This is a genomic window from Prauserella cavernicola (assembly GCF_016595675.1).
GTDB lineage: Bacteria > Actinomycetota > Actinomycetes > Mycobacteriales > Pseudonocardiaceae > Prauserella_A > Prauserella_A cavernicola.
Genome location: NZ_JAENJH010000002.1, coordinates 337,816 through 449,165, shown reverse-complemented (window position 1 = coordinate 449,165; position 111,350 = coordinate 337,816). Strand labels below are relative to the sequence as shown.

At 70.4% G+C, this 111,350-nt stretch carries 113 protein-coding genes and 3 tRNA genes (2 of these 116 only partly in view); 66 read left to right on the top strand and 50 right to left on the bottom strand.

Annotation, left to right across the window (positions count from 1 at the left end; genetic code table 11):
• A protein-coding gene (locus JHE00_RS08720) for a GAF domain-containing sensor histidine kinase (protein WP_200316772.1) crosses the window boundary here: on the top strand, positions 1–280 show its 3' portion. It extends 863 nt beyond the left edge of the window; only the last 280 of its 1,143 coding nucleotides appear in the window; its start codon lies off the left edge, out of view; the stop codon is at positions 278–280.
• On the opposite strand, the gene JHE00_RS08715 is transcribed toward JHE00_RS08720, so the two are convergent.
• Entirely contained in the window at positions 277–924 is a 648-nt protein-coding gene (locus JHE00_RS08715; protein WP_200316770.1) for a response regulator, read from the bottom strand. The two genes, JHE00_RS08720 and JHE00_RS08715, sit on opposite strands and share 4 nt — an antisense overlap.
• 198 nt (positions 925–1,122) lie before the next feature.
• Here JHE00_RS08715 and JHE00_RS08710 point away from each other — a divergent pair, with 198 nt between their 5' ends.
• The 4 genes from JHE00_RS08710 (at position 1,123) to JHE00_RS08695 (ending at position 3,905) form a co-directional block, all read left to right on the top strand.
• On the top strand, positions 1,123–1,500 hold the full coding sequence (locus JHE00_RS08710; protein ID WP_230423542.1) for an excalibur calcium-binding domain-containing protein: 378 nt from the start codon (positions 1,123–1,125) through the stop codon (positions 1,498–1,500).
• 314 nt (positions 1,501–1,814) lie between these two features.
• Entirely contained in the window at positions 1,815–2,453 is a 639-nt protein-coding gene (locus tag JHE00_RS08705; RefSeq protein ID WP_200316767.1) for an excalibur calcium-binding domain-containing protein, read from the top strand.
• Positions 2,454–2,461: 8 nt separating this feature from the next.
• Entirely contained in the window at positions 2,462–3,121 is a 660-nt protein-coding gene (locus JHE00_RS08700) for a class F sortase (protein ID WP_504739427.1), read from the top strand.
• Positions 3,122–3,149: 28 nt separating this feature from the next.
• Complete coding sequence (locus JHE00_RS08695; RefSeq protein ID WP_200316765.1) at positions 3,150–3,905, top strand: DUF427 domain-containing protein; 756 nt, start codon at positions 3,150–3,152, stop codon at positions 3,903–3,905.
• A 7-nt stretch (positions 3,906–3,912) separates the two neighbouring features.
• Here the strand turns inward: JHE00_RS08695 and JHE00_RS08690 are convergent, their stop codons facing one another.
• A complete protein-coding gene (locus JHE00_RS08690; protein ID WP_200316763.1) occupies positions 3,913–4,230 on the bottom strand; it encodes a nucleotide pyrophosphohydrolase in 318 nt (105 codons plus the stop codon).
• An 86-nt stretch (positions 4,231–4,316) separates the two neighbouring features.
• On the opposite strand from JHE00_RS08690, the gene JHE00_RS08685 reads away from it, so the two are divergent.
• Positions 4,317–6,560, top strand: a complete 2,244-nt coding sequence (locus JHE00_RS08685; RefSeq protein WP_200316761.1) for a hypothetical protein — start codon at positions 4,317–4,319, stop codon at positions 6,558–6,560.
• Complete coding sequence (locus JHE00_RS08680; protein WP_200316760.1) at positions 6,557–7,906, top strand: hypothetical protein; 1,350 nt, start codon at positions 6,557–6,559, stop codon at positions 7,904–7,906. The genes JHE00_RS08685 and JHE00_RS08680 overlap by 4 nt, the downstream gene beginning before the upstream one ends.
• A 17-nt stretch (positions 7,907–7,923) precedes the next feature.
• Here the strand turns inward: JHE00_RS08680 and JHE00_RS08675 are convergent, their stop codons facing one another.
• From JHE00_RS08675 to JHE00_RS08655, 5 genes are all read right to left on the bottom strand, one after another.
• A complete protein-coding gene (locus tag JHE00_RS08675) occupies positions 7,924–8,079 on the bottom strand; it encodes a hypothetical protein (RefSeq protein ID WP_200316758.1) in 156 nt (51 codons plus the stop codon).
• Positions 8,080–8,203: 124 nt separating this feature from the next.
• Entirely contained in the window at positions 8,204–9,007 is an 804-nt protein-coding gene (locus JHE00_RS08670; protein ID WP_200316756.1) for an alpha/beta hydrolase, read from the bottom strand.
• Positions 9,004–11,643: an ATP-binding protein gene (locus JHE00_RS08665; RefSeq protein WP_200316754.1), complete on the bottom strand. Its 2,640-nt coding sequence runs from the start codon at positions 11,641–11,643 to the stop codon at positions 9,004–9,006. The genes JHE00_RS08670 and JHE00_RS08665 overlap by 4 nt, the downstream gene beginning before the upstream one ends.
• A gap of 73 nt (positions 11,644–11,716) precedes the next feature.
• Positions 11,717–12,649 carry a type I pantothenate kinase gene (gene coaA / locus JHE00_RS08660; protein WP_200316752.1) on the bottom strand — a complete coding sequence of 311 codons (933 nt, stop codon included), beginning with the start codon at positions 12,647–12,649 and terminating at the stop codon, positions 11,717–11,719.
• A gap of 122 nt (positions 12,650–12,771) precedes the next feature.
• Positions 12,772–13,386: a macro domain-containing protein gene (locus JHE00_RS08655; protein WP_200316750.1), complete on the bottom strand. Its 615-nt coding sequence runs from the start codon at positions 13,384–13,386 to the stop codon at positions 12,772–12,774.
• Positions 13,387–13,475: 89 nt separating this feature from the next.
• Here JHE00_RS08655 and pheA point away from each other — a divergent pair, with 89 nt between their 5' ends.
• From pheA to JHE00_RS08640, 3 genes are all read left to right on the top strand, one after another.
• On the top strand, positions 13,476–14,384 hold the full coding sequence (gene pheA, locus JHE00_RS08650) for a prephenate dehydratase (RefSeq protein WP_200316748.1): 909 nt from the start codon (positions 13,476–13,478) through the stop codon (positions 14,382–14,384).
• Positions 14,381–15,004, top strand: a complete 624-nt coding sequence (locus tag JHE00_RS08645; RefSeq protein ID WP_200316746.1) for a histidine phosphatase family protein — start codon at positions 14,381–14,383, stop codon at positions 15,002–15,004. The genes pheA and JHE00_RS08645 overlap by 4 nt, the downstream gene beginning before the upstream one ends.
• Positions 15,005–15,116: 112 nt before the next feature.
• Positions 15,117–15,794 (top strand): DUF4232 domain-containing protein, encoded by a 678-nt coding sequence (locus JHE00_RS08640; RefSeq protein ID WP_200316744.1) that lies wholly within the window; start codon positions 15,117–15,119, stop codon positions 15,792–15,794.
• Here the strand turns inward: JHE00_RS08640 and JHE00_RS08635 are convergent.
• From JHE00_RS08635 to JHE00_RS08625, 3 genes are all read right to left on the bottom strand, one after another.
• Entirely contained in the window at positions 15,791–16,990 is a 1,200-nt protein-coding gene (locus JHE00_RS08635; RefSeq protein ID WP_200316742.1) for an MFS transporter, read from the bottom strand. The genes JHE00_RS08640 and JHE00_RS08635 overlap by 4 nt on opposite strands.
• A gap of 74 nt (positions 16,991–17,064) precedes the next feature.
• Positions 17,065–17,415: a metallopeptidase family protein gene (locus JHE00_RS08630; protein ID WP_200316740.1), complete on the bottom strand. Its 351-nt coding sequence runs from the start codon at positions 17,413–17,415 to the stop codon at positions 17,065–17,067.
• A 1-nt stretch (position 17,416) separates the two neighbouring features.
• Positions 17,417–18,460 carry a septum formation family protein gene (locus JHE00_RS08625; RefSeq protein ID WP_200316738.1) on the bottom strand — a complete coding sequence of 348 codons (1,044 nt, stop codon included), beginning with the start codon at positions 18,458–18,460 and terminating at the stop codon, positions 17,417–17,419.
• An 88-nt stretch (positions 18,461–18,548) separates the two neighbouring features.
• Between JHE00_RS08625 and JHE00_RS08620 the strand changes: the two genes are divergently transcribed.
• From JHE00_RS08620 to JHE00_RS08605, 4 genes are read left to right on the top strand one after another with little or no spacing between them, the layout of a single operon-like run.
• Positions 18,549–19,139, top strand: a complete 591-nt coding sequence (locus tag JHE00_RS08620) for a hypothetical protein (protein WP_200316736.1) — start codon at positions 18,549–18,551, stop codon at positions 19,137–19,139.
• Entirely contained in the window at positions 19,140–20,306 is a 1,167-nt protein-coding gene (locus JHE00_RS08615; protein ID WP_200316734.1) for a glutathionylspermidine synthase family protein, read from the top strand.
• A 40-nt stretch (positions 20,307–20,346) separates the two neighbouring features.
• A complete protein-coding gene (locus JHE00_RS08610; protein WP_200316732.1) occupies positions 20,347–20,793 on the top strand; it encodes a DUF350 domain-containing protein in 447 nt (148 codons plus the stop codon).
• 17 nt (positions 20,794–20,810) lie between these two features.
• Entirely contained in the window at positions 20,811–21,725 is a 915-nt protein-coding gene (locus JHE00_RS08605; RefSeq protein WP_200316730.1) for a haloalkane dehalogenase, read from the top strand.
• Positions 21,726–21,764: 39 nt separating this feature from the next.
• Here the strand turns inward: JHE00_RS08605 and JHE00_RS08600 are convergent, their stop codons facing one another.
• Complete coding sequence (locus JHE00_RS08600; RefSeq protein WP_200316727.1) at positions 21,765–22,097, bottom strand: ArsR/SmtB family transcription factor; 333 nt, start codon at positions 22,095–22,097, stop codon at positions 21,765–21,767.
• Positions 22,094–22,960 (bottom strand): SRPBCC domain-containing protein, encoded by an 867-nt coding sequence (locus JHE00_RS34980; protein ID WP_230423173.1) that lies wholly within the window; start codon positions 22,958–22,960, stop codon positions 22,094–22,096. The genes JHE00_RS08600 and JHE00_RS34980 overlap by 4 nt, the downstream gene beginning before the upstream one ends.
• A gap of 97 nt (positions 22,961–23,057) precedes the next feature.
• On the opposite strand from JHE00_RS34980, the gene serS reads away from it, so the two are divergent.
• Entirely contained in the window at positions 23,058–24,326 is a 1,269-nt protein-coding gene (gene serS, locus JHE00_RS08585) for a serine--tRNA ligase (protein WP_200316725.1), read from the top strand.
• On the opposite strand, the gene JHE00_RS08580 is transcribed toward serS, so the two are convergent.
• A complete protein-coding gene (locus JHE00_RS08580) occupies positions 24,288–25,166 on the bottom strand; it encodes a maleate cis-trans isomerase family protein (RefSeq protein WP_504739426.1) in 879 nt (292 codons plus the stop codon). The two genes, serS and JHE00_RS08580, sit on opposite strands and share 39 nt — an antisense overlap.
• 40 nt (positions 25,167–25,206) lie before the next feature.
• Here JHE00_RS08580 and JHE00_RS08575 point away from each other — a divergent pair, with 40 nt between their 5' ends.
• Complete coding sequence (locus JHE00_RS08575) at positions 25,207–26,196, top strand: DUF3558 family protein (protein WP_200316721.1); 990 nt, start codon at positions 25,207–25,209, stop codon at positions 26,194–26,196.
• A gap of 10 nt (positions 26,197–26,206) precedes the next feature.
• Here the strand turns inward: JHE00_RS08575 and JHE00_RS08570 are convergent, their stop codons facing one another.
• The 4 genes from JHE00_RS08570 to JHE00_RS08555 form a co-directional block, all read right to left on the bottom strand.
• Complete coding sequence (locus JHE00_RS08570; RefSeq protein ID WP_200316719.1) at positions 26,207–27,748, bottom strand: MFS transporter; 1,542 nt, start codon at positions 27,746–27,748, stop codon at positions 26,207–26,209.
• The gene (locus tag JHE00_RS08565; protein WP_200316717.1) at positions 27,745–28,881 is read right to left on the bottom strand and encodes a C45 family peptidase; all 1,137 of its coding nucleotides are present in this window, start codon (positions 28,879–28,881) and stop codon (positions 27,745–27,747) included. Before JHE00_RS08565 ends, JHE00_RS08570 begins: the two co-directional genes overlap by 4 nt.
• Positions 28,882–28,948: 67 nt before the next feature.
• On the bottom strand, positions 28,949–32,113 hold the full coding sequence (locus JHE00_RS08560; RefSeq protein ID WP_230423172.1) for an AfsR/SARP family transcriptional regulator: 3,165 nt from the start codon (positions 32,111–32,113) through the stop codon (positions 28,949–28,951).
• Between the two features lie 8 nt (positions 32,114–32,121).
• A complete protein-coding gene (locus JHE00_RS08555) occupies positions 32,122–33,162 on the bottom strand; it encodes a DegT/DnrJ/EryC1/StrS family aminotransferase (RefSeq protein ID WP_200316715.1) in 1,041 nt (346 codons plus the stop codon).
• Positions 33,163–33,315: 153 nt separating this feature from the next.
• Between JHE00_RS08555 and JHE00_RS08550 the strand changes: the two genes are divergently transcribed.
• Together JHE00_RS08550 and JHE00_RS08545 are read left to right on the top strand one after the other, a co-directional pair.
• Positions 33,316–34,710, top strand: a complete 1,395-nt coding sequence (locus JHE00_RS08550; protein ID WP_200316713.1) for an AMP-binding protein — start codon at positions 33,316–33,318, stop codon at positions 34,708–34,710.
• A 76-nt stretch (positions 34,711–34,786) separates the two neighbouring features.
• A complete protein-coding gene (locus tag JHE00_RS08545; RefSeq protein ID WP_200316711.1) occupies positions 34,787–36,466 on the top strand; it encodes a DUF8728 domain-containing protein in 1,680 nt (559 codons plus the stop codon).
• Positions 36,467–36,472: 6 nt separating this feature from the next.
• On the opposite strand, the gene JHE00_RS08540 is transcribed toward JHE00_RS08545, so the two are convergent.
• On the bottom strand, positions 36,473–37,288 hold the full coding sequence (locus tag JHE00_RS08540; protein ID WP_200316709.1) for an HAD family hydrolase: 816 nt from the start codon (positions 37,286–37,288) through the stop codon (positions 36,473–36,475).
• A gap of 67 nt (positions 37,289–37,355) precedes the next feature.
• On the opposite strand from JHE00_RS08540, the gene JHE00_RS08535 reads away from it, so the two are divergent.
• The 4 genes from JHE00_RS08535 to JHE00_RS08520 all read left to right on the top strand — a co-directional run bounded on the left by JHE00_RS08535 (position 37,356) and on the right by JHE00_RS08520 (position 41,151).
• The gene (locus tag JHE00_RS08535; protein ID WP_307831860.1) at positions 37,356–38,237 is read left to right on the top strand and encodes an LLM class flavin-dependent oxidoreductase; all 882 of its coding nucleotides are present in this window, start codon (positions 37,356–37,358) and stop codon (positions 38,235–38,237) included.
• 205 nt (positions 38,238–38,442) lie between these two features.
• Entirely contained in the window at positions 38,443–39,666 is a 1,224-nt protein-coding gene (glf, locus tag JHE00_RS08530) for a UDP-galactopyranose mutase (RefSeq protein ID WP_200316707.1), read from the top strand.
• Entirely contained in the window at positions 39,659–40,219 is a 561-nt protein-coding gene (locus JHE00_RS08525; RefSeq protein WP_200316705.1) for a phosphatase PAP2 family protein, read from the top strand. Before glf ends, JHE00_RS08525 begins: the two co-directional genes overlap by 8 nt.
• On the top strand, positions 40,216–41,151 hold the full coding sequence (locus JHE00_RS08520) for a decaprenyl-phosphate phosphoribosyltransferase (protein ID WP_200316704.1): 936 nt from the start codon (positions 40,216–40,218) through the stop codon (positions 41,149–41,151). Before JHE00_RS08525 ends, JHE00_RS08520 begins: the two co-directional genes overlap by 4 nt.
• Positions 41,152–41,206: 55 nt before the next feature.
• On the opposite strand, the gene JHE00_RS08515 is transcribed toward JHE00_RS08520, so the two are convergent.
• Positions 41,207–44,062, bottom strand: a complete 2,856-nt coding sequence (locus JHE00_RS08515; protein WP_200316703.1) for an arabinosyltransferase domain-containing protein — start codon at positions 44,060–44,062, stop codon at positions 41,207–41,209.
• 111 nt (positions 44,063–44,173) lie between these two features.
• On the opposite strand from JHE00_RS08515, the gene JHE00_RS08510 reads away from it, so the two are divergent.
• Positions 44,174–46,324, top strand: a complete 2,151-nt coding sequence (locus JHE00_RS08510) for an ArnT family glycosyltransferase (protein ID WP_200316702.1) — start codon at positions 44,174–44,176, stop codon at positions 46,322–46,324.
• A 13-nt stretch (positions 46,325–46,337) separates the two neighbouring features.
• On the opposite strand, the gene dprE2 is transcribed toward JHE00_RS08510, so the two are convergent.
• Together dprE2 and dprE1 are read right to left on the bottom strand one after the other, a co-directional pair.
• Positions 46,338–47,093, bottom strand: coding sequence for a decaprenylphospho-beta-D-erythro-pentofuranosid-2-ulose 2-reductase (gene dprE2 / locus JHE00_RS08505; RefSeq protein ID WP_200316701.1), 756 nt, complete (start codon positions 47,091–47,093; stop codon positions 46,338–46,340).
• Positions 47,090–48,472 carry a decaprenylphosphoryl-beta-D-ribose oxidase gene (dprE1, locus tag JHE00_RS08500; RefSeq protein WP_307831859.1) on the bottom strand — a complete coding sequence of 461 codons (1,383 nt, stop codon included), beginning with the start codon at positions 48,470–48,472 and terminating at the stop codon, positions 47,090–47,092. The genes dprE2 and dprE1 overlap by 4 nt, the downstream gene beginning before the upstream one ends.
• A gap of 72 nt (positions 48,473–48,544) precedes the next feature.
• Here dprE1 and JHE00_RS08495 point away from each other — a divergent pair, with 72 nt between their 5' ends.
• Positions 48,545–48,994: a GtrA family protein gene (locus tag JHE00_RS08495; protein WP_200316700.1), complete on the top strand. Its 450-nt coding sequence runs from the start codon at positions 48,545–48,547 to the stop codon at positions 48,992–48,994.
• 86 nt (positions 48,995–49,080) lie between these two features.
• The gene (locus JHE00_RS08490; RefSeq protein ID WP_200316699.1) at positions 49,081–51,030 is read left to right on the top strand and encodes a glycosyltransferase; all 1,950 of its coding nucleotides are present in this window, start codon (positions 49,081–49,083) and stop codon (positions 51,028–51,030) included.
• Between the two features lie 64 nt (positions 51,031–51,094).
• On the opposite strand, the gene JHE00_RS08485 is transcribed toward JHE00_RS08490, so the two are convergent.
• On the bottom strand, positions 51,095–51,337 hold the full coding sequence (locus JHE00_RS08485) for a hypothetical protein (RefSeq protein WP_200316697.1): 243 nt from the start codon (positions 51,335–51,337) through the stop codon (positions 51,095–51,097).
• Between the two features lie 120 nt (positions 51,338–51,457).
• Between JHE00_RS08485 and JHE00_RS08480 the strand changes: the two genes are divergently transcribed.
• From JHE00_RS08480 to JHE00_RS35545, 4 genes are all read left to right on the top strand, one after another.
• Positions 51,458–52,243: an ESX secretion-associated protein EspG gene (locus JHE00_RS08480; protein WP_200316695.1), complete on the top strand. Its 786-nt coding sequence runs from the start codon at positions 51,458–51,460 to the stop codon at positions 52,241–52,243.
• A 217-nt stretch (positions 52,244–52,460) separates the two neighbouring features.
• The gene (locus tag JHE00_RS08475) at positions 52,461–52,928 is read left to right on the top strand and encodes an alpha/beta hydrolase (protein WP_230423171.1); all 468 of its coding nucleotides are present in this window, start codon (positions 52,461–52,463) and stop codon (positions 52,926–52,928) included.
• Positions 52,929–52,938: 10 nt separating this feature from the next.
• Complete coding sequence (locus tag JHE00_RS08470; RefSeq protein ID WP_200316693.1) at positions 52,939–53,523, top strand: DUF3558 domain-containing protein; 585 nt, start codon at positions 52,939–52,941, stop codon at positions 53,521–53,523.
• A 2-nt stretch (positions 53,524–53,525) separates the two neighbouring features.
• Positions 53,526–55,004, top strand: a complete 1,479-nt coding sequence (locus tag JHE00_RS35545; RefSeq protein ID WP_268958251.1) for a hypothetical protein — start codon at positions 53,526–53,528, stop codon at positions 55,002–55,004.
• A 57-nt stretch (positions 55,005–55,061) separates the two neighbouring features.
• Here JHE00_RS35545 and glfT1 read toward each other — a convergent pair whose 3' ends face one another.
• From glfT1 to wzm, 3 genes are read right to left on the bottom strand one after another with little or no spacing between them, the layout of a single operon-like run.
• Positions 55,062–55,967, bottom strand: coding sequence for a galactofuranosyltransferase GlfT1 (gene glfT1, locus JHE00_RS08460; RefSeq protein ID WP_307831858.1), 906 nt, complete (start codon positions 55,965–55,967; stop codon positions 55,062–55,064).
• Position 55,968: 1 nt separating this feature from the next.
• On the bottom strand, positions 55,969–56,772 hold the full coding sequence (wzt, locus tag JHE00_RS08455) for a galactan export ABC transporter ATP-binding subunit Wzt/RfbE (protein ID WP_200316691.1): 804 nt from the start codon (positions 56,770–56,772) through the stop codon (positions 55,969–55,971).
• Positions 56,773–56,779: 7 nt separating this feature from the next.
• Complete coding sequence (gene wzm, locus JHE00_RS08450; protein WP_200318261.1) at positions 56,780–57,670, bottom strand: galactan export ABC transporter permease subunit Wzm/RfbD; 891 nt, start codon at positions 57,668–57,670, stop codon at positions 56,780–56,782.
• A 233-nt stretch (positions 57,671–57,903) separates the two neighbouring features.
• On the opposite strand from wzm, the gene JHE00_RS08445 reads away from it, so the two are divergent.
• The 5 genes from JHE00_RS08445 to JHE00_RS08425 all read left to right on the top strand — a co-directional run bounded on the left by JHE00_RS08445 (position 57,904) and on the right by JHE00_RS08425 (position 62,881).
• Entirely contained in the window at positions 57,904–58,563 is a 660-nt protein-coding gene (locus JHE00_RS08445) for a glycosyltransferase family 29 protein (RefSeq protein ID WP_200316689.1), read from the top strand.
• 27 nt (positions 58,564–58,590) lie between these two features.
• Positions 58,591–59,070: a hypothetical protein gene (locus JHE00_RS08440; protein ID WP_200316687.1), complete on the top strand. Its 480-nt coding sequence runs from the start codon at positions 58,591–58,593 to the stop codon at positions 59,068–59,070.
• Positions 59,067–59,543 carry a GNAT family N-acetyltransferase gene (locus JHE00_RS08435; protein ID WP_307831857.1) on the top strand — a complete coding sequence of 159 codons (477 nt, stop codon included), beginning with the start codon at positions 59,067–59,069 and terminating at the stop codon, positions 59,541–59,543. Before JHE00_RS08440 ends, JHE00_RS08435 begins: the two co-directional genes overlap by 4 nt.
• Before the next feature lie 2 nt (positions 59,544–59,545).
• Positions 59,546–60,592, top strand: a complete 1,047-nt coding sequence (gene pseI, locus JHE00_RS08430) for a pseudaminic acid synthase (RefSeq protein ID WP_200316685.1) — start codon at positions 59,546–59,548, stop codon at positions 60,590–60,592.
• Between the two features lie 96 nt (positions 60,593–60,688).
• The gene (locus tag JHE00_RS08425) at positions 60,689–62,881 is read left to right on the top strand and encodes an MMPL family transporter (protein WP_200316683.1); all 2,193 of its coding nucleotides are present in this window, start codon (positions 60,689–60,691) and stop codon (positions 62,879–62,881) included.
• Here JHE00_RS08425 and JHE00_RS08420 read toward each other — a convergent pair.
• Positions 62,850–63,989, bottom strand: coding sequence for a DegT/DnrJ/EryC1/StrS family aminotransferase (locus JHE00_RS08420; protein WP_200316681.1), 1,140 nt, complete (start codon positions 63,987–63,989; stop codon positions 62,850–62,852). The genes JHE00_RS08425 and JHE00_RS08420 overlap by 32 nt on opposite strands.
• A complete protein-coding gene (gene pseB, locus JHE00_RS08415) occupies positions 63,982–64,965 on the bottom strand; it encodes a UDP-N-acetylglucosamine 4,6-dehydratase (inverting) (protein ID WP_200316679.1) in 984 nt (327 codons plus the stop codon). The genes JHE00_RS08420 and pseB overlap by 8 nt, the downstream gene beginning before the upstream one ends.
• Positions 64,966–65,014: 49 nt before the next feature.
• Between pseB and JHE00_RS08410 the strand changes: the two genes are divergently transcribed.
• From JHE00_RS08410 to JHE00_RS08400, 3 genes are read left to right on the top strand one after another with little or no spacing between them, the layout of a single operon-like run.
• Positions 65,015–65,749 (top strand): cytidylyltransferase domain-containing protein, encoded by a 735-nt coding sequence (locus JHE00_RS08410; RefSeq protein ID WP_200316671.1) that lies wholly within the window; start codon positions 65,015–65,017, stop codon positions 65,747–65,749.
• Positions 65,746–66,708 (top strand): spore coat protein, encoded by a 963-nt coding sequence (locus JHE00_RS08405; protein WP_200316669.1) that lies wholly within the window; start codon positions 65,746–65,748, stop codon positions 66,706–66,708. Before JHE00_RS08410 ends, JHE00_RS08405 begins: the two co-directional genes overlap by 4 nt.
• Positions 66,705–68,207, top strand: a complete 1,503-nt coding sequence (locus JHE00_RS08400) for a DUF8728 domain-containing protein (protein ID WP_200316667.1) — start codon at positions 66,705–66,707, stop codon at positions 68,205–68,207. The genes JHE00_RS08405 and JHE00_RS08400 overlap by 4 nt, the downstream gene beginning before the upstream one ends.
• On the opposite strand, the gene JHE00_RS08395 is transcribed toward JHE00_RS08400, so the two are convergent.
• A complete protein-coding gene (locus JHE00_RS08395; RefSeq protein WP_372440380.1) occupies positions 68,204–68,773 on the bottom strand; it encodes a bacterial proteasome activator family protein in 570 nt (189 codons plus the stop codon). The genes JHE00_RS08400 and JHE00_RS08395 overlap by 4 nt on opposite strands.
• Positions 68,774–68,916: 143 nt before the next feature.
• Between JHE00_RS08395 and JHE00_RS08390 the strand changes: the two genes are divergently transcribed.
• On the top strand, positions 68,917–70,116 hold the full coding sequence (locus JHE00_RS08390; RefSeq protein ID WP_200316663.1) for a cysteine desulfurase-like protein: 1,200 nt from the start codon (positions 68,917–68,919) through the stop codon (positions 70,114–70,116).
• 12 nt (positions 70,117–70,128) lie between these two features.
• Here the strand turns inward: JHE00_RS08390 and JHE00_RS08385 are convergent, their stop codons facing one another.
• Complete coding sequence (locus JHE00_RS08385; protein WP_200316661.1) at positions 70,129–71,106, bottom strand: NAD(P)H-quinone oxidoreductase; 978 nt, start codon at positions 71,104–71,106, stop codon at positions 70,129–70,131.
• 119 nt (positions 71,107–71,225) lie between these two features.
• On the opposite strand from JHE00_RS08385, the gene JHE00_RS08380 reads away from it, so the two are divergent.
• The 5 genes from JHE00_RS08380 to JHE00_RS08360 all read left to right on the top strand — a co-directional run bounded on the left by JHE00_RS08380 (position 71,226) and on the right by JHE00_RS08360 (position 75,388).
• Entirely contained in the window at positions 71,226–72,743 is a 1,518-nt protein-coding gene (locus JHE00_RS08380; RefSeq protein WP_200316659.1) for a M28 family metallopeptidase, read from the top strand.
• Between the two features lie 521 nt (positions 72,744–73,264).
• Complete coding sequence (locus JHE00_RS08375) at positions 73,265–73,741, top strand: MarR family winged helix-turn-helix transcriptional regulator (RefSeq protein ID WP_200316657.1); 477 nt, start codon at positions 73,265–73,267, stop codon at positions 73,739–73,741.
• Positions 73,742–73,761: 20 nt separating this feature from the next.
• Positions 73,762–73,846: transfer RNA gene (locus tag JHE00_RS08370), tRNA-Ser, on the top strand.
• A gap of 168 nt (positions 73,847–74,014) precedes the next feature.
• On the top strand, positions 74,015–74,458 hold the full coding sequence (locus JHE00_RS08365; RefSeq protein WP_200316656.1) for an iron chaperone: 444 nt from the start codon (positions 74,015–74,017) through the stop codon (positions 74,456–74,458).
• Positions 74,459–74,536: 78 nt separating this feature from the next.
• Positions 74,537–75,388, top strand: coding sequence for an SAM-dependent methyltransferase (locus JHE00_RS08360; RefSeq protein ID WP_200316655.1), 852 nt, complete (start codon positions 74,537–74,539; stop codon positions 75,386–75,388).
• A gap of 6 nt (positions 75,389–75,394) precedes the next feature.
• On the opposite strand, the gene JHE00_RS08355 is transcribed toward JHE00_RS08360, so the two are convergent.
• Positions 75,395–75,994 carry an ImmA/IrrE family metallo-endopeptidase gene (locus tag JHE00_RS08355; RefSeq protein ID WP_200318259.1) on the bottom strand — a complete coding sequence of 200 codons (600 nt, stop codon included), beginning with the start codon at positions 75,992–75,994 and terminating at the stop codon, positions 75,395–75,397.
• A 2-nt stretch (positions 75,995–75,996) separates the two neighbouring features.
• Entirely contained in the window at positions 75,997–76,368 is a 372-nt protein-coding gene (locus JHE00_RS08350; RefSeq protein ID WP_200316654.1) for a helix-turn-helix domain-containing protein, read from the bottom strand.
• 117 nt (positions 76,369–76,485) lie between these two features.
• On the opposite strand from JHE00_RS08350, the gene JHE00_RS08345 reads away from it, so the two are divergent.
• From JHE00_RS08345 to JHE00_RS08335, 3 genes are all read left to right on the top strand, one after another.
• Positions 76,486–76,710 (top strand): DUF2188 domain-containing protein, encoded by a 225-nt coding sequence (locus JHE00_RS08345; RefSeq protein ID WP_200316653.1) that lies wholly within the window; start codon positions 76,486–76,488, stop codon positions 76,708–76,710.
• A gap of 99 nt (positions 76,711–76,809) precedes the next feature.
• Positions 76,810–77,376, top strand: coding sequence for a hypothetical protein (locus tag JHE00_RS08340; RefSeq protein ID WP_200316652.1), 567 nt, complete (start codon positions 76,810–76,812; stop codon positions 77,374–77,376).
• A 37-nt stretch (positions 77,377–77,413) separates the two neighbouring features.
• The gene (locus JHE00_RS08335; protein ID WP_200316651.1) at positions 77,414–78,574 is read left to right on the top strand and encodes a glycoside hydrolase family 3 N-terminal domain-containing protein; all 1,161 of its coding nucleotides are present in this window, start codon (positions 77,414–77,416) and stop codon (positions 78,572–78,574) included.
• Between the two features lie 7 nt (positions 78,575–78,581).
• On the opposite strand, the gene JHE00_RS08330 is transcribed toward JHE00_RS08335, so the two are convergent.
• Complete coding sequence (locus JHE00_RS08330; protein ID WP_200316650.1) at positions 78,582–78,992, bottom strand: SsgA family sporulation/cell division regulator; 411 nt, start codon at positions 78,990–78,992, stop codon at positions 78,582–78,584.
• Between the two features lie 351 nt (positions 78,993–79,343).
• On the opposite strand from JHE00_RS08330, the gene JHE00_RS08325 reads away from it, so the two are divergent.
• Both JHE00_RS08325 and JHE00_RS08320 read left to right on the top strand, forming a co-directional pair.
• Positions 79,344–80,060 (top strand): hypothetical protein, encoded by a 717-nt coding sequence (locus JHE00_RS08325; protein ID WP_200316648.1) that lies wholly within the window; start codon positions 79,344–79,346, stop codon positions 80,058–80,060.
• Positions 80,061–80,455: 395 nt separating this feature from the next.
• The gene (locus JHE00_RS08320) at positions 80,456–81,469 is read left to right on the top strand and encodes a beta-ketoacyl-ACP synthase III (protein WP_200316646.1); all 1,014 of its coding nucleotides are present in this window, start codon (positions 80,456–80,458) and stop codon (positions 81,467–81,469) included.
• Here JHE00_RS08320 and JHE00_RS08315 read toward each other — a convergent pair.
• The 8 genes from JHE00_RS08315 to JHE00_RS08280 all read right to left on the bottom strand — a co-directional run bounded on the left by JHE00_RS08315 (position 81,456) and on the right by JHE00_RS08280 (position 88,546).
• Complete coding sequence (locus JHE00_RS08315) at positions 81,456–82,952, bottom strand: adenylate/guanylate cyclase domain-containing protein (RefSeq protein ID WP_200316644.1); 1,497 nt, start codon at positions 82,950–82,952, stop codon at positions 81,456–81,458. The genes JHE00_RS08320 and JHE00_RS08315 overlap by 14 nt on opposite strands.
• A gap of 29 nt (positions 82,953–82,981) precedes the next feature.
• Complete coding sequence (ku, locus tag JHE00_RS08310; protein WP_200316642.1) at positions 82,982–83,941, bottom strand: non-homologous end joining protein Ku; 960 nt, start codon at positions 83,939–83,941, stop codon at positions 82,982–82,984.
• Between the two features lie 22 nt (positions 83,942–83,963).
• The gene (gene ligD / locus JHE00_RS08305) at positions 83,964–84,626 is read right to left on the bottom strand and encodes a non-homologous end-joining DNA ligase LigD (RefSeq protein ID WP_200316640.1); all 663 of its coding nucleotides are present in this window, start codon (positions 84,624–84,626) and stop codon (positions 83,964–83,966) included.
• Positions 84,623–85,543: a non-homologous end-joining DNA ligase gene (gene ligD / locus JHE00_RS08300; protein ID WP_200318258.1), complete on the bottom strand. Its 921-nt coding sequence runs from the start codon at positions 85,541–85,543 to the stop codon at positions 84,623–84,625. The genes ligD (JHE00_RS08305) and ligD (JHE00_RS08300) overlap by 4 nt, the downstream gene beginning before the upstream one ends.
• Positions 85,544–85,557: 14 nt before the next feature.
• Positions 85,558–86,085 carry a DNA polymerase ligase N-terminal domain-containing protein gene (locus JHE00_RS08295; protein ID WP_200316638.1) on the bottom strand — a complete coding sequence of 176 codons (528 nt, stop codon included), beginning with the start codon at positions 86,083–86,085 and terminating at the stop codon, positions 85,558–85,560.
• Positions 86,086–86,122: 37 nt separating this feature from the next.
• On the bottom strand, positions 86,123–86,932 hold the full coding sequence (locus JHE00_RS08290) for a SigB/SigF/SigG family RNA polymerase sigma factor (protein WP_200316636.1): 810 nt from the start codon (positions 86,930–86,932) through the stop codon (positions 86,123–86,125).
• Positions 86,929–87,360: an ATP-binding protein gene (locus JHE00_RS08285; RefSeq protein WP_200316634.1), complete on the bottom strand. Its 432-nt coding sequence runs from the start codon at positions 87,358–87,360 to the stop codon at positions 86,929–86,931. Before JHE00_RS08285 ends, JHE00_RS08290 begins: the two co-directional genes overlap by 4 nt.
• Before the next feature lie 88 nt (positions 87,361–87,448).
• Positions 87,449–88,546, bottom strand: coding sequence for an Rv2629 family ribosome hibernation factor (locus JHE00_RS08280; RefSeq protein ID WP_200316632.1), 1,098 nt, complete (start codon positions 88,544–88,546; stop codon positions 87,449–87,451).
• A 145-nt stretch (positions 88,547–88,691) separates the two neighbouring features.
• On the opposite strand from JHE00_RS08280, the gene JHE00_RS08275 reads away from it, so the two are divergent.
• From JHE00_RS08275 to JHE00_RS08260, 4 genes are read left to right on the top strand one after another with little or no spacing between them, the layout of a single operon-like run.
• The gene (locus tag JHE00_RS08275; RefSeq protein ID WP_200316630.1) at positions 88,692–89,480 is read left to right on the top strand and encodes a sulfite exporter TauE/SafE family protein; all 789 of its coding nucleotides are present in this window, start codon (positions 88,692–88,694) and stop codon (positions 89,478–89,480) included.
• Positions 89,481–89,540: 60 nt separating this feature from the next.
• Positions 89,541–89,810, top strand: coding sequence for a hypothetical protein (locus JHE00_RS08270; RefSeq protein WP_200316628.1), 270 nt, complete (start codon positions 89,541–89,543; stop codon positions 89,808–89,810).
• Between the two features lie 10 nt (positions 89,811–89,820).
• Positions 89,821–91,650: a glutamine--fructose-6-phosphate transaminase (isomerizing) gene (gene glmS / locus JHE00_RS08265; RefSeq protein WP_200316626.1), complete on the top strand. Its 1,830-nt coding sequence runs from the start codon at positions 89,821–89,823 to the stop codon at positions 91,648–91,650.
• Position 91,651: 1 nt separating this feature from the next.
• Positions 91,652–92,536: a 2-dehydropantoate 2-reductase gene (locus tag JHE00_RS08260; RefSeq protein WP_200316624.1), complete on the top strand. Its 885-nt coding sequence runs from the start codon at positions 91,652–91,654 to the stop codon at positions 92,534–92,536.
• Here JHE00_RS08260 and hisC read toward each other — a convergent pair.
• Positions 92,526–93,584: a histidinol-phosphate transaminase gene (gene hisC, locus JHE00_RS08255; RefSeq protein WP_200316622.1), complete on the bottom strand. Its 1,059-nt coding sequence runs from the start codon at positions 93,582–93,584 to the stop codon at positions 92,526–92,528. The genes JHE00_RS08260 and hisC overlap by 11 nt on opposite strands.
• Before the next feature lie 108 nt (positions 93,585–93,692).
• Between hisC and JHE00_RS08250 the strand changes: the two genes are divergently transcribed.
• From JHE00_RS08250 to JHE00_RS08215, 8 genes are all read left to right on the top strand, one after another.
• Positions 93,693–94,337, top strand: coding sequence for a dienelactone hydrolase family protein (locus JHE00_RS08250; protein ID WP_200316620.1), 645 nt, complete (start codon positions 93,693–93,695; stop codon positions 94,335–94,337).
• A 63-nt stretch (positions 94,338–94,400) separates the two neighbouring features.
• Positions 94,401–96,380, top strand: coding sequence for an acetoacetate--CoA ligase (locus JHE00_RS08245; protein ID WP_200316618.1), 1,980 nt, complete (start codon positions 94,401–94,403; stop codon positions 96,378–96,380).
• Between the two features lie 81 nt (positions 96,381–96,461).
• Positions 96,462–96,551 (top strand) — tRNA-Ser (locus tag JHE00_RS08240).
• A gap of 58 nt (positions 96,552–96,609) precedes the next feature.
• Positions 96,610–96,682: transfer RNA gene (locus JHE00_RS08235), tRNA-Arg, on the top strand.
• Between the two features lie 209 nt (positions 96,683–96,891).
• Positions 96,892–97,854, top strand: a complete 963-nt coding sequence (denD, locus tag JHE00_RS08230; RefSeq protein ID WP_200316616.1) for a D-erythronate dehydrogenase — start codon at positions 96,892–96,894, stop codon at positions 97,852–97,854.
• A gap of 65 nt (positions 97,855–97,919) precedes the next feature.
• Positions 97,920–98,438: a YbaB/EbfC family nucleoid-associated protein gene (locus JHE00_RS08225; protein WP_200316614.1), complete on the top strand. Its 519-nt coding sequence runs from the start codon at positions 97,920–97,922 to the stop codon at positions 98,436–98,438.
• Between the two features lie 17 nt (positions 98,439–98,455).
• Positions 98,456–98,812, top strand: a complete 357-nt coding sequence (locus JHE00_RS08220; RefSeq protein WP_200316612.1) for a type VII secretion target — start codon at positions 98,456–98,458, stop codon at positions 98,810–98,812.
• Complete coding sequence (locus tag JHE00_RS08215) at positions 98,812–99,732, top strand: hypothetical protein (protein ID WP_200316611.1); 921 nt, start codon at positions 98,812–98,814, stop codon at positions 99,730–99,732. Before JHE00_RS08220 ends, JHE00_RS08215 begins: the two co-directional genes overlap by 1 nt.
• Positions 99,733–99,736: 4 nt before the next feature.
• Here the strand turns inward: JHE00_RS08215 and JHE00_RS08210 are convergent, their stop codons facing one another.
• Positions 99,737–100,537 carry a hypothetical protein gene (locus JHE00_RS08210; RefSeq protein ID WP_200316609.1) on the bottom strand — a complete coding sequence of 267 codons (801 nt, stop codon included), beginning with the start codon at positions 100,535–100,537 and terminating at the stop codon, positions 99,737–99,739.
• 86 nt (positions 100,538–100,623) lie between these two features.
• The gene (locus tag JHE00_RS35540; RefSeq protein ID WP_268958249.1) at positions 100,624–100,749 is read right to left on the bottom strand and encodes a hypothetical protein; all 126 of its coding nucleotides are present in this window, start codon (positions 100,747–100,749) and stop codon (positions 100,624–100,626) included.
• A gap of 141 nt (positions 100,750–100,890) precedes the next feature.
• Between JHE00_RS35540 and JHE00_RS08205 the strand changes: the two genes are divergently transcribed.
• Positions 100,891–101,025, top strand: a complete 135-nt coding sequence (locus JHE00_RS08205) for a VOC family protein (RefSeq protein ID WP_307831855.1) — start codon at positions 100,891–100,893, stop codon at positions 101,023–101,025.
• A gap of 156 nt (positions 101,026–101,181) precedes the next feature.
• Here JHE00_RS08205 and JHE00_RS08200 read toward each other — a convergent pair whose 3' ends face one another.
• Positions 101,182–101,805: a TetR/AcrR family transcriptional regulator gene (locus JHE00_RS08200; RefSeq protein WP_200316607.1), complete on the bottom strand. Its 624-nt coding sequence runs from the start codon at positions 101,803–101,805 to the stop codon at positions 101,182–101,184.
• 109 nt (positions 101,806–101,914) lie between these two features.
• Here JHE00_RS08200 and JHE00_RS08195 point away from each other — a divergent pair, with 109 nt between their 5' ends.
• Together JHE00_RS08195 and JHE00_RS08190 are read left to right on the top strand one after the other, a co-directional pair.
• On the top strand, positions 101,915–102,697 hold the full coding sequence (locus tag JHE00_RS08195; RefSeq protein WP_200316605.1) for an SDR family NAD(P)-dependent oxidoreductase: 783 nt from the start codon (positions 101,915–101,917) through the stop codon (positions 102,695–102,697).
• Positions 102,697–103,113: a nitroreductase/quinone reductase family protein gene (locus JHE00_RS08190; RefSeq protein ID WP_200318256.1), complete on the top strand. Its 417-nt coding sequence runs from the start codon at positions 102,697–102,699 to the stop codon at positions 103,111–103,113. Before JHE00_RS08195 ends, JHE00_RS08190 begins: the two co-directional genes overlap by 1 nt.
• Here the strand turns inward: JHE00_RS08190 and bla (JHE00_RS08185) are convergent.
• Together bla (JHE00_RS08185) and bla (JHE00_RS08180) are read right to left on the bottom strand one after the other, a co-directional pair.
• A complete protein-coding gene (gene bla, locus JHE00_RS08185) occupies positions 103,097–104,011 on the bottom strand; it encodes a class A beta-lactamase (RefSeq protein WP_200316603.1) in 915 nt (304 codons plus the stop codon). The two genes, JHE00_RS08190 and bla (JHE00_RS08185), sit on opposite strands and share 17 nt — an antisense overlap.
• On the bottom strand, positions 104,008–104,901 hold the full coding sequence (gene bla / locus JHE00_RS08180) for a class A beta-lactamase (protein WP_200316601.1): 894 nt from the start codon (positions 104,899–104,901) through the stop codon (positions 104,008–104,010). Before bla (JHE00_RS08180) ends, bla (JHE00_RS08185) begins: the two co-directional genes overlap by 4 nt.
• 109 nt (positions 104,902–105,010) lie before the next feature.
• Here bla (JHE00_RS08180) and JHE00_RS08175 point away from each other — a divergent pair, with 109 nt between their 5' ends.
• The 3 genes from JHE00_RS08175 to lexA are packed head-to-tail and all read left to right on the top strand — an operon-like array spanning position 105,011 to position 107,595.
• Positions 105,011–105,958 (top strand): LysR family transcriptional regulator, encoded by a 948-nt coding sequence (locus JHE00_RS08175; protein ID WP_200316599.1) that lies wholly within the window; start codon positions 105,011–105,013, stop codon positions 105,956–105,958.
• Positions 105,955–106,881, top strand: a complete 927-nt coding sequence (locus JHE00_RS08170) for a serine hydrolase (RefSeq protein ID WP_200316597.1) — start codon at positions 105,955–105,957, stop codon at positions 106,879–106,881. Before JHE00_RS08175 ends, JHE00_RS08170 begins: the two co-directional genes overlap by 4 nt.
• 42 nt (positions 106,882–106,923) lie before the next feature.
• Complete coding sequence (gene lexA, locus JHE00_RS08165) at positions 106,924–107,595, top strand: transcriptional repressor LexA (RefSeq protein WP_372440438.1); 672 nt, start codon at positions 106,924–106,926, stop codon at positions 107,593–107,595.
• Positions 107,596–107,609: 14 nt separating this feature from the next.
• Here lexA and JHE00_RS08160 read toward each other — a convergent pair whose 3' ends face one another.
• The 4 genes from JHE00_RS08160 to JHE00_RS08145 form a co-directional block, all read right to left on the bottom strand.
• Complete coding sequence (locus JHE00_RS08160) at positions 107,610–109,007, bottom strand: FAD-binding oxidoreductase (protein WP_200316593.1); 1,398 nt, start codon at positions 109,005–109,007, stop codon at positions 107,610–107,612.
• A 69-nt stretch (positions 109,008–109,076) separates the two neighbouring features.
• A complete protein-coding gene (locus JHE00_RS08155; RefSeq protein WP_200316591.1) occupies positions 109,077–110,177 on the bottom strand; it encodes a hypothetical protein in 1,101 nt (366 codons plus the stop codon).
• 162 nt (positions 110,178–110,339) lie between these two features.
• On the bottom strand, positions 110,340–111,248 hold the full coding sequence (locus JHE00_RS08150) for a mechanosensitive ion channel family protein (RefSeq protein ID WP_200316589.1): 909 nt from the start codon (positions 111,246–111,248) through the stop codon (positions 110,340–110,342).
• Positions 111,249–111,325: 77 nt separating this feature from the next.
• Positions 111,326–111,350, bottom strand: partial view of a sugar kinase gene (locus JHE00_RS08145; RefSeq protein WP_200316587.1) — the 3' portion only. The gene runs 917 nt beyond the window's last position; 25 of the gene's 942 nt are visible here — the last part of the coding sequence; its start codon lies beyond the right edge, outside the window — the gene reads right to left on this strand; it ends in the stop codon at positions 111,326–111,328.

Genomic DNA, 111,350 nt, shown 5'->3' with positions numbered 1-111,350 from the left:
CCCCGCCGAACGAGCCGACCACGTGCGGGCGGCGTTGCGCGAGGCACTGTCCAATGTGGTGCGCCACTCCGGCGCGAGCGAGACGAGGGTGAGCCTGCAACGCGACCGGGAAGGCGTTCGCCTGCGGGTGCGCGACAACGGCTGCGGCGTGCCCCACGACGTCGCGCAGCGCGGGCTGCGGCACCTCTCCGAGCGCGCCGAAGCCGCGGGCGGCAGGTTCTTCGTCAACTCCTCGCCGAGCCTCGGCACGCTCGTGGCGTTCGACCTGCCGCTGCGCTAGTCGCCGCGCGCCGCGTCGTGCCTGGCGACCCAGGCCGCTGCCTGCGTGCGCCGCTGCATACCGAGCTTGCCGAGCAGCGATGTGACGTAGTTCTTCACCGTCTTCTCCGCCAGGAACAGCCGTTCGGCGATCTCGCGGTTCGACATGCCCTGGCCGATGAGCTCCAGCACGCTGCGTTCCCGCTCGCTCAGCTCGGCGAGCAGATCGGGCTCGGTGGGATGGCGCATCTTGCCGAGCAGCCGCGCGGTGGTCAGCGGATCGAGCAGCGACCGCCCCGCCGCGACCTCGCGCACGGCGTTCACCACGTCCTGCCCGCGAACCTGCTTCAGCAGATAGCCGGACGCCCCGGCCATGATCGCCCCGATCATGGCCTCCTCGTCGTCGAAAGCCGTCAGCACCAGGCACTGCGGCGGGTTGGGCCGGGTCCGCAACTCGCGGCAGAGCGTCACGCCGTCGGTCTCGGTCTCGCCGAGCCGGACGTCCACGACGGCCACGTCGGGCTCCACGTGCATGGCCACGGCGAGCGCCTCGTCGGCCGAACTCGCCTCGGCGACGACCTCGATGTCGGGCTCGTCGGTCAACAGCTCCCGCAACCCGCGACGAACCACCTCGTGATCGTCGACGAGCAACACCTCGATGGCCATACCCCGAGGTTACGTGCTCGCCGAGGTGCTGGGGGAACGTGCCAACAATCAACGACCGCGGGATGGCGGGGGCCATTCCTGTCTTCTTTTTGCTGCCGGTAACGGGCATGCGAGGGCAAATCGATTACAAAAGACATCCGGAACTGTTGTCGCCGCCGATATCCCTTGCCCCACAAGCGAAAGGTGATCGCCGTGTCCATGAAGCGTCGTATGACGATATTTCTTTCCGCGTTCGCATTCGCGGGTATGGCCTGCGTCGGTGTCGCATCGGCGGAGGGGGCCCAGAACGATTTGAACTGCGACGATTTCTCCTCGCAGGCCGAAGCGCAGGCCGCGCTCGATCGCGACCCCAGTGATCCCAACAATCTCGACGGTGACGGCGACGGCATCGCGTGTGAGAACGGCTCCACCGGCCCGCCTCAGGTCCCGGTGCAGCCAAGGGGTGGTGTCGACACCGGTGGCACCGGCGGCGACACCGGCACCGGTTCCGAACTGGTCGTGCTCGGCGGGATCGGCGGGCTGGTGCTGATCGGTGCGGGCGCAGCCGTCACAGTCCGGCGCCGCAACCAGGAGTGACCACTCCCGGCGGGCGGATCCGATGGCGGGCGCTCACGGTTCTCGGCGCCGTCCTGGCAGGAGATCCCGTCGATCGGTGTGCGGACGGGACACTCACGAGCAACACCTCGATGTCCATACCCCGAGGTCGCGTGCTCGCCGAGGGGTCGGGGGAAAGGAGCCAACAATCATCCCCGAATGTCTGTGAGGAGATTTCTTTTATCTTTTTGGTCAACTCTGTAACAAGCGGATATGGATCAATCGATATGACCGAACATCCGACGTGATCTTTCCGGCGTTCGGTATCCATCGTCCTTCTCGCGAAAGGGATCCCCGTGTCCGTCAAGCGCCGTCTGATGGTGTTTATCTCCGCGTTCGCACTAGCGGGTATGGCCTGTACCGGCATTGCCACCGCCGAGGCACAGACCGACTACAACTGCAGTGACTTCGAAACCTGGGAGGAAGCCAAGAAGGTTTTCGACTCGTTGCCGGGAGATCCGTACGACCTCGACCGCGACGGCAACGGCATTCCCTGCGAGAGCCTGCCCGGCGCCCCGGACGACGACCCGGGCACGCCGCCGCCCTCGCCGGAACCGCCCGTCGAGGAGCCGCCCGCCGAGCAGCCGCCTGCGACCCAGCCGCCCGCCGAGCAGCCGCCGGCGACGCAGGCTCCGGTCGCCGACAAGAACTGCGACGATTTCGCGTCGCAGTCCGACGCGCAGGCTGCCCTCGAGCAGGACCCCAGCGATCCCCACAACCTCGATGGCGACAACGACGGCGAAGCCTGTGAGAGCCACTTCGGCTCGGCGTCGACCGGTGACGACGACCAGCAGGTCGCGGTGCACCCCGTTGGCGGCGTCGCCACTGGCGGCACCGGCGACAACGAGGACGGCTCTGGGCTGGTCGCGCTCGGCGCTCTGACGTTGGTCGGCGCCGGTGCGGTGTTCGCCGCCCGACGCCGAGTTCAGGCGTGAGCACTCCCATCGCGAGGCGGTTCCGATGGCGGGTGTTCGCCGTCCTCGGAACCGCCGTGGTGGTCGCCGTCGCGGTGATCGTGGCGGTGCTGCTCGGCTCCCAGCCGGACCCGGTGGCCACCCCAGCCACCCCGACTGCGGCGCCGGCAGAGCACTCCGAACGACCCGCCGCGCCCGTCTCTGCGAGCGAGCCGGAGCCGAGCGGGCCACTGGCGGAATCGCGCCCTGCGTCGCTCGAAATCCCGTCGATCGGGGTCCGCACCGGTGAGGTCATCGATCTCGGACTGGAACCGGACGGCGCGCTCGAAGTGCCCACCGACGCGGCTACCGCGGGCTGGTACGTGGAAAGTCCGACGCCGGGCGAGGTCGGGCCGTCGATCATCGCCGGCCACGTGGACTACGCGAATGTGCCCGGCGTGTTCTACCGGCTGCACGAACTTCAGCCCGGCGAGCAGTTGACCGTGCACCGTGAGGACGGCACGAGCGTGGTGTACACGGTCGACCGTGTCGAGCGGTACGCGAAGGCGGAGTTCCCGACCGAGGAGGTCTACGGCAACACGGACGGCCCGGAGCTCAGGTTGATCACCTGCGGCGGCGCCTTCGACGACTCGACGGGCCACTACTTGGACAACGTGATCGCCTACGCCACGATGGCGGGAGTGAAATAACCACCGGCGCGGCGGCGTTGCCACTGCCATGAGTACTGAGAGCCGTGGCCGGGTTCGTACGGAGCGCGGAGCGAAACGGGTCCGCGCCCTGTTCGCAGGAAAGGTGGTGGCCGACACGACGCGGCCGCTGTTGGTGTGGGAGGTGCCGTACTTCCCGACGTACTACTTCCCGCGCGAGGACGTCAGCACCGAGCTGATCGTCCCTACCGGACAGACGCGGAACTCGCCGAGCCGGGGCGAGGGCCGGGTGGCCACGCTCCGGGTCGGCGACCGCGAGGCCGTCGACGCCGTGCTCGACTACCCGGAGTCGCCGCTGGAGGAGCTGCGCGATCACGTGCGGCTCGACTGGGACTCGATGGACGCGTGGTTCGAGGAGGACGAGGAGGTCTACGTCCACCCTCGCGACCCGCGCACGAGGGTGGACATCCTGCCGAGCTCGCGCCACGTCCGGGTGGAGGTCAACGGCGTGACCGTGGCCGACACGCACGCGCCACGGCTGCTGTTCGAGACGAACCTGCCCACCCGGTACTACCTGCCGAAGACCGACGTGCGGCTCGACCTGCTGGAGCCGAGCCAGCGCGTGACCCGCTGCCCGTACAAGGGCGACGCGGAGTACTTCTCGGTGCGAGCGGGTGACGAGCTGGTCCCCAACCTCGCGTGGTCGTATCGCACGCCGTTGCCCGAGAGCGAGCGCGTCGCCGGCCTGATCTCGTTCACCGACGAACTGGTGGACGTCTACGTGGACGGCCGGTTGCAGGAGCGCCCGAAGACGAAGTTCGCCTGACGCTGCGCTACTCGGTAGCTGGGAACCGTACCTCGTTGCGGTCGATCTTCGCGTTCGCCGCTTCCAGGAGATCCGCGCCCAGGACGTCGGCCAGTCGCGTCAGGTAGAGCAGCACGTCGGCGAGTTCGTCCAGCACCTCGGCCTTCAGCTCCGGGTTCTCGAGTGCTCTGACCGATTCGTCCGGTGTCAGCCACTGGAACAGAGCGGTCAGTTCGCCCACTTCCCCCGACAACGCCATGACCAGGTTCTTCGGCGTGTGGTAGGGCTCCCAGTCGCGGGCGGCGGCGAAATCGCGCAGTCTCTGGATCAGGTCGTCGAGCGTCACGCGGCCCTGCCTATCACACTCTCGGATTACTTTCTGTACCCAAACCAGCACTCTTGGTTTACTCGGTCTGGATTGAGAGGGGTGGTATGGCCGATTGGCGGCAGGAGGCTGCTCGCGCGGTCGAAGCGGAGCTGGAGCACGCCCGCGAGACCGGAGAGTGGACCGAGCTGGGACGGTTCCGGAAGACCGGAGACGGCGAGTACGCCGTCGACGTACGGGGGAGGCGTGTCGATCCCATCGACGACGTCCGGGTCGCGGGGCCCGAGGGACCCCGGAACGGGCCCGCGATACCCGTGCGGGCCGAGCTGAGGGGCGGTGTCCTCTGGCTCGGCATAGCCGGCCCCATCCCACCCGATTGCGATCGCGTGTGGGCGCGACAGGTCCGTTCGCGGGAGTCGCTGGAACGCCTGGCGCGCGAGTTGCGGGGGCTCGGCCACGCGCCGCTCGCCGACCAGCTCGCCGCGGGAGAGCTCGACCGGGCCAACGACGCCTTCCGAGCCTGCTTCCGGCCGGGGTTGCGGCTGGTCTGGGGCGGGCCTGGCACCGGGAAGACGACCCTGATCGCCAACGCCGCCGCCGACCTCGCTCGCGCGGGCAAGCGGGTGCTGATCGTGGCCGGTGACGAGGCGCCGCTCGATCCGGGGCACGACGCCGAGCGACTGGTGATCCAGGAACATCTCGCCGAGCTCACCAGCATCGAACGTGACATCGCCGAGCTGGACGAGGAGCTCGCCGGATACGACCACGCGGCCTTCCTCGCCGCGACGCGGAGGATCGAGAACCACGAGCGGTCGTCGTCGCTGGAGACCGAGTTCGCCGAGGCGCGCAGCACGCACGAACAGGCCTGCGACGAGCTCGCCGCGGCACAGGGCGAACTGCGTTCGGTCCGCGAGACGTGGCACGACAGCACCGTCGCCAGGGGCAGGCTCTCGGAGGCACGCGAGCTGACCGCCCAGGTCGGCGCCGTCTCGGACACGGTCGCCACGCTCAGCGCCCGCATCGAGGGCAGGCGCCGGTTCTACCGCGGCAGGCGCGCCGACCGCAGGGCGCTGCGGGCCGCCGACGCCGACTGGCTCCGGCTCGAACAGCGCATCGCCGACTGCCGTGCGCAGGCCGCGCCGCTCACCGACGACGACGCCGTCGGCATCGAGAGCGGACTGACCGGTGCGCACGACCGGCTCGACGCGGCCGCGCGCGAGGAGGCCGCCGCCCACGCTCGCTTCGAGCAGTTGCGCGGCCGGATCGCGCAGCTGCGCTCGATCGGCCTCGCGTCCGATCAGGACCGCCGGTTCCACGCCGAGTGCCTGCGGCTCGACCTGCCCGGTGTGTACGCCCGGCGCGAGGCCCTGCTGGGCCGGAGCCCCGACCGGGCCGCCCGGCGCGGACAGCTCGAGGAGCGCCTGTGGTGGCTCGGCGAACGGGCTCACAGCAGGCGCTACGAGACCGGGTTCTCCGGCAGGGTCGTGCGCGTCTGCCCGGCCCGCCGGTTCGTGGCGGAGCGGCCCTTCGACGTCGTGCTGGTCGACGACGCGGGTTCGGCGCGGCTGTCCGATGTGCTCCTCGCGGTCGCGCAGGCGCGCGAGACCGCCGTGCTCTTCGGCGACTTCCGCCGTCCCGGTCCGCGCGTGCGCCCGCCGAGCATCAAGAACGTGCCCGAGGTCCGCCGCTTCACGCTCACCACGCCGTTCGCGCACTGCGGCATCCGCACGCCTGAGGACGCCGAGACCCACTCGGGGTGCGCCGTGCTCACCAGGCAGCTCCGGTTCGGCACCGGCGTGCGCGCGCTCGCCAACAGCACCGGCTACGACGTGCTGGAGGGCAGGGGCAAGCTCGACACCGAGGTCGTGCTGCTCGACACGGCGGGCGCGGCTCCCGACTACGCGGCGGTGGTGCGGTTCGCCGAGGGCACCGGGCGGGACACCACCGCCGTGGTGGCTCCCAACCGGCTGCAGTCCGAGGCCTGGCTCGCCGCGGTGCGCGACCGGCTCGGCGTCGCCGTGGGGACCGCGCGCACCCTGCCCGGCGACGAGTTCGACACCGTGCTCGTGGATCTGACCGGTGACGACTGGGCCGAACGGGTACGTTCCTTCGGTGCCGCGGTCACCAGGGTGCGCAGGCGGCTGTACCTGCTGGCCGACCTGAGCGCCGTCAAAGCGGCGCCCATCGGGTCGCCGCTCGGCGCGGTCAACGCCCTCCGCCTGCAGGGATCACTCACCGTGCGCAGCCTCGACGAGGTGGTGATCCCCGCACCGAGGCGGCCACGTTCGGCGACCGATCGGCACGTGACGGTGACCAATGAGAGTGCATCTCATGACACGATGAGTGGGTGACCCGCCAATCGGACCTGCGCACGTACCTCCGTTCGCTCGACGTGGCGGTGCTGGCCGATCTGTTGTGCGCGCAGGCCGAACGAGACCCCGATTTCGGCAGGCGGCTGCTCGCCCGCGCGGAGGGGTCCGAGAACGGCGAGCTCGCCCAGGCCAGCGACCTGCTCGACGACGCGGCGCCCGCCGCCGAGTCGGTGCAGGTCGCCTCGGTGCTGGACACGCTGCAGCGGCTGCTCGACGCGGGGACGCAGGCCGACGTGGCGCCGCTGGCGCGCAGGGCTGTTGACAAGATCACCACGGCACTGGGCGAGGTGGACGAGCCCAGCGGTGCCGCGGCCGAGCAGCTGGAGCGCGCGGTGTCGCTGTACGCGCGGGCCTGCGCGGCACACCCGCCGCGGCCAGGGCAGCTCGCCGAGTGGCTGTTGCGACTGGCCTTCGAACGTCCCGGCTGGCCCGACATCCCGCTGACTCCGTTCGCTGAAGCGTTGGGGGACAGGGGACTCGCCCGGGTGAGGTCCACAGTGGATGGAATCCTGGCCGAGCCGGACGCCGACGCCGTCCGCGCCCGCACCGCGCAACGGCTCGGTCAGGAGCACGCGGAGGTCACGGGTGACGTCGACACCGTGGTCCGGATGCTGTCGGACCAGCTGCCCAGGCTCGACGTGAGCCTCAAGATCGTCAGGGTGCTGCGTGCCGCTGGCAGGCACAGCGAGGCCATCGCCTACGCGGCGAAGGCGCTCAGCAACGGCAACGGCGGCCGCAGGGGACCGCTCGTCGCCGCGCTGGAACGTGCTCGCCGGGCGCAGGAACCCGGGCCCCAGCCGGAGCCGGCACCGGAGCCGGAGCCGGAACCAGAGCCACAGCCCGAGCCGGAACCCGCGCCGGTGGCCCAGTCCGAGCCAGAGCCGGAAGTCCAGCCCGAGCCAGAGCCGGAAGTCCAGCCCGAGCCAGAGCCGGAAGTCCAGCCCGAGCCAGAGCCGGAAGTCCAGCCCGAACCGGAGCCGGAACCCGAACCCGACGAGCCGAAACCGAGCGAGGCCGTGGACGCGCTGCTCACCGGCGATCGCGGCGACGAAGCGTGGAAACTCGCGGGTGAACATCCGCCCGCAGTGGTGATCCCGGTGTACCGCCGTCACGTCGAGGACCTGATCGGCCAGAAGGACGCTCAGCACTACGCCAGGGCCGCCGTGCACCTGCGCAGGCTGCGCACGTTGCACAAACGAGCCGGAACCGCTGAGGAGTTCGGTGCCTATCTCGGCGAGCTCGTCGAGACGCACCGGCGCAAGACGCGCCTGATAGAAGAGATCCGCAAGGCGCGGATCGCGTTGCCCAAAGCGGTCAGGCAGTGACCGCCGGGCGGTGAACGTCAGGTAGTGGGCGTGGCCTGCTTGCGGACATCGGCCTTGCTGCGCCGTTCGCTGCGGGCGTCGTCGAAGTCGAGAACGAACGACCCGCAGGCCATGGCCAGCAGTACCGCGACTCCGAGCATCGCACCCACCCAGGTCAGGATGATCGAGAACATCGGTGCCTCCCCCGTTTGCTGGTTTCTTTCTTACTCACCAGGATCACCGCGCGGGGGAAGTTGTGCTATCGGCCAAGCGGTTGTCGCTCCGACGGCCGGATCGGCCGATCGGCCGAGACGCCGCTCAGCGTGTGGCCAGGTCGGAGACGGCGTCGATGAGCTGGGCACCGTCGAGCAGCACCGGGTCGTTGTGGTCGGCGCCGGTCACGGCGACGGCCTCGGCGCTGGCCGCGTCGGCCACCTCGCGGCTCTGCTCGGCGGGCACGATGGAGTCCTCCGTGCCGTAGACGACCGTGACCGGGATGCTCAGCCGCCCGGCGTACTCGCTGACGGGGAAGCGGTCGCGCAGCAGCAGGCCCACCGGCAGGAACGGGTAGTGCCGTTTGCCCACCGCCGCGAGTTCGGTGAACGGCGAGCGCAGCACCAGACCGTCCGGCGGGTGTTCGGTGGCGAGTTCGGTGACGACGGCGGCGCCGAGGCTCTCGCCCACGTAGAGCAACCTGTTCGGTTCCCGCTCCACCAGGAAGTCCCTGGCCGCTCGCACGTCGAGCGCCAGCCCGTCCTCGCTCGGTGATCCCGGGTTGTCGCCGAACCCGCGGTAGTCGAGCAGCAGCACCGACAGCCCGCGTTGCGTGAGCGCCCGCGCGAGCGGCACGCGGTGGGAGCGGTTGCCCGCGTTGCCCGGCGCGACCAGCACCTTTGCGCGCGCATCCTCGACGGGGAAGTACCAGGCGGAAAGCCGCAGCCCGTCGTCGGTGCTGAGAGTGACGTCCTGGCCGGAGGGCAGCACCTCGGCGGCAGGCGGCAGCGGCCCGCCCGTGGGCAGGTAGATCAGCTTGCGCTGGAAGGCGAAGGCCGCGCTGAACACCACAGCCACGATGGTGACGATCACCGCGACCCAGATCAACACCCGGCGGCGCACGGTCATCGTGCGAGTGTGCCGTGGACGGCGCCGAGTGTCGAAAGTGCGGCGGGCCCGGGCACCTCGCCCGCGCCGAGGGCCGCGAGCAGTTCGCTCGCCTGCCTGGTCGTCGCCTCCAGCTGGGCGGGTGCGCGCACCCGCTGCCAGTGTTCGAGCGAGTGCGTCAGCAACTTCGCGGCCTCGGGCAGCCTGCCGAGGCGCAGCAGTGCCCCGGCCTGCGCGGACGTGGCGGCGCCGTCGATCAGCTCGGCTCCCGCCAGCTGTGCGAGCGTCCGCGCGCGGCCCAACGCGGCCACCCCGTCCTCGGGGTCGCGCGCGAGCCGCACCATGCCGTCCACATAGGACGCATAAGCGCGGTGCGCCGACGAGACGGCCAGCGTGTGCGTGGCCCCGGCCGCCGTGCCGCCGTCGCCGCGATCGAGCAACGCGAGTACGCCCCACCCGTCGGCCAGGTGTGCGGCGGCAAGTTCGCTCAACCCCAGCAGTTCGTGGCAGGCCAGGCGGGAGCTCTCCACGTCGGGCGAGCTGAGCGCCAGGGTGTGCAGGGCGAGGTAGCGCTGTTCCGCCGTGGTCGCCAGCCCGGCCGCGCGCTCCGCGAGCCGTCGCGCCGTCGCGAGATCGCCGTAGCGCACGGCGGCCCGCGCCGCGGCTCCCACGGCGAGCGGGTGCTCCGAGTCCCCGAGCCGCAGCTGCCACGCGAGGAAGTCCACTTCGGACCGGTACGGCGACAGCAACCCGAGTCTGCCCGCGAGCTCGGCGGCGAGGCCCTGATCCTCGCCGACGGCCCAGCGCAGCGCGCCGGTGAGGTCGGAGGCGTTGCGCCGCAACCGTTCGGCGGCCGCCAGGTCGTGTTCGCCGGTGGCGTCGGCCGCCGCCGCGGTGGCGAGGTCGAGACACCACCGCGCGTGCCGGTCGCGAGTCTTGTGCTCCTGCGGCGTGGTCGTGAGGTGGCGGGCGGCGACCTGGCGCACCAGCTCGGGCACCCGGAACCTGGCCAGCGCCGCGTCCTCGACCGTCAGCAGCGACAGTTCCGCGAGCCGCGTGATGCCGGCGGCGATCGCGCCACCCGCGTCGGCCACCTCGTCCGCGGCGCCGAGGTCGAACTCGCCCCGGAAGACCGTGAGCGAGGCGAGCAGGTCGCGGTCGGCCGGATCGAGCCGGTCGAAGGCCCATTCGACGACGTCTCGCGGCAGTCCCTCGAGCTCGGCGACGCCCTCGACGGCGGCCCGCGACGCGGCGAGCTCGAGGTTCAGCGGCAGGCAGTCCATCGTCAGCAGCGCGCCGCGTAGGAGCCCGGTCTGCTCGGGCGTGATCACGAACTGTGGCCGCACCCTGCGTGCCCTGGCGAGGAAGAGCGCACCGCTGAGCGAGGTCAGAGGCTCGCCGTGCGGATCGGCGGGCAGCGGAGCCAGTGGCAGCACCCGTTCGCCGCCGACGCCGAGCGGTACGCGGCTGGTGGCGAGCAGGGTGACGGAGGGACAGCTCGGCAGCACCCGCTTGGCCAGCGACCTGACCTCGGTGAGCACGTGTTCGCAGTTGTCGAGCACCAGCAGCAGGCGTTGCCCGCTCAGGTGGTCCGCGACGGCGTCGAGCGTCTCGTCGGCCGAGCCGTGGGCGTGCACACCGAGCGCCGCGGCGACGGCGAGCGGCACCTCGTCGCCCGCCAGCGCCGCCAGCTCCACGGTGGGCGCCTGGGTGTCCAGCGTGGCCAGCGTTTCGAGCACCAGGCGCGTCTTGCCGGCACCGCCCCCGCCCGTGACGGTGATCAGGCGCTCGCGACCCACCAGCGCCGTCAGCCGTGCCTGCTCGCTGTCCCTACCGAGCAGCGTGGTCGGTGGAGGGCGTCTCGCGGCGCGCACCGGCCACCGGCGGGTGAGTCGCTCCGGTGGCTCTCCCGTGACCGCCCGGTAGGCCTCGCGCAGCTCCACCGACGGGTCGACGCCCAGCTCGGCGTCCAGCCGCGCCCTGACCTGGCGGAAGGTCTCCACCGCCTCGGCGCTACGGCCCGCTCGGTGCAGCGCGGTCAGCGCCAGCGCGCACAGCCGCTCCCTGAACGGCTCCACCGCCACCACCTCGAGCAGTCGGTCGGCGGCCTCACCCGCCTGGCCGAGTGCCAGCTCCCCGCGAGCGAGCAGCTCGACGGCGCGCCAGCGGAGCTCGCCCAGCCGTAGCGACTCCGGATGCCGGCGGCCGCCGGGGCGCAGCTCGGGGAAGGCCACCGGCCCGCTCCAGAGCGCCAGAGCCCGGTCGGCCAGCCGCACGGCGTCGCGGGGCGCGCTCGCCGCGGCCGCCCTGGTCACCAGCCGCTCGAAGCGGACGGCGTCGATGCGCCCCGGGTCCACCCGCAGGACGTAACCGGTGCCCTCCCACGCCACCTCCGCCGCCGGTTCGAGCAGCGAGCGCAGCCGCGAGACGCGGGTGCCGAGCGCGTCCTCCGCACTCGTGTGCGGCCGAGGGCCCCACACGGCGGCGATCAGGTCGGCCTGCGGCACCGGCTCGTTCGCTCGCACCGCCAGCGCCGCGAGCAGGCTGCGCAGGGCAGGATCGGGTAGCGCCTCCCTTGCGCTGCCGCGCTGTACCCACGCTTGCCCAAGGGCGCGCACGAGAAGTCCACGCGGCCCGGTGCCCACGCCGAACATCATCGCCGGATTCGGACGGATTTCCAGGGTGCAGACGGGGGAGGTGTGTGGGAGCACACCCACGCTGAGTAGCAGGTCAGAGCTTGCGCAGGCGTACCCGGTTGATCGAGTGGTCTGCGTCCTTGCGCAGCACCAGCGTGGCGCGTGGCCTGGTCGGCCTGATGTTCTCGATCAGGTTCGGCTCGTTGATCGTCTTCCACAGGTGCTTGCCCTCGGCGCGCGCCTCGTCGTCGTCGAGGCTCGCGAAGTGGTGGAAGTGCGAGTCCGGGTTGGCGAACGCCGTGTGCCGCAGCTCGAGGAACCGGTCGATGTACCAGCGCTCGATGTCGGCAGTGTGCGCGTCGACGTAGATCGAGAAGTCGAACAGGTCCGACACCGTGAGCCGGGGGCCCGGCTGCAGCACGTTGAGGCCCTCGACGATCAGGATGTCCGGCCTGCGCACCGCCTGCTCCTCGCCGGGCAGGATGTCGTAGGCCAGGTGCGAGTAGACCGGGGCCAACACCTCGTCGGCGCCGGACTTGACCTCGGTGACGAAGCGCAGCAGCGCCCTGCGGTCGTAGCTCTCCGGGAAGCCCTTGCGGTGCATGATTCCCCTGCGCACGAGCTCGGAGCGCGGGTAGAGGAAGCCGTCGGTGGTCACCAGGTCGACGCGCGGATGGTCGGGCCAGCGGGCCAGCAGGGTGCGCAGGATGCGCGCCGTCGTGGACTTGCCGACCGCCACGCTGCCCGCGACGCCGATGATGAACGGGACCTTCGTGCCCCGCGTGTCCTCGCCGAGGAACGTGGTGGTGGCTTCGTAGAGGCGCTGCCTGGCCGCGACCTGCAGGTTGATCATGCGGGACAGCGGCAGGTAGACCTCGGCGACCTCGGTCAGGTCGATCTGCTCGCCGAGCCCTCTGAGTCTGGTCAGCTCGCTCGCGGTCAGCGGCAGGGGAGTCGAGCGGCGCAGCTCTCGCCACTGATTGCGCTGCAACTCGACATAGGGGCTCAGCTCACGGACTCGTGGCATTCGCTCACTCCTCGCCCGTCGATGGGCCGGCGCCGTACATGTGCGTAACGCAGATCTAACGTTAGGGCGTACCGGCGTTCAACGGGCTGTGACGTTCTGCACGTCAGAGTGAACCGGCCAGCTCAGCGACCGAAGAAGACCTCGTCCCACGCCGCGGCGACCTGCCGGGCGCACACCTCGGGCGGCACCCCGCCGACGCCGGTGCCGAGACCCGGCATCGCGATGGTGTCGACCACGAACCGCAGCTCGGCGCCGTTGTCCAGCTTGCCGTCGCGCCAGAGCAGGAACACGGCTCTCGCGGCGAGGTACGGGTGCACGGTGTCCTCCGGCAGCTGCTCGCCGGGCTCGCGCATGGTCGGTGAGCTGATCAGCCATTCCGGCGACGGCTCGCCGGTGGGAACGACCACCGCTTCGCCGATCGGCAGCTCGCCACCGTGGTAGGCGAGCACCGCGCTGCGCACGTGCTGCTCGACCCCGGGGAAAGCCTTGGCGTACAGGGCATCGATGCCGCCGCGCATCCAGCCGTAGGAGTTCGCGGGGCTCACCACCGCCTGCGCGCCGACGTCCAGGACCGATCCGGAGTGGACTCTGACCGGGCCTTCGGCGTTGTCCCGCACGGATTCCCACGCCGCGACGAGGTCGGGTTCGAGCGCGCACAGCACCAGCTCAGGGGTTCCGTGCGTGGCTTGGCTGGCCGGCCCGCCGCGCGAGACGTGGGTGCCAGATTCGGCGGTCACGTCTACAGCATGGCAAAAAACGGCAATCGGGGTAACCGGCCGACCTACCGGCTATGCGAGTGAAACTCGTCTCGCCGTAGCCTGATGCCGTGCCACGCATCGCCTATTTCGGACCGCAGGGGACCTTCACCGAGCAGGCCGCTCGCAGCCTCGCGGGCGCCGACGAACTGGTGCCCGTCGAGACGATCTCCTCCGCTCTCACCAGCGTCCGCAGGGGCGAGGCCGACGCCGCGTGCGTCCCGGTCGAGAACTCCGTCGAGGGCCCGGTGTCGGCCACCCTCGACGGGCTCGCCGAGGAGTCGCCGCTCGTCGCCGTCGCCGAGGCGCTGCTGCCCGTGCATTTCACCGTCCTCACGCGCGACGACGTCGAGACGGTGCGCACGGTGGCGAGCCACCCGCACGCGCTCGCGCAGGTGCGGTGGTGGCTGGAGCACAACCTGCCCGAGGCCAGGGCCGTCGTCTCGTCGTCAACGGCCGCCGCGGCGGTGGCGGTGCAGCGTGGCGAGTACGACGCCGCCGTCACCGCGCCCGTCGCCGTCGAGCACTACCCGCTGCGGGTGCTGGCCACCGAGGTCGCCGACGTGCCCGACGCGCGCACCCGGTTCCTGCTGCTCAGGCCGCCGGGGGTGCTGCCGGAGCCGACCGGGTCCGACCGCACGTCGATCGTCGCGGCCGCGGCCAACCGCACCGGTGCGCTCGCCGAGCTGCTCGCCGAGCTCGCCACGCGCGGCATCAACCTGACCAGGCTCGACGCGCGCCCGATCAAGGGCAACTTCGGCCTGTACCGGTTCTTCATCGACTTCGAGGGCCACGTCGCCGAGCCGCGGATCGGCGCCGCCCTCGCGGCGCTGCGCAGGCGGTGCAACAACGTGCGCTTCCTCGGCTCCCACCCCCGGGCCGACGGTGTGCAGGCGACGATCGAGCCGGGCGCCGCCAACGACGATTTCGGCAACGCCGACGCGTGGGTGGACGCGGTGCGGAAGGGAGAGCTCGCGTGAGGTTGTACCTGGTCAGACATGCGCAGAGCGAGGCGAACGTGCTCAAAGCGCTCAACACCGCGCTTCCAGGCCCTCCGCTGACGGACCTGGGCCGCAGGCAGGCCGAGCAGCTGGTCGACACGCTCGCGGGCGAGTCCGTCGCCGCGGTCTACGCGTCGCAGGCGACCCGAGCCCAGCAGACCGCCGCGCCGCTGGCGGCGTCGCTGGCCTTCGACGTGCAGGTCGTGGAGGGCGTCCAGGAGATCTTCGTCGGCGACCTCGAGGACCGCTCCGACAGCGAGGCGATGGACACCTACTTCGGCACCGTCGGCCCGTGGACCCGCGGTGAGCTGGACCTCGCGCTGCCCGGCGGCGAGAGCGGCAGGCAGGTGCACGAGCGCTACCTGACCGCGATCGGTGACCTGCGCGCCAAGCACGTCGACGTGGACGCCGACGGGGTGGTGGTCGTGGTCAGCCACGGCGGCGCCATCCGGCTCGGCGCCGAGTGGCTCGCGAGCAACGTGGACCCCGCCGTCGCCGATCAGGGTCTGCTGCCCAACACCGGCATCGTCCGCCTGGAGACCAGGGACGACGGCGGCTGGCATTGTCTCGACTGGGCCGGTGTGCCGATGGGTTCTTGATCCCCGTACGGGCGAATTTTGACGTACTTTCGCGCTTTTGGGTGAGCAATTCACGCAACCCTCCGTGTGGTCTACACGTCTCTCGGGTAGTCACGACGCAAGGGAGGCACTCATGACCGACAAGCGCGTTGACGTCTCGCACCTGGCCTTGGCCGCCGCGGGAGCGGCACTGACCGTGGTGCTGGCCGGCTGCGGCGGTGGCACCGACAATGCGGGTGGCACATCCACCCCACCTAGTTCCTCGGCGGCGGAATCCTCTTCCCAGGAGCCGAGTTCGCCGCCTTCAGAAGGGGAGAGCGGCGATCCGAGTGCGACGGAGTCGGAGCAGCCCGCTCCTCCGCCGGAGAACTCGGGCCTGTGCAACTCGGGCAACCTCAAGGTCGCGCTCGGCCAGGGCGACGCCGCGGCGGGTACGCAGTACCGCCCGCTGCAGTTCACCAACACCGGCGACGCGCCGTGCGAGATCCAGGGCTACCCCGGCGTCTCGTATGTGGCGGGCGAGGACGGCCACCAGGTCGGTGCGTCCGCGTTCCGCGAGGGCACCAAGGGTGACGCGATCGCGCTGAAGCCCGGCGAAACGGCCTACGCCGAGATCGGCTTCACGCAGGTCCTCAACTACGACCCCGAGCAGTGCAAGCCGACCGACGTTCGCGGCCTGCGCGTGTACCCGCCGCAGGAGACCGAGTCGGTGTTCGTCGAGATGGCCGGTGAGGGCTGTGCGGGGGAGGGCATCCCCGGCAACCAGCTGACCGTGCAGACCATCCAGCCCGGCTCGGGCAACGCGCCCTAAGCCGGTCGGAACCGCACCACCGCGAACGCGGCGACGGCGAGCACCAGCAGGAGCCCGCCCGAGACCGCGAACGTGGCTGAGGAGCTGCCGAGCACGTCGGTGAGCACGCCTCCGAGCAGGGCGCCGACCGGCAGCGAGCCCCACACCACCGTGCGCCATACGCCCAGTACCCGGCCCAGCAGTTCACCGGGTACGAGCGTGTGGCGCACCGTGGCGAGCAGGACGTTGACCGCGACGACGCCCGCGGCGAACAGGCCGAACAACACCGCCGACACGGCGGGCAGGGTGCTGAACCCCATTCCGCCGAAGGCCAGGCCGCAGACGGCGATCCCGCCGCTGAGCACGGCTCGCCTGCCGAGGCGGTCGAGCAGGCGCGAGGCGACTCCCGCGCCGGCGAGCCCTCCGATGCCGCCGACGAAGGCGAACAACCCGAACGCGGCGGCCGAGAGCCGCAGGTCCTCCAGCGCGTAGAGCACGAGCTGCGCCTGTGCCAGCTCGCTCAGCAGGCTCAGCGAACCCGCGACGAGCACGAGCCGCAGGACCAGCGGGTCGCGGCGGACCCACCGCACGCCCTCGGCGAGGTCGGTGCGCAGCGACGACTCCGGCCGCGCCGGGCCGCGCGGCCGGTAGCTGCCCGCCAGCGCCATCAGCAGCGCCGCACCCACCGCGAACGCGACGGAGTTCAGCAGGAACGGCATCGCGGCGAACAGCGCGAACGTGAGACTGCCGATGGGGCCGCCGAGGAAGGTCTGCCCCACGATCTCGGTGGCCTGCAGCTTGCTGTTGGCCTTCGCGAGGCCCACCCGCTCCACCACCAAGGGGATCAGCACGTTGGTGGCGCTGTCGGCCACAGTCTCGGCGACCCCGATGAGCAGCGCCGCCGCGTACACCACCCAGATCGAGATCGCGTCGAACAGCACGAGCGCGCCGACGCCCCCGACCACCACGGCCCGTGCACAGTTGGCGAGCACGATCGCGCTGCGCCGGTCGATGCGGTCGAGCAGGGTGCCGACCGGCAGCGCGAACAGCAGCCACGGCAGGAACTGGGCAGCGGAGAGCCCCGCGATGAGCACGGGATCCCTGGTGACCGTGGCGGCCAGCAGGGGGAACGCGACCTTGCCGATTCCGTCGCCGAGGTTTCCGAACGCGCTCGAGCCGAGCAGCCACGCGAACCGGTGGCCGTGACTACGCGACATCACGCTCCATCTCCGGAGCAGACCGCGCCCGCCCGGCGCGAGCAAGCATGATCACTCGTTCGGTCGGGGGCCAGTCAGCCCCAACCGAGTTCGTGCAGCCGACTGTCGTCGATACCGAAGTGGTGGGCGATCTCGTGCACCACGGTGATCAGGACTTCCTCCACCACGTCCTCCTCGGTGGAACAGATGCCCAGAATCGGTTCGCGGTAGATCGAGATGCGGTCTGGCAGCACCCCACCGTAGTCGTGGCCGCGCTCGGTGAGGGCGACACCGTGGTAGAGCCCGAGGATCTCGGGCTCCTCCTCGTTGTGCTCCTCCACCAGCACCACGACGTTGTCCATCGCACTGGCGAACTCGGGTGGCACCGCGTCGAGCGCCTCCGCCACGAGCTCCTCGAACCTCCGCAGCGTCATCTCCACCGGCATGTCAGCCGCCGTCGCCTTCACCCGAGCCGGGAGGCTGCTCCTGGTTCTGGTCCTGGCCCCGACGCTCGCCCTCCGGCTGCTCCGCGTCGCCTTGCTTCGGCTTGTCCTCGGGCGGGGGCGGGGCCTCCTTGGAGACGCTGCCGCGCACCGCGGCCAGGCCGCTGTTGTCCTCGAGCTTGGCGCCGACCTTGCAGTTCACCAGCGTGGAGCCCGCGTCCCAGCTCTCCTTCTCGCGCAGGTCCCACGCGAGCAGCAGGCCCTTGTCGCGGAGCTTGGCGCCGCCGGTGTACTCGCCGACGATGCGCGAGCACTCGGTGTCGAGCCACTTCTGCTGGTCCTCGGGCGAGGGATAGCCGTCCTCGAAGTGGTTCGCGAGGTTGACCAGGCCGACGATCTCGTAGGAGTGCTCCTCGGCGCAGTCGATCGGGTCGCCCACGGTCTTGTTGGCGAGCGCGAGGCACGTGCCCGGCTCCCAGACGTTCGACTGGTTCTCTTCCTTCGCGGGTCCGGTCAGCGTCTGGAGCTCACCGCCCGGCGCCACCCGCTGCAGGCCGCAGTGCAGCTTGCGCTCGCCCTGCGCCCACTGCTGTTCGTCGGGCCTCAGCACGCCGAGCGAGAGCTTGCCGAACGGGTCGAGCGGCTTGTCGAGGTAGTCGCGGACGCTCTGCCCGCACTTCTCCTCGGTGAGCGTGCGCCACTTGTCGGCGTTCGGCAGGCGGGCGTTCTTTGGAAAGTCCTTGGAGATGTCCACCACACCCGCGACCTCGAACAGATGGTCCTGCGCGCAGCCGACCTTCTTGACGTCGCTCGCGTCGGTGTTGGTCCAGGTGAGGCAGCTGCCGGGCGGCGAGCTGAACGCCTCCCTGCGCGCCGTCACCGCTGCTTCCTGCGCTGCTTCGACGCGGTCGGCCTCGGTTTCGACCCCCCAGGAGAAGACCCAGCTCAGCGACATCGCGACGATGGCGCCCAGGAATACACCCACCATGAGCACCCTGGTGCGCACGGCCGGTTTGATAGGGGGGAACCGGTTGGCCTCGTCGGACATCGGTACCCATGATGCCTGTTCGCACCGGCGAGCGCCCGAAGGTCGATAGGGTGAGGTGGCGCATGCCCCGCGGTTTACGGAGTGCTCGATGACGGATGACAACACCCCCAACGAGGAGCAGCCACCCCGGCGTGGCTCCATGCGGTTCCAGGACGCCGGGAGCACGACGCCGCGAGAACCGACCCTGGCCGAGCGTCGCGCCCGGCGCAAGGCCCTCGCCGAGGAGGAACAGCGCAGGGAGGAAGCCGAGCGGGCTCAGGCCGAGGCCGAGCGCAAGGCGGAAACCCGGCGCAAGGTCCTGATCGGCAGCGGCGTCACCGTGGGGCTCGTGGGCCTGGTCGCGGGCTGGTACCTGGTCGCGGCGCCCGACAACGTCGAGGCCCTGTGCACCACCGAGGACGGCACGGTCGTCGAGAACGACCAGTATTGCGACGAGAACTACGTCAACAACAACGGCGGCTACGTCTCGGGCGGGTTCATGTTCCTGCCCCTGCCCGGCGGTGGCTTCCAGCAGTACCGCTACAACTACGGCGGCACCGGCGCCGTCGGCAGCACCGTGTCCGGCGGTTCCTACACCAAGCCGGCCAACGCCAACATCACCACGAAGTCCGGCACGACCGTCCAGCGCGGTGGCTTCGGCATCAACAGCGGCGGATTCGGCAAGAGCGGAGGCTCATAAGTGCACAGGGAGTCCCGCCCGCCCCGGCGCGACTGGAAACGCATCGTCGAGGAGCAGGGGCTGGTCTACGGCACCCCCGCGCGCTACGGCTCCGGTCAGGAACGGCCCTACTGGGACGAGTCCGTGCACTACGTCCTGCCCATGGACGAGGTGCTCTCCGTCGAAGCCGACGTCGAGCTGCTGCACTCGATGTGCCTCGAGGCCGTCGACCACGTGGTGCTCACCGAGCGGTATGCCGAGTTCGGCCTGCCCGAGTGGGTGTGGCCGCACATCGCCGACTCGTGGAAGCGCGGCGACCCGCACCTCTACGGCCGCTTCGACCTGCGCTACGACGGCAGCGGCCCGGCCAAGCTGCTCGAGTACAACGCCGACACCCCGACCTCGCTGCTCGAGGCCGCTGTGCTGCAGTGGCACTGGAAGACCGACGTCTTCCCCGACGACGACCAGTGGAACTCCATCCACGAGCGGCTCGTCGAGCGCTGGGCCGAGATCGGTGACGGGCTGCCGTCCAAGGAACTGCACTTCACGTGGTCGAGCGCCGACTCCTCCGGCGAGGACCACATCACCACGTCCTACCTGCAGGAGACCGCGGCCGAGGCCGGTCTCGACACCGTGGGGCTGGCGATCGAGGAGATCGGCTGGGACCCGCTGCTCAAGCGCTTCGTCGACCTCGAAGAGTCGCCGATGAGCACCGTGGTGAAGCTCTACCCGTGGGAGTGGGTGGTCGAGGAGGAGTTCGGCCGCTTCGCCGTCGAGTCGCTGCCGCAGACGCTCTGGGTCGAGCCGCTGTGGAAGATGCTGCTCTCCAACAAGGCGATCCTCGGCGTGCTCTGGGAGAACTACCCCGGTCACCCGAACCTGCTGCCCGCCTTCAACGACCAGCCCGGCCTGCTCACCGAGTACGTGCGCAAGCCGAAGCTGGGCCGGGAGGGCTCGAACGTGCAGATCGTCGCCACCGGCTACGAAACGCAGACAGGCGGCGTCTACGGCGCGGAGGGATTCGTCTACCAGGCGTTCGACCCGCTGCCCGAGTTCGACGGCTACCGGCCCGCGCTGGGTGCGTGGATCGTCGGCGACAACGCGGCCGGGCTCGGCATCAGGGAGACCGCGGGCCTGGTCACCGACGACGGGGCGGCATTCGTCCCCCATCGCATCCCGGAATCGTGATAAACCACGCGAAACGATCAGCAACTCTGGGAGAACTTCCGTGCTTGTAGCGCTGTCCGACACGTTCGGTTCCGACCTGGCCAGGGGCATCGGCGCGATCGCGCTCTACGCCGTGGTCGGTCTGCTCCTGATGCTGCTCGGGTTCTACGCGATCGACTTCACCACGCCGGGCAAGCTGTCGGAGCTGGTGCGTCGCGGGCTGCCGAACGCGGTGATCATCACCTCATCCGGGCTCGTGTCGATGGCGTTCATCATCGTGATCGCGATCTGGACGTCCTCCAGCAACCTCGCTGAGGGACTCATCACATCGCTCGTCTACGGCCTGATCGGGATCGTCGCCCAGGTCGTCGCGGTTCGCCTGCTCGAGTGGGTCACCCGCATCGACGTGCGCAACACGGTGGAGAGCGACAAGTTCGCCCCGGCGAGCTTCGTGGTCGCCGCGGCCCACGTCGCGCTCGGTCTCGTGGTAGCCGTCGCCATCTCGTAGGCACTACGGTTGGTCGGGTGCGGTTACTGCGAACGCCCGACGACCGATTCGCCGACCTGCCCGACTTCGACTATCCGGACTTGTACGCCGACGTGGACAACCCCGTGACCGGGATTGTCCGCGTCGGCTACGTCGAGGCGGGGCCAGCGGACGGCCCCGCCGTCCTGCTCCTGCACGGTGAGCCCAGCTGGTCGTTCCTCTACCGGAAGATGCTGCCGGTTCTGGCCGACGCGGGACTGCGGGCGATCGCTCCGGACCTCGTCGGTTTCGGACGCTCGGACAAGCCCGCCGACCTGACCGACCACACCTACGCCAACCACGTCGAGTGGATGCGGGCGTTCGCGTTCGACTCGCTCGACCTGCGCGACGTCACGCTCGTCGGACAGGACTGGGGCGGGTTGATCGGCCTGCGGCTGGTGGCCGAGCACCCCGAGCGCTTCGCTGGGGTGGTGGCGGCCAACACGGGACTGCCGACCGGCGACCAGGACATGCCCGCCCCGTGGTGGGCCTTCCACGACGCGGTGCAGAAGGCGCAGGTGCTCGACGTCGCACGTTTCGTGCAGTCCGGGTGCCGGACCACGCTCACCGACGCCGAGCGCGCCGCCTACGACGCGCCCTTCCCGAACGAGATGTACAAGGCGGGTCCCAGGGCCATGCCGGGCCTGGTCCCGACCAGTCCCGACGACCCCGCGACCGAGGCCAACCGGGCCGCCTGGGAGAAGCTGACCAAGCTCGACGTGCCGTTCCTGTGCGCGTTCTCCGACGGTGACCCGATCACGGCGGGCATGCGCCCCGTCCTGGAGCGCACCATGCCCGGCGCCGGGGGCCGGAAGCACCCGGTGATCACCGGGGCCGGCCACTTCCTGCAGGAAGATGGCGGCGAGCAGCTCGCGAACGCGGTGATCGACCTGGTGCGGGGCCTGCCCCGCTGACGACGAAGGCCACCTCGGACGAGTTCGAGGTGGCCTTCGCTAGTCGTTGTTCTCGGTGTTCTCCGCGGCGCGCTTGATGGTGTCCAGCCTGCGGTCCCAGTCGCCCGCGAGCGCGGACATCCAGCGCGCGGTGGCGTCGAGGGCCTGCGAGCGCAGCGTGTAGCGGACCTCGCGGCCCGCACGGGCCGACGACACGAGGCCCGCCTCCTCCAGCACCGCCAGGTGCTTGACGATGGCCTGCCGCGACACGGGCAGATCCGACGCCAGTGCCGAAGCGCTGGCCTGTCCCCGTGCCGCGAGCGCGTCGAGCAGCGCGCGGCGCGTGGGGTCGGCCATCGCGCCGAGCACCGCGTCGAAACCGGTGTCGCTCATTCCTCGACGGAGGTCTTCAGCTCGCCCAGCACCGTGTCCCAGCTCTCGCCGTTGTCGTCTGCCGCGGTCAGCAGTTCCTTCCCTGGCAGTGACAGTGTGGCGAACCCACTCTCGACCATGCGCAGCCGCGTGCCGTCGCCCTCCGGGACGAGCGTGAATTCCACGAGCGTCGAGTTGTCCTGGCCGGGCTCACTGGACGGGAACCGGTTCGCCCACCGGTAGGCCAGGTAACGCTGCGGCTCGACGCGCACGAAGTGGTGGGGCAGCGTGCCGTGGCCGGGGTGTTCGCCGACCACGCGAGCCCCCTCGGTGATCGCGAAGCCGGTGGGGTCGGCCTCGCCGAGCCAGAACTCCGGCGCGGTCAGCGCGGCCCACACGCGCTCGGCGGGGGCGTCGATGACGACCTCGCGCTCCACGCGGTCGAGCGGGACGGCAGCGCCGCCCTCGACGCGTTCGCGCAGGATGTCGAACTGCGCCAGCCAACCGCCGGAGTTGTCCTCGTGGGCCTGCCGCCGGTCGGCCTCCGGCAGGGAACTGAAGCCGGTCTCCAGTACCGACAGGCGCGTGCCGCCGCCCTCGGGGACGAGCGTGAACTCCACGAGCGTGGAGTTGCCCTCGGCGGGCTCCTGTCCCGGATAGGCGCTCGACCAGCGGTAGGACAGGTAGCTGTGGGGCTCGGCGCGTTCGATGTGGATCGGGTAGTCGCCCCACTCCTTGCTGACGGCGACGAACCTCTCGCCGGTGCGGGGCTCGGTGCCGCCTCGGCCCTCGTCGGCGACCCAGAAGAAGTCGGTGAGCGTCGACCACACGCGCTCGGGCGGTGCGGCGATCAGGATGTCGCGTTCGATGCGGTCCGGGTTCATGATGTCTCCTCATCTCAGCTGCAACCACAGAGTTGCACAAGAGGTGAGCTTGGTGCAACCCGTCAGTTGCACATGCCTTCCGACTACCCTCGTCACCGTGATTGACCCCAGGACTCTGCGCGAAGACCCCGACGTGGTGCGCGCCTCGCAGCGCGCCCGCGGTGAAGACGAGACCGCCGTCGACAAGTTGCTCTCCCTCGACTCCGAGCGCAGGTCCTCCATCGCCGCCGCCGACACGCTGCGGGCCGAGCAGAAGCAGCTTGGCAAGCAGATCGGCAAGGCAGGCGGTGACGAGCGCGCCGCGCTACTCGAGACGGGCAAGGACCTGGCCGCGAAGGTCAAGGCCGCCGAGGCCGAGCAGTCGCGCGCCAGCGGCGAGTTCGACGAGCTGCACCGCCGCCTGCCCAACATCGTTCACCCCGCGGTCCCCGCCGGCGGCGAGGACGACTTCACCGTCCTCAAGCACGTCGGCACGCCACGGGAGCTCGGCTTCGCGCCGCGCGACCACCTCGAACTCGGCGAGCGGCTCGGCGCCCTCGACATGGAGCGCGGCGCCAAGGTCTCCGGCGCGCGGTTCTACTTCCTCACCGGTGTGGGCGCGCAGCTGCAGCTCGCGCTGCTCAACATGGCGGCGATGCAGGCGGCCGAGAACGGCTTCCAGCTGATGATCCCGCCCGTGCTCGTGCGGCCGGAGATCATGGCTGGCACCGGATTCCTCGGCGCGCACTCGTCGGAGGTGTACCGGCTGGAGGAGGACGACCTCTACCTCGTCGGCACCTCGGAGGTGCCGCTGGCCGGCTACCACTCGGACGAGATCCTCGACCTCTCCGCGGGTCCGCGCCGCTACGCGGGCTGGTCGACGTGCTTCCGTCGCGAGGCGGGCTCGTACGGCAAGGACACGCGCGGCATCATCCGCGTGCACCAGTTCGACAAGATCGAGATGTTCGTGTTCTGCCGTCCCGAGGACGCCGAGGCCGAGCACGAGCGGCTGCTCGGCTGGGAAGAGCAGATGCTGGCCAAGATCGAGGTGCCCTACCGGGTCATCGACACCGCGGCCGGCGATCTCGGCACCAGTGCGGCACGCAAGTTCGACTGCGAGGCGTGGGTGCCGACGCAGCAGGCCTACCGTGAGCTGACGTCCACGTCGAACTGCACCACGTTCCAGGCCAGGCGGCTCGGCGTGCGCTACCGCGACGAGAACGGCCGCCCGCAGGCCGCCGCGACGCTCAACGGCACGCTCGCCACCACGCGGTGGATCGTGGCGATCCTCGAGAACCACCAGCAGGAGGACGGTTCGGTGCGCGTGCCCGAGGCGCTGCGGCCGTTCCTAAACGGCAGAGACGTCCTCGTCCCGGCCGGCGAATAGCCGTCCGGGGGCGGCGAGCCCGGTGACCCCGGCGGCGCGCAGCGCGGCCCACATGGTCACCTGGTTCGCCGTCAGCACGGGGATGCCGAGGTGGCGCTCCAGCGGCTCGATCAGGTCGTAGGTGGGCACGTTGGTGCAGCTGACGAACAGTGCGTCGGCGCCGGTCGGATCGATCCCGGCGACGGCGCGCAGCACGTCCGAGTAGGACATCTTCCAGATGTCGCCGAGCAGCCCGAGCCCGAAGCTCGCGCACGTGGTGTAGCCGAACTCGGCGAGGTAGTCGAGCAGCCTGCCGGTCACACCGTCCACATAGGGCGTGATCACGGCGACCTTGCGCGCTCCCAACGCCTCGAGTGCGCCGACGAGCGCACCGGACGTGGTGACGGCGGCCGGCGCTCCCGCGTCGAGCATCGCGGCGACGAGTGCGGCCTCTCCCGCAGCTCCGTCGACGAAGCTGCCCGACGTGCAGGAGTAGGCCACCGCCTTCGGCTCCGGCGCGAGCACGTCGCGCGTGGCCCTGCGCACGCCGTGCGGGTTGCCGAGCGCGGAGGCGAGTTGCACCGTCACCGGCTCGGGCAGGTAGGGCAGGCGCGTGGTGTGCAGCCCGACGTGATCGGGAAGCCAGCGCCACAGCTCGCGGTCCAGTGCGAAGTCGAACGGGGCCACCAGGCCGATCCCCGTCGGCTCGGGCAGCCCGAACAGCTCGGATTCCTCGATCACGGTGCCGAATCTAGGTCTCGCGCGCGGGCGCGGCACCGGAGTGCGACGAAGCTTCACCGGCGGGAAATGCGATGTAACCCCTACGTCGCGGAGCGGCCGATTACGCTGACACCCGTTAATCGGGCGGCAACACAGCCGACGACCGGACGGGGGACCCATCGTGCGTGCCAACGCTCTTGTTCTGCTGGCTGCCGGGGTCCTGCTCAGCGCGTGCGCGACGCCGGTCGGCGGAACGGCACAGCCGCTGGAGAACCCGCCCACGAGCGAGGACGTGGCCGCCTCCGGTGAGCCGTGCGCGCTGCTGACGCCCGAGGACGCGAGCGCGCTGGAGCTGGTCGAACAGGGGGAGTTCACGCCGGGCACGCCCTCGCAGCTGATGCCGCCCTCGTGCACGTTCGCGCAGGCCGACGATATGTCCGACCTGGACTCGCTCACCGTCGCGTTCGAGTCCACGTTCCCGCTCGTCGACTACGTGTCCGGCGAGCAGCCGGTGGAGACGAAGCAGTTCGGTGGCCTCGACTGGGAGCACTACGCGGACCCGCTCACGGGCGGTTCGGTGTGCCTGCTCGCGCACGAGCTCTCCGACACGTCGTTCGTCGTGCTCAGCAGCAGTGACTTCTCCTCAGAGGAGGCGGCGTGCGAGGTGGCCGAGGCCGCCGCGCCCTACGTCTCCTCGCACCTGCCGGGCGGGCAGCCCGCGCCCGAACCGGAGCCCGAGCCGGAACCGAGCGCGCTCGCCGACCTTGACCCGTGCACGCTGCTCAAGCCGGAGCAGGCCGAGCAGATCGGGTTCAGCGGCGCCACCACGCCGTTGGAGGAGATGCCGGAGTACGGCACGCCGCCCGGCTGCCAGTGGCCCGACACCGACGGCGAGAAGGGCGTCAAGGCGCTCGACCTCTACTCGGGCGACCGGCCAGCGCAGGAGTGGCCCTACGCCGACGGCGAGGGCGAACAGGTCGACGTGGACGGTCGCACGTGGACGCTCTTCCCCGCTCCTGCGGACCTGGAGGTCAACTGCCAGGCCACGTTGAGCTTCACGGAGAACTCGTCGGTGTACCTCGCCAGCGGCAACCTGGACGACCCGGCGAAGGCGTGCGACAAACTCCGGGAGGTCATCCCGCTGGTGACGGGCAACCTCCCGGAGTCCTAGCCGCAGCCCCCTACGCGGCCGTGGGGGCCGGTTCCTCCCGGGCCGAGGTCGGGCGGACCTTGCGCAGCAGCACCGCCGCGAACACCGCGACCGCGGCCAGGATCAGGCCACCGATCACCGAGGTGGTGTGCATGCCCGACACGAACGCCTCGTGTGCCGTCTCGACCACACCCGCGCCCGTCTCGCCCGGCAGCTGACCCGCCACGGCCATCGCCCCGCCGAGCGTGTCCTGCGCGGCGGCCGCGGCCTCGGGCGGCAGCCCGGCAGGCGCGTTCTCGGCGAACTCCGAGCGGTACGCGGCAACCCCCACGCTGCCGAGTACCGCGAGTCCCAGCGCGCCGCCGAACTCCGTGCCCGTCTCCGACATCGCCGACGCGCTGCCCGCCCGTTCCGGGGGAGCGCTGGCCACCACCAAGTCCGTGGCAAGAGCGGCCACCGCACCGACTCCGGCGGCGATCAACCCCATGGCCACAACGATGGTCGCGAGCCCCGAGTCGACGCCGACTCGCAGCACCAGCGTGAAACCGCCCGCCGCGAGCACCAGGCCGGAGGCGATGATGATCCCCGGCCGGACCCACCTGGCGAGTACGGCGGCCGCCGTGGTCCCCACCGCCATGCCCGCGAAGCTCGGCGCCGACCACAGCGCGGCTTCCAACGGCCGCATGCCGAGCACGATCTGCAGGTACTGCGCCGACACCAGGCTCAGTCCCATCACGGCGAAGATCGCGAACATCGCGGTGACGATCGAGGCACCGAACTCGCCCTTGCGGAACAGCCGCACGTCGATCATCGGGTGTTCGAGGGCGCGTTGTCGCGCCACGAACACGAGTCCGAGCGCCAGACCGGCCACAATGGACCCGATGGCGAACCAGTCGGCGCCGTGCTCGGCGATCCGCTTGACGCCGTTGATCACCGGCAGCACGGTCGCGAGTGACAGCACCGCGCTGAGCAGGTCGAACCTGCCGGGCTGCGGGTGCTTGTACTCGGGCAGCACCAGCGGTCCCAGAATCAGCAACAGCGCCATCGCGGGCAGGTTGATGAGGAACACCGAGCCCCACCAGAAGTGCTCCAGCAGGAACCCGCCGATGATCGGGCCGAGCACGCCACCGCCCGCGAACGCCGCCGTCCACAGCGAGATCGCGAGCGTGCGCTGGCTCGCGTCGTGGAACATGTTGCGGATCAGCGACAATGTGGACGGAGCGATGGTCGCGCCGCCGATGCCGAGCAGCGCCCGCGCGGCGATGAGCATCTCCGCGCTCTGCGAGTAGGCCGACAGCAGTGAAGCCGCTCCGAACGCGACCGCCCCGATCAGCAGCAGTTTCCTCCTGCCGATGCGGTCGCCGAGCGAGCCCATCGTGATGAGCAGACCACCGAGCAGGAAGCCGTAGATGTCGACTACCCAGAGCTGTTGCGCGCTGGTCGGTTCCAGCTCGGCGCTGAGGAACGGCAGTGCGAAGAACAGCACCGACAGATCCATCGCCACCAGCAGGCTGGGCAGCAGCAGGACGCCGAGCCCGACCCACTCGCGGGTGCTCGCCCTCCCGCCGCTCATCGGGACACCTCGAAGATCAGCTCGGGCGAGTGCCGCACGGAGCTCTCGGCGTCACCGAGGTAGAACCGCGTGGTGAGCGTGCGGTCGACCGGGTCGAGCACGCTGCGCCACAGCGTCCGCCACGGCAGCTCCGACACCGGCATGCTCGCCGCGTCGAGCGCCTCGCGCAGCGAGTCGGCCGACAGCGGCGCCGCCGTGTGCTTGGCGAGCGTGCGCGCCCGCGCGAAGGTCTCGAACGTCTCGGCGGTGTCCTCAGGAAGCGCCGCGACGTCGGGGTAGCGGTGCAGCGGGTGGTTCGTCACGCACAACGCGCCGTGGTCCTGCTCGACGATGTGCTCGGAGTCCTTCGAGCCGCGCTCCCAGACGAACGCGTTGCCCGCCGCGTCGGCGACGAGGTAGTGGCACGGCGCGCCCTGGTCGTACAGCTTCGCCCCGAGCAGCGCCTGCTTGGCCTGCTCGGCGTTCTCGCACGTGTCGAGCAGGAACCGCGGCACCTGCATCACGTCGAGCCCGGCCTGCGGAACAGGGTTCGCCGGCGGCTCGGCAGCCTCGATGTCGCCGAACAGCAGCACCACGCACAGCCCGGCCTCGTTGACGCCCTCGGTGCAACCGTCCAGTTCGGACATCGTGAGCACCGTGGAGGCGAGTCCGTCGTCGGGCACCGTCGTGAGCACGTACGGCCGCGAGGCCAGCGCGACCCCGCCCTCGGCGGCGGGCCCGCTGCCGAACTCGGCCAGTAGTTCGGCCTCGCTGAGTGTGAAGAAGTCGTAGTTGCGGCCGACCCTGCCCCTGCCGTCGATGGCCTGTTGCGGCGGGCACCACACGGCCGAACAGCCTGAGCCCGACGGCAGTCCGGAGAAGCCGTCGAGGCGCAGCGAATCGTCGTCGGGATCGAGGCCGAACGCCGCGGCCACGCCCGAGAGACGGGCGTGCTGCTGCGGCCAGTTGCGCTCGAACCACGTCCAGCGCGCCCGGTTGCGCAGCGGGTCGGTGGGCGCGGGAGCCCAGCCCGCACTGGTGTGGGCCTCCTCGGCCAGTGCACGCCCGATCGCCACCTGGTCACCCCGGACCACCAGGTGGCGGACGGTCAGGAAGTCGTGGCGACCGCCTGCCACGATGGAAAGTTCATTCATGCGGCCCACCGTGGACGGCTCCGCTGACGGTCCGCGCACCGAACACTGACGGGCGCAGACGGTGCCCTCAGCCGCCCGTCAGCCCCGTCAGCCCCGTCAGCCCGGCCAGCTCCAGCGCCTCGCGCTGGCTCAGCGCCAGGCCCGCCGCGTGCGCCGCCGCGAACCCGGTCTCGCCCAGTGCGGCCTTCGCGCCCGAGGCCACGCGCTCGACATCGGGGTCGGCCGCGATCGCCCCGCCGCGCACCGCCGTGCCCGCACCCAGCAGCCGGGCCGCTCCCGCCGCGTCGCCCTCCGCGAGCGACACCGCGGCGAGGCCCTCCGCCGCGAGTGCCGCGACCAGCACGTCCGAGCGGCCGAGCCCGGACCGGGCCGCGTCGCGGAAGCGCCGCCGCGCCTCGGCGTACTCGCCACTGGCCTCGGCGATGCGCCCCAGCGAGACCTCCAGGTTCGCCCGCACCTCGTCGAACCCGAACAGCCCGCTCGGGCAGTCGGCCAGGGCCTGCTCGCAGAGCCGGGCCGCCTCGGCGAGGTCGCCGTCCAGCCGGGCCAGGTCGCCGAGCCCGCCGCGCGCCGACGCGGCGATCTCGCGGGTGCCCAGCCTGCGCGCCAGTAGCTCCGACTCGACGAAGTCGGCCTCGGCCCGCTCGCGCGATCCGGCCCGCAGGTGGGCCTGTCCGCGCAGGAACAGCACCTCGGCCCTGTCCTCCAGCGCGTCGAGCTGCCCGGCCAGCTCCAGCGCCTCGTCGAACAGCGCCACCGCCTCCGCGTGCTCACCCCGCCAGCCGGTGAGCCTGGCCAGCTCGTTGAGCGTCAGCGCCAGGCCCCAGCGCTCGCCCAGTTCACCGAAGAACTCGCGGGCAGCGGCGAAATTCTGCTGGGCCAGCGGCACCTCTCCCGCGTAGATCCGCAGCATGCCCCAGCCGAAGTGGTCGAGCGCCCGGCTCCACTGGTCGGCCGAGGCCCCGATGCTCTGCCGCAGCAGGTGATCGGTGGTGTTCTGTTCGGGAATGCCGTTGGCCGCGCCCCACAGCACGAGCAGGAACGAGTGCTCCGGCGGCCGCCTGATGCGGGTGGCCTCGGCGTGCACGGCCCGTCGGTGCTCGGCGAGCCTGTCCACCTCGGGGTCCACGAACGCGGCGGAGAAGACGCACATCGCGTACTCCTCCTCGAGGCCGTCGGGCATCCCCGGTTCGAGCACGCCCAGCAGCTCGCCCGCGAGCGTCGTGGCTTCCGTGCGCCTGCCGCGCAGCCACAGGTAGGGCATCAGGGAGGCCAGCAACCGCAGCGCGAGGGGCGGGTCCGAGCGGATGGCCCAGCGCATCGCCGCGTGCAGGTTGTCGTGGTCGGCGTCCAGCCTGCGCATCCACTCCAGCTGTGCCGCCGTGACCAGGTGGCCCTGCGCCTCGTCGACCACCGTGAGGAAGTACTCGGCGTGGGCGCGGTGCAGCCGGTCCCGTTCGCCCGCCGCGTCCAGCTGGTGCGCGCCGAACGCACGCACCGTCTCCAGCATCCGGTAACGGCCGTCGGCGCCGAGGTCGGCGAGCGACTTCTCGGCGAGGCCGCTCAGTACCTCGGGTACGGCGTTGACGTCGAGTCCGCACACACGGTGTGCGGCCTCGATCGTCGCGCCGCCCGCGAAGACCGTGAGGCGCCGCGCGAGCTGCCGCTCCTCGTCGTCGAGCAGGTCCCAGCTCCACTCCACGACCGAGCGCAGCGTGCGATGCCGGGGCGCCGCGGTCCTGCTGCCGCGCGAGAGCAGCGCGAAGCGATCGTCGAGCCGGGTCGCGACCTCCTCGACCGGCAGCGAGCGCACCCGCGCGGCGGCCAGCTCGATCGCGAGCGGCAACCCGTCGAGTGCCCGGCAGATGTGCACGACGGTGTCCGCTGTGTTCGCGTCCAGGGCGAATCCGGGCGCGACGGCGGCCGCGCGCTCGGTGAACAGGCGCACGGCCGGGTAGTCCAGCGCGTCCTCGGTGGGCGCGTGCGGCGGCGGCAGGGCCAGCTGCGGCACCGGGCACAGTGCCTCTCCCGTGATGCCCAGCGCCTCCCTGCTCGTGGCGAGCACCCGGAGGCCACCGCAGCCGCCCAGCAGCTCGCCCGCGAGCTCGGCGGCCTGCTCCACCAGGTGCTCGCAGTTGTCCAGTACGAGCAGCAGGTCGCGCTCGGCGAGCGCGTGCACGAGCCGTTGCCTGGCAGGCCGGTCGCCGCGCGAGCGGGCGCCGAGCGCGGTCTGCCGCAGCCCGAGTGCGTCGAGCACCGCCTGTGCGGGATCCGCCCCGTCGCCGAGCGGGGCCAGCTCCACGAAACAGACCTCGCCGGGATGCGCGCGGGCCGACTCGATCGCCAGCCGCGTCTTGCCGGTGCCGCCCGGCCCGGTGAGTGTGACCAGCCGGGCACTCGCCAGCGCCGACGTCACCCTGGCCAGCTCGGCGTCGCGCCCGACGAAGCTCGTGAGCTGCGCGGGCAGCCCATTCCTGGGCGGATCCGCCCGTTCCGCGCGCAGCACCGTCAGGTGCGCGTCGGCCAGTTCGGGGGACGGGTCCACGCCCAGCTCGTCTGCGAGCAGGCGGCGGGCCTCGTCGAACGCGCTCAGCGCCTCGGCGCTTCGTCCGCACGCGTGCAGTGCCAGCACCAGCCGGGTGCGCAGCCGTTCGCGCAGCGGATGCTCCGCGACGAGGTCGCGCAGCTCCGGAACCAGCGGTTCCGGGTCGCCGGCGGCCAGGTCGGCGTCGACGCGGTCCTCGACGGCTGACAGCCGTAGCTCCTCGAGCCGGGCGGCGTGCGCGCCCGCGAGTTCGGGCAGGTCGGCCAGCGCGGGGCCGCGCCACAGCGCGAGCGCCTCGCGCAGCGCTTTCGAGGCCACGCCGTGCTGCCCCGCCGCGAGCGCCGTCCTGCCCTCGGCGGCGAGTTCGGCGAACCGGTGCGCGTCGACGTCGGCGGGGGCCACGGCGAGCCGGTAGCCGCCCGGATGGCGTTCCACGAGGCCGGGCAGTGCCTGGCGCAGGCGCGACACCTGTGACTGCAGCGCGTTCGCCGTGCCAGGGGGAGGTGCGTCGCCGTAGATGCCGTCCACGAGCCGGTTCGTGCCCACGATGCGGCCGGGTTCGAGCAGCAGCAGGCCGAGCAGCGCGCGAACCTTGGGCCCTCCCACGGACACCGGGGCATCGCCAGGCCCGCGCACGTCGAGCGGACCGAGGATGCCGAAGCGCATGCCGCCGAGTATTCCGGACATCGCGGGCACTACGCGCCCAGTTCCTCCCGAACGACGTCGATGATCGTGTCGAGGTCGGTCTCGGTCAGCGCCGGATGCACCGGCAGCGTCAGCATCTCCTCGCTGACCCGCGAGGCGGAGGGAAAGTCGCGCGGGCTCACCGGCGGCACGAGCGGGTGCCTCGCGTACCGGTCGTGGTCGAAGACCAGCCGCGGGTGACACACGCCGTTGCCGACGCCGCGCTCGGTGAGCGCGTCGGCCAGCTCGTCGCGCGAGAGCATCGCGTGCGGGCCGATCAGCACGGAGTACTGCTGCCACCCGTGCTCGCGATCCGGCAGGGCGCGGGGGACGTCGAGGCCGGGCGTCCCGCGCAGGCCCTCGGTGAGCCGTTGTGCGTGGTAGCGCCGCGCCGCGGTGGTCGCGCTCAGCCGCTCCAACCGTGCCAGGGCGAGCGCCGCGTGCAGCTCCGGCAGCACCACGTGCCTGGCCTCGTCGCGCAGCCGCCCGGCCAGTTCGGCGTCGTCGGTGGTCACCACGCCGGCCTCCGGGGTGGAGAAGCATCCGAGCCCGAACGACCCGGCGGGCGCGCCCGCGCACGTCGCGCCCGCCGCCTGCTGCGCGTCCTCCACCAACCGCAGCCCCGATTCGGCCGCGATCGCCGCGTGCTTGGCGAGATCACCCGTCTGCCCGAACAGGTGCGCGGGCAGCAGCACCCGCGTCGCCGTCGTGATCGCGCCCGCGGCCGCGTCGGGGTCCAGCGCGAAGTCGTCGCGCGCGATGTCGGCGAAGCGCGCCGTGGCCCCCGCCTCGACGATCGCGTCGAGCGTGGCCACCGGCAGCAGCGGCGACGTGAGCACCTCGTCACCTGCCCGCAGTCCCAGCGCCCGCAACGCTGTGACCAGCGCCGCCGTGCCGCCCTGCACCGCGATCGCGTAGCGCGTCCCTGCGACGGCGGCGAACTCCCGTTCGAACGTCTCCAGCACCGGACCCCGCGAAACCCGACCCGATCGGAGTACCTCGGCCACGTGCGCCTCGGCGTCGCGAAGGTCGATCACGGACAGCGGGATCATGCGGGACTTCTTCTTTCCTGGGGGACCTGACGGGTAAGGTGATCGCCCGGTCATGAAAGCAGCAAGACGCCCACGGGCCAACGAAAGTGTTGCCGTGGCAAACCGGATTCACCCGACCGCGCCCGTCGCGACGGCGCGGCGCACGGAGGTGTTGTGACCACGCTGCTGGGCGATGGCGCCCGACTGGTGGACGTTGCAGGCGACCGGACCCTGGCGGGCGACGAGCTCGTCGCCGAGGTGGTGCGCGCGCGGGACGAACTCGCCGCACTGCCGCAGGGTGCGGTGTTCTCGCGTACGCGCGTGGACCTCGAGGGCGTGCTGCGCTACGTCGCCGCGTTCGAGGCGGAGCGTGCCGTCGCGTTGCTCGACCCGTTGCTCGACGGCCCAGCGCTCGACCGGTTCGTCACCACGTTCCGGCCCGCGGCCGTGCTCTCGGCACCCGACACCGCGCCGCCCACCGGGTACACGGCCTCCGGCGGCGACTGGGTCCGCGCGACGGCGGAGGCCGTGCCGCCGCACTCCGACCTCGCCGTGCTGCTGTCGACCAGCGGCACCACGGGCGATCCCAAGTTCGTGCGCCTCTCGCGCGCCGCGCTGCTGGCCAACGCCGACGCGATCGCAGACACCCTCGACATCACCGTGGACGACGTGGCGCCCACGAGCCTGCCGCTGCACTACAGCTTCGGCCTGTCGGTGCTCAACTCCCACCTCGTGCGCGGCGCGACCGTGGTGATCGAGCCGTCCGGGGTGTTCAAGCAGGGCTTCTGGGACGCCGTGGCCGAGCACGAGGCGACGTCGCTGGCGGGGGTGCCCTACCACTACGAACGGTTGCGGCGCCTGGACTTCGACCCCGCGCGCTACCCGAGCCTGCGCACTCTGACGCAGGCGGGCGGCAAGCTGCGCACGGAGCTGGTCTCGCACTTCCACGACGCCATGAGCGGCGTCGACGGCAGGCTCTTCGTGATGTACGGGCAGACCGAGGCGGGTCCGCGCATGTCCACCGTGCCGCCGGAACGGCTCGCCGAGAAGCTCGGTTCGGCCGGGCAACCGTTGCGGGACGGCGCCTTCTCCATCCGCCGCGACGACGGCGAGGAGACAACGCACCCCAAGATCGTCGGCGAGATCGTGTACCGCGGCCCCAACGTGATGATGGGCTACGCGGGCACCGAGGCCGAGCTCGCGGCGGGCGACGACAACGGCGGCGTGCTGCACACGGGCGACCTCGGCTACCTCGACGAGGACGGGTTCCTGTTCATCACGGGCAGGCTCAAGCGCATCGGCAAGGTCTTCGGCAACCGCGTCAACCTCGACGACCTCGAACACGCCGTGCGCGGCGCCGGCATCGAGGTCTCCGCAGCCGTGGCGGCCGACGACAAGGTGGTGCTGTTCGCCGAGAGCGCCTCGCCCGAGACGTGCAAGGAGGTGTCGAGGACGCTGGCCGACCTCATGCACCTGCACGCCAGTGGTTTCGACGTGCGCCCCATCGACAGGGTGCCGGTGCAGGCCAGCGGCAAGATCGACTACACCGTGCTGGAGAGCCAAGTCTGACCCCGGAGCGCGCCCCGCGCCGCTGGCTCGTTAGCTTTGCCCGGAGAGTCCTGGGGTGTGGGCTGGGGGTGGTCGAGTGGTCGCCGGGTCGGCAGGTCTGTGGCTCGTGCTCGCCGTCTTCGTGGTCGCGGGCTGGAGCCGGATCAACAGCAGCAAGGCCTGGCGGGCGGCGGCGCTCGTGCTCGCCATGGCGTTCGCGCTGGTGCACCAGCTGCTGTACTCCACCGTCGCCGAGGACGCCTACGTCACGTTCCGCTACGCCCGCAACGTCGCCGACGGCTACGGCCCGGTGTTCAACGCCGGTGAGCGCGTCGAGGGCTACTCGAACTTCCTGTGGATGGTGCTGATCGCCCTGCCGAGGGGGATGTTCGGAGCCGACGTGGAACCCGCCGCGGTCGCGCTCGGAATCGCGTGCGCGCTCGGCTGCGTGCTCGCGGCCTACTTCCTGGTCAACCGCATCGTGCGCGTCGCGGAACCCGACGGGCCGGGCCTGCCCGGTCTCGGCGTCGGCGCGGCCGTGGTGACCGCGGGTGTCAGCTCGCTCGCCGCCTACGGGCCGTCAGGCCTGGAGACGCCGCTGTTCCTGCTGCTGGTGTTGTGCGTGGGCAGCGCGCTCGCAGGGGGCCGGTCGGTGGTCGCCGGCGTGCTGGTGGCGCTGGCGGTGATGACGCGGCCGGAGGGGCTGTTCGTCGCCGTGGTGTGCGGGCTGTGGCTGCTGGGCGTCGCGCTGCGCAGGGGCACGACGATGTGGGCGCCCGCCGGCTACGTGCTGGGCGCGCTCGTGCTGCTCGTGCCCTGGACGGCCTGGCGGGTCACCTACTACGGACACCTGGTGTCCAACGCGGTCGTCGCGAAGTCGGGCGGCGAGACGGCGGTGGCGGCCCAGCTGCGCGACGGCTGGGACTACCTCGCCGGGTTCTCGCTCGTCTACCAGGTGTTCCTGCTGCTCGCCGTGGCCGCCATCGCGTTCCTCGTCAACCGCAGGGGACCCGCGGGCGGCCCGGTGGCGCGGGCGCGATCGCTGGTGTGGCTGCTGTTCGCGATCGCGCTGGTGTGCGCGAGCTTCGCCGTGGCCATCGGCGGGGACGACCTGCCCGCGTGGCGGCTGCTCGCACCCGTGCCACCGCTGCTGGCGGTCGCCGCCGCGGCGGGTTACGGGCTGTTCCTCGTGGCGGGCGCGGCCGGTGTGCCGTCCCCGCAGCCGAGGGCGGGCAGGCTCGTCGCCAGGCGCACAGTGCCGGTGGTGGCGATGGCCGTGTGCGGACTCTCCCTGGTGGTCACCACAACGCACCCGCGCATGGCGCCCGCGATGCACGACTGGCGGTCGTCGACGGAGGAGCTCGCCGAGACCGGCGAGTGGCTCGGTGAGCGACTGCAGCCCGGTACCGCCGTGAGCACCTACGCGGGCGGTGCGCTCGCGTACGCGGCGGGCTCCCGGATCGTGGTGGTGGACGTCATGGGCCTCACCGACGAGTACATAGCCCGCACGGGCGTGGAGGTCACGGGCGCCGCCGACGACTACGACTACGTGGTGAACGTGCGGATGCCCTCGGTCGCGGTCGACACGGCGGAGGGCTACACCGACCGGCAGCACTGCGGCATCAACCCGGCGTACGCGGGCCTGTACGAGGTGGCCACGTTCCAGGTGCGCGGCGAGCAGCGGTGGATCTCGCTGTTCCTGCGGCGCGCGCAGGCGCCCTCACTGATCGAGAGCCTCGACGCCGACCCGCGCTACGACTACGTGCGCTGCGGCTAGAACCGGTCAGAACCAGCGCTCGAGCACCTGGGCCACGCCGTCCTCCGAGTTCGGCGCCGTCACCTCGTCGGCGGCGGCCAGCACGATGGGGTGGGCGTTGGCCATCGCGACGCCGTGGCCGACCCAGCGCAGCATCTCGATGTCGTTGGGCATGTCACCGAACGCGATCGTGGCATCGGCGTCGGCGCCCGTCCGCCGCGCGACCTCGGCGAGCCCCGTGGCCTTGGTGACGCCGTGGGCGGCGAGCTCGATCAGCCCGCCGCCGGAGGAGAACGTGACGTCCACGGTGCCGTCGAGCACGGCGCTGGCCGCCTCCGCCATCGCGTCCGAGGTCATCTTCCGGTGGCTGACCAGCAGCTTCACCGCCGCGTGCCCGAGGACCTCGGCCCGGGGCACCACCGTTCCCTCGCCGTCGCCCCACGGATTGTGGTACTCGGTCTCGATCACGAAGTTCTTCATGTCCCGGTCCACCGCACGCGTGCCGATGCGCTCGGCGGCGAGCCTGCAGCCGGGCAGGGCGTGGTCGAGCGCCTTCGCGACGTCGGCCAGCAGCACCGGGTCGAGCAGGCCGTGCACGTCGAGCACCTGGTCGGCGCCGATGTCGTAGAGGATCGCGCCGTTCGCGCACACGGCGAGCCCGGTGAGGCCCGCCTGCTCTGCGACCTGCGGGATCCAGCGGGGCGGGCGTCCGCTCACCAGCACCACGGGAACACCGTCGTCGACCGCCCTGCCGACGACGTCGACCGTGCGGTCGCTGAGGTGGGTGGCGGACGAGAGCAGTGTTCCGTCGACGTCGGACGCGATCAGGCGGGGTCTCTCCACCAGTCCAGTTTCCCAGAGCCGTGCCCGTGCTCCGCCGTGTCGTACCCCACCGATAGCGTGTGTGCCCGTGCGCGTTGGCATTGTGATTCTTCCGGAGGATCGGTGGTGGGCCGCCGAGCCCAAGTGGCGGGCGGCCGAGGAATACGGCTTCGACCACGCCTGGACCTACGACCATCTCGGGTGGAGAAACCTCGTCGACGGCCCGTGGTTCAGCGCGGTGCCCACGCTGACCGCCGCCGCGATGGTGACCTCGAGGATCAAGCTCGGCACCTTCGTCGCCTCTCCGAACTTCCGGCACCCCGTCCCGTTCATGCGCGACGTGATCACCCTCGACGACGTCAGCGACGGCCGGTTCCTGCTGGGCATCGGCGCGGGCGGCACGGGCTACGACTCGACGGTGCTCGGCGAGCCGGAGCTCACGGTGAGGGAGCGGGCCGACCGCTTCATCGAGTTCTCCGAAGCGCTCGACGGGCTGCTCCGCACCGACAACCACGATCACGACGGCACCTACTACGCGGCGAGGGGCGCCAGGAACCTGCCTGGTTCGGTCCAGCGGCCGCGCCCGTCGTTCCTCGTCGCCGCGAACGGGCCGCGCACCCTCGCGCTGGCCGCGCACCTCGGCGACGGCTGGATCACCACCGGCAAGCCAGCCGACACCCTCGACGAGTGGTGGAGCGGGGTCGCCGAACTGGCCGAGCGGTTCTCCGGTGCGCTCGAGAGCGAGGGCCGCGACGCAGCCAGGATCCAGCGGCACCTGAGCCTCGACTCGGCCCCGGTGTTCTCGCTGTCCAGCAAGGAGGCCTTCGCCGACGCGGCGGGCAGGGCGGCCGAGCTGGGCTTCACCGACGTCGTCACGCACTGGCCGCGCAGCGGCACGCCCTACGAGGGCAGGGAGACCGTCCTCGAGCAGGTCGTCGACGAACTACTCCCCGGGTTGCAGGGGCGTTAGTCCGAACGGGTGAGTCTCGTTGGTCCGGGAACCGATCACGGACCGGCTTCGTCGGTCCTGTCGCATGGCGCGGGAAGAACAACCCGGGGGTGCCGGGGAGCTACGGCCCTCGTGCGGCAGGCAGGCGCGGGCTCGGGGCAGGTCCGAAAGGGCCGAAGGAGCCTCGCCGCACGAGGGCCACGGCGCGCCGGTAGCCTTCTCGCCCGTGAGCGCGGACACCAACCCTGCAGAGATCAGCGAAGGCGAGTACGCCGGATACGACCTTGTCGTCGTGGGATCCGGGTTCTTCGGCCTGACCGTGGCGGAACGGGCCGCCAGCCAGCTCGACAAGCGCGTACTCGTGCTCGAGCGCAGGCACCACATCGGCGGAAACGCCTACTCCGAGGCCGAACCCGAGACCGGCATCGAGGTGCACAGCTACGGCGCGCACCTGTTCCACACCTCCAACAAGCGCGTGTGGGACTACGTCAACCAGTTCACCGACTTCACCGGCTACCAGCACCGGGTCTTCGCGAAGTTCCAGGGGCAGGTCTACGCCTTCCCGATGAACCTGGCTCTCATCAACCAGTTCTTCGGCAAGTCGCACTCCCCTGACGAGGCCCGCGAACTCATTGCCGAGCAGGCGAACGAGATCGACGCCAAGGACGTGCACAACCTCGAGGAGAAGGCGATCTCGCTGATCGGCCGTCCCCTCTACGAGGCGTTCGTCCGCGGCTACACCGCCAAGCAGTGGCAGACCGATCCCAAGGAGCTCGCCGCCTCGATCATCACGAGGCTGCCGGTGCGCTACAACTTCAACAACCGGTATTTCAACGACACCTACGAGGGCCTTCCGGTCGACGGCTACACCGCGTGGCTGGAGAAAATGGCCGACCACCCGAACATCGAGGTGCGGCTCAACGTCGACTACTTCGACATCCGGGACCAGATCCCGGCGGGCACGCCGACGGTCTACACCGGTCCGCTCGATCGCTACTTCGACTACTCCGAGGGCCGCCTGGGCTGGCGGACGCTCGACTTCGAGCAGGAGGTCGTCCCGACCGGCGACTTCCAGGGCACCCCGGTGATGAACTACAACGACGCGGACGTGCCCTACACCCGCATCCACGAGTTCCGGCACTTCCACCCCGAGCGGGAGTACCCGACCGACAAGACGGTCATCGTGCGGGAGTACTCGCGGTTCGCGAACGACGACGACGAGCCGTACTACCCGATCAACACCTCCGACGACCGCGCCAAGCTCGAGCGTTACCGCGAGCTGGCAGGCACCGAGGCCAAGGAGCGCAACGTGCTCTTCGGCGGCAGGCTCGGCACGTACAAGTACCTCGACATGCACATGGCCATCGGCTCGGCGCTGTCGGTGTTCGACAACAAGATCGCTCCGCACCTGAGCGACGGCGCGCCGCTCGACGGGTCGATCGATGCTTGAGCAGAACCCGGACAGGGGCGGGCAGGCCGAGGTGCCGCCCGCCTCGGGTGAGATCGCGGTCCTGGCCGGAGTGCAGAAGGCCATCGCGAGGCCCGCGACGGTGAAGGCCGCTCGCGGGCTCTCGCACTTCGGCGAGCACAGCGCGGGCTGGTTCGCGCTCGGCTTGGTCGGCGCGGCGGTGGACAAGTCCCACCGCAAGGACTGGCTCGTGGCCTCGGCCGGAGTCGTCGGGGCGCACGCCGCCTCGATCGCGGTCAAGCGGGTCGTCCGCAGGAAGCGTCCCGACCACCCGAGCGTCGAGGTCGGGGTGGGTACGCCGAGCAAGTTGAGCTTCCCTTCGTCGCACGCGACATCGACGACGGCGGCGGCCGTGCTCTACTCGGGACTGACGGGGCGTAACCTCGTGCCTGCACTGGTGCCCCCGATGCTGGCTTCGCGGCTGGTGCTCGGTGTGCACTATCCGACCGACGTGCTCGCCGGCGCGGCCCTGGGTGGCGCTGTCGGTGGCATCCTGCGCCGCAAGCTGAACTCACGGAAGCGGAAACCACGATGAGTGAGACGACCGAGCGTGCCGAAGTCGGCACCGACGCCACTCCAGCCAGCAAAAAGGGCCCGGTAGGGATCGCCTTCGGCGTGGTCAAGACCGCGCGGCCCCGGCAGTGGGTCAAGAACGTCCTCGTGCTCGCCGCGCCGTTCACGGCGGGGGAGATCGCCAACCTCGGCGTGCTGGCCGAAGCGCTGGTCGCCTTCGTGGCGTTCTCGCTGGTGGCGTCCTCGGTCTATCTCATCAACGACGCGGTCGACGTCGAGGCCGACCGCGCCCACCCGACCAAGCGCAACCGGCCCATCGCGGCCGGGATCGTGCCGGTGCCGGTGGCCTATGTCTCCGCGGTCGGGTTCTTCGCCGCGGGCTGTGCGATCAGCCTGATCGCCGACTGGCGGCTGCTCATCGTGCTGCTGGTCTACGAAGCCATCCAGCTCGGCTACTGCTTCGGTCTGAAGCACCAGCCGGTCGTCGATCTCGCGATCGTCGGCTCGGGCTTCCTGATGCGGCTGATCGCGGGCGGTGTCGCGACGGGAATCGCCCTGTCGCAGTGGTTCCTGCTGGTCACCGCGTTCGGCTCGCTGTTCATGGTCGCGGGCAAGCGCTACGCCGAGATCATGCTGTTCGAGCGGACCGGCGCGAAGATCCGGTCGTCGCTGAAAAAGTACTCGGCGAGCTACCTGCGCTTCGTGTGGGCGACCTCGGCCGCGATCCTGATCATGTCCTACTCGCTGTGGGCCTTCGAGCAGCAGCAGCGCATGGACGGCACGGTGTGGAGCGTCATCTCGATGGTGCCGTTCGTCATCGCCGTGCTGCGCTACGCCGTCGACGTCGACGGCGGCAACGCGGGGGAGCCGGAGGAGATCGCGCTGCGCGATCGCGTCCTCCAGGTCCTCGGCGCTTCCTGGATCATCACGCTGGTGTTCTCGTACTACCTCTGAGCCCTTCGGCTCTCGTGGGCCCCCAAGCGCACCCCGGTGCACTTGGGGGCCTTTTTCACGACTCCGAACGCTGGGTGGTGGTGGTCGAGACCCCGCGCACCGGCAGGTCGTAGTCGAGGCGGAACAGGCTGACGGGCTCGAAGAGCTTGTCACCGCGCAGGTAGGTCGGTACCGGGGTCTGAGTGGCCAGCTGCAGCAGCGGCGCGTGCGGCCCGCCCGCTGCGTGCGACAGCGACACCCCGGCGAGCCAGCGGATGCTGGGGCCCGAGGCGAAGCGGTAGCGCACCGGCTCGGAGAGCCCGCCTGCCACCGACGACGGGGCGCGGCACGGCAGCACGAACGCGTCCACCCAGTCCAGGATCACCGGCTCCGACACGGGCACCACGTCGGCGACGGGCACGACCTTCGGCAGCCTCGGCGCGCCCACCGCGATCCAGCCCTCGCCGTCGGCGTTGTCGGTGGCCACCACGCGCACCTGCGCGGCGTCGCCGGGATCGAACCTGGCGTCGCGCCAGGACGGGTCGGGGTCCTCGTCGTCCTCGTGGTGCAGTTCGAGCTCCTGCTCCTGATCGGGCAGCACGGTGCCGTCCGCGTCGGCGAACTGGAGCTTCACCGTCACCTCGCCGACTCCGCCGACCGGTACCACCAGCGGCGGTGAGTCGGGCGCCTCCGCGCCGTCGGGCAGCGAGTACCAGCCGGTGGTGAGCGAGCCCTTCGCGCCGCCGCTGCCCCACACGGGAGCCTCGTCGGTGCCGTAGGGCGCCCCCGGTCGCATGCCCTTCGGGAAGCCGCCGTTGGTGACGAACCCGCCCTGTTCGGTCGCCTCGCCGCGGGCGGGCAGCAGCCCGGCCCGCACGTCGGGTTCCACGTCCAGCCAGTCCTCGACGCCGCAGCTGCCGCCGGCCATCGAGTCCAGATTGGCCCTGCCCATCGTGTAGGTGTTCCAGCGCGGCACCATCGCGTACGCCATGGTCCCGACCTGGACGACCACCGTGCCCAGCGCCACGGCCACCACGAACCAGCCCGGCTGGCGCAACCACCGCCACGCGCCGAACAGGCCCGCCACGGCGATCGCCAGCCCCAGCACCAGCACGATCAGTGAGGCGTCGATGTTGCGGACACCGGGTTCGACCATCGACCACTTGACGTTGAGGTTGGACAGGTACCACCAGCGCGAGGGCGCGTCGAGCGCCAACATCACCGTCACCGCGAGCAGCGCCATGACCAGCGACTTCTGCCACGACTTGCGCAGCGCGCCCCGCGTGATGGTGTAGACGGTCACGGCCACGACCAGCGTGCCGAGCCCGGCCAGCGCGCCGAAGTGGTGCGTCCACTTCGTCGGCGTGAACGCCAGCGCCACGAGGTACAGCGCGCTGCCCACGAGCAGCCTCCGCGTCGGGCCCACCGTCAGTCCGGGGATGCGCCGCACCGCCAGCAGTACCGCGAGCACCAGCATCGACGCGAGCATCAGCAGCACCGGAACCCTGCGGTTCAGCGCGCCCTCCACCTGCGTGCCGTCGAACAGCCGCTCGTAGCGCATGAGCTCGTCGGTGACGCCGTAGCTCGGCCCGATCGCGGTCCGCACGTCGGTGGCGTGCAGCACGGCGGACAGCGACTGGTCGTAGAACATGAACAGCAGCGCGCTCGCCGTCGTGGCCAGCAGCGTGCTCAGGACCAGACCCCAGTGCCCGCGCGCCAGCCGGATGATCGGCGGCAGGGCGGCCAGGAACGGCATGAACGCGGCCACGCCGGTCGGCGTCACGGCCACCGTGGCGCCCGCCACCACGACGCCGATCGCGAGCGGGGTGAACGCCCTGGTCGCCAGCGCGCGTTCCACGAGCGCGAACACCACCAGCGAGCCCAGCACGATCCACGGCTCCGGCCGCACGCCGACGTCGAAGGGCAGGTACCAGGCCAGGAACAGCGCGGCGCTCGCCCAGCGCAGGTACCGTCTCGGCCCCGACGTGAACCGGCGCAGCAGCAGCCGGTCGAGCAGCAGCCACGAGACGAAGCCCAGCAGCACCGACGGCAGCCGCAGGAACCACGGGTTCGCGCTGACGTCGAGCAGCAGGCGGTACAGCTCGTAGAACCAGCCGAACGGCGCCTCCGGCGCGTTGAACCAGCGGAAGTAGTTGCCGACGTAGCCGGTGTCGGCGTCGGACTTCAACATCGTGACGATGTAGCCGTCGTCCACGGTCAGCGCGCCGATCACGGCCCAGACCGCGAGCGTGACCGCGACGGCTCCGTCGGCGAGCGTCGGCCGCCACCAGCGCCTCGGCAGCACGCGCACGTGCCGCGTCCTCGGTGCCTCCCAGCGGTGCAGCAGCACCAGCATGGCCAGCAGGCTCACCACCGACACCGCCCCGGCGACGAGCTTGAGCGCGCTCGGGGAGGTCTCGTACCTGGTGTCCGGTACGACCGTGGCCCGCAGCCCCGTCTCGCCGCTCAGGTCTGTGAAAAGCCCGTTCACGGCGGCCGTGCTCCGGCTGTGGCCCACCTCGGTGCCGTCCACCGTCAAGCGCGTGCCGTCCGTGCCGGAGCGCAACGCCCACTCGCAGTCAGCGCCAGCAGGCTGTCGCGCCAGCTCCTCGTCACCGAGGCTCACCACGACGGAGCCGCCCTCGGCCCTCGCCGTCAGCCCGGGCGGGCTGGGCTGGGACCCCGGCTGCCGCTCCGGAGTCGTGGACACCAGCAGACCTTCACCCAATGTGGTGACGTCAGCGCAGCCGAAGGTCACGTCGAGCCGCTCGGGCTCGTACGGGAAGAGCGGCAGCGCCGTGCTCTCGGTCTCCTGTGCCGACGGCCACTCGTAGGTCGTCACGTCCTGGTTGACCGGTGCCAGCACGAAGAGCACAGCGGTCAGTGCCGAGAGGAGTCCGAGGCCGGCGATCGCCCAGCGTTGAAAGGACACCGTTGAACCCTAGGAACAGGACCGCGCGGGCGCCCGCGCGGGTCAACCCACTCGCGGCGACGCCCGATCTGGTCGGTAGCTTACGACTGAATGCCGGACAGGCGGGGAGAGATGACCACGACAGCCGACACGGACAGGCGCGGCGAGACCGACGACGGGGCCGAAGAGCCGCGTCGCGACGTGCCCACCGGGCGTGCGCGCGCGTTCCTCACCAGGCGAGACGGCCTCGCGTGGCTGCTCGGCGGTGTCTCGCTCCTGCTCGGCGCGGTGTTCGTGGTCGTGGACCTGGCCTACAACCAGGGCACCCTGATCGCGCCGCTCGACGACGTCTACATCCACCTGCAGTACGGCAAGCAGCTGGGCGAGGGCCACCCGTTCCAGTACAACACCGGCGACCCCATCAGCACCGGCGCGAGCAGCCTGCTCTACGCGTTCGTGCTCGGCGGCGCCTACGCCATCGGCTTCCAGGGCAGCCTGTTCCTCATCTTCGCCGTGGTGCTCGGCGTCATCTGCATGGCCATCACCACCGGGCTCGTCTACCACCTCGGCAAGATCCTCGTGAGCCGCGCCGTCGGCGTCTGGGCCGGCGTGCTCGTCGCCGTGAGCGGACCGCTGCTGTGGGGCGCCGCCAGCGGCATGGAGGTCGGGCTGACCTCGATGCTGGTGATGGCGTCGCTGCTGGTGTTCGTCAAGGAACGACCCTCGGTGCGGTTCCGGTGGACGCCCGTCGTCGCCACCGCGATGGCGCTGGTCCGGCCAGAGGGCATGATCCTCGCCGTGCTGCTCTGCGGCGCGATGCTGTGGACCCTGCGCGGTGTCCGGCGCGAACGGAAGGTCCTGCGCCCCGCGCTGTGGACGCTGCTGCCGCTGGCGGCCGCCGCCGGGCAGTACCTGTTCTACCGGCTGGCCACGGGCACGTTCTCGGCCAACGGCGTGCAGTCGAAGTCGCACCTCAACGACCGGCCCGTGCTCTACTTCGGCGACGTCGTCGACCGCACGATGGCCAACATCCGGGGCACGCTCGAGTACTTCAACGGCATGAACGGCCAGGACTTCGCCTTCCCCGGCATGCTCGTGGTCTTCCTGATGGGTGTCGCGTACCTGCTCGTCACGCGCAGGCAGTGGCGACCGCTGCTCATCGCCGTGGTGCTGGGCTTCGGCGCCGTCGTGGTGTCGGTGTCCACGCTGTCCACCGCGCTGATCCACGAGCTGCGCTACTTCCACCCGTTCATGCCGCTCTACATCCTCCTGACGGTGTGCGGTGTCCACGCCATCTCGCGGGTCGCCTCGGCGCCGCTGGCCCGCCGCATCGGCTTCCACGTGCTGCTGGTCGTGGCGCTGCTGTTCTCGCTCGTCGCACTGCCAGCGTGGGCCGTGAAACTCGGCCGCGAGTCGGCGACCATCCGCGACACCGACGTCTCGCTGGGGGTCTGGATCGACGGCAACCTGCCGCCAGACGCGATCGTCGCCGTGAAGGACGTCGGCGCCGCCGCCTACTTCGGCAACCGCAAGGTGATCGACACGATCGGCCTCGCCACCAACGGACTGGCCGAGGCCAGCAACAACGGCACCGGCGCGCTGTACGAGGAGCTGCGCAAGCTCCCACCGGGCGAGCGCCCCGACTACTTCGCCATCTACGAACCGCAGCCCGGAGCTCCCATGCGGCCGCTCGTGGACGCCGGAGTGCTCGGCCCCAACCCGCTCGAGGTGCTGCCCGTGCGCGCGCCCGCGGACCTCACGGGCTTCCGGATCGTGCCGTTCGAGGAACTCAAGGTCTTCGAGGCGCACTGGGAGCTCGCGGGCACCGGCACGGCCTGCCCCGTCCCCGGCGACGTGCGCGACTACCTCAACACGGGCGACCTCGACAGTGAGGAGTCACACGACTACGAGGCCAGCATGCAGCAGCCTGGCCTGCAGCCCAACAGTCTGCTCCGCAGGCAGGACGACGTCATCGACAGCGGCAGGGTCATCGTCGGTGGCGAGTCCTTCACCGCGCACAACCTCGAGCCGGGCAAGGAACTGAAAATCGCGGGCCGGATCCTCGCCCCCGGCGAGGAGCGGTCGGTGCGCGTGCTGGTCGACGGCCGCGAGGTCGGAGTCTGGAACCTCGGGCCCAAGCGCGGCGAGTGGAGCGTCGAGTCCTTCACCGTGCCCGCCGACGCCATCACCTCGTCGACGGCCAGGGTGGAGCTCGCACCGGTTCGCCCGCTGCTGAGCCCCTACCCCGAGTACACGTCGTTCGGCTACTGGTTCATCCAGTAGCGCCGGTCGAACCTCAGATCGGGAGCTTGCGGAAGATCGGCCTCGGCACGTGCCGCAGCGCCGACATCACCCAGCGGAACGTGCCGGGCGCCCACACGAGGTCCTTGTCTGCCCGCGAGGCCGTCACGGCGATCTCGGCGACCTGCTCCGCGGTCTGCTCCAGCGGCGCCTTGCCCATGCCCTCGGTCATTTTGGTGCGCACCTGGCCGGGGCGCACCACGGTCACCGTGACACCGGAGGGTTTGAGTGCCTCGCCAAGACCCAGGAAGAAGCCGTCGAAACCGGCCTTCGTAGAGCCGTAGAGGAAGTTCGAGCGCCGCACGCGCTCACCGGCCACCGACGACAGCGCGATGACCTTGCCGTGGCCCTGCTTCTTGAGCCGGTCCGAGAGCGCGACGCCCACCGACACGGCGGCCGTGTAGTTCACGGTCGCCAGCTCAACGGCCTTGGCGTGGTCCTGCCAGACCTCCTCGGCGTCGCCGAGCAGCCCGAACGCCACCACGGCCACGTCGATGTCGCCGCCGGCGAACGCCTTGTCGAGCATCGCGGGGTGCGAGGCGGTGTCCTTCGCGTCGAAGTCCACAGTGGAAACATCGGCACCCGCGTCGGCGAGCCGCTTGGCCGCCGCGTCGAGCCGGTCGGAGGGACGCGCCGCCAGCACGATCCGAAGTGGACGCTTGGCGAGGTACTTCTCGGCGATCGCCAGTGCGATGTCCGAGGTGCCGCCGAGCAGCAGCAGCGACTGGGGGTTGCCCACCGCGTCGATCACAGTTCCAGCCTCCTGGCCATGTCGGAAACGAAAACGCCATCAGGGTCGACCGAGTGGCGGACCTTGCGCCACTCGTCGAGCCGGGGGTACATGCGGTGGAAGGTCTCGGCCGCCGTGCGCGAGTCCTTGGCGGTGTAGAGCCTGCCGCCCGCGGCGAGCACGTCCTCGTCCAGCTCGTTGCAGAACGCGCCGAGCCCGTCCTTGCTGGGGAAGTCCACGCTCAGCATCCAGCCGGGCGAGGGCCACGACAGCGGAGCGGGGTTCGCCTCGCCCATGCGCTTGAACACGTTGAGGAACGAGTAGTGGCCCGAGTTCGCGATCTTGCGGCACATGCGCTTGAGGTCGTCCTCGGCGCCGAACGGCACGGAGAACTGGTACTGCAGGAAACCGGCCGATCCGTACGCCCTGTTCCACTCACTGAGCATGTCCAGGGGGTGGTAGAACTGCGTCAGGTTCTGGATCTTGCCGCGCGCGCCCTGCTTCGGAACCGTGCGCTGCCACAGGTTGTTGATCAGCCCGAAGGTGACCTTGTTGCCCAGCCCGTTCGGGAACACGTCCGGCAGCGTCATCAGCACCGGCGCGTCGAACTTCAGCGGCTCGGCCTTGAGCTTGTCGGGCAGGTCGTCGATCTTCGCCAGCGAACCGCGCGAGAACGTGGCCCTGCCGAGCCGGTCGTCCCTGGAGATCAGGTCCGGCACCGACATCGAGTAGTCGTAGTTCAGGTCGGAGCCGTTGGTGAACAGCTCCAGCGTCTCGTCGAGACTCGACGTGCGGTCGGCGTCGACGATGAAATACGCCGTCTCCGTGCGCTTCATCCGCACCGTGGCCCGCACGATGATGCCGGTCAGGCCGATGCCGCCGACCGTGGCCCAGAACAGCTCGGACTCGGGGCCCTCCGGGGTCAGCGTGCGCACCCTGCCGTCGGCGGTCAGCAGGTCCATCGACAGCACGTGGTTGCCGAAGCTGCCTGCCGTGTGGTGGTTCTTGCCGTGGATGTCGTTGGCGATCGCGCCACCGATCGTCACCTGGCGGGTACCCGGCAGCACCGGAACCCACAGGCCGTGGTGGATCGCCGCGCGCATCAGCGCGTCGAGGCTGACCCCGCCGTCGACGTCCACGGTCGCCGTGTCGGGGTCGATCGAGTGGATCCGGTCCAATGCGGTCATGTCGACCACGAGGCCGCCCGCGTTCTGGGCCGGATCGCCGTAGGAGCGGCCGAGGCCGCGCGCGATGACACCGCGCTCGCCCGCCCTGGCCACCGCACGGGCGATCGTCTCGACGTCGGGCGTGCTCAGCACGTTCGCGATCGTCGGGGCGGTCCGGGCCCACCCGGCGAGTGCCCTGCGTTCGGTGTGGGGTTCTGGAGTCGCTGCGCTCACCCGGACCAGGGTAGCGATGCCCGTGTGCGAGACTCGGACCGGACAGAATCCCCCGGCCGACGAGGTAGTGCAGTGGTGGCGACGGACTCCCAGGCGGGCGAGACGGCGGGTAGTTCCGCTTCTCCGAGCCTGTTCGCGCAGCTCGTTCGTTTCGGTCTCATCGGCGGTTTCTGCGCGCTGGTGGACTCCGGTATCTACTGGGCCCTGTTGCAGGCGGGCACGTGGGTGCACCTCGCGAAGGCGATCAGTTTCATCGCCGGCACCACGACGGCATATTTTCTCAACCGCCGGTTCACGTTCAAGGGTGCGCAAAGTGGCGGAGCGGCCAGGGTCGGCGGCTTCATGCTGCTTTACACGGTCACGTTCTTCGTCAACGTCGGTACCAACGCTCTGTCACTGGAACTTCTGCCGGCCGATCTGAGCTGGCGCGTCGCGCTCGCGTGGATCATCGCGCAGGGCACCGCAACGTCCATCAATTTCGTGATGTTGAAGTGGGTCGTGTTCCGCGAACCCCGGGTTTGATGGCCTTGTGATTGTCCTCGGCGGTGGCCTGTACCTTATCGGGCAAGCCCCAGCTTGAAATGTTTTCCTTGGAGGACTGAGGTCTGATGCCCGGTAAAGCCGCTCCGGCCACCGCACAACAGCCGGCCGCCAACGGCAAGGCCCCGGCTGCCGCGACGACGAGCGAGGAGCAGGCGCTGTTCTCCGAGCACACACCCCAGGGCAGGCTCCTCGCGCAGCGCGGTCTCTTCGCGGGGCCGTCCGATGTGGTGAGCAAGGACCTCTACTCCAGCATCACCGAGGGCGTCGCCTCCCGCGACCGCGAAAGCCTCACGCTGGAGCCCTCGGCCAAGGTGTCGGGCAACACCTACTTCGGCCGGTTCCCCGCCAGCTACTGGCAGCGCTGGACCAAGGTTGCCTCCGTGACCGTCGAGGCCGCCGTCACCGGCTCCGGTCAGCTGTCCGTGCGGGCCTCCGACGTCGAGGGCGTGTGGCGCACCGTCGCCGCCACGAAGGTCGACAACGCCAAGCAGCCGGGCACCGTCTCGCTCGAGGCCAAGCTGGACAAGTTCTACGACGGCGGCGCGCTGTGGCTCGACCTGGAGACCGAGGCCGGTGAGCGCCTGACCGTCTCCGACGTCCGCTGGACCGTCGAGCCGCCGGAGAAGGTGCGCCCGACCGCGGTGACCATCTGCACGATGAACCGCGCCGACGACTGCCTGGCGAACCTGAAGGCGCTGGCCGACTCGCTGCCCGCGCTCGACACGCTCGACGCCATCTACGTCGCCGACCAGGGCAACGACACCGTCGACTCGCGGGACGGCTTCGCCGAGGTCGCCGAGAAGCTCGGCACCAAGCTGCGCTACATCAAGCAGCCGAACCTCGGTGGCGCCGGCGGCTTCACCCGCGGCCTCTACGAGGTCGCGGGGCACACCGAGACCGAACACGCCAACGTGCTGTTCATGGACGACGACGTGCTGCTCGAGCCGGACCTCGTGATCCGGTTGACGGCGTTCTCCAACCGTGCGGCGAACCCGATGATCGTCGGCGGGCAGATGCTCAACCTGCTCCACCCGAACCAGCTGCACGTCGGCGCGGAGTACGCCCGGCTCAACACGCTGGAGCCCGGCCAGCCGGTGGCGCACAGCTTCAACACCGCCGACCTGCTCGGCGTCGACCACAACGGCAACCCGAAGCAGCAGGAGCGCCGCCTCGACGCCGGCTACAACGGCTGGTGGTCGTGCCTGATCCCGTACGAGGTGGTCAAGGAGATCGGCTACCCGATGCCGTTCTTCTTCCAGTGGGACGACGCGGAGTACAGCTACCGGGCCAAGGCCCACGGCTTCCCGACCGTGACGCTGCCGGGCGCGGGCGTGTGGCACGCGGACTTCCACTGGAAGGACTGGGACGAGTGGCACCGCTACTTCAACCTGCGTAACTCGATCATCACGGCCGCGCTGCACAGCCCGTTCGACCTGAACGTGCTCTCCCGGGTCCTCATGGCCCAGCTGGTGCGGTACCTGCTCGGCATGCAGTACGGACTCTCGGCGACCCTCATCAAGGCGGTCGAGGACTTCCTCGAGGGGCCGGAGATCCTGCACGACGGCGGTGTCGCCGCGATGAAGGAGATCCGCGAGATCCGGGCGCAGTACCCGGAGACCAAGCGGCACGCCGCCACCGACGTCCCCGGCATCGCGTCCAACGACATCGGCATCATCAACACGGCGCCAAGGCCCAGCATGCAGCGCGCGGTGCTGCTCAAGCGCGGTCTCAACCGCCTGCTCGGCAAGCACCGCTTCGCGCTCGGCGCCATCCCCAGCGACGAGGCCCACTGGTGGCACGTGTCGCTGTTCGAGACCGCGGTCGTCACCGACGCCTCCCAGGAGGGTGTGCGCGTCCGTCGCTACGACCGCGACCGGATGTTCGACCTGGCCAAGCGCGGCGTTCGCGTCGTGAACCGGCTCCGCAAGGAAGGCCATGCGGTGCAGGCGCAGTACAAGCGCGCCATGCCCGAGCTGACCAGCCGCGACAACTGGACGCGGCTCTACGAGCTGTGATCGCCGGGGTGGTGAGTGCCGGGGGGCACTCACCACCCCGGTGGTCCCAGTCTCGCCCGGCCGCTCAGTGCAGGCCGAAGACCTTTCCCCTGCGCTGCAGGTCGTCGACGTAGGCGACCGCGACGTGCGCGAAGTTCACCTGCAGGGTGACGTCCTCCTTGGTTCGAATGGGCTGGACGGAGCCGTGGTCGAGGTAGAGCGCGAGCTGCTCGGTGAGTTCGGCGACGGCGTCCGGGTGCACCGTGAACAGCAGCGGCTCGCCGCCGCTGACCAGGTGCAGGACCAGGGTGGATTTCTCATCGGACATGTAGTCCACAACAGCAGCCGGTGATCGTCACGGCAAGATTGGTTCGCTGACAGCGCAGCCTGAACCCCTGCTGCTAACGTGCATGCGCAGCACACGAGGGATTTCAGGGGGCACAGGGAAATGGCGCATTCGTTCTCGCTGTCATTGGTGGCGGCGGACATGCTGCTCGAGCACCTCAAACTGGGAAAAGCTCCGTTCCCTTTCCAGATCCCCCATATGGGCACCACACACGAGCAGCGCGCCCAGGTGCGCGAAGCCGTCTTCCGCGACCTCGAAGGCCGTGACCTGGTGCGACGCGGCCGTGTCGATGCCGACGTGCAACTCGCACTCGAGACGTTCGTCCGTTCGCCACTGGCGATCACGGCGGCGGCCCAGCTCGACAAGGGTGGCGAGCTGTTCGCGAGGGCGTCGTCGGACGGCCAGTTCGCGGTGGTCGTGAAACAGGACGGCAACCTGCTGAAGTTCGAGGAGTCGCGGCCGACGAACTTCGTCTCGGCGATCGTCGACCTGCTGCCCCTCACGCCCCCGGCGCCCGGCCAGTCGGTGACGGTGGCCAAACCGGCCCCGAGGCGTCCGCGCCACGCGGCAGGCGGCGCAGACGCCTATGACCCGTTCGCGAACGTCGCGGCGCCGCGCTCGCAGTCGGCGTCCCAGGAACGCGCGGTGGCCAGGCTGTTCGAGAAGCCGAAAACGGGAATCGGCCAGTTCACGCCCTTCGCCCTCGACCGCGACGGCAAGCCGGCGAACCTGGGCCTGCTGGCCTGGTTCGACACGGAGGACGGCCGCTACTTCTGCACGCAGCGCTCGGCGGAGGACGGCCAGCAGTGGCTGACCTACGCCCCGGGCGACAACGCCCGCCTGGCCCAGCAGCTGTACGCGCAGCTGGAGCCGTACCTGCAGCGGTGAAGGGAAGGCGGCACTGCTCCCGACCTGACCGACGACCAGCGGCTGGACGCCCGGTTGGAGGCATACCCGTAACCCTGATGGAACCGAACGGGGGCTGGCTGCGTCAGACCGCGGTCGTGGACGGTTTTTGGTGAACGCCCGCCGTGGTGGGTTGTCGCCTTGTAAACTGCCGTCGGACGACATAGGCGTGGATGCGCAGGCGAGATGAGGGGTAGCGATGCCGATCGCGTGGGAGGATGGCCAGTCCGATTCCGGAGCGGTCGGCGCCGGAGCCGGTGCCGCCATTGGCAAGTCGGTTTCCGCACTTGACACCAAGGCCGTCGGAGCCGCAAAGGCGGAGTCGCAGAAGCTGCTCAAGGCGGCGCACGACGGTGGCTTCCGGATCAGTCCCGAGGGTGTGCAGCCGCTGGAGCAGGCAGTGGCCGAGATGCAGACTCGGCTGCTTACGATTCAGCGTCGAACGGTCTTGATGCTCTCTCAGGCGCCCAAGCTGGGTGCGCATGAATACGGACACGCTGTGGCGGCGCACGATCAGCGAAGCGCGGCGGATTCTGTGGGATCAGCGGGAACTGTCTTGAAGCAGTTTTCCCAGGTCTTGGAGGATCTTCAAACGGCTCTGACGAAGGCCGTCGAGAACTATCACGAAGCCGAGAACTCAGCGGCCGACAGTGTTCGGTCAAGCTAGGACTGGACGGATGCGACACAAGATCTCACGTTTCTCAGCCGTTGCCGTGGTGCTGTCGGTTGTGTTGTTGTCCGCCTGCTCCGGGGAGGAACCGGGCGAGGCTCAGCCGGCGGGAACCGAGCCGTCGACCGCTGCCGAGTCGAGTGGTGCGCCTTCGGTGAGCGATTCGGTTGACAGTGGTGATGGTGACGCGCCGACGGTGGGCCTGGATCCGTGCTCGTTGCTCAGCCCCGAGGAGCTCAGCGAGTTCGGCCAGGTTGATAGCGCGGGACCTGAAAGTACGGGCGGAGCCCGAGCTTGTAGCTGGCAGACCGGTGTCGAGGCGGGCAATGACGGGTTCGCCGTCGGAATCGCGATTCGCGACTCCCAGGGCGTAAAAGACGCGGAGCCGATCGAGGGCAACCCGGTCAGGGCCGGTTCCATTGGTGACCGCGAGGTTGCCCAGATGCCGGGGCCTGGCGGTTGCATTGTCGCTCTTGGCGTGGGTGAGACCTCTCGTGTCGACGTCACTTTGAACGGGTTCAAATTCGACGACATGTGCGGCACGGTGTCCGAGATCGCCGAAATCGTTGAGCCGAAACTTCCCAAGGGGTGATCATGATGCCTACTGCACCGACGCCGCATTACACGCCGGAACAACTGGCTCAGATGGCGCCTGCCGAACGGCAGCAGCGGCTCACCGAGATGGAACAGGCCGGTGTCGACACCACCGGTTTGATGGGCATGATCAACCAGGTCGTGGCCACGGCGAAGGCCGGCAAGCAGGCTGACGAGATCGGCAACAACCGGGTCCAAGAGCTGTCGTCCGGCGAGGTGCAGTACGTCGAGGGCCTCCAGCCGTCGGGCGCCAACTACCCCGGCGTCGAGCACCAGGAGATGTCCCGCTACGTCACGGAGAACCTCGACGCGGGCCAGATCACCGAGGTCTCGACGGCTTACCACGAGCTGCACAGCATGTTCTCCGAGTTCGCCACTCAGCTGAAGGACGCCGTCGGCAAGTCGCAGCACGAGTGGGAGGGCAGTGCGGCCGACCAGGCGCACGGCTACTTCGACAGCCTCAGCACCTGGGCCGACGGCAACTCCAGCAATGCCCAGTTGGCTTCCGAGGTCATGTACCAGCAGTCGGAAGCCGCGACCACCGCCAAGAACAGCATGCCCGAAGAGGTGCCGTTCGACTGGAAGACCGAGATGGCGAAATGGGGGGGAAACCCCTTCACCATGGTCGACAGCATGAACAGCTCCATCGAGACCTACCAGCGCAACCAAGAGGCCCACAGCGAGGCCGCGCGGGTGATGACCCAGTACGACAACGACCTCTACGGGGCCGCGTCGAAGCAGCCCGTGTTCGCCGAGCCGCCGAAGTTCGGCGTCGGCAGCGGTGAGGGCACGGGGCTCAAGCCGCCCGGTACCGGTATCAACATGCCCGGCAACGGGGGCACCGAGGCGTCCGGGTTCAGCGGGGGCTCCGTTCCCGGCGGAGGCACCGTGCCCGGCGCCGGTGGCGGTGGCAGCTACGGCAGCGGTGGTGGCTCGATCGGTGGCGGCGGGAGCTCCGTTCCCACGCCCCTGCCGGCCGGCAACGTCACCGGGTCCACACCTCGCGGCACCAACCCGTCCGGGTACCGGCCGCCCACGGCCACGCCGCCGCGGATGCCCTCTCGAGGGGGCGGCAACAACGGCCTCAACGGGATGGGTGCGATGCCCATGGGGCCGATGGGCGGAGGCGGCATGGGTGGCGCCGGAGGGTCCGACTACTCCAGCAAGCTCGGTCGCGGTGGCGCCGGTGGCTTCGGCCCCGGCGGCAGCGGCTCCGGGGCGGGAGCGGCTCCCGGCGCGTCCTCCGGCGCGGCCAAGACCGGCATGGGGCCGATGGGCAGTGGCGCCGCCGCTCCCGGTGCCGCCGCCGCGGCCGGTGGCCGGGGTGCGGGCATGGCAGGCGGCATGGGTGGTGCCGGTCGCGGTGGCAAGGGCGAGGACGACGCCGAGCACCAGCGGCCCACCTACCTCGTCGAGGGTGACCCCGACGAGGTGTTCGGCACCGACATGCGCACCGCGCCGCCCGTGATCGGCGAGTAGGACCACACGCGAAAGGGCCCCGAGCGAAGGCGCTCGGGGCCCTTTTTTGTACAAGTCTCAGTAGCGGAAGAAGCGTTCCTTGCGGCCCTGCCGCACCAGGCGCAGCCACTGCACGAACGCCTTCGGGTCGCGCTTCACACCCACGAAGTACAGGCCGAAGCGCAGCACCTCCAGCGCGCCGATCTTGCGCATCCCCGGCTGCGACAGCAGGTAGCCGCGGTTGCGGTAGGTGTAGTACCGCTTCACCTCGTTCTCGGGGTCCTGCGCGTGGAACCGGCCGCCCAGCATCGGCTTGAACTCGTCCGAGCCGTTCGGGTGCAGGTAGGCCGTGCGCAGCGAAGTGCCGAACGGCAGGCCCGAGCGCACCAGCCTGCGGTGCAGCTCCACCTCGTCGCCCCGGAAGAACAACCGCAGGTCCGGGACACCCGTGACCTCCAGCGTCGACGCGCGGAACAGGGCGCCGTTCATCAGCGACGCGATACCGGGCAGGAAGTCGCTGCCCAGCTCCGCCGACGAGCGCTTCCACGTGAGTCCCCGGCGCAGCGGGAACGCGAGCCGCTCCGGCTCGTCGATGTTGACCACCATCGGCGAGACCTCGGCGAGGTCGCGTTGGTTGGCTTCGTCGAGCAGCACCTGCAGCACGTTCTCGTCGGCCGGCCTGCCGTCGTCGTCGGCGAGCCACACCCAGTCGGCGCCCAGCGCCAGCGCGTGCAGCATGCCCAGCGCGAAACCGCCCGCGCCGCCGAGGTTGTGGTGCGACGGCAAGTAGGTGGCGGGCAGCGAGTAGGCGTCCACCACGTCCTTGGCCGGCAGGTCCGGACCGTTGTCGACCACGATCAGGTGGTCGACGGGCCGGGTCTGCGCCTCGATGACCTTCAGGGAGTCGGCGAGCAGCTCCCGCCGGTGGCGGGTGACCACCACGGCGACGACGGCGCCTTCCGGCAACGGCTCCTTGGCGGACACGTCAGTCGCCGCTCAGCGCAGGTGCTTCGAGGCGCTCCAGCGTCTCCTTGCTGACGTTCGAGTACGGGTCCCTGCCCTTGTAGGCGGTGAGGACCTCGCGCAGGGAGCCCTGCATCTTCATCCGGCCCTCGTCCATCCAGATGGCCGAGGTGCACAGTTCCAGCAGCAGGTCGTCCTGGTGGGAGGCGAACACCAGCAGGCCCGAGCGCTTCACCAGGTCGACGAGGCGGTCGCGGGCCTTGTTGAGGAACGCCGCGTCGACTGCGCCGATGCCCTCGTCGAGCAGCAGGATCTCCGGGTCGATGGACGTGACCACACCCAGTGCCAGCCGGACGCGCATACCGGTGGAGTAGGTGCGCAGCGGCATCGCCAGGTAGTCGCCGAGCTCGGTGAACTCGGCGATGTCGTCGACGCGCTTCTCCATCTGCTTGCGCGTCATGCCCAGGTAGAGACCACGGACCATGATGTTCTCGTAGCCCGAGATCTCCTGGTCCATACCGACGCCGAGGTCGAAGACGGGCGCCACGCGGCCCCGGACCCTCGCGGCACCGCGCGTGGGCTCGTAGATGCCGGAGAGCAGCCGCAGCAGCGTGGACTTGCCCGCGCCGTTGTGGCCGACGAGGCCGATCCGGTCGCCGCTGTTGATCGACACGTTGATGTCGTGCAGTGCCTCGATGATGGGCACCTTGCTGTCGGTGCCGATCTTGCCGCCGACCTTGCCCAGCACCCGCTTCTTCAGTGAGCGGGTCTTCGCGTCGAAGATGGGGAAGTCGACGGACGCGTTCCACACGTCAATGCTGATCATCTTGTCGTCACACCCAATACGAGACGCGGGCACGGTAGTTGCGCAGCACCAGCAGTGCCAGTAGCCAGCCGACGACGGTGAAGGCGCCGACGATCGCCCAGTGGTGCCAGCTCTGCTCGTTGCCGATGAGCGGGGCGCGCAGGAGCTGGATGAAGTGGTACAGCGGGTTCAGTTCGGCCACGAGATCTCGCCAGCCGACGCTCTCGCCGAACTTGTCCCTGAGAATGTCGGTGGACCAGACGATCGGCGTCATGAAGAACAGCAGGTTGATCAGGCTGGTGACGACCTGCGGGATGTCGCGGAAGCGCGTGGACGCGATGCCGAACAGCAGCACCACCCAGCCCGCGTTCACCGCGATGAGCGCGAACGCCGGGATCGCCAGCAGCACGCCCCAGTTCAGGCCCGGCTGCGGCATGCCGCCCTCGGTGATCGAGTAGTCCGGCGTGGTCACCGAACCCCAGAAGATCGCGATGACGATGAAGTAGATGATCATGTTGTGGGCGAACATGATGCTCTGCCGCCACACGGTGCGCAGCACGTACACCGACAGCGGTGCCGGCAGGTGCTTGATCAGCCCTTCGTTGGAGATGAAGGTGTCCGTACCTTCCGTCAGGCACCCCAGGATGAAGTTCCAGACGATGAAGCCCGTGGTGATGTAGGGCAGGAACGTGCCGATCTCGGCGTCGAACAGCTGTGAGTACAGCAGCCCGAGGCCGAGCGCGGTGATACCCATGCTCAGCGTGATCCACAAGGGACCGAGGACGGAGCGCCGGTACCGCTGCTTGATGTCCTGCCAGGCCAGGTGTCCCCACAGCTCGCGCTGCCGGGCGCCGGCGGACAGATCGGCCAGCGCGCGCTTGAGCGTGCGGCTGTCCGAGGCGGGCGGTCCCGAGCTCATCGTGGACGTTTCCGTTGAGTCGACGGTGCTTGTGGCGTGCACGAGATACGAGGGTACTGGCGACGGATGACGGCGATCGCGCGCGTCCGCTTCAGCACGCGTGGACGGTCCACTTCGCCCGAAAACCGCCTCACTGACCCGTCGTTGATCGGTCGCGCTGCCCCATTCGGAGCACTCGGTAGCTGTGCGTGTACGCCTTGCGCACTGCCGGTGTGGTGATAGCTTGCCTCGACATGGAGAGCGACGTCCGGGCGCCGAGTCTGCTCACGAGCCTGCTCGAGTCGTACGCGGATCGGCCGCGGCCGCGCTCGGTCGCCGTGGTCGGCAACCAGCCGCTCGCCGCCGATGAGCAGCGGGCCAAGACCATCGATTCCTGTGACCTCGTGCTGCGCGTCAACGGGTTCGTGTGCGATGAGCCGGGCGCTCCGCCCGCCGTCGGGAACCGGACCCACGTCGTGGTGTTCAACCGGGCCCTGCGCGCCACCAAGTGGGTCTTCGCCGACTACCGTTGGCGCCTCTACCTGCTGGTCGAGCCGGGCAGACTGCACTGGGAGCCCGACAACATCCCGCAGTGGTGGCCCGCCGACCTCGGCTTCGTCCCGGTGTCGAACAGCGAGGTGACTCTTCCGCTGTCGCAGGCGCTCGACCTGCCGACGAGCACGGAGGGTTTCTGGGCGACGACGGGCACGATGGCCGCGTGGATCGCGCGGACCGCGTTTCCCGACGCTGAGTTGGTGCTCACCGGATTCTCGTTCATCGACGACCCGCACCAGACCTCCTGGGAGCACGCGGCGGGAGATTCGTGCATCGTGGGACCCGAGCACCAGATCGCCGCCGAGGGAAGATTGCTGGCGTCGTGGACGACGACCGGCAACACCACGTTCCTCCGCTGACCGACCCGACCCGAAGGACACCGTGCGATGGCGTCAGTGAACCCGTTGAGAAAGCTTCGCGCGAGCGCAGGCACGAGGCTCGCCAGGCTGATCGACTACCGCGTCGAGGAGCGACTGCGCCCGTTCGTCGAGCGGCTCGAGCAGCTGCACCGTCTCGACCGGCACGCCGACCGCCTCACCGAGCAGGAGAACTGCACCAACGACCACCGGCGCAGACTGGCGGAGCTGGAGGCGGGGCTCGAGGACGCACGCGGTCACCTGCGCTGGACGCGCGGCGAGGTGGAACGCCTCGTGCCGCACGTCGCGGCGCAGGAGGGCCGGCTGGAGGACCTGCGCGCCAAGCTCGCGCTGGCGCCGTCGGCCGACAAGCCGGAGCTCGCCGAGGCCCGCACCCTGATCGAGGAGGTGCAGCGCCAGCACGCCCAGGTGCGCGTGCGCCTCACCGGCATCGCGCAGTACGAGGAGCGGCTGCGCAGGCTCGAGGACCGCGCGGGCGCCGCGGGGTGACCGAGGCCCCGCTGACGGTCCGCGAGGCCACCGAGGGCGATGCGGAGCTGCTGCTCGCCTGGCGCAACGATCCCGGGACGCGGCGGTGGTCGCGCGCCGGTGAGGTCGTGGCGCTCGAGGACCACATGCGCTGGCTCGAGGGCGTGCTGGCCTCGCCAGACCGGCTGCTGTTCGTCGCCGAGGAGGGCGGGCCCGTGGGGACCGTCCGGTTCGACGTCGTGGAAGGCGAGTCCGTGGGCACCTGGGAGGTCAGCATCACCGTCGCGCCAGGGAGCCGGGGCAGGGGCCTGGCCGGGCGCGTGCTCGCCGCGGGGGAGCGCGAGCTGCGCGGGCTGCGCTCCGCGCGCCGGGTGCTCGCCACCGTCCACGAGGACAACGTGGCGTCGCTCGCCCTGTTCGGCAGGGCGGGCTACGCCGTCACCCCGGAGCCAGGGCCGTTCCGCGTGCTCGCCAAGTCACTGGAGAATGCGTAGCCATGTCCGTCCGCATCGGTAAGCACGAGATCGGGCCCGAGCACCCGCCGTTCGTCATCGCGGAGGTGTCGGGCAACCACAACGGCGAGCTCGACCGCGCGCTGGCGATCGTCGACGCCGTGGCCGCCACCGGCGCGCAGGCCGTGAAGCTCCAGACCTACCGGCCCGACACGATCACGATCGACGTGGACGGCCCCGCGTTCCGGCTGAGCGACGAGCACGAGCTGTGGGGCGGGCAGAACCTCTACCAGCTCTACGAGCGCGCGCACACGCCGTGGGAGTGGCACGAGCCGCTGTTCCGCAGGGCCCGTGAGCACGGGCTCGAGGTGTTCTCCAGCCCGTTCGACCCGACCGCCGTGGAACTGCTGGAGTCGCTCGACGCGCCCGCGTACAAGATCGCGTCGTCGGAGATCGTCGACCTGCCGCTGATCGAGCTGTGCGCGCGCACCGGCAAGCCGCTGGTGATCTCCACGGGCATGGCGTCGGTCGCCGAGATCGACGCGGCCGTGCGCACCGCGCGCGAGGCGGGCAACGACCAGCTGATCGTGCTCGGCTGCACCGCGAGCTACCCGGCGGCGCCGGAGGAGAGCAACCTGCGCGGACTGCCGGTGCTGGCCTCTGTCACGGACTCGCTGGTTGGCCTCTCCGATCACACGCCCGGCCTCGGCGCGCCGGTGGCGGCTGTGGCGCTGGGCGCGTGCGCCATCGAGAAGCACGTCACCCTCAGCCGCGACGACGGCGGCGTCGACTCCGCGTTCTCCCTCGAACCCGCCGAGCTGGCCGCGCTGGTCACCGAGACCAGGCGCGCCTGGCAGGCACTGGGCAGGCCCGTGATCGGGCCGAAGGACAGCGAGCGCGAGGGCCTGCGCCTGCGCCGCTCGCTCTACGTCGTGGAGGACGTGCGTGCGGGCGAGGCGGTGACCGAGCGCAACGTCCGGTCGATCCGGCCCGCTGGCGGGCTCGCGCCGGCCGAGATCACGACGGTGCTGGGCCGCAGCTTCCGCGTCGACGCACCCAAGGGCACGCCGCTGACCTGGGACCTTCTCTGAGCGCCCACTGATCACGCGGGGCCTTTCGGCCCTGGGGCCGCCGCGTCCGGCGTGCGACTCTGCGACTCACCTGGGGGTTGAGCCAGGAGGTCGCGGATGGCCACCAGCGCACCAGCGGGACCGCTCGAACGGCTCGGCAGACACTGCGCGCGCCATCCGTGGCCTGTGCTGCTGATCTGGCTGGTGGTGCTGGCGGGGGCCACGGTCGGTACGCACGTGGTCGGCGACGCCTACAGCGACGACTTCTCCATCTCCAGCACCCAGTCCGGCCAGGGCAGCCAGGTGCTCGTCGAGCACGGCGTGACGCGCAGTGCGGACTCCGCCCGCATCGTCTTCGAGACCGGTTCGGGCTCCCTCAGCTCGCAGCGGAACGTGATCGAGCAGGCGGTCGGCTCCGTTCGCGGGGTCGACCACGTGCTGGCCGCATCCGATCCGTTCGCGCAGGGGGCGGTGTCACCCAGCGGCAGGGTCGCCTTCACGACCGTCCAGTTCAACGCCGATCCGGGTTCGATCGGCACCAGCCTCGTCGACGCCGTCGACACCGCGACGAATCCGGTGCGGGCGGCAGGCGTCTCCGTCTTCTACGCGGGCAGCCTCGGCCAGGCCGCCGAACCGGAGAACGCCGACCGCACGTCCGAGGCGATCGGCATCGGGGTCGCGATCATCGTGCTGCTGCTCGCGTTCGGCAGCGTGCTCGCCGCGGGCCTGCCGATCGCGACGTCGGTGGTGGGCGTGTTCACCGGCGTCGGTCTGCTGGGGCTGCTGGCCAGCCAGGTCCAGTTCGCCACCACCGCGCCCACGCTCGCGATCATGATCGGGCTCGGCGTCGGCATCGACTACGCGCTGTTCCTCACCACGCGGCACCGGCAGCTGCTGATGGACGGTGTGGATCCGGCGACCGCGGCGGGACGCACGGTGTCGGGCAGCGGCCGCTCGGTGCTGATCGCGGCGACGACCGTGGTGATCGCGCTGCTCGGGCTGTTCGCCGTCGGGGTCAGCTTCATCGGCAAACTGGGGCTCGCCGCCGCGATCACCGTGATCACGGCCGCGTGCACCGCGGTGACGCTGGTGCCCGCGTTGCTCGGGCTGGCCGGCCGCCGGATCGACCGGCTGCACGTCCGCAAACCCGTGGCCGAGGCACCGGCGAAGGGCTCGACCGACACGTGGCAGCGCTACGCGGGCGGCCTCGTGCGGCACCCGTGGCTCGCGTTGTGCGGTGGCGTCGTGGTGGCGGGGGTGCTGGCCATCCCGGCGTTCTCGATGCAGCTCGGGCACATCGACCAGGGCGCCGATCCGCAGGGCAGCACCACGCGCGAGGCCTACGACGCGCTCGCGGGCGGCTTCGGCACCGGCGTGAACGGGCAGTTCACGGTGGCCGTGGTGCTGCGCGACCCCGGCCAGGACGGCAACCTCGCCCAGCGGCTCCAGCAGGCGCTCGCCGGGACCGACGACGTCGCCTCGGCCAGCCCGCCGACGCTCAGCCAGGACGGTGCGGTCCTGGTCTCCACGGTCACACCCGCCTCTGCGCCGCAGGACACCGCGACCGACGACCTGCTGCACACGCTCAGGGACCAGACCCTGCCGAACGTGCTCGGTGGCACCGGAGCGCAGAGCTACGTCACCGGCCAGACGGCGGGCCAGCTGGACTTCCGCGACATCGCCGCGGCCAGACTGCCGCTGATCATCGGCATCGTCGTAGGAGCGGCGTTCGTGCTGCTGCTGGTGTCCTTCCGGAGCCCGGTCCTCGCGCTCAAGGCCGCGGTGCTGAACCTGCTGTCCATCGCGGCCGCCTACGGCGTGATCGTCGCCGTGTTCCAGTGGGGCTGGGGCGGGTCGTTCTTCGGCGTCTCCGAGTCGGTGCCGATCGAGTCCTACGTCCCGATGATCATGTTCGCGATCGTCTTCGGCCTGTCGATGGACTACGAGGTGTTCCTGCTCTCCCGCGTCCACGAGGCGTGGCGCAAGACCGGCGACAGCCATTCCAGCGTCGTCACCGGCCTCGCCGTCACGGCGCGGGTGATCAGCTCGGCGGCGTTGATCATGATGTCGGTGTTCTTCGCGTTCCTGCTCGCCGACAGCGTCGTGATCAAGATGCTGGCGCTGGGCCTCGGGGTGAGCGTGCTGATCGATGCCACGATCATCCGGCTGATCATCGTGCCCACCGCGATGTTCCTGCTCGGCGACCGCTGCTGGTGGCTGCCGGGCTGGCTCGACCGCGTGCTGCCGCACCTGGAGCCCGAACCCGAGCCGCGAACCCCTAGGCCCCGAAGAACGACCGCACGGACGTGATCACGCGGTCCACATCGGAGTCGGTGAGATCCGGGAACAGCGGCAGCGACAGCTGTTCCGCGTAGTAGCGCTCCGCGTTCGGGCACAGCCCGCGCCGGTAGCCGAGGTCTTCGAACACCGGGTGCCAGTACACGGGCACGTAGTTGACCTGCACGCCGATGCCGAGCCCGCGCAGGTGCTCGAACAGTGCCCTGCGCCTGCCGTCGAGCACCCGCAGCGAGTACAGGTGCCACATCGGGTCGGCGCCGTCGCGGGTCACCGGGGTGCGCACGCCGTCGAGGTCGGCCAGCGCTTTGTCGTAGCGCGTGTGGATCTCCGCGCGGCGGCGCTTGAACGCGGCCAGCCGCCGCAGCTGGCTGCTGCCGAGCGCGCACAGCACGTCCGGCAGGCGGTAGTTGAGGCCGAAGGCGTGCACCTCCTGGTGCCAGCCGCCCTCGTCGGGGTTGCGCTGCTCGGAGCGATCGCGCACGAGGCCGTGGTTGCGAAACGCCCTGGCGCGCGCGAGCAGCTCCTCCGACGCGCTCACCACGGCTCCGCCCTCGGCCGTGGTCAGGTTCTTCGTCGCGAAGAACGAGAACGTCGTGAGATCGGCCAGCGAGCCGATCGGCCTGCCGCGCCACGAGCCGCCGATCGAGTGCGCCGCGTCCTCCAGCAGCAGCACCTCGGCCGAGTCGGCCAGCGTGCGCAGCTCGTCCAGCTCGGCGGGGTGGCCCGCGTAGTCGACGGCGGCGAGCACCTTCGTGCGGCTCGTCAGCGCCGCACGAGCGGCCGCGGGGTCGAGGTTGGCGGTGTCGGGTTCGACGTCGGCGAAGACGACCTTCGCGCCGTGCAGCGCCGCGCCCGCCGCGGTGGCGACGAACGTCATCGGGCTGGTCACCACCTCGTCGCCCGGCCCGACGCCCGCCGCCGCGTAGGCCACGTGCAGCGCCGCCGTTCCCGAGGTGACCGCCACCGCCGGGGTTCCGCCCGTGTGCTCGGCGAGGTCGGCCTCGAACCGGCTCACCGCGGGGCCTGTCGTGAGCCAGTCGCCGCGCAGCACCTCGGCGACGGCGGCGAGGTCGTCGTCACCCATCGACTGGCGCCCGTAGGGCAGGAACGGCTCACTCATGTTCGGCGATCAGCTCCTGCAGCTGGTCGGTGTCGAGCCAGAGGTCGTTGGTGTCCGAGCGGTAGGCGAAGCCGTCCTCCACGGCGACTCCGCGCTCGGGCGGCTCGTAGCCCCAGCCCGCGATGTGCGGCTGCACCACGTAGCGGTCCTCGAGCCGCACCGTCCGGCGCGCGTCGTCCGGGGCGATCATCTCCTCGTGCAGCTTCTCGCCGGGCCGGATGCCGACCTCGTGCATCGGGCTGCCCGGCGCGATCGCCTGTGCCAGGTCGACGAGCCGCATGCTCGGGATTCTCGGGACGTAGAGCTCGCCGCCGTTCATCTGGTCGAACGAGTCGACCACGAACCGCACCGCCTGCGGCAGCGTGATCCAGAAGCGGGTCATCTCCTTGTGCGTGATCGGCAGCGACTCACCCTGCTCGGCGAGTGAGCGGAAGAACGGGATGACACTGCCGCGCGAGCCCATAACGTTGCCGTAGCGCACCACGGCGAAGCGGGTCGGGTGCGTCGCCGCGTAGTGGTTGGCGCTGATGAACATGCGGTCGGCACACAGTTTGGTGGCGCCATAGAGGTTGATCGGGCTCGACGCCTTGTCGGTGGACAGCGCCACGACCTTGCGCACGCCGGAGTCGATGGCGGCCTCGATCACGTTCTGCGAGCCGACCACGTTGGTCTGGACGAACTCGAACGGGTTGTACTCGCCGGTGTCCACCTGCTTGAGCGCCGCGGCGTGCACCACGTAGTCGACGCCGTGCATCGCGCGCTCGAGCCTGCGCCGGTCGCGGACGTCGCCGATGAACCACCGCAGCCGCGGGTCGTCACCGAACTGCCTGCGGACCTCGTACTGCTTCAGCTCGTCGCGTGAGAGCACGACCAGCCTGCGCGGGTTCAGCTCGGCGAGCGCGTGGGTGATGAACGCTTTTCCGAACGAGCCCGTACCACCGGTGAGCAGGATGCTCGCCCCGTCGAGCTCGGTCATGGGTTACCTCCGCGTTGCAGACGTTCGACTTCCGGCCATCATGTCACCCATGCGCGAGCAACCCGTCGTGAACGTCGTCATCCAGGCGAGGGCCTCCTCGACCAGGTTGCCGGGCAAGGTGCTGCGTGAGCTGGGCGGTCGCAGCGTGCTCGGCTGGGTCGTGCGGGCCGCGCTCGCGGCCGAGGGAGTCGACCGGGTGGTGGTCGCCACGTCGGACGCCGCCGACGACGACGCCGTGGCCGAGGAGGCCGCGCGCTGCGGAGCGGACGTGGTGCGGGGGCCGCTGGACGACGTACTCGCCCGATTCCTGCTGGCGTGCGAGCGTTATCCCGCCGACGCCGTGGTGAGGCTCACCGCCGACTGCCCGCTGCACGATCCCGCGCTGCTCGCTCAGCTGGTGGCGCTGTGGCGGGCACGGCCGGACGTCGATTACGTGAACAACTTCCTCGTGCGCACGCTGCCGCGTGGCTTCGACGCGGAGCTGGTGCGCGTGCCGGTGCTCGTCGAGCAGGGCCGCGAGCCGGAGGGCGCGCACCGCGAACACGTCACGCCCGGTGTGTACGGGCACCCGGAACGTTATTCCTGCGCCGGTATGGTCGTGGCGCCACCAGCCGACGACCTGCGTGTCACGCTCGACACCGAGCCGGACTGGGCGGTACTGGAGGGTGTGGTCGCCGAGCTCGGCGACGGCATCCCCTCGTGGGGCGAGGTCGTGAGCGTGCTGCGACGCCGCCCCGACCTGGTGGCGTTGAACGCGAACGTGGAGCAGAAGGCGGTGCGGTGAGGATCCTGCTGCGGGCGGACTCGTCGCGCCAGATCGGGGCCGGGCACATCTCCCGCGTCGTCGCGCTGGCCGAGCAGGCCGTGGCGCGCGGCTGGGACGTCGCCTTCGCCGGGCGCACCGACAACGCCGACTTCCTCGCGGCCCGCTTCGCCGAGCTGGCCGTGCCGATGCTGCCGCCGGAGACGTCCCCGCGCGGCTACGACGCGTTGGTGGTCGACCACTACGAGCTCGGCGAGCTGCGGGCCGAGACGAACGCGGCGGGCGCGGCGCTGGTGTCCTTCGAGGACGGCCCCTTCGGCAGGCGTTGCGCCGACGTCGTGGTGGACTGCGGCCTGGTGCCGGAGCCGAGGCCCGACGACGGCTCCGGCGTGGTGCTCACCGGCGTCTCCTACGCCCCGCTGCGGCAGGTGGTGCTCGAGGCGAGGGACAAGCGCGCGGCCGCGTCCCGGCCGGACGGATCCGCGCGCGTGCTGGTGGTGCTGGGCGGCGGCGGGGTCTGGCAGGACGTCGTCGTCGAGCTGCTGCGGGCACTGCGCGCCACGGGCGTCGCGTGCTCCGTCGAGGCGCTCGTGCGCGGCGAGCCCGAGCTGCCCGAGCCGGGACCCGCTCAGCGTTTCGTCGTCTCGCCGCCCGGGCCTGGCCTGCACGACAAGCTCGTGGACACCGACCTGGTCGTCAGCGCCGCGGGCGTGACCCTGTTCGAGCTCTGCTGCATCGGCGTGCCCGCCGCGATCGTGCAGCTCGTCGACAACCAGGCGGCGGGCTACCGCGCCGCCGTCGACCAGGGCCTTGCCGCCGGGCTGGGCACCGCGACCGCACTGAACGAGGCAGGTGCCGCACTCGGCGCGCTGCTGGCCGAGCCCGCCGTGAGGCAGCGGCTGGCCGCGTCGGCCTCGGAGGCCGTCGACGGCCGGGGCGCCGCCCGTGTACTCGACGCACTCGAAGGAGCCCTGCGATGACCAAGGCCGCACGGATCGGCCTCGGCCTGGGGCTCACGGTGCTGTTCGCGTTCGGCGCGTGGCTGACGTGGGACTTCGTGATCGACGACGCGTTCATCACGTTCCGCTACAGCGAGCACCTCGCCGAGGGACTCGGTCCGGTCTGGAACGTCGGCGGTGACGCCGTCGAGGGCTTCACCAACTTCGCCTGGATGCTGTGGCACGCGCTGTGGTCCGCGCTCGGCGCCGACCTGGTGCTGGTCGCCAAGGTGACCTCGCTGGTGCTCGGCGCCATCACGCTGGTGATGCTGCTGCGGGCCACCGAGGGCGCCGGATCGGTCGTCGCCGGCCTCGCGTTCGTGCTGTTCCTGCCCACGTACTTCCACGCCAACAGCGGCCTGGAGACGGTGGCCTTCGCCGCGGTGCTGCTGCGGCTCGTGATCGTGGCAGTGCGCGTGATCGACGAGGAGCGGGTGTTCGACTGGGAGCCGCCGCTGCTGCTGTTGTTCCTCGGAATGCTGCGGCCGGAGGGCCTGCTCGCCGCGCTGCCCGCGTTCGCGGTGTGGTTCTGGTACTCCCGCCGGATGCCGGTGGCGCGCTGGACGACCGTCATCGCGGCCGCGGTCGGCGCCGGGTACTTCGTCTGGCGCTGGTTCTACTACGGACAGCTGCTGCCGAACACCTTCTACGTCAAGTTCGGCAACCTGGAAGCGGGCGCCGAGTGGGTGGTGACCACGGCGATCCTGTTGGCGCCGTTGCTGCTGCTCTCGCTCGCCCTGCTCGTGGTGGCCGGGTTGTGGTTCAAGGGCGGGCTGTTCTGCCTCACCGTCGTCGCGACCTGGCTGCCGTACGCGTTGTCCGGTCCGACGATGGACTACCTGCACCGCTTCGCCTACCACGTGTTCCCGGTGCTGTGCCTCGGTGCGGGAATCGCCGTGGCCGCGATCGGGCAGCGGCTCGCGGCCACGGCGGTGGGCGCCATCACCGTCGGCTGGGTCGCGGTCGCCGGCGCGACCGCGCCGGACCTGCCGCTGATCGCCAACTACGGCTCGGACCTCCAGCGGGCCCACGTCGCGATCGGCAGGGGACTCGCCGAGGCCGACGTGCCAGAGGACGCGCGCACACTGGCTGTCAGCGACGCGGGCGCGATCCCGTACTACAGCGACTGGCAGTCGATCGACTACATCGGACTCAACGACGAGGCCATCGCGCACGGCGCCGATCCCACCGAGGTGGTGATGGACGCACGCCCGACTGTGCTCATGGTGACGTCCTATCAGCCGGGGATCCCGGACCGTAAGTACGGCCTCAACGTGCCCGTGGCGATCGCGGGCTACGAGCAGGTCGGCGAGGTCCGGATGCGCGAGGAGTACTGGCAGAACGTCTACGTCCTGCCGCAGTACGCGCCCCAGGTCCGGGCCGCGCTCGCGCCGAAGGTCGAAGAGGCGCAGCGGACACACGACCCGGGGCGCTACGACCTGACGGTGGACCGCTGGCTCGACCGGCTCACCGGCCGCTAGAGGTACTGGCCGGGGCTGCCGATTCCGCCGGAGGGCTGCTCGCCGCCTCCGGTGCCGGGCGGCAGGCCACGGCGGATGTGCTCCAGCTGGGCGCGGGCGGCCATCTGCTGAGCGAACAACGCCGTCTGGATGCCGTGGAAGAGGCCCTCCAGCCAGCCGACGAGCTGGGCCTGCGCGATCCGCAGCTCCGCGTCGGTCGGCGTCGAGTCGTCCGTGAACGGCGACACCAGCCGCTCGAGCTCGTCCTGCAGTTCGGGGGCGAGCGCCTGCTCCAGCTCCTTGATCGAGGTCTGGTGGATCTCGCGCAGCCGGTTGCGGCTCGCGTCGTCGAGCGGAGCGGCGCGCACCTCTTCGAGGAGCTGCTTGATCATCGTGCCGATCCGCATGACCTTGGCCGGTTCTTCGACCATGTCGCCGACGCTCTCGTTCTTCTCCCCGTCGGCACCGGGACCGATCCGCGCCGCACCCACCGGAGCGCCATCGGGCCCAACTACCACCACGTGGTGTGACTGGTCACCTTCTTGGCTACCGGCTGTGTGTGAATTCGGGAAATTCGGCTCCGTCATATGCTCCATCCTGGCTCACTTCGGAACTGCTGCACAGCGATACGAGACGCTCGACATCCGAGCGTAGCCGGAACCGTCGCTTACCGTGTTCACCAGGGCAACCCCGAACGCACAGCGAAACTACGCCTCCGTACGGTGTGCTCATGGCGTTTGACGTCGCTCGGATCCGTGGGTTGTTTCCCGCACTGGGTGATGGCTGGATTCACTTCGACGGCGCAACCGGAATGCTCGTCCCAGAACAGGTCGCCTCAGCGGTTTCGACGGCGATGCGGGCTCCGGTTTCCGGACCCGGCGGAGCATTTCCCGCCTCCCAGCGCGCGGAGAGCATCGTGGCTGCCGCGCGCCGTTCGGTCGCCGACCTCGTGGGCGCCGATCCCGACGGTGTCGTACTCGGCCCGAGTGCCTCGGTGTTGCTGGGCCGCCTCGTCGACGCACTGTCCACACGCTGGACCCTCGGCGACGAGGTCGTCGTGTCCCGGTTGGACGAGCCCGCGAACATCGCGCCGTGGCAGCGCGCGGCAAAGCGCATCGGCGCGGCGGTCCGCTGGGGCGAGATCGACATAGAGACCTGCGAGCTGCCCGCGTGGCAGTACGAGAACCTGGTGAACGCACGCACCAAGGCGGTGTCGTTGACGTGCGCGTCGGGTTCGGTCGGCACGCGTCCCGATGTGCCGACCGTCGTGGAGATCGCCAAGCGCGTCGGTGCGCTCGTGGTCGTCGACGCCACCTACGCCGCCCCGTTCCTCCCGCTGGACGTCAACGCGCTCGGCGCCGACGTGGTGGTGCTCTCGGCGCAGACGTGGGGAGGGCCCGCGGTCGGCGCGCTCGTCTTCCGCGACCCGGAGATGCTGGAGCGCCTGCCGTCGGTGTCGCTCGACCCGAACGCGCGGCGTGCGGCGAGGCTCGAGCTCGGCCCGCACGCGTACCCGCTGCTCGCGGGGCTCATCGCCTCGATCGACTACCTCGCCGGGCTCGACGACGCCGCGGCCGGCTCACGCCGGGAACGGCTGCTGACCTCGCTCGGCTCGGCGAAGTCGTACCACGCCGGGCTGCTCGCGCAGCTGTCCACGGAGCTGCGGTCGCTGCGGCACGTGATGGTGATCGGCGACGCGATGCGGCGGATCCCGTCGCTCGCGTTCGCCGTCGCCGACCGCAAGGCGGCCGAGGTCGCCGAGTACCTGGCCTCGCAGGGACTGTGCGCGTTCGCCGACGAGGGCGCGAGCGGACTGTTCGCGGCGCTCGGGGTCGGCGAGGTCGGTGGCGCCGTGCGCATCGGCCTGGCGCACTACTCCAACGTCTTCGAGATCAACCAGCTGGTGCGGGTGCTCGAAGAGCTGCGCTGAACCGCCGAGCCGCTACGACTTCGCGGCGAGCACGATTTTGCCGAACACGCCGCCCTCTTCCAGTGCGCGATGCCCGTCCGCGGCCTCGGCCATCGGGATCACCTGGTCGATCACCGGGTGCACGGAGCCCTCCACGACGAGCGGCCACAGGCGCTCGCGCACGTCGGCCACGATCGCGCCCTTCTCTTCGACCGGCCGGGCCCGCAGGGTCGTCGCCGCGATGCTGCCGCGCTTGCCGATGAGCTTGCCGAGGTTCAGCTCGCCCTTGAGGCCGCCCTGCATGCCGATCACCACGAGGCGCCCGCCGGTGGCCAGAGCGTCGACGTTGCGGCCGAGGTACTTGGCACCCATGTTGTCGAGGATGACGTCGGCGCCCTTGGTCTCGTTCTTGAGCTCCTCGACGAAGTCCTGGTCGCGGTAGTTGATCACGATGTCCGCGCCGAGCTGGCGGCAGCGCTCCAGTCGCTCCGGCGAACCCGCGGTGATGGCGACGGTCGCGCCGAGCGCCTTGCCGACCTGGATCGCGTGCGTGCCGATGCCGCCCGCGCCGCCGTGGACGAGCAGTACGTCTCCCTCGGAAAGGCCCGCGTGCATGACGACGTTCGACCACACCGTGCAGGCGACCTCGGGCAGACCGGCAGCGGAGAGCAGCTCCACCTCGCCGGGCACGGGCAGCAGCTGCACCGCGGGCACGGCGACCTTCTCGGCGTAGCCGCCTCCGGAGAGCAGCGCGCACACCTCGTCGCCGACCTGCCAGCCCTCGACGCCCTCACCGAGCTCGATGATCGTGCCGGAGCACTCGAGGCCGATGATGTCGCTCGCTCCGCGCGGCGGCGGGTAGTTGCCCTGCCGCTGCAGCAGATCCGCTCTGTTGACCGCGCTCGCGGCCACGTCGATCAGCACCTCTCCGGCGCCGGGCACGGGGTCGGCGACCTCGGTCCACACGAGATTGTCGGGGCCGCCGGGTTCGCTGATCTTGATGGCGTGCATAAGGGAACCCTATGTCACAACGCAACCCCTCGTGGGTCTGTCTTTCCTACGAATGGTCCTTGACCTTACGGGCAGAACACACAAAAGTGACGCTCCTCAGTCACGAAGGGGACGTGCCTATGTCATCCACCAGAGGCAAACTCAGACCTGCCGTCGTCATCGCCGCGTGTGCCGGACTCGTGCTCACCAGCACCGCCACCGCGGCCGCGAAACCCGACCCGGGCGACAAGCTCGCGGACAAACTCGCGAAGAACGTCGACGTCGGCAACATCAACCGGCATCTGATCGCGCTGCAGCGGATCGCCGAGACCAACGGCGGCAACCGCGCCGCGAGCACACCGGGCTACGACGCGTCGGCGGACTACGTCGCGGGCAAACTCGAGGCCGCGGGATACGACGTGACGCGCCAGGAGTTCCCGTTCACCTACACCGAGACGCTCGCCGAGAGCCTCGCGGTGGCCGGTACGGATGTGCCGATCATCATCATGAGCTACAGCCCCTCCACGGAGGAGGGCGGCTTCACCGCCCCGCTCTCCGTGATCGCCTCCGACGACAGCCCCGGCTGTGAGGCCGCGGACTACGGCGATGCGACCGGCAAGATCGTCCTGGTCGAGCGCGGAGTGTGCTCGTTCGCGGAGAAGCAGATCGCCGCTGCCGACGCCGGCGCCGCGGGCGCGATCGTCTACAACAACGAGCCGGGGCCCCTCAACGGCACGCTCGGTGACCCGTCGCAGGCGCGCATCCCGACCGGTGGCATCAGCCAGGAGGACGCGCAGGCGCTGCTGTCGCAGGACGGTGCGGAGACCGCGCTGGAACTGCGCGCCTTCGAAGAGGAGCGCACGACCTTCAACGTCATCGCCGAGACCAAGACCGGCCGCAAGGACAACGTCGTGGTGGCGGGTGCTCACCTCGACGGTGTCGCCGACGGCGCCGGGATCAACGACAACGGCACCGGTTCGGCGGCACTGCTGGAGACGGCCGTGCAGCTCGGCGGCAAGGCCAAGGTCAACAACGCGGTGCGGTTCGCGTGGTGGGGTGCCGAGGAGTTCGGGCTCGTCGGCTCGACGCACTACGTCAACTCGCTGTCGTTCGAGCAGCAGCTCGACATCGCGCTGTACCTGAACTTCGACATGATCGGCTCGCCGAACGCCGGGTACTTCGTCTACGACGGGGACGACTCGGACGGCGAGGGTGCCGGCCCGGGACCGTACGGTTCGGCGCAGATCGAGCAGTCGTTCGTCGACGCGCTCGCCACGAGGGACATCGAGGCGGAGGGCACCGACTTCGACGGCCGCTCCGACTACGGAGAGTTCATCGCGGTGGGCATCCCGGCCGGTGGCCTGTTCACCGGAGGCGACGGCGTGAAGACCGAGGAGCAGGCGGCGAAGTGGGGCGGCGAGGCCGGAAAGGCCTTCGACGACTGCTACCACCGGGCCTGCGACAACCTGGGCAACGTCGACCGCGCGGCGCTCGACCGCAACGCTGACGCGATGGCGCGGGTCGCGGCGAAGTACGCGATCAGCACCGAGGACGTCAACGGTGTGGCTCCCAAGGGCAAGAAGAACGAGGCGAAGGTCGCCGGGCAGCGCTCGGCGCAGCGGACCCTCGTGACCGCCGAACACGACGCGGCGGCCTGACACCCGCTCACGACTGGGCCCCTCGCTCGCGCACCGCGCGGGCGAGGGGCCTTCGTGGTGGAACGGGCCCTGACACGAAAAAGCCTGGGTGCGATGGTCCCAATCGCCATCGCACCCAGGTCTACCGAGGTTGTCCAGTTTTCGTGCGGTCGGCCGCGTCCCGGGCCGGCGAGAAGCGCTGTGGTGTGATCACAGAAATCGCACCGACTCAGGGCTCGAGAACGCCGTCATGCGCGAGAAGTCGCGTGAACACCCGGTGCTGCTCACATCGCGGCTGGGCCGGCTCAGGCCGTCCCATCCGTGGGGACACAGCGGGCGGACAACCGCTGGGAATCACCTGTCACAGCACCACCTGGCCTTTCCCGGTGGACCGTCCAACTGGCACTCCGTCGCGGAGTCCCGGGGCCGGTACGACTCCTCCGTTCCCCTCAGGATCCTCCCTCCGGGGCGGCCCCACAACCGGTGGGAGCGGTCACCATCCGGTGATCCTGGCCGGAAGCCCACGGCCTACTCTCCGTGACATGACGCAGGTTCCCGACGAGGTGCGCTGGCTCTCGGACACGGAAATGAACGCATGGCGCTCCTACATCGTGTCGACGCTGCGGCTGCGGCAGCGCCTGCACCGCGAGCTGACGGACGGCCACGAGGTCTCGCTGATCGACTACGAGGTGCTCGTGTGCCTGTCGCAGGCGCCGGAGAACCGGATGCGGATGACCGAGCTCGCCACGATGCTCGGGTCGACGAAGAGCCGTCTCTCGCACCAGGTCGGCCGTATGGAGGTCGCGGGCTACGTGCGCCGGGGCAAGGATCCCGAGGACCGCAGGGGAGTCACGGCGGAACTGACGCAGCAGGGTGTCGATCTGCTCGACGGCGCGGCGCCCACCCACGTCGAGGGCGTGCGCGCGCACCTGATCGACCTGATGAGCACTGACGAGCAGGTGGCCATGGCAACTGTCTTCGGCCGAGTGCTCACACACCTGACGGACCTCGAAGGCTGAGGCGTTAGGCTGACCGACGGGGAAGCGTGGCAGAGCGGCCGAATGCACTCGCCTTGAAAGCGAGCGTCGGGCAACCGACCGGGGGTTCAAATCCCTCCGCTTCCGCATTGATGACCAGGCGATATGCCGGGCGCGGTGTTCACTCCCCGCCCGGCATGCCGGCATTGGGGTCGCAGGCCCGCGATCGATCAGGATTCGAGAAGCGCCTGGGCGTGCCGGCCGATTAACGTCGCTCGTACGAAAAGTCCGATCCACGGCAGGGGAGCGACAGCGTTGAGCACCGAGGCGAACAGCGGATTCTCCGAGAGCGAGCGCGCGGCAATGAAGGAACGCGCCGCCGAGCTGAAGAAGGAGGCGGGCACCGGGCGCGGTAACAAGGCTGCCGCGGCCGAGGCCGACCTGCTGGCCAAGATCGCGGAGATGCCCGAACCCGACCGCTCGTTGGCCGAACGCATCCACGCGATCGTCACCGGCAACGCCCCGGAATTGGCGCCGAAGCTGTGGTACGGGCAGCCCGCTTACGCGAGGAAAGGAAAAGTCGTGTGCTTCTTCCGTAGTGGCCAGGCAGACCAGGAACGCTATTCGTCGTTCGGGGTCACGCCCGAGGCGAATCTCGACGACGACAGCGGCATCTGGCCGACCGCGTACGCGGTTTCCGAACTGACCGAGCAGGCCGAGGACGCCATCACCGAACTGGTGAAGAAGGCCGTGAGCTGACCGGCCGTTTACCGGTCGCGGCGCTGGCACTACTCTGTGTTCTCCACCGCCCGAAGCGAGATCATCTGCGAGGTCGCAATGGCTGAGCCGACGACGAAGTCGCCGAGCCAGGTCCCAGTCGGAGTCGACCCGAGCCGTCCGAGCATCGCCAGGGTGTACGGCGGGTTCCTCGGCAGCAAGGACGTCTACGAGGTCGACCGCCAGGTCATGGAGCGGATCAGCACGGCGGTTCCCGAGGCGGTGGACATCGCGCGCGGCAACCGGGGCTTTCTCAACCGGGCCTGCCGGTTCCTCGCTCGGCAGACCGACATCGCGCAGTACATCGACTGCGGCTCCGGCCTGCCGACCGCCGAGAACACCCACCAGATCGTGCAGCGCGTCAACGAGCAGGCGCGCGTCGTCTACATCGACAACGACCCGGTGGTGCTCGCTCACGGACGTGCGCTGCTCGAGGAGAACGAGTACGTCGGCATGATCTCGGCGGACATCTTCGAGCCCTCGCAGGTGCTCGAGCACGCGGTGGTGCGCAAGCAGATCGACTTCACGGAGCCGGTGGTGCTGCTGCACGTCGGCACGATGCACCACCTGACCGGTGACGGTGGTGCCGCTGTGATGCGTGAGTACATAGACGCGCTGCCCTCGGGTAGCTACGTGGTCTTCTCGCACTTCTTCGACCCCGAGGTGCCGGAGCTGACGGCCGTCGCCAAGCGCATCGAGGGCATCCTCGTCAACGGGCCGATGGGAGCGGGGCAGTTCCGCACCAGGGACGAGGTCATGGAGATGCTCGACGGGCTGGAGCTCATCAAGCCCAACCCGCTCTCGGAGCCCGGGCTCGCGGTGTGCGGTCAGTGGTGGCCGGACGGACCGGAGCTGAAGCCGCTGAGCGCCGCCGCGCAGTGCATCGTCGGTGCGGTGGGCCGCAAGCCCTAGCCGGTCTTAGCCGGCTCTGGCGGCGTCGGCCGCGAGCGTGCCGCGCCCTTTCGCCTTGGTGCAGCGGGCGATTCGCCTCGCCGCCGTGGCGTTGAGCCGCCAGCGGGCCATGCTGCGGCTCACGCGGAAGTACCTCGCCACCGAGGAGTCGGTCCACCCGCGGAAGGCCGCCGTGCGTGCCGCGTCGCAGGGAACGAGCAGTTCGCCGGACAGCTCCGCCGCCTCCAGTTCCAGGTCCGAAGAGGACGATCGGCACTGCTCCCCGTCGGTGAGCAGCACGCCGAAGTCGTGCTCCAGCAACACGTGCGCCATCTCGTGGGCGATGGTCGAGCGGCGGCGGTTCGGTTCGTGCACGTGGTTCTCGATGATCACGCAGCCCCTGCCGACGGACACCAGTGCGGCGGAGAACGCGTCGGCCGCTGGTCCCGTGAAGTGCCGTACCGCGTCGCGGGGCAGTGAGGGATCGCTCAGGTCGTGCACCTCGATGCCGTACAGCTCGGCGAGCGCGTACGGGTCGAGCGGGGCGAACACGTGGACGCCGAGCTCGGCACGGACTTCGAGTGCCAGTCTCTTCGCTTCTGCCTTGAAACCGCGCCGTAGGGCCACGCTCATCTCTCCTGACGGTCCACTTTGATCCTTCGCATCGTCGCGCCGACGATCTCCAGCAGGTAGTCCTTGTCCGCTTCCGAGAGGTCCTCTCTCGCTCGCAACAGCAGGGCGAGTTGTGTCTCGAGCGCGGGTTCGTCGCGGCTGCGTTCCTGCCCGTCCGGCCAGACCATGAAGGCCTCCGCCGGCGAGCCGAGCCATTGCACGAGCGCGATGAAGCCGTCGAGGTCCGGCCTGTGGCCGTTGCCCATCCGGCTCAGCAGTGACGGGCTGACGCCGGACTCGTCCGCGAGCTGCCGCCATGACATGCCACGTGCGCCCCGTTGCGCATCCAGCGCGTCGTAGAGCCGTCGCGCGTCCATCCGGCCTTCCATATCGTCGCCCTCCGTGAGTCGTCTCTTTCACTATCACAGGGGTGTGTCAATTCTGCCATCTGTCGCAGTACTGATACGTTATGCCACTGTAGCAACGGCATTGCGGAGGGAGCGAACATGAGGCACAAGCGGTTCCAGGTGGAGTTCCACTTCTCGCCGGACTCACTGACCTGGCAGGTGGTCCACGACGGCCTCGAACTGTCCCGGCACTGCCGCAAGCGCGACGCCGTCGCCGAGGCCGCGCGGGTGGCGAGGACGAACGCGCCCAGCGTGCTGGTGATCGGGAGGATGGACGGCACTCTCGAACGCGAGCGAAGATACGGCGGCGCCCGGAAACACTGACGCATGGTGCTCGGCGTGTAGCACTGCGCCACCTCTCGACGACACACCTAGTGGAGACCGCGTTTCACCCCGCACCATTCGCGCCGTGGAAGGGGAACCATGAGCAGCCTGAGTCCACCGCCGTCGCGCTCGCACCGGGTGCCGCTCGCCGCGGCGGGACTGGCCGTGCTGCTCGTGATCGTCGGCATGGCGGTACTGGTCGCCCGCACCGGCGAGCCCGCGACGCGGACCCCGGCCCACACGGGTGGGCCTGGCCTCGCCACCACCGCCGAGGTCGCGCCCGCCGACGCCCGCTCCTCCGCGCCGGGGCCCGCCCCCGTGGTCGTCCGGCCGAACGCGGACCCCCGGATCACGGCCCAGCGGGCGGATTCCGGCAGGCTCGGGGTGCGCGGCTGCGCGGAGTCCGTCACCGAAGTCACGGCCGTCGCGGCGGACGACCTGCACGCGGTGCGACTCACCTGGGACACGCCCGGCGGCGGAAGCGGATCCACGACGATGACCAAGGGGCCGGAAAGTTCGTGGTCTGCGTCACTGGGACCGTTCGACGAGAGCGGCGTGGTTGTTTGGCAGGTCGTCGCCACGGACTCACACGGAAACGCGGCCATCGGAGATCCGTTGCGCCTGATCGTCGGGGACTGCGGAGCCCGCGCGACCACCCTCAGCTGAGGAAATTGCAGCCGCGACAACGTACCGTGGAGCAACGATGAAGCGTTTGCTCCCCACGACCGTGTTCGTGCTCCTGCTCGCCGGATGCTCCTCCGCTGTCACCGGCGGCACCGGTGCCACACCCAGCCCCGGCTCCGCGGCGTCCGAGCCCCCGTCGTCGTCCCCCGCGTCCTCCGCGCCGGCCACCTCGCCTGCCGCGCCGGGCTCCAGCTGCGATCCCGTGATCGACGGGATGTCGCCGAGAGAGCAGGTTGCCCAACTGGTGATGGTCGGCGTCGATCCGAGCGACCCGGCCGCCGCGACGGCACTCGTGCGCGACGAGCAGGTGGGCGGCATCTTCGTCGGCGGCAACCCCACCGACCTGCTCACCGACAACGCGCTCGACCGCGTGCAGGAGCAGGCGAAGCTGCCGGTCTCCGTCGCCATCGACGACGAGGGCGGTCGTGTGCAGCGCATCGACGAGCTCGAGGGCGACATGCCGAGTGCGAGGGAGATGGCGCGCACGATGACGCCCGAGCAGGTCCGCGCGCTCGCCGAGGAGCGCGGCAAGGCGATGCTGGCGCGCGGCGTGACCGTCGACTACGCGCCCGACGTCGACCTCACCGACCAGTCCGCAGACGCCGCGATCGGCGACCGCTCGTTCAGCGCCGACCCCGCCGTGGCCCGCGAGTACGCGCTCGCGTTCGCCACCGGGCTCCAGGACGCGGGCGTGCATCCCGTGATCAAGCACTTCCCCGGTCACGGGCGCGCCAGCGGCGACTCCCACACCGGACTCGTGAGCACGCCGCCGCTCGCCGAGCTGCGCGGCCACGACCTCGCGCCGTACGAGAACATCAAGGAGTACGGCGACGTCAGCGTGATGGTCGGCCACCTCGACGTGCCGGGCCTGACCGACGGCGACCCCGCCTCGATCTCGCCGGCCGCCTACAAGCTCCTGCGCGACGAGTACGACTTCAAGGGCGTCACGGTGACCGACGACCTCGGCGCGATGAAGGCCATCTCCGACCGGTACCCGCTGCCCGAGGCCGTGCTCAAGGCACTGCAGGCGGGCGCCGATCAGGCACTGTGGTCCTCCGGCGGACAGGTCGGGCCCGTGCTCGACCGCCTGGAGCAGGCCGTGGCGAGCGGCGAGCTGCCGGAGCAGCAGGTGCGCGGCGCCCTGGAGCGGGTGCTGCGGGTCAAGGACGCCTGCGGCTGAGCCTGCCCTACGGCCTGGCCGTGGTCAGGTCGGCGATGAGCGTGTCGAGGTCGAGGTGCTCGCTCTCGGTGCCCTGCGGAACGATCTTCACCGTCGCGCCCGCGAAGCGCTCCACGTCGCCCCTGTCGATCTCCACCACCGCGTAGCCGTCCGGTGACTCGAGTTCGAGCACCAGGAAGTCCTCGTCGGTGGAGAGGTCGGGGCGCACCCGCACGTCGCCGATGCCCACGGGATCGGTGAGGCCCGTGACGAGCAGGTCGCGGGCGAACTCCCACTCCACCCACTCACCCGGCTCGATGCGGAACGCGAGCGCGACCGTGAACGGCTCGTCCGCCGCGTAGGAGAGGCGGGACAGCAACGGCGTGGTGCAGCCGTTGAGGTACACGAACTGGCTCTGGTGTACGGCGTCCTGGTGCACGGCACACTCCCGTCTGCCCGTGCCGCGCGCATGGTGCGTGCGGCCCTTCCGCTTGGAGAGACGCCCGGCCGGCCGTGATGTGATGCGCCGATCGGGGGAATTCCGGGGGAGTCAACTCCGAGTAGAGCAACGTCGGTGCGGCGTCTGTCGGCTCTAGCCCGCCCGAGTGGCCGAATCGGCCCCCACGCGGCGTTTTTCGGCCCGAAACCTCTGTAACAGCAGGGGCTTCACTCGATCGAGTCGACTTGTCTGCGAAGACGGGGTGCCCTAGTGACACCGCATCGGCAGCGCGGTAAACAGCGTTCGGGCCTCGTCGGCCACTGGGGGACGAAGTGTTGATGGAGGGACCTGATGGCGCCCAAGGTTCTGCGCTGTACGCCGCATGACGCGGACATGCTCGACCGCTCCGGGATCCTTGGCGCCAGCGTGCCCGGCGGTCGCTACTCGGACGACGGCCTCGACGACGGTGCCGCGTCCGTCCGCCGCGTCAACCGCTCCGGTATCGCGAGCCTGGCCGCCGCCGCGCTGATGGCCGTCGTTGCGTTCGGCGCCGTCTTCGACGGTCCGCTGGGCGGGGGCGCGGGTGCCGGCACGCCGATGGCGGGAGAGGCCGTCGCGCCGGGCCCGGTCGTCATCGTGGAGCAGTCGGAGCCCACTCAGGTGGAGGGCAAGGCTCGTCCGGCCCCCGGCGCCGTCCCCGCGCCCGAGGTCATTCCCGAGCCCTCGCCGGTCGCCGTCGTGGAGGACCAGGAGCCCCAGCCGGAGCCCGTCGCCGAACCGGAGCCCGCACCCGAGCCCCGCGAGGAGTCCGGCGCCGTCATCGCCGCCGAGGCGCCGCAGGCGGAGCGGAGCGGCTCGTCGGCACGCGCCGACCTGCCCGCGCGGTCGCCGCACGAGCGCTTCTCCGAGCAGATGCGCGAGCTCATCGACCCGATGCTGCAGCACTACCTCCAGCAGGGCATGGCGGCGAGCGCGAGTTCTGACGACCGCGAGCGTTCGCGCGGGTACGACGACGACCGCGACGACCGTGACGAATCCCGCCACCACTTCGGCTTTCCCGGCCGCTAGTCCGTCCAGTTAGGACGATAGAGCCAGCCGGTTGCCCGGCGTGGCGCGATCCGGGCACTGATGCGGTGAAGGGCACCTTTACTGCATTGAACGCAGTAAAGGTGCCCTTCACCGCAGTCACCCCGTGCGTGGCGTGAGCGGCCGCTGGGGGCCATGTCCTCGACCTGCGCGTGCCGAGTTCCAGGCTTCCCAACAGGTGTCGGATTAGGTCGTCTCCCCGTTGAGTGTCACCGTTGTATTGCGGTCTGCCCCAACGTTTCCCGGGGCGGCTGGTGCGGAGGTTTACACTCGTTGAGACATAGCTCACAAGGGAAGCCTCTACCGATTAGTAGGCCATACAAGTGTTCGGGGGCCGGTTTCGTGTCTCCCCGTTCCCCGACGCCAGCCCCTGGAGGATGCAAGTGCCCACGCACGATTCGCGTGGTGTGGCGGTGCTCGCCGGTCTCGGCGGCTGGCTCCCGCCGCGCGTAGTCGACAACGACGAACTGAGCCGGCGCCTTGAGACGTCCGACGAGTGGATCCGGACCAGGACGGGAATCGGCCAACGGCACGTCATCGACCCCGGAATGTCCACAGTGGACATGGCTGTGGAGGCCGGCAGGCGTGCGCTGCACTCGGCGGGTTCCGGTGAGGTCGACGCGCTCGTCCTCGCCACCGCCACGCCCGACCAGGTGTGTCCCGCCAGTGCGCCGCAGGTGGCCAGCAGGCTCGGCCTCGGCCCTATCGCGGCCTTCGACGTCAACGCCGTCTGCAGCGGGTTCGTGTACGCACTCGCCACGGCTGCCGGCCTGATCTCCGCGGGAGTGGCGAACAGGGTGCTGATGATCGGCGCCGACGCCTTCACCACGCTGCTCAACCCCGACGACCGTGGCACCGTGCCGATCTTCGGCGACGGCGCGGGGGCCGTGGTGCTGCGCGCGGGTGAGCCGGACGAGCTCGGCGCCATCGGGCCGTTCGACCTGCACAGCGATGGCGACCTCGCCGAGCTGTTGATCGTTCCCGCTGGCGGGGCGAAGCAGAAGACCTCCGACACCCCGCAGGACCACTACTTCACGATGCAGGGGCCCGCGGTGTTCCGCCACGCCACCGCGCGCATGGCCGAGTCCTCACGCACGGTGATGGAGCAGGCGGGCTGGACCGTCGGTGACGTCGACCGGTTCATCGGCCACCAGGCCAACATCCGGATCCTGCACGCCGCGGCCAAGCAGCTCGGGCTGCCCGCCGACAGCCTCGTGGTGAACATCGAGCGCACCGGAAACACCAGTGCCGCGTCGATCCCGCTCGCGATGGTCGACGGCGTCAACGACGGGACCCTGCAGGCGGGCGACCGGGTGCTGGTCAGCGCGTTCGGCGCGGGGCTGACGTGGGGTGCGACCGCGCTGAGCTGGCCCGACGTCACTCCTGGCTGAGTCCCGGTTCCCACGTCTCGGTGGGGGCGAGGCGGCCGCGCAGGTGGATCGTGCCGTGGTGGTTCCACCGCGGTTGTTCCGATGCCGAGGACGCCTTGAACACGGCCTCGCTCGCCAGGATCCGCCCAGGCACCTGCTTGGCGTGTTCGGTGAGCCTGGCCGCCTCGTTCACGGCGTCGCCGATGACGGTGTACTCGAAGCGGCTCGCCGTGCCGAGCTGGCCCGCGAACGCGGGGCCCTTGGCCACGCCGATGCCGAGGTCGAGTTCGCCGTCCGACGACACGGCGTCGCGGATCGCGTGCGCCGCGCGCAACGCCGCCGTGGCCGGGTCGGCGTGCCGGGTGGGGGCGCCGAAGATGCACAGCGCCGCGTCACCCTGGAACTTGTTCACCAGCCCGCCGTGCGTGCCCACCGCGTCGACGACGCTCGCGAACAGGCCGTTGAGCTTGCGGACCACCTCGTCGGGCGGCAGTTCCGCCGCGAGCACCGTCGAGTCCACCACGTCCACGAACAGGGCCGTGACGTCGCGGACGTCGCCCGACAGTGACGCGCCGTACTCCAGCGCGTGCCGCACCACGTCGTCGCCGACGTGCCTGCCGAAGAGGTCACGCAGCCGTTCCTGCTCGCGCAGGCCCCTGGCCAGGTCGTTCACCGACGTCTGCAGCATGCCGATCTCGCTGGAGTCGTCGATGCCGACCTGGATGTCGCGGCGGCCCTTGGCGATCTGGTCGAGCGCGAGCCGCAGGTGGTGCAGCGGCGCCGCCACCGCGCGCGCCAGCAGCGCCGTCGCCAGCGCGCCGAGCACAAGCCCGATGAGCGAGAGCACCACGAGGCTGGACGCCGGGTCGCTGGGACCGAGGTCGGGAGGCAGCACCACCGCCAGCACGCCGACCATGGGCACGCCGCTGGCCAGCGCCCATGTGACCACGAGCCTGCGCAGCACGGTGGTCGGCAGCGTCTCGCGCGGAGGGGCCGCCGCGAGCGCCATCGTCATCACCGGCCTGGCCACCCATTCCGCGGCCAGGTAAGTGAGTCCGACGGTGGCGAGCCCGCCGAGCAGGATCGCCAGCGCCACGCCCAGCGCGTCGAGCCACGTGCCGAACACCGAGGTCAGCACGCTGATCAGGACGACGCCGCCCAGCCACAGCGTGCCGGTGACGATCGCCAGGTCAACGGGCAGCCGCAGCGCTCGCCGTGCCTCGTCGAGCGTCGGCGCCCGGCCGAGCACGAACCACACGGCCGTGCGGCGCTGCACGAACGCCGCCCACGCGGTGCCCACCAGCAACGACAGCAGCACGTAGCCACCTGCGCAGATCGCGATGATCCAGCCGTGGCCCGCCACCGTGTCGGGAACGCCCTGCAGGACGAGCAGCAGGAACACGACCCCGGCACCGCAGAAGCTCGACACGAAGCCGAGGGCGGCGAAGCCCAGACTCGTGCGCACGACGGTGTGGAACCTCCGCGGTGTCCGAGTCCTGCGCACGCGCCAGATCGTATTGCCTCGGGCTCCGTTCAGGAGGCCCGTTCGCCCGCCGGTTCGGGTGAGGCCTTCCGCAGCGCTCGCTCCAACGCGGCGCGGTTCATCGTCGAGCGGCCCTTGATCCCGGCCTCGCGGGCCATCCGGTCGAGGTCGGCTTTGCTGAGTTCGCCCAGGCCGGGCCCCCGCGAACGTTTGCGCGAAGATTTGGTGCCGCGCTTGCGGCTCTCGACGCTGCGCGAGAGCGCGTCGAACAGGTCGATGACCTTGGTCGCCTCGGGGGCCGCCTCCTCCGCGGTCACCGCGCGGCCCTCCCGCTTGTCGTCGATGAGCCGCTCGACCCGCTCGGTGTAGGTGTCGTGGTAGTCGTCGGGCTTCCACTCCTGCGCCATGGACTCGATCAGGCTCACCGCCATGTCGACCTCCTTGGCCTTGACGTCGCCACGGGAGGGCAGCTTGCCGAGCTCGCGCTTCGGCTCCCTGATGTCCTCGGGGAAGTGCAGCGTGTTCAGCACCAGCACGTCCTCGCCCGCGCGCACCGCGGCGAGGTACTCCTTGCCGCGCATGACGAACCGGGCGAGCCCCGCTCGGTTCGTCTTCGCCATCGCCTCGATCAGGAGCGTGTAGGCGCGCCCGAACTCCTCCTTCGCCGGCGCGAGCCAGTAGGTGCGCTGGAAGTAGACCGGGTCGATCTGTTCGAGGTCCACGAACGCGTCGATGTCGAGTGAGCGCGAACGGCCGGGCGCGATCTCGTCGAGTTCGTCGGGCTCCACCAGCACGTACTCGTCGCCGCCGAGTTCGTAGCCCTTCACGATGTCGGAGTAGGGCACCTCCTCGCCGGTGCGCTCGTTCACGCGCCGGTACCGGATGCGGTCGGAGGTGCCGCGCTGGAACTGCCGGAAGTGGATGGTGTGGTCCTCGGTGGCGCTGTAGAGCTCGACGGGCACCGTCACGAGCCCGAAGTTCAACGCCCCGCTCCAGATCGCGCGTGCCATGCCGGCCTCCCTAGCTCAGCCTCTACAACGCCGTCGACGGCGACGCCGCGTGGTCGTGGATGTGCGCCCACGAGTCCGCCTTGCGCGCCAGTCTCCTGCCGAGGCGGCGGGGGTCGTAGGCGGCGGGTTCGGTCCTGCCCAGTTCCGCCCAGTCCGGCGGGGTCGCCACGTGCACGCCCGGCCGGGCGCGCAGCGAGTACGGCGCGATGACGGTCTGCCCGTAGGCGTTGCGGTTGGTGTCGAGAAAGATCCGGTCGCCGCGCTTGTCCTTGCGCTGGGCGGTGGTGAGGCGTTCGGGGTCGTTCTCGGCGAGCCGGTCGGCGACGGCCCTGGCCAGCTCGCGCGCGGTGTCGAAGTCCGTGGTGGTGTCCAGCGGTGTCACCACGTGGAACCCGCGTCCGCCAGTGGCCTGGACGAACGGGGTGAGGCCGAGCTCGCCCAGCAGGTCCCTCGCCCGGCGCGCGACGTCGCGCACTTCCGCGGTCGCCGTGCCCTCGGGTGGATCGAGGTCGAGCACCAGCAGATCGGGCCGGTCGAGCGAGTCCATCGTGGACAGCCACACGTGGAACTCGATGATGGCCTGGTTGGCCAGGTACTCGAGGGCTCGCACGTACTCGACGAACTCGCCCTTGGTGACACCGTCGGCGGGGTAGAACAACTTGTCCGCATTGGACACCGCAGTCATGGCGACTCCCTGACCACCTCGGTCGCCGTCTTGTCGGTGCGCAGCCCCTGGAACCTGGGGTGCCGCAGCCTGCCGTCGCCGGTCCACTCGGTGAATCCCACCTGCGCGACCAGTTCGGGCTCGACCCAGTGGGCGCGTGGTTCGGCGATCGGGTCCGCGAACGGCGACGTCGTGGTGGCGAGCTCGTCGAGGCTGGCTTTCACGTCCCGCAGCATCGCCTCGGTGAAGCCGGTGCCGACCTTGCCCGCATAGCGCAGCTCGCCGTCGGCGTAGTAGCCCAGCAGCAGCGCGCCGAAGGCCGAGCGCGAGCCGGCGGGATCGGTGTAGCCACCGACGACGAACTCCTGGTCCTTGACGCACTTGAACTTCAGCCAGTCGCGCGAGCGCCCGCCCCGGTACGGCGCGTCGGCGCGCTTGGCGATGAGCCCCTCCCAGCCGTCCGCACACGCCTGGCGCAGGAACTTCTCGCCGTCGGTGTTGCGGTACTGGGAAAGGCGCAGCGGGCCGTGGAAGTCGAAGGCGTCGCGCAGCAGTTCCCTGCGCTGGCGAAACGGCAGCGGCCGCGCGTCGGTGCCGCCGAACTCCAGCAGGTCGAACAGGTAGTAGAAGACCCGCACGCCCGTGGCTCTCGCGCGGGCGGGGTCGGTGAGGTGGATGCGCGGCTGCAGCGTGGCGAAGCTCGTGCGGTTGCCGTCGAAGGCGACGATCTCGCCGTCAGCGGTGAAGTCACTGCCGCCCTGCTCGGCGAGCGCTTCCACCAGTTCGGGGTAGGCGGCGTTCATGGGCTTGTGGTTGCGAGACCACAGCGTCGGCTCGCCACCGTCCACGCGCTCGGCGATGGCGCGCACTCCGTCGAGCTTGTGCTCGAAGACCCAGCCCGGATCGGAGAAGTACCGATCGGTGAGCGTGGCCAGCATGGGTTGGTGCCAGGTCACACCAGCTCCTCGTTGGCGAGGCCGGTGAGCACCGCCTTCGGTCGCGTCGCGGCACCCTCGTCGTTCTTCTTGATCAGCAGCCACTGCTCCTGGCTGCTGCCCCTGGTTCGCACCAGCCTGAAGGCGCCGTGCAGCTGCTCGCCCTCGAGCCAGATCCCGAGGCTGCCCCGGTCGAGGCTCTCCTCCAGGGAGTGCTCGTAGCGGTTCACCAGCTCACCCGCGTCCCAGACGATCACGGAGCCCGCCCCGAACCGGCCGTTCGCGTGGTCGAGCGGCTGGTCCTCGGTACGGATCGCCAGCCGCTTCTCTCCGGGATCCAGCGAGGGGCCCTTCGGGATCGACCACGACACGAGCACACCGCCGATCTCCAGGCGGAAGTCGAAGTGCAGGCTCGACGCGTCGTGGAGCTGGACGACGAAGCGCTGACCTCCCGATTTCAGGCCGCGACGGGACTCACCGGGATCGCCGGAACCGGGAAGATCCCGCTTCGCGTGGTACTCGCGCAGGACATTGCTCGTCGCCATACCCCAGCAGGTACCCGAGCGGTGCGCGATCGAAACGCTACCGGCTGTCTTCGGTCGGTTCCTCCACCAGACCCTCGCGCAGTTTGTCCAGCGTGCGGGCGAGCAACCGGGAGACGTGCATCTGTGAGATGCCGACGCGTTCGGCGATCTGCGTCTGCGTCATGTTGTGCACGAAGCGCAGCGCGAGGATCATGCGTTCCCGCTCCGCCAGGTCCCTGACCAGCGGTTGCAGCGTCTCGTGGTTCTCCACGCCCTCCAGTGCGGCGTCCTCCTCGCCCAGCGTGTCACCTAGTGCGAGGTTCTCCGTGTCGCCCGAGAGCACCTCGTCCAGCGACATCGAGTGGTAGGCGTTGCCCGCTTCCAGGCCTTCCATGACCTCGTCGGCGCTCAGGCCGAGGTGCTCCGCGATCTCGCGCGGCGTCGGGGCCCTGCCGAGTCGCTGCGAGAGCTGGGTGCTGGCGTTGTTGATCGAGAGGTGCAGCTCCTTGAGCCTGCGCGGGACCCTGATGACCCAGCCGGTGTCCCGGAAGTGCCGCCGCACCTCGCCCATCACGGTGGGTACGGCGAAGGAGAGGAAGTCCGAACCCCGGCTGGGGTCGAAGCGGTCCACGGCGTTGATGAGCCCGACCCTGGCGACCTGCACCAGGTCCTCCTTGGCCACGCCGCGTCCGGAGAACCGCTGGGCGATGTGCTCGGCCAGGGGAAGGTGCCCGGTGACGAGCTCATCCCGCAGCTCGGCCCGGCGTGGATCGTTCTCCGCGAGCTCGACGAACTCACCGAACAGCGGGGTGAGGTGCTCGTAGTCGTCCGAGGGGCTGCGCGATCCGCGAGTCGTCGGTCCGGTCACGTAAGCTCCGGCTTTCGCTTGGCGAGTTCGACGTGGACCCAGTTGCCCTGCCCGTCGTGCACGGCGGGCTCCACCCACGCGTTCGCCGAGTCGGCAAGCGTCGTCAGCACGCGCCAGCCGAAGGACGCCGTGCTCGGCGCTTCGTCGTCGGCCGACGTGACGGCGCCGCGGAACCGCAGCTCGTTGTCGTCGATCGTGAACCGGCAGACCATCGTGGTGCCGGGCACGGCGCGGGTGATGAGCGTGGAGCACGCCTCATCGACCGCGAGCCGTAGGTCCGAGATGGCGTCCAGGTCGAAGTCGGCTCTCATGGCGATGTTCGCCGCCACCGAGCGAATGATGGGAAGGTGTACCAGGCTCGCGCCCAGTCGCAGCTCGATGTCGTCCTGGGCACCGACGTCCTGCGACGGCGGCTGTGTTTCGGTCACTTTCACCTCGGTGTCATGCCTGCCGTTCAACGGTTTCCGCCTACAGTAGCCACCCGCGCCCGCCCCTTCTCGGTTCTGTCGTCCCCGCTCAGCTGTGCCGCAGCAACGCCGCGACGCCGTCGGTCGGCTCCAGTGTCTCGCCGGTCGCCACGATCTCCGCAGCGCCCGCGATGGCCGCGGCCGGCAGTGCCTCGTCGACACGCTGCCGGGAGATCGAGTCGGCGCCGAGTGTCTCGAGCTCGTCGCGCCGCAGCGCCACGAGCGTCGGCTCCCCGCCGGTGAACACCTCGGCATCGCCGGGATCGCCCACCAGCAGGACCTCGACGTTGGCCTCCCGAAGCGCCGCCGTGGTGGCCTGCAGGCCCTGCACGGCGAGTCCCTGCTGCTGGCCGAACGCGGCCCGGAACCGTTCGGCGGCCTCGTCGCGACGGGCCTGCTTGGTCCTGGTGAGCAACGCGGCGACCTGCTCGCGCAGCTCGTTGTCGGAGCCGTTGTCGTTCCTGGCGCCGGACTGCAACTCGGTGGCGACGCGGCGCGCCTGCTCGGGCAGTGCGTCGTGCAGCTCCTTGCGGGCCTGCGACTCCCCGGCGAGCACCACGAGCCCGGCGCCGATGCCGCGCGCGACCGCGCCCACGACATCGGCGATCCTGCCGATGTTGTGCTTGGCGGTCTCCTCGGCGCGTGACTGGATGTCGCGGTGCGCCGGGCCGCCGCCGCGCACCTTGTGCACGGAGTTCTCGGAGCCCTCGACGGTCTGCTCGTCCACCACGTTGCCGTCGATGTCGAACGCCGTGACGTCGGCGCCCACGTGATCGGCCACCACCACGACGTGCGCGGGCGGGCGCTCACCCAGCTCCGCCAGTGGCACCAGGTAGGGCAGTTCGGACAGCCGCGCCACCGCGTGTTCCGGCGGGGCGTCCAGTTCGGAGTCCACCAGCACGCGGTCGCCCGCGGCCACCAGTGCTCTGCCGCTGCGGCCCACCGGTGGCTGGCTGTCGAGCACCGCGGAGGACATCGCGTCGAGCGTCGCCTGCTGCGCGCCCTGTTCCTCGAGCCGCTCCCGCACCTCGCGCCAGCGCAGCTCCAGCTGCTTGGCGGCGTCGGCGGTGTCGTGCGAGTCGTTGAAGTAGACAGAGGCGAACGGACCGTCCGTAGTGACCAGCTCGCGCAACCCCGTCGTGTCCACTCGTACCTCCTTTGTCACTTTGTCGGGCCGTGGATTCCCCGTACGCCGTTGGTGAAACGTGGTGCGGAAGCGCTGACCGTGAGACTGAACACTGTATGCACCTCCTCCGCGCGCGGGCCCGAAAACCGGAGCCTATGGTCCGACGGTGATCTGGTGGCATGCCGTTCTCATCGCGCTCGCGGGCGTGTGGGCGGGAATGATCAACACGGTGGTCGGGTCCGGCACGCTGGTGACGTTCCCGGTGCTCGTCGCGTTCGGGTACTCGCCCGTCACCGCGACGACGTCGAACGCGATCGGGCTCGTACCTGGGACGATCGCGGGCGCGGTCGGTTACCGGAAGGAACTGCGCGGGCAGTTCAGGCGGCTGCTCACGTTCGTGCCCGCGTCCGCGGTAGGAGCCATCTGCGGCTCGATCCTGCTGCTGTCGCTGCCTCCGGACGCCTTCGAGACGATCGTGCCGGTGCTGGTCGGCCTCGCCGTGGTGCTGGTGATCGTGCAGCCGAGGGTGTCGGGCTGGGTGCTGCGGCGCCGGGAGGCCAAGCAGGAACGCGGCGACGCGAGCGAGCCGGTCAAGCAGGGCTCGGTGCTGCTGATCACGCTGATCTTCCTCGTCGGCATCTACGGCGGGTACTTCACGGCAGCGCAGGGCGTGATGCTGATGGCGATCATGGGCATGCTCATGACCGAGCCGATCCAGCGCCTCAACGGGATCAAGAACGTCCTGTCCGCCGTGGTGAACGTGGTGGCCGGCACGGTCTACGCCTTCGTCGCCCCGATCAGCTGGCCGGTGGTGGCGCTGCTCGCGGGCGGCTCTGTGCTCGGCGGCTGGCTCGGCGCGCTGGTGGGTCGCAGGCTGTCGCCGACGGTGCTGCGCGGCGTGATCGTGGTGGTCGGTGTCGCCGCGATCATCCAGCTCGTGCTCCGGCAGGTGTGAGCTTGCCCGATATCGGGCAGGAAACTTGAAGTAGTCGCCGCATCCGGGCAGGCTCGGCGCATGGACCAGTCGCCGCCCGCGGAACTGGTGCGCCACGTCGCCGCCTCCACCGGTCTCGGTGTGGAGACGGCCACCAGGGTCATCGCCGACGTGCTCGCGTTCTTCGGAGAGACCACCGAGGACGTGGTGCGCAGGCGGCACCGAGAACTGAAGAACCGCGGGTACCGCAACGCCCAGATCTGGGCGTTGCTGACGGAGGAACTGGCCTGCCGCCCCGTCGCGGCGGGCCCGCTCTCCGAGCGCCAGCTACGGCGCATCGTCTACGGGTAGGAGTCACCCCATGTGTGGAATCGTCGGCTACATCGGCCAGCGCGAGGCGGCGCCGATCCTGCTGGAAGGGTTGCAGCGCCTGGAATACCGGGGCTACGACTCGGCAGGCGTCGCGCTGGCCCACCGCGGCAGGCTGCGGGTCACCAAGGCCGCGGTGCGGGTCGGCGAGCTGCGCACCCTCGTGGGTGAGGACAACCCGGCACCGGTCGGCATCGCCCACACCCGCTGGGCCACGCACGGCGAGCCCACCGACGCCAACGCGCACCCGCACCTCGACTCCGAGGGCCGCGTCGCCGTGGTGCACAACGGCATCATCGAGAACGTCGAGCAGCTGCGCGCCAAGCTGATCGCGAACGGCGTCGAGTTCGCCTCCGACACCGACACCGAAGCGCTCGCACACCTCATCGGCGCCCGCCTCCGCGACGGCGACGAGTCGCTGGAGGACGCCGTGCGCGGCGCGCTGCACCAGGTGGAGGGCGCCTACGGCATCGTGGTGCTCGACGTGCGCAACCCCGGTGAGCTCGTGGTCGCCCGCAACGGCAGCCCCATCGTGCTCGGCATCGGCGACGGCGAGATGTTCGTCGCCTCCGACCTCGCCGCGCTGGTGCGGCACACCCAGCGCGTGGTGTACCTCGACGACGGAGAGCTGGCCACCCTCAAGGCGGGCGACTACCGCACCAGCACGCTGCAGGCCAAGCGCACCGACAAGACGCCGACCGAGGTGGAACTGTCCGACGAGGACTACCAGCTCGACGGCTACGCCGACTACATGCGCAAGGAGATCGGCGAGCAGCCCGAGGCCGTGCGGCGCGCGCTGCGCGGCAGGCTCGACGAGCGGTTCTCCACCGCGCGCCTCGGCGGGCTGCGGCTCGACCCGCGCGAGCTGCGCTCCATCCGGCGCGTGAAGTTCCTCGGCTGCGGCTCGGCCTACTACGCGGGCCAGATCGGCGCCAACCTCGTCGAGGAGCTCGCCCGGCTCCCTGCCGACGCCGAGCCCGCGTCGGAGTTCCGCTACCGCAACCCCGTGGTCGACCCCGAGGCGCTCTACGTCGCCGTGAGCCAGTCCGGCGAGACCGCGGACACGCTCGCCGCCGTCCAGGAGCTCTCGCGCAAGGGCGGCCGCGTGATCGGCGCCGTGAACGCCGTGGCGAGCGCGATCGCGCGCGAGTGCGGCAGTGGCGTGTTCCTGCACGCCGGTCCCGAGGTGTCGGTGGCCTCCACCAAGGCCGTCACCAACATGAGCACCACGTTCGCGATGCTCGCGCTGCTGCTGGGCCGGGTCAGGGACCTCTCGGTCGCCGACGGACGGCGCGTCGTCGAGGCACTCGACGCGCTGCCGGATCGCATCGAGGAGGCGATCGGCACCCAGGAGGAGACCATCGCCGAGGCGGCGCGGAAGTTCGCCGACGCGCGGCACATGTTCTTCGTCGGCCGCGTCAGGGGCTGGCCCGTGGCGCGCGAGGGAGCGCAGAAGCTCAAGGAGATCTCCTACGTCCACGCCGAGGCGTACCAGGCCGGAGAGCTCAAGCACGGCCCGATCGCGTTGATCGACCAGAGCATGCCGTCGGTGGTGATCGTTCCCGACGACGAGCTGCTGGTGAAGAACATCGGCACGATGGAGCAGATCAAGGCCCGCGGCGGCCCGGTGCTCGCGGTGACCAACGCGACGCTGCCGGAGGGGCTGGCCGACGTGGAACTGCGCGTGCCGCGCACCGCTCCGGAGCTCGACCCGATCCTGTTCGGCATCCCGCTGCAACTGCTGGCCTACCACCTGGCCACCACGCTGGGCCGCGACATCGACAAGCCGCGCAACCTCGCCAAGAGCGTGACGGTGGAGTGACGTGAGCACTCCGGAGACCGTGGCCGTCGTCGGAATGGGCGCGGTCGGCACCGCGCTCGCGGTCGCACTCGCCGATCGCGGCCACCCGGTCGTCGCATGTGGACGGAGCAGGCTCGACCGGGTGGAGGTGACCGACCAGGGTGCCGCCCGTGGTGTCGACGTCGACTGGGCGGCGACGCCTGCCGACGTCGAACCCGTGCCGTGGACCCTGCTCACCACCAAGATCCACCACACGCCGTCGGTGGCGGACTGGCTGGCGCGCCTCACCGCGGGCGGCGGGCGCGTGGTGGTCGCACAGAACGGAGTCGACCACGCCGAGCGCGTCGGGCCGCTCGTGAACGGGGCCGACGTGGTGCCAGCCCTGGTCTACATCAACGCAGAGCGCACCGCGCCCGGCCACGCGCGCATCCGGCGGACCGAGCGCGACCTGGTGCTGCCGGCCGACGAGCCGGGCACGGCCGCGGCAAGGCTGTTCGAGCGCGCGGGCCTCGCCGTGGACCTACGCCCCGACTTCCGCACGGCGGCGTGGCACAAGCTGCTCACCAACGTGGCCGCCAACCCGCTCACGGCGCTCACCGGCCGCCGCGTCGAGGTGCTCACCGAACCCGCTGTGGCCGAGCTGGCCCTGCGGATGCTGCGCGAGGCCGTGGCCGTCGGCAGGGCCGAGGGCGCCGAGCTCACCGACGACGACGCCATCGGCAGCCTCGCGTGGCTGCAGGCGCTCGCGCCCGGCAGCACGTCGTCGATGCTGCAGGACCGCGAGGCGGGCAGGACGCTGGAGTACGAGGGCCTCACGGGGACGCTGGTGCGCCTCGGTGAGCGCCACGGCATCGACGTCGAGGCCAACCGGGCCGTCTACGCCCTGCTGTCCGCGATCAGCGCGTGAACGACCTGGCCGCCTCGAGGAACACGTCGTTCTCCTCGGGCGTGCTGATGGTCACGCGCACGCCGTCGCCCGCGAACGGGCGCACGACCACCTTGTGCTCCAGCGCGTGCTGGGCGAACTCGACCGCGCGCTCGCCCAGCGGCAGCCACACGAAGTTGGCGTGGGTGTCGGGCACCGCGTAGCCGGCGGCGACCAGGTGGTCGCGCACCCGCGTGCGCTCGTGCACGACGTCGGCGCAGCGGGCCAGCAGCTCGTCCTTGGCGTCGAGTGAGGCGATGGCGGCGGTCTGCGCGAGCGTGTTCACGCTGAATGCCACGTACACCTTGCGCAGCGCGGTCACGACCTCCTCGGGGCCGATCGCGTAGCCAACACGCAGCCCGGCGAGCCCGTAGGCCTTCGAGAACGTCCGCAGCACGGTCACGTTGGGGTGGCTCGCCACGAACTGCAGACCGTCGGGGATCTCGGGGTCGGTGACGAACTCGCGGTAGGCCTCGTCGAGCACCACGAGCACGTGCGAGGGCACCTGGTCGAGGAAGCGCACCAGCTCGTCGCGGCGCACCGCCGTGCCCGTCGGGTTGTTCGGGTTGCAGACGAACACCACCCGCGTCCGGTCGGTGATCGCGGCCAGCATCGCATCGAGGTCGTGGGTGTGGCCCGAGTCCAGCGGCACCGTCACGGGCTTGGCGTTGCCGACCTGCGTGACGATCGGGTAGGCCTCGAACGAGCGCCACGCGAAGAGCACCTCGTCGCCGGGGGCGCACATCGCCTGCACCAGCTGCTGGCACAGTGACACCGAGCCGCAGCCGACCGCGATCCGTTCGGTGGGCACGTCCAGTTCCTGGGACAGCCGCTCGGTCAGTGCCTGCGCCCCCATGTCGGGGTAGCGGTTCACCTCGGCCGTCGCGTGCGCGATCGCCTGGGCCACGCTGGGCAGCGGACCACCCGGAACCTCGTTGCTGGCCAGCTTGATCGCACCGGGAATCGTGCGGCCGGGAACGTACGCGGGCAGAGCGGCCAGGTCGGCCCTGGTGGGGATCGCCGAGGACATCGGGTGCGCTCCTAGGAGTCGAGAAGAGTTCCGCCGACCAACCTATCTCGCCGAATATCTGACAGCTCACGTTGACTGCGACACCACTATCGGTGGTTGAGTATGCACATGACGCAGACGCACACCGAGGACTACCAGCATGCGGACGGCCGCGGCGCACGGCTCACCTTCGCCGAGCCTGACGGGTCGGTGCGTGGTGGTCTCGTCGTGCTGCACGCGGGCGTGACCGACACGGTTCGCCTGCTCGTCGCGGGCCTCGCGGGCGAGGGCTGGCTGGCCGTGGCGCCGCACATCGGCGAGGACGGTGCCGCGCTGTCCGGGCAGGACGTGCTCGCAGCCACCGACGTCACCCTCGCCTGGCTCGTCGAGCGCGGGGTGCGGGCCGATCTCATCGGCGTCGTCGGATTCGACGTGGGCGGGTCGGCGGCGCTGGTCGTGGCGGCCAGCAGGCAGCTCGGCGCCGCGGTGAGCGTCGGCGGGCGCGGCATCAGCGCGCCGGTGTCCGACGAGCTGCCGCCGCTGGTGGAGATCGCGGGCAGGCTCACCAGCCCGTGGCTCGGCATGTACGGCGACGACGGTGACGTCGCGGGCGAGCTCGAGGTCGAGCGGCTGCAGGAGGCGGCGTCGTCGTCGAAGGTCGCGACCAACGTGGTCAGGTACCCGGGGGCCAGCCACCGCTTCGACGCGGACCCCGACGCGGCCGCGGAAGCCTGGCAGCGCACGCTCTCCTGGTTCGACGCGCACCTGCGCTGACCGGCGTCGGTTCGGGCTCGTCGCCGCGGGAAACAGCCTCCGATCTGTCCTAAGGTGCGGCATATGAGTGCTGACGCCGAGGTCGCAGAAGTGTTGTGGCAGCCGTCCGCCGAGCAGCTCGCGCGGACCAGGATCGCGGACTTCCGCGCGTGGCTGAGCGCCGAGCGGGGCTTCACCACGCGCGACTACGGCGAGCTGTGGGAGTTCTCCACCGGCTCGCTCGGTGACTTCTGGTCGGCCGTCACCGACTACCTCGGCGTGCGCTGGCACGAACACCCGACGGCCGTGGTGTCGGGCCCGGAGATGCCGGGCGCGCGCTGGTTCGAGGGCGCGACGCTCAACTACGCCGAGCACGCGTTGTCCGGCGGTGTCGCGGGTGCGGAGAAGGCCGACGACGACCTGGCGGTGATCTTCCAGCGTGAGGACGAGCGGCAGGACCGGCTGACCTACGGAGACCTGCGCGCGCGGGTGGGTGCGGCGCGGGCGGCGTTGCGGGAACTGGGTGTCGGCAGGGGCGACCGGGTGGTGGCGCTGGCGCCGAACTGCCCGCAGACGCTGGTGGCCTTCCTCGCCGCGGCGAGCCTGGGTGCCACGTGGTCGTCGTGCTCACCGGACTTCGGCGTGCGCGCCATCGCCGACCGCTTCACCCAGATCGAGCCGAAGGTGCTCGTCGCCGTCAACGGCTACGTCTACAACGGCAGGTCCTTCGACGTCCGGCCGACGGTCGAGGAGCTACGCGCACCGCTGCCCGACCTGGCGGCGACGGTGCTGATCGACTACGAGGGCGGCGGCGGCATCCAGGGCACGCGCGACTGGGACACGCTGCTCGCCGAGCACGCGGGCGCCGAGCTCGCGTACGAGCCGGTGGAGTTCGACCACCCGCTGTGGGTGCTGTACTCGTCGGGCACGACGGGCCTGCCGAAGGGGATCGTGCAGGGCCACGGCGGCATCACGGTCGAGCACCTCAAGGCACTGGCGCTGCAGTGCGACCTCGGGCCGGGGGAGCGGTTCTTCTGGTTCACCACCACGGGCTGGATGATGTGGAACTTCCTCATCTCGGGTCTGCTCGTGGGTTCCACGGTCGTGCTTTACGACGGCAGCCCCGGGTATCCGGACCTCAACACGCTGTGGCGGCTGGCGGAGCGGCACGAGGTCACCTACTTCGGCACGTCGGCGCCGTTCGTGCAGAGCTGTCTGAAGGCACACCTGAAGCCGGCGGAGCAGTTCGATCTCACCGCGATGCGGGCGCTGGGGTCGACGGGCGCGCCGCTGAGCGAGGAGGGGTTCCGCTGGATCGCCGACTCGATCGGCGGGCACGTGCAGATCTGCTCGGTGTCGGGCGGCACGGACCTGTGCACGGCGTTCGTGGGCTCGGCGCCGGACGTGCCCGTGTGGCTGGGCGAGCTGTCGTGCCGGAGCCTCGGTGCGGCGGTGGAGGCCTACGACGAGTCCGGCAAGCCGGTGATCGGCCAGGTCGGTGAGTTGATGATCACCAAGCCGATGCCGTCGATGCCGGTGTTCTTCTGGAACGACCCGGACGGTACGCGGCTGCGCGAGGCCTACTTCGAGGAATTCCCGGGCCGCTGGCGGCACGGCGACTGGATCAAGATCACACCGAGGGGCTCGGCGATCATCTACGGCCGCAGCGACTCGACCCTCAACCGAGGCGGCGTGCGGATGGGCACCGCGGAGTTCTACCGCGTCGTCGAGGGCTTCGAGGAGGTCCAGGACTCGCTGGTCATCGACACCTCGGCGAACGAGGAGGGCGAGCTCCTGTGCTTCCTGGTGCTGACGCCGGGGACGGATCTGGAGTCGGTGGAGCCCTCGCTGCGCAAGGAGCTGCGAAAGGAGCTCTCACCCCGCCACGTGCCCGACCGTTTCTTGGTGGTCGCCGAGATCCCTCGCACCCTGAACGGCAAGAAGTGCGAGGTCCCGGTGAAGAAGATCCTCAAGGGCGTCGCCCCGGACCGAGCAGTGAGCCGAGACGCCCTCGCGAACCCGGACTCCCTGGCCCCGTTCATGGCGATCGCGAACGGCGAATGACCAGCTCAGAGCATTGAACGGGGGTGCTTTGTCGGGGGTCGAGGGACGTGTGTACTCTATGACAGCAGTGGTCGCGACCTGGGAGGCTTCGCCTAGTCTGGTCTATGGCGCCGCACTGCTAATGCGGTTGGGGGTAACCCCCCCTCCCGGGTTCAAATCCCGGAGCCTCCGCCGGGGCTCGGCCTAGCCGAGCACCACCCCCGACTCCGGTTGGGAACAACTGAACAATGCGCCCGTAGCTCAACGGATAGAGCATCTGACTACGGATCAGAAGGTTAGGGGTTCGAATCCCTTCGGGCGCGCAGACAAGGGCCCCGCTGGCAACAGCGGGGCCCTTTGTTGTGCAAGGCTCAACGCTCGCTGGTGATCTTTGGGCAAGGCAAGGACAAACGCTCGCATCCTGCATTGATGGTCCACTGTGGAAGGTGAGCGCCGACCCACGGTCGGAGGTGTTCCTCAGTAGCGCTCGGGTGGCACCCTCGGGGAGGCAGTCGACTTCTCGGAGGCGCTCATGAGTGTTCGGGTCGTGGTCACCGGTGGTTCCGGGTTCCTGGGGTCCGCTCTTATCCGGCGGTTGCTCGGTGGGCCCGTGTCCGTGGGCGGGGCGGCTCCGGCTGACATCGGCGAGTTGGTCTCCGTCGACCTCGTGGCTCCTGCCGACGACATCGCCCGTGATTCCCGGGTCAGCGTCGTCGTCGGCGAGTTGGGGGACATGCTCGACCGGTTGCCGGCCGCTGACCTGGTGTTTCACCTCGCCGGTGTGGTCAGTGGGGCCGCCGAGGCCGATTTCGACCTCGGGTATCGGACCAACCTCGACCAGACGCGCGCGGTGCTGGAGTACGGGCGGGCGCTCGCTGAACCGCCGGTGTTCGTGTTCACCAGTTCGCTCGCGGTGTTCGGCTCCGATCCCGCGCTTGCGCCCCTCGGCGTCGTGGACGACGACACGTTGCCCCGGCCTCAGACCAGCTATGGCGTGCAGAAGTTCATCGGAGAGCAGCTCGTCGCCGACTACACCCGCAAAGGGTTCGTGCGCGGGCGGTCGGTGCGCCTGATGACCGTGTCGGTGCGGCCCGGTAAACCCAACGCCGCCGCCTCGAGTTTTCTGTCCGGCATCATTCGCGAGCCGCTCGCCGGGCAGCGGGCCGTGTGTCCCGTCGCCGCCGACACTCCGGTCGCGGTGTCGTCTCCCCGGCGAACTCTGGACGGGATCCTGTGCGCCGCGACCGCCGACGACGCGGTCTGGGGCAGTCGCACCGCGCTGAACCTGCCCGCGCTCACCACCACGCCCCGGGACATGGTGGCCGCGCTCGAACGGGTGTCCGAGGGTGCGGCCGGGCTCGTCGACTGGGCGGTGGACCCGGTTGTCGCCCGAATTGTCGGAAGCTGGCCCGCTCGGTTCGACACCCCGCGGGCGCGGGCACTCGGCCTGGAGCCCGAGACCTCGTTCGAGGACATCGTCCGCACTTACCGATAACGGCCACGGTGCGTCCTTTGCCGTGTTAGCGTCCCATCCGTTTCATACGACGGTTTGGGGGACTCATGAGCGCGCCGGATCCGATGAAGTTCGCCGAGGACCTGACGCGGTGGGCTCAGGGACTGGAGCAGAAAGCCCAGCGCTACGGGGAATTGCAGGAGCAGCTCGACCGCACGAATGTCACCGCCGAGTCGCCCGACGGCACGGTGCGGGTCACGGTCGACTCCACCGGAGTGCCGACGGAGCTCACGATCACCGACCGTGGCAGGAGTGCTGATCCGCGCGCACTGTCGGCCGCGCTCATGGCCACGATGCACAGTGCTCAGGCGCAGTTGCGCGACCGAGTGTCCGAAATGACCAGTGCGACCGTCGGTGACGACGGTCCTGGCAACGACATCGTCGCCCAGTACCAGGAGCGTTTCCCCGATCCCGTCGAGGAAACCGCACCGCAGCCGCCGACGATGGATGTGGGCGGCATCGATGAAGACACCGCGGCGCCGGAGGAACCGCGGCCGCCCCGGCGGCGTCCGACCCGGCAGGACGACGGAGATGACGACGACTTCGGTGGTCCGGTACTGCGCTGACGAAGGGGGACAGGTCGATGAGCGAAGCATTCCAGGTCGATCCGGAGAGGATCCGGGCACACGCCGCCAGCGTGGGCGGGGTCAAGAGCGGAGTGGACGAGGCCGCCGATGCGGGTGGTCACGTGGCCTCGCTCAACGACGCCTACGGCTGGATCTGCCAGGCCATGGGCCTGCCGGAAATGCTGCAGGGACCACAGGAGCGGGTCACCGCGATGATCCAGCGGGTCGGCACCAAGCTCGGTGACGACCAGCAGAAGCTCGACGAGTCGGCGAAGCGGTACGACGAGGCCGAGCTCAAGGTCATCGAAATCCTCAAGCAGCTGGGCGAGTCGCTCGACAAGGCCGGCGACGTTCCGACGTTGGGTGGTCGCTGATGTCATCCTCGATCGTCAGTGACGACCCGTCCTCGGACAACCCGCTGGTCGACAGCAAGACCGACGCCACCAACCAGTACGACATGCTCCAGAGCGACGCGAGCGCCGCCGCGGGGCTGGCCCTGGTCGCGAGCAGCCTGAGCCCCGCCGCCCTCGCGGTGACGGTGCCGCTCGGCGCCGCCACCGGGCAGTTCGACAACATGGGCAGCGGCACCGAGCTCGCGCAGGGCACGTCGGTGTCCACCGTGATCGACGCCGTCAACCAGGTGAAGAGCGGCGACTGGGCTTCGGCGCTGGCCAGCGGAAGCGCGCTGGCCTCCGACGTCGTGGGTGCGATGGCCGACCCGATCGGCGCCGTCGCTGGCCAGCTCATCGGCTGGATGCTCGAGCACGTCGAGCCGCTGCGCATGGTGCTGCACCAGCTCTCCGGCAACCCGGACATGGTGCAGGGCTACGCCGACACGTGGACCAACGTCTCGGGCCGCATGGCCGAGCAGGGCGAGGACTACCTCAAGAGCGTGCCCGAGGAGACCGGCGACTGGGTGGGAGCGGGCGGCGACGCCTATCGCGCGAGCGCGGTCAGCACTATCCAGCTGTGCGCGGGTGCCGCGCAGGGAGCCGACGCGGTGTCCTCGGCCGCGGCGAAGATGAAGGATGTCGTGGCCTCGGTGCGCACCGCGGTCAGGGACATCCTCGCCGATCTCGCCGGTGGTCTGGTGAGCGCCGCGATCCAGGCGGCGACGGTGGTGCTCGCTCCCGGCGCGGTCAAGACGATCATCACGCGGATCGCGAAGGCCGCCGTCGACATCGCGGGCTGGGTCACCAAGCTCACGCTGGTGGTCAGCAGGCTGTCCGCGGTGATCGTGGACCTCATCCAGGCACTGGACGAGCTGGACCGGGCCGAGCAGGCGGGTCGCTGAGCCGTCAGGCCCAGGCGCCCTCGGCGATCAGGCGCAGCCGGAGGTCGAGCAGCGCGGCGAACTCCGCCGCGTCCTTGGCCGCGACGATCGCGTCGCCGCGGCGCGTGCTCACCACGACCACGGGCCCCGGCGGCGCGGGCACGCCGGGGGCGACCAGCGGGGCGGCGTGCTCGCTCACCTGCTCCACTCGTACGCCGGTGATCTCGCCGAACGCCACGTTGCCGGAGGCGAGTGAGCCGCGAAAGCCGTACTGTCCCCTCGGTTTGAGCGACCAGCTCAGTTCCTGGGTGCCGATCGTCGCCGTGCCGTAGAGCAGGGGCGGGTGGATCCGCAGGTCCCGTTCGATGGGCAGGTTCGTCGCGGCCAGCGCGCCGTCGTTCGAGGTGAACAACACCTGGTGCGCCCGCGTCGCCGAGATCGTGCTCGCGACGACGGCCACCGCGGCGAGCGCGGAGCACAGTGCGCCGACGAAGCCGCCCGCGACCACCGCGACCGGGAGCAACCCGAAGAGCTGGGCGAGTCCGAACGAGACCGCCCGCACTGCCCAGAACCTGGTCCGGACCAGGAACCGGCCGCTCAACCGGAACCACAGCAGGTAGCCGACGGTCGGCACCACGAACGCCAGCGCCAGCGCGCTCGTGGGGTGACCGCCCGCGCCGATCAACGCCGCGATCGTCGCGCCGAGGACGACGAGCGGCGCCACGACGAAAGCCGCGAGCAGCGCGAGCCGTGCGCGATCCCAGCGCTGACCGAACTCGGCGCGCCGAGAGGCGTGTACGGCGAAGGGAAGCGCAGGTTGGCGCATGGCGGGAACACTACCGGGCAGGTGCTCACCAGCCGAGCTTGATCAGCACACCTTCCGCGGTCTGCGCCACGATCTCGCAAGTAGCGCTAGTTCTCCGTGGCGGATCCGCGCACAGCGAGCCGCGGGAGCGCCGTGGCGGTCTGGGCATCCGGGGGACAGCTCGCGGACTTCTCCGACGTGTTGCCGGTGATCACGTCGGGGGCTGATGCCACAGCATCAGCGTGATCTCGCCGCTGTCGGTGCGCTTCCACTCACGCCGGGGCCTGCCCCATGTCGTCCGTCCGTTTCGGAGTGACGGCGAAAGCTTCGGCGCCGAGGGTGACCGCCTCGACGAGCCCGAGTAGCGGGCCATCGTGCTGGGCGCCACCCGGGCCGAGCACCAGTCCGATCCGCGCTGGCGTGTGCTGCTCGACCCCGCGGGGCACCCGTTCTGCATCACCACCGTGACGCCGCCGGCCGAGGTGCTGGAGTCCGTCTACGCCGGCTGAGCTGGTGGGTCCGGTCGCACATCCGGCGCACCGTCTCGCCCAGCGCGAAGCCCGGCGCCGTCAGCGTGTACTCGACCTTCGGTGGGGTGGGACCGACGACGTCGCGAAGCTGGGTGCCGCGCCCCCTGGCCGTACCGGAGCTCGAGGCCACCGCGGTCATCGAGTGATAGCGCCGTAGCGGGCCGCCATCATCAGCACCGCCTCGTCCACCACGTGCGCCATCGACGCCTCGTCGGGCGACCAGTCCAGCAGCAGCATCCGCGGCCAGAGGACGTAGTTGGAGATCATCCCGAGGAACTGGGTCGCCGCCAGCTCGGTGTCCTCGAGCTCGGCGGTTCCCGCGGCGTGCTCGGCGTCGAGGTAGCGGCGCACCGAATCGAAGTAGGGCAGCTTGCCACGCTCGAAATGCGCTTCGCCCAGCTCCGGGAAGCGCGGTAGCTCCGCGATCACGATCCGGAAGAGCGCGGCCATTCCTGGGCGGGTCAGCAACTCGACGTAGCGGTGGCCGATCGCGGTCAGACCCCTGCGCAGGTCGCCCGTCGGCGGGGACACGACGTCGTCGACCTTCCATGACTCCGACACGATCGCGTCGAACAGAGCGGCTTTGGCCGGGAACTGTTTGAACAGGGTCGCTTTGGACACGCCCGCGGCCTCGGCGACTTTGGCCAGCGATGTGCTCGCGTAGCCGGAGTCGAGGAACAGCCTGGTCGCGGCCTCGATGATGGCTGCGCGTTTCTGCTCGGCGACGTGCCGGTGGTAGTGCGAGGGCTCCGTGGACATGACGCCATCCTAAGCGAGACGAGTCGCTTGACTCACCACTCGCCACGCGCATACCGTGTGGCGAGGTGAGTCACTCGACTCACCTCGGTATCGCAGGAGGGAAGGCGTCATGGGACGCTTCGACAACCAGACCGTGCTCGTCACCGGCGGCACCGGCGGGCAGGGTGCCAGTCACGTCCGGGCCTACCACCGGGAGGGCGCGAACGTCGTGATCGCCGCGCTCGCCGAAGCACCGGGCGAGGCGCTCGCCGCCGAACTCGGCGAGCGGGCTCTGTTCAGCCGCCTCGACGTGACCGACGAGAACGCGTGGGTGGCTGCGGTCGCCGAGGCCGAAAGTCGCTTCGGGCCGATCTCGGTGCTGGTCAACAATGCCGGTGTGCAGAACCCGGCGGTGCCGATCGAGGCCGTGGAGCGCGCGGTCTGGGACCGGATCCTCGACGTGAACCTCACCGGCACGTTCCTCGGCATCAAGACCGTGACGCCGTCGCTGCGCCGGGCGGGTGGCGGCGTGATCGTCAACATCGCCTCCACGATGGCCCACGCCGGAACCCCGTTCTACGCCCCGTACGTCGCCAGCAAGTGGGCGCTGCGGGGTCTCACCAGGACCGCCGCGCTGGAGCTCGGTCGCCACGGCATCCGGGTCAACTCGATCCACCCCGGCGTGATCTCGACGCCCTTGATCAACGCCTCGATCGCGGGCCAGCCGCCCATCTCGGAGTACTACTCGCCAGAGCCGTACGCGATTCCGCGCATGGGCACGCCGGCCGACATCACGTCGCTGCTGCTCCACGTCAGCTCGGCGGAGGCGTCGTTCGTCACGGGCTCGGAGTTCGTCGCGGACGGCGGGCTGTTGCTGGGCCCTGCGCTCCAAGCCGACACGGTGGCCGCGTGATGCCCGTGGACGCCACGGTCCGCGCGGCCGTCGAGATCACGCGCGCCGCCACGACCGCGCAACGGACGGTCGACATCACCACCACCGGCAGGCGCACGGGCCTGGCGCGCCGCATCGAGATCTTCTTCTACCGGGTGCGGGGCGAGATCTACCTGTGCAGTGGGACCGTGCCCTCTCCGTCCTGGTACGTGAACCTGCTGGCACACCCGGAGTTCACCTTTCACCTCAAACACGGCGTGCGCGCCGATCTCCGGGCCACTGCCACGCCGGTCACCGACGAGGCGCAGCGGCGTGAGGTGCTCACCGAGATCGTCGCCGACCTCAATCAGCCGAGCAATCCCGGTCACCTCGTCCAGCCGATCAGCGTTGCGGACTGGCTGAACTGCCGACTGGTTCGTATTACCTTTGTGGACTGAGCGTCGTCGCGACATAGGAGGCCGCCTCGGCCAGCAGTGCCTCGTCGGGTTCGGCGTCCTCGTCCGGTTTGCTGGACATCAGGGCCAGCACCACCGGTTCCGAGTCCGGCAGCCACAACACCGCGACGTCGTTGGCCGTGCCGTAGCTGCCGGTGCCGGTCTTGTCGGCCACGACCCAGTCGCGCGGCACGCCCGCCCTGATGCGGTCGTCGCCGGTGGTGTTGCGGCGCAACAGATCGCGCAGGAACTCGCGCTGCTGCCCTGGCAGGGCGTCGCCGAGCACGATCGCGCGCACGCTGGTGGCCAGGCCTGCCGGCGACGTGGTGTCGCGAGGGTCGCCGGGCGTGGCCTGCGTGATCTCCGGTTCGATCCGGTCCATGCGCGTGGTCCTGTCGCCGAGCTCGCGGGCGAACGCCGTCAGCTCGGCCGGGCCGCCCAGGTCGCGCAGCAGCAGGTTTCCGGCGGTGCCGTCGCTGTAGCGGACGGCGGCGTCGCACAGCTGCCGGATCGTCATGCCCGTCGCCACGTACTGCTCGGTGACGAACGAGCTCGCCAGCAGGTCCGCTTCGGTGTAGCGGACGCGGGTTTGCAGGTGCGACAACGGGTTTCGTCGCAGCACTGCCGCCGCGGCGAGCGCCTTGAACGTCGAGCAGAACGCGAACCGTTCCTCGGCCCGGTGCTCGATCGTGGCGCCGGTGCCGGTCGCGACGGCGAACACGCCCAGCCGCGCGCCGAAATCGCGTTCCAGCTCCGCCAGACGGTCGTGTCGTTGTGGTGGCGTGGTGGTGGGCGCTGCGCTCGCGCGTGGTCGCGGTGGTGGAGCCGTCGCGCAGCCCGCCAGCGGCAGCAGTGCCGCCAGCGTCAGCGCGCCGCGCCTGGTGATGCGGGACGCGCTCATTCGCCGGGAGCCAGCGTGCGCGCGAGGATGCGGGCGGCATCGGCGATCAGCAGGTCGTCGTAGTCCGCGTCCTGCTCGAACTTGGTGGACAGCGTGGCGAGCACGATCGGCGTGCCAGCGCCGGTCCACGCGATGCCGACGTCGTTGGTGGTGCCGTAGTCGCCGGAGCCGGTCTTGTCGCCGATCGTCCAGTGCTTCGGCAGTCCGGCGACGAAGCGGTTCGTGCTGGTGGTGTTTGCCCTGAGCCACGACGTCAGCTGCGCACGGTCGCCCGCGCGGAGCGCGTCGCCGAGCACCAGCCTGCGGTAGTCGCGGCCGATCGCATCCGGCGTGGTGGTGTCGCGCGGGTCGCCGGGAAAGGCGGTGTTCAGCTCGATCTCCCAGCGGTCGAGCCTCGTGACGGGGTCGCCGATCGAGCGGCAGAAGCGGGTGATCGCGCGAGGGCCGCCGAGTTCGTGGAGCAGCAGATTTGCGGCGGTGTTGTCGCTGTAGCAGATCGCGGCGGCGCACAGGTCGTCGACGCGCATGCCTGCGCCGACGTGCTGCTCGGTGATGGGCGAGCCCGGCACCAGCACCTCGTCGGTGTAGCGGATCCGCTTGTCGAGGATGTCGTGGTCGCGCACGATCGCGGCCGCCGCGAGGGTCTTGAACGTCGAGCACATCGGGAACCGTTCGTGCGCGCGGTAGGTCACCGTGGCGCCGGTGCGGGTGTTGGTGGCGTGGACGCCGAGGCGCGCATCGTGCTCGCGTTCGAGTGCGCGCAGCTCGCGTTGCACCGACTGTGCGGGTTCGGCCAAGGCCGAGCGCGTGCCACCGAGCAGCACTCCGGTCGCCGACACGGCGAGCCCGGTGCGCAGTAACGAGCGGCGGGACAGGTGGGCGCGGGACATCGGTGCTCCGTTCACTACGGGAAGGTCGTCTTCGAGCCAAGCAGTGGTGGCGGTCCTATGTCCAAGAGCTATCCGCGACAGACCTATCGCATTTTGATATGTGTTGGGAATGGACCTGCTCGCACACCTGGAGGCCTACGTCGCCGTGGCCGAGCAACGCAGCTTCTCCAGGGCCGCCGACGTGCTCTACGTCGCGCAGCCGGTGCTGAGCAGGCGGATCAAGGTTCTCGAACAGCACCTCGGCGGCGAGCTCTTCGACCGCTCGCGCCGCCAGATCACCAGCACCGAGCTGGGGATGCTGCTGCTCCCGCACGCCAGGGACGTGCTCGGCCGCGTCGAGCACCTGCGCCAGGTCGCCAGGGACGCGCGGGCCACGGCGGCGCACACCCTCGGCGTACCGCCCGACGGCGACCCGGCCGCGCTCGCCCGCGTGATCCGGGCGGGCGCGCAGCACGGCGTGCCGATCGGCGTGCGGGAGCTGGCCGCCGAGGAACGCGAGGTGGGACTGGCTGCCGGGTCGCTCGCGTTCGCGCTGGTGCGTGTGCCGCCCGAGACGGCGACGCACCACGTGCCGCTGGGACTGGCCTCGGCCGGGTTCGATGCTGGTCGGCCGGTGCACCTGGAGAGCCTGCGGCCACGGCGGGGCGTCGCAGGGCAGACGCCCGACCTGCTGGTCACCGCCGAGGACGGGATCGGCTTCGCGGCGGAGCGCTTCGCCAAGGCCGTCGCTCGCGCGGGACTGGCGGAGAGCCGCGTGCGCCGTGCCGCCTCCACCGCCACCGCGGTGGCGGAAACGCTTGCGGGCCACGCGGTGCTGGTGTGCGCCGAGCCGTTCGCGCGCCGGCACGGGCTCGCGTGGTCGCCGCTGGCGGAGGTCTCGTTGCACCGCGGCTACGAGCTCGCCTCCTCCGCGCGGCTGGGCGGCGAACACGCCGCGGCCGTGCGCGACTGGCTGGAACCGCTGCTCGCCGACGCGCTCGGTGCCGACGATCGTGCGTCGGCGGCGCAGGCAGCCGAGACACCCGACCCGCGCTTCCGGTTGGCGACCCGAGGATGAGGCCCGACCAGCTCACCTATGTCCCGAGCACGGCGGAGGGACTCGGCGTGGCCGAGTGGATCGCCGGGCACTGGCAGCAGGTCGGCGCGGCAGGTCACTTCCTCGCCCGCAACGTCGACACCGGAGAGGAGCTCGGGTTCGACGTCGACGCCGCGGTGCCGCTCGCGTCGGTCGCCAAGGTTCCGCTCGCGCTCATGGTGCTGGACCGGGTCGCGGCAGGGGCGCTCGACGCGGCGCGACCGGTGACCATCAACCCCTCGGCCAAGAGCGTCGGGCCGACCGGCGTCTCCGCGTTCCGGCATCCCACGACCCTGGCGGTCGGCGACCTGATCCACCAGGCGCTGACCGTGAGCGACAACGCCAGCGCCGACGCGCTGTTCGAGCTCGTCGGCGTCGATGCCGTCGACCGGTGGCTGCGCGAGCAGGGCTGCGCGGGAATCCGCATGCGGCACCGGATGCAGCGCATGTACGAGTGCGCGGCCGGCGTGGCCGGAGACGACTTCGGACTCGCTCTGGAGCTGGCGATCCGCGACGACGCCGCGGGCCAGCACTCGATCGAGACACTCAACCCCGCCTACGCCAACGTCGGCAGCGCGGCCGCGCTCGTCGCACTGCTGCAGCGGGTCTGGCTCGACCGGATCTCCGCGCCCGAGGCTACGGCCGAGTTGCGCCGCGTGATGGCGCTGCAGGTGTTCAACCAGCGCCTGTCGAGCGATCTGCGCGCCGATACCGTGCGGGTCAGCGGCAAGACGGGCACGTTCCTGCACCTTCGCCATGAAATCGGTGTGGTGACAGCGGAATCCGGCGACCGCGTGGCGATCGCGGCGCTGACCCGATCGCACCGCAGGGCCGGGATCGCCCACGACATCGACCTCGCCATCGGCGCCGCGGCGCGGTCCGCTTTCGAGGCATTGCGCCGCTGACCAGGCGTGCCGGTGCCCGGATTGTCGGTGGCCTTCTCTACGATGCCGCAGGTGAGTTCCTTCGACGATCTTGACGTGTTCGAGCACCTCGACGCCTCTGCCCTGCCGTTGCGGCAGCAGCGGATCCTAGCCGCGATCCGGGACTGGGTGGTCCGGTACGGGTACTCGCCGAGCACGCGCCAGATCGGCGAGGCCGTGGGCCTGCGGTCCACGTCCTCGGTGTCGAAGCACCTCGCGAGCCTGGAGGACAAGGGATTCCTCAAGCGCAGCGAGACCGTGTCGCGCCCGATCGACGTCCGCGCGTTCCTGCGCGACCCGGCGCAGCGCGCGGTGCCGGGGGACTCGGTGAGCGTGCCCGTGGTCGGCGACATCGCGGCCGGTACGCCCATCGCGGCCGAGGAGCACCTGGACGACATGCTGACACTGCCGCGCGAGCTCACCGGGCGCGGCAACGTCTTCGGCCTGCGCGTGCGCGGTGACTCGATGATCGACGCGGCCATCTGCGACGGCGACATCGTGGTGGTCAAGCAGCAGTCCGAGGCCCACTCCGGACAGATCGTGGCCGCGATGATCGACGGCGAGGCCACGGTGAAGGTGTTCCGGCGCCGAGGCGGTCACGTCTACCTCGAGCCGCGCAACCCGGCCTACGAGGTGATCGACGGCGACGAGGCCGTGGTGCTCGGCTCGGTCGTCTCGGTGCTGCGCAGCGTCTGACCCGCGTCGCGGGTTCAGGCCTGCGGGGTGATGTTGACGTTGCGGTGGAAGACGTTGTCGGGGTCGTACTTGTGCTTGACGCGGCTCAGCCGGTCGTACTTCTCCTGGCCGTAGGTGGCCAGCACGCTGTCGTGCCGCAGGTCGCTCATCGCGTTGAGGTAGCCGCCGAGGTTGGCGGTGTGCGGACCCAGCGACGTCAGGAACCTGCGGGCCCATTCGCGTTCGGCTGGCAGTTGTTCGGCCGTGCCGGTGATGGCGTTGCAGAACACCGCCAGCCGGGGCCGCCGGTCGCCGCCGAAGGCCGTGGCGTCCTCGGCGACCTCGGAGTACGCGCCGTCGAGCCGGTAGAACAGCACCGCCGACTGCGGTGAGGTCTTCTGCGGCACGAAGTCGGTGACCACGTCGATCACGTCGTCGGTGAGGCCGTCGAGGTAGGCGGACTTCTCGTAGCAGAACACGCCCCACCCGTTGCCCTCGTCGAGCATCGACTGCAGTCCCGTGTACGGCATCGCGTCGGCGAACTCGAACAGCGGTGGCACGGCCCGGCGGGCGCGCTCCATGACGTCGGCGTGCTCGGCTTCGCCGCTGAAGCCGACGACGAGGAACGCGTAGCCGGGCGTGAAGTGGTGCTCGGGCGGCACGAACGGCTCCGGTGGCGCGTTGAGCCCGGCCACCACGATGTTGACGTCGCGCGAGCCCTCCGCGATCAGCTCGCGCGCCAGCCGCAACACGTCCCGGCCCAGTTCGAGGTCCCAGAAGAGCATCCCGACGTGCACGATGGGCCCGGCCTCGTGCAGTGCGAACTCGAACTCGGTGACGATTCCGAAGTTGCCGCCACCGCCCCGGATCGCCCAGAACAGGTCCGGGTACTCGTCGTCGGAGACGCGCCGGATGCGGCCGTCGGCCGTGACGATCTCCGCCGAGACGAGATGGTCGATGGTCAGCCCGGCCCTCGGGGTGAGCCAGCCCATGCCGCCGCCGAGGGTGAGCCCGGCGACGCCGGTGTGGCTCACGATCCCGGAGGGCACGGCGAGCCCGTGTTGCTGGGTGACGGCGTCGACGTCGCCGAGCAGTGCGCCGCCACCGACCCGCACGCGCTTGGTCCTGGTGTCGACGGTGACGTCGTTGAGCGCGCTCGTGTCGATCACCAGGCCGTCGTCGACGGCCGAGGCGCCGGAGCTGCTGTGCGCGCCCCCGCGGACCGCGATCTCGAGGTCCTGCGCGCGGGCGAAGGTGACTGCGGCCGCGACGTCGTCCGCCGAGACGCAGCGGGCGATCATCGCCGGTCTCCTGTCGATGTCGGCGTTCCACACCCGCCTGGCCTGGTCGTACTCGGCGTGTTCGGGGCCGAGCACGGTCCCGCTGAGCAGAGCCTGCAGCCCCGCTACTCCGCCGCCCACCGTCTGCGTCATGGCCATCACCTCGCAACGCGAACCGTCACGGGAAAGTCGCGCGGGTGCTGTGGGCGGTTACAGCGCGGCTCAGCCCCTTTGTTCAGGGTGGATGACGCGGCGCTGTTGCCGCGGCACCTGAAGCGGGACGTTCCTGCCGCCGAGCAGCGGGTCGTCGGTGACGGTGAGCCAGTTCTCCAGACGCTTCGGCACACGCCAGCGGGGGAACTGGCCCCGGATCTCCTCGTGCACGTTGAGCGCGTGGCTGCAGTGTTCGTGCCAGGAGCTGCGCCGTCCCTCATCGGTCGGGGTGCGCAGGAGCTGGGCGGACAGCCGCAGTTGCGCGTACAGCGAGTGCTGCCACGCGGATTGCCCCGCCGCGAGCCGGTCGAGGCTGTGGCCCGCGCACTCGTCGCAGTCGCAGTCCCAGTGCTGGGCCAGATCCGGTGTCTCGCGCACGACGTCGGCGATGGTGCTCAACCGGTGGTGCCCGAGCAGGGGAGTGACGAAAGCGGACGGCTGCGGCCTGGGAACGGGACCGTCGGTGATCGGGTAGATGTGGCGCAGTGTGCTGGTGGTGCCGATGGCGGCGGCGTACGCGCCGTGGCACAGCGCGGCCAGCGCGGCGATGTCCGATCGCAGTAGCAGTACGGGAACTCGCGCGGTGCTGAGCAGGTCGAGGAACCCCTCGATCACGTACTGGACGCCGAACGGGTCCGCCGCGTGCTCGATCGCCAGCGCCACCGGCACGCCGTGCTCGTTGATCTGCCGGATGAGCGCGGCCCGGATCGTGGGCCGCCTGAACCAGGCGGCCGCGAGCGGCAGCAAGGCGATCACCGGCGGTCGCTGGTTGCGCACCGCGCTGAGGATCGACCACAACCCTGGCCAGTTCTGGCACCCGAGGTAACCGGAGTCGGTGAGCGCGACCAGGCCGAGTGCCTGTTGCTCGCGGCACCACGCGAGGTTCACACCCCTGCCAGCGACCACCCGCTTCGTGCCCGAGTACCGGTTGGCGTCACACAGCAGCGGACCGCGGAAACCGGAGTTCTTCAGCTGCCGTGCCACGGTCAGCGCGTCCCCGCCGGTGACGACCAGACCCGTGCTGTGGGCACGGGCGACCCGCGCGGCGGCGCTGGCCTGCGCGGTCGTGCACTGGATCAGCAGCCGCCCCGCAAGCTCCCCCAAGGACATCGCTCAACCGTGCGTGACCTCGGGCTTCGGTGTCATCGGTGCTCAACCGGATGCGGACGAACCTCCTACGTTCGGCCCCACTCGGGCTGCCGTGACGAGCACTCTGCGACGCGTGTGGGTGCCTCCATGCGTGTGTGCGCGGGTGCTTTTCACGGTCTGTGGTCAGCCGGACTGGGTGGCTCCCGCGCCGGTCACGGGCAGCACGGGGTAGGCGACCTTGATGCCCGCGCCGTCCATGGCCGCCTTCAAGTGCGCCCGCAGTTCCCTGCCCAGCGCCCACTGCTCACCGGGCTGCGTCGTGACGAGCACCCGGACGGTGACCGCGCCGTTGCCGATGCCGACGACGCCGTTGATCGAGGGGCGCTCCAGGATCTGCGCCGCGTGCTGCGGGTCGTCGGCGAAGGAGTCGATGCTGGCCTGGATGGCTTCCTTCGCCTGCTCCAGGTCCACGGAGTAGTCGAGCGGGAGCTCCACCACGGCGTTGGCCCAGTCCTGGTTCATGTTGCAGACGCGCATGATCTCGCCGTTGCGCACGTGCCACAGTCCGCCGTTGAGGTCGCGGATCTTGGTGATGCGCAACGTCACTGCCTCGACGGTGCCCACGGCGTCGCCGACGTCGATCACGTCGCCGACGCCGTACTGGTCCTCCATCATCATGAACAGGCCGGAGAGGAAGTCCTGCACCAGGCTCTGCGCGCCGAAGCCGATCGCGAGGCCCAGCACGCCCGCGCTCGCGAGGATCGGGCCGATGTTGATGCCGACCTGGCCGAGGATGGTCACGAACGCGATCCCGAAGATCACGAACGTCGCCACGCTCTTGAGCACCGACGCGATGGTCTCGGCGCGTTGCCGTTGCCGTTCCCTGCGGGCGGGTTCGGCGCTCTTGACGATCCGCGTCGCCATCTTGGTCTTGTGCAGTCGTTCGCGCGAGCTGACCATGCGCTTGGCCAGCTGGCCGATCACCCTGCCCACCACGGCGCGCAGGACCACTGCGACCAGGATGACGATCGCGATGTTGATCGCACCGGAGATGAGTGCGTTCGAGTTCTCGCTGAACCAGTTGCCCACCATTCTCCCTTCCCGTGGACACGTGCCTAGCGGCGCGGCTACCCACGAGCCGGGAGGGCGAAGCGGGCGGGGAACGCGAGTTAGGACACAGCGTCCTCGCGCAAG

Bases quoted from the DNA above. Each gene is read 5' to 3' on its own strand.
- hisC (WP_200316622.1), bottom strand. From the start codon at position 93,584: ATGTCCTCGGCGATCCCCACCAGGGCCGACCTGGCCGCTCTGCCCGCG.
- JHE00_RS08525 (WP_200316705.1), top strand. From the start codon at position 39,659: ATGCTTGAGCAGAACCCGGACAGGGGCGGGCAGGCCGAGGTGCCGCCC.
- JHE00_RS08565 (WP_200316717.1), bottom strand. From the start codon at position 28,881: ATGAATGAACTTTCCATCGTGGCAGGCGGTCGCCACGACTTCCTGACC.
- coaA (WP_200316752.1), bottom strand. From the start codon at position 12,649: ATGCCACGAGTCCGTGAGCTGAGCCCCTATGTCGAGTTGCAGCGCAAT.
- JHE00_RS08150 (WP_200316589.1), bottom strand. From the start codon at position 111,248: ATGGTGGGCAACTGGTTCAGCGAGAACTCGAACGCACTCATCTCCGGT.
- JHE00_RS08485 (WP_200316697.1), bottom strand. From the start codon at position 51,337: ATGTCCGATGAGAAATCCACCCTGGTCCTGCACCTGGTCAGCGGCGGC.
- JHE00_RS08715 (WP_200316770.1), bottom strand. From the start codon at position 924: ATGGCCATCGAGGTGTTGCTCGTCGACGATCACGAGGTGGTTCGTCGC.
- JHE00_RS08395 (WP_372440380.1), bottom strand. From the start codon at position 68,773: ATGACGGAGCCGAATTTCCCGAATTCACACACAGCCGGTAGCCAAGAA.
- JHE00_RS08670 (WP_200316756.1), bottom strand. From the start codon at position 9,007: ATGACCGTGCGCCGCCGGGTGTTGATCTGGGTCGCGGTGATCGTCACC.
- JHE00_RS08385 (WP_200316661.1), bottom strand. From the start codon at position 71,106: ATGCACGCCATCAAGATCAGCGAACCCGGCGGCCCCGACAATCTCGTG.
- JHE00_RS08190 (WP_200318256.1), top strand. From the start codon at position 102,697: ATGCCCGTGGACGCCACGGTCCGCGCGGCCGTCGAGATCACGCGCGCC.
- JHE00_RS08630 (WP_200316740.1), bottom strand. From the start codon at position 17,415: ATGCCGGTGGAGATGACGCTGCGGAGGTTCGAGGAGCTCGTGGCGGAG.
- JHE00_RS08675 (WP_200316758.1), bottom strand. From the start codon at position 8,079: ATGTTCTCGATCATCCTGACCTGGGTGGGTGCGATGCTCGGAGTCGCG.
- JHE00_RS08345 (WP_200316653.1), top strand. From the start codon at position 76,486: ATGAGGCACAAGCGGTTCCAGGTGGAGTTCCACTTCTCGCCGGACTCA.
- JHE00_RS08600 (WP_200316727.1), bottom strand. From the start codon at position 22,097: ATGAGCGACACCGGTTTCGACGCGGTGCTCGGCGCGATGGCCGACCCC.
- JHE00_RS08400 (WP_200316667.1), top strand. From the start codon at position 66,705: ATGACCAAGGCCGCACGGATCGGCCTCGGCCTGGGGCTCACGGTGCTG.
- JHE00_RS08555 (WP_200316715.1), bottom strand. From the start codon at position 33,162: ATGATCCCGCTGTCCGTGATCGACCTTCGCGACGCCGAGGCGCACGTG.
- JHE00_RS08665 (WP_200316754.1), bottom strand. From the start codon at position 11,643: ATGATGTTCGGCGTGGGCACCGGGCCGCGTGGACTTCTCGTGCGCGCC.
- JHE00_RS08335 (WP_200316651.1), top strand. From the start codon at position 77,414: ATGAAGCGTTTGCTCCCCACGACCGTGTTCGTGCTCCTGCTCGCCGGA.
- JHE00_RS08350 (WP_200316654.1), bottom strand. From the start codon at position 76,368: ATGGAAGGCCGGATGGACGCGCGACGGCTCTACGACGCGCTGGATGCG.
- JHE00_RS08510 (WP_200316702.1), top strand. From the start codon at position 44,174: ATGACCACGACAGCCGACACGGACAGGCGCGGCGAGACCGACGACGGG.
- JHE00_RS08490 (WP_200316699.1), top strand. From the start codon at position 49,081: ATGCCCGGTAAAGCCGCTCCGGCCACCGCACAACAGCCGGCCGCCAAC.
- pseB (WP_200316679.1), bottom strand. From the start codon at position 64,965: ATGACCGAGCTCGACGGGGCGAGCATCCTGCTCACCGGTGGTACGGGC.
- JHE00_RS08175 (WP_200316599.1), top strand. From the start codon at position 105,011: ATGGACCTGCTCGCACACCTGGAGGCCTACGTCGCCGTGGCCGAGCAA.
- JHE00_RS08695 (WP_200316765.1), top strand. From the start codon at position 3,150: ATGAGTACTGAGAGCCGTGGCCGGGTTCGTACGGAGCGCGGAGCGAAA.
- JHE00_RS34980 (WP_230423173.1), bottom strand. From the start codon at position 22,960: ATGAACCCGGACCGCATCGAACGCGACATCCTGATCGCCGCACCGCCC.
- ku (WP_200316642.1), bottom strand. From the start codon at position 83,941: ATGGCACGCGCGATCTGGAGCGGGGCGTTGAACTTCGGGCTCGTGACG.
- JHE00_RS08410 (WP_200316671.1), top strand. From the start codon at position 65,015: ATGCGCGAGCAACCCGTCGTGAACGTCGTCATCCAGGCGAGGGCCTCC.
- JHE00_RS08390 (WP_200316663.1), top strand. From the start codon at position 68,917: ATGGCGTTTGACGTCGCTCGGATCCGTGGGTTGTTTCCCGCACTGGGT.
- bla (WP_200316603.1), bottom strand. From the start codon at position 104,011: ATGAGCGCGTCCCGCATCACCAGGCGCGGCGCGCTGACGCTGGCGGCA.
- JHE00_RS08570 (WP_200316719.1), bottom strand. From the start codon at position 27,748: ATGAGCGGCGGGAGGGCGAGCACCCGCGAGTGGGTCGGGCTCGGCGTC.
- JHE00_RS08425 (WP_200316683.1), top strand. From the start codon at position 60,689: ATGGCCACCAGCGCACCAGCGGGACCGCTCGAACGGCTCGGCAGACAC.
- JHE00_RS08475 (WP_230423171.1), top strand. From the start codon at position 52,461: ATGCCGATCGCGTGGGAGGATGGCCAGTCCGATTCCGGAGCGGTCGGC.
- denD (WP_200316616.1), top strand. From the start codon at position 96,892: ATGAGTGTTCGGGTCGTGGTCACCGGTGGTTCCGGGTTCCTGGGGTCC.
- JHE00_RS08710 (WP_230423542.1), top strand. From the start codon at position 1,123: ATGAAGCGTCGTATGACGATATTTCTTTCCGCGTTCGCATTCGCGGGT.
- JHE00_RS08560 (WP_230423172.1), bottom strand. From the start codon at position 32,113: ATGTCCGGAATACTCGGCGGCATGCGCTTCGGCATCCTCGGTCCGCTC.
- JHE00_RS08245 (WP_200316618.1), top strand. From the start codon at position 94,401: ATGAGTGCTGACGCCGAGGTCGCAGAAGTGTTGTGGCAGCCGTCCGCC.
- JHE00_RS08215 (WP_200316611.1), top strand. From the start codon at position 98,812: ATGTCATCCTCGATCGTCAGTGACGACCCGTCCTCGGACAACCCGCTG.
- glmS (WP_200316626.1), top strand. From the start codon at position 89,821: ATGTGTGGAATCGTCGGCTACATCGGCCAGCGCGAGGCGGCGCCGATC.
- JHE00_RS08270 (WP_200316628.1), top strand. From the start codon at position 89,541: ATGGACCAGTCGCCGCCCGCGGAACTGGTGCGCCACGTCGCCGCCTCC.
- bla (WP_200316601.1), bottom strand. From the start codon at position 104,901: ATGTCCCGCGCCCACCTGTCCCGCCGCTCGTTACTGCGCACCGGGCTC.
- JHE00_RS08220 (WP_200316612.1), top strand. From the start codon at position 98,456: ATGAGCGAAGCATTCCAGGTCGATCCGGAGAGGATCCGGGCACACGCC.
- JHE00_RS08480 (WP_200316695.1), top strand. From the start codon at position 51,458: ATGGCGCATTCGTTCTCGCTGTCATTGGTGGCGGCGGACATGCTGCTC.
- JHE00_RS08620 (WP_200316736.1), top strand. From the start codon at position 18,549: ATGACGGATGACAACACCCCCAACGAGGAGCAGCCACCCCGGCGTGGC.
- JHE00_RS08325 (WP_200316648.1), top strand. From the start codon at position 79,344: ATGGCGCCCAAGGTTCTGCGCTGTACGCCGCATGACGCGGACATGCTC.
- ligD (WP_200318258.1), bottom strand. From the start codon at position 85,543: ATGCTGGCCACGCTCACCGATCGGTACTTCTCCGATCCGGGCTGGGTC.
- JHE00_RS08445 (WP_200316689.1), top strand. From the start codon at position 57,904: ATGGAGAGCGACGTCCGGGCGCCGAGTCTGCTCACGAGCCTGCTCGAG.
- JHE00_RS35545 (WP_268958251.1), top strand. From the start codon at position 53,526: ATGATGCCTACTGCACCGACGCCGCATTACACGCCGGAACAACTGGCT.
- JHE00_RS08685 (WP_200316761.1), top strand. From the start codon at position 4,317: ATGGCCGATTGGCGGCAGGAGGCTGCTCGCGCGGTCGAAGCGGAGCTG.
- JHE00_RS08320 (WP_200316646.1), top strand. From the start codon at position 80,456: ATGCAAGTGCCCACGCACGATTCGCGTGGTGTGGCGGTGCTCGCCGGT.
- ligD (WP_200316640.1), bottom strand. From the start codon at position 84,626: ATGACTGCGGTGTCCAATGCGGACAAGTTGTTCTACCCCGCCGACGGT.
- lexA (WP_372440438.1), top strand. From the start codon at position 106,924: ATGCCGCAGGTGAGTTCCTTCGACGATCTTGACGTGTTCGAGCACCTC.
- JHE00_RS08470 (WP_200316693.1), top strand. From the start codon at position 52,939: ATGCGACACAAGATCTCACGTTTCTCAGCCGTTGCCGTGGTGCTGTCG.
- JHE00_RS08200 (WP_200316607.1), bottom strand. From the start codon at position 101,805: ATGTCCACGGAGCCCTCGCACTACCACCGGCACGTCGCCGAGCAGAAA.
- JHE00_RS08635 (WP_200316742.1), bottom strand. From the start codon at position 16,990: ATGTCGCGTAGTCACGGCCACCGGTTCGCGTGGCTGCTCGGCTCGAGC.
- JHE00_RS08160 (WP_200316593.1), bottom strand. From the start codon at position 109,007: ATGACGCAGACGGTGGGCGGCGGAGTAGCGGGGCTGCAGGCTCTGCTC.
- JHE00_RS08375 (WP_200316657.1), top strand. From the start codon at position 73,265: ATGACGCAGGTTCCCGACGAGGTGCGCTGGCTCTCGGACACGGAAATG.
- JHE00_RS08625 (WP_200316738.1), bottom strand. From the start codon at position 18,460: ATGTCCGACGAGGCCAACCGGTTCCCCCCTATCAAACCGGCCGTGCGC.
- JHE00_RS08170 (WP_200316597.1), top strand. From the start codon at position 105,955: ATGAGGCCCGACCAGCTCACCTATGTCCCGAGCACGGCGGAGGGACTC.
- JHE00_RS08250 (WP_200316620.1), top strand. From the start codon at position 93,693: ATGACGCAGACGCACACCGAGGACTACCAGCATGCGGACGGCCGCGGC.
- JHE00_RS08210 (WP_200316609.1), bottom strand. From the start codon at position 100,537: ATGCGCCAACCTGCGCTTCCCTTCGCCGTACACGCCTCTCGGCGCGCC.
- JHE00_RS08380 (WP_200316659.1), top strand. From the start codon at position 71,226: ATGTCATCCACCAGAGGCAAACTCAGACCTGCCGTCGTCATCGCCGCG.
- JHE00_RS08640 (WP_200316744.1), top strand. From the start codon at position 15,117: ATGACCGACAAGCGCGTTGACGTCTCGCACCTGGCCTTGGCCGCCGCG.
- JHE00_RS08155 (WP_200316591.1), bottom strand. From the start codon at position 110,177: ATGTCCTTGGGGGAGCTTGCGGGGCGGCTGCTGATCCAGTGCACGACC.
- JHE00_RS08520 (WP_200316704.1), top strand. From the start codon at position 40,216: ATGAGTGAGACGACCGAGCGTGCCGAAGTCGGCACCGACGCCACTCCA.
- JHE00_RS08420 (WP_200316681.1), bottom strand. From the start codon at position 63,989: ATGAGTGAGCCGTTCCTGCCCTACGGGCGCCAGTCGATGGGTGACGAC.
- JHE00_RS08340 (WP_200316652.1), top strand. From the start codon at position 76,810: ATGAGCAGCCTGAGTCCACCGCCGTCGCGCTCGCACCGGGTGCCGCTC.
- wzt (WP_200316691.1), bottom strand. From the start codon at position 56,772: ATGATCAGCATTGACGTGTGGAACGCGTCCGTCGACTTCCCCATCTTC.
- JHE00_RS08225 (WP_200316614.1), top strand. From the start codon at position 97,920: ATGAGCGCGCCGGATCCGATGAAGTTCGCCGAGGACCTGACGCGGTGG.
- JHE00_RS08295 (WP_200316638.1), bottom strand. From the start codon at position 86,085: ATGGCGACGAGCAATGTCCTGCGCGAGTACCACGCGAAGCGGGATCTT.
- wzm (WP_200318261.1), bottom strand. From the start codon at position 57,670: ATGAGCTCGGGACCGCCCGCCTCGGACAGCCGCACGCTCAAGCGCGCG.
- JHE00_RS08360 (WP_200316655.1), top strand. From the start codon at position 74,537: ATGGCTGAGCCGACGACGAAGTCGCCGAGCCAGGTCCCAGTCGGAGTC.
- pseI (WP_200316685.1), top strand. From the start codon at position 59,546: ATGTCCGTCCGCATCGGTAAGCACGAGATCGGGCCCGAGCACCCGCCG.
- JHE00_RS08195 (WP_200316605.1), top strand. From the start codon at position 101,915: ATGGGACGCTTCGACAACCAGACCGTGCTCGTCACCGGCGGCACCGGC.
- JHE00_RS08440 (WP_200316687.1), top strand. From the start codon at position 58,591: ATGGCGTCAGTGAACCCGTTGAGAAAGCTTCGCGCGAGCGCAGGCACG.